This is a genomic window from Peteryoungia ipomoeae, from assembly GCF_004912165.1.
GTDB lineage: Bacteria > Pseudomonadota > Alphaproteobacteria > Rhizobiales > Rhizobiaceae > Allorhizobium > Allorhizobium ipomoeae.
This window is the reverse complement of the sequence record NZ_STGV01000003.1, coordinates 1-106,195: the sequence shown is the minus strand read 5'-3', so window position 1 is coordinate 106,195 and position 106,195 is coordinate 1. Positions and strand designations below refer to the sequence as shown.

The window sequence follows — 106,195 nt, the reverse complement described above, 5'->3', positions numbered from 1 at the left end:
CGCCAGCTTGCGGTGACGGCGAACGGCTTCTGCCTTTTCGCGCACGCGCTTTTCAGAGGGCTTTTCAAAGGCGCTACGGGCCTTCATTTCGCGAAACAGGCCTTCGCGCTGCATCTTTTTCTTCAGGACCCTGAGGGCCTGTTCGACATTGTTGTCGCGGACGAGTACTTGCAAGTCGTCTCCTTCCGGGCGTCTGCCCGTGTGTTGGCGTTGCGATGTGGGTGAAGCCAAAAGTTACGCCGCACCCGGCGAAACTCCCGATGAAATCGGGAAAATAAAAAAGGCCGGGCAAGGCCCGACCTTCCCAAGTCACTCAGCCCAATCCGCCGGTAGAAACCTGGCCGCTGGGCGAGAAACAGATATTAAGCGGCGCGCAGGTTGTCGGCCGAGCTCTTGCCCGAACGCTTGTCCTGGACGATGTCGTAGGCAATCTTCTGGCCTTCGACGAGGTCACGCATGCCGGCGCGCTGAACGGCCGAGATGTGAACGAATACGTCGGCAGAACCTTCATCCGGCTGGATGAAGCCAAAACCCTTGGTGCTGTTGAACCACTTTACGGTGCCTGTGTTCATAACGATTTCCTTTCAATCGTTGGGCTTGCCGGCGAGACATTCGGCCGGCGTAGTATCGTCGTTGAAGGAAATCTGTCGTACGCCAAAGGCGCTTAGGCAAAGTCGCTCACAATCTTCGATAGTGGCAATATAGGTGAGAGGCCCGGGCTTGGCAAGGCGGCTTCATTTGATTTTGCAAAAATGTCCGTCACCATTTGCCGCAAATTGCGTCGTGGACTTGCGATTTCTGCTTGGCGGGCACTCCAGTTGGCCAGAAATGGGTGGCGGGCGGCTCTCGGTCGATACAATTATGAATTGAAATTATGGAACGCGGCTTGTCAACACGTCCCTGCCTCTCATCGCTGCCGCGATCCAAACCGGGACAAAGTCATCCAAAAACAGTCAGGCAGATGCGGCTTGCCCCTGCTAGACTCCGCGTGCGCTTTGCCTTCCGCAAAAGCGCCTGAACCTCAATCCTCGCAGGGACATCACGCGATGAAATCGCTTCTCACCGGCTTTGCCTTTCTGCTTGCTGCCACCACCACATCGCTGGCAGCCACCTTCTCCTTTCCCTCCGATGACCCGGCAGCCACGGTCGACATTCCGGATGCCTGGCAGCCCTCCGAAACCGATTATGGTGTCGAGGCGACCTCTGAAGATGGCAACACCTACATTTCCTTCGACATTGCCGGTGAGAGCGACATGGACCAGGTGATGACGGATGTCTTCGCCTTCCTGGAGCAAAACGGCGTGGTGCCGGATCCGGCAAGCCAGAAGGAAAGCAAGGATACCCTGAACGGCATGCCGTTTGAAACGCTCGACTGGTCCGGCACGGATGCCGATGGTCCTGTGTCTATTGGTGTCGGTATCCTCGGCCTTTCGCCGGAGAAGATTGCCATCGTCACCTATTGGGCGTCGAAGGAGGGCGAAGCGGCCAATATGGAAGGCGTCGGCAAGATCCTGGCCACGATCAAGCCTGCACCCTGAAGGCCCGACCACAGAAACGCGGCATGGCGGGCAATGCGCCGCCTGCCATGCCGTTTTTCCTGTGCAGAAGACGGGGGCAAGGGGAGCTGGCAGCGGCACCTTGCCTCATACATTGTTCCATAGCGACATCGCCCTTTCGATCTGTTAGGAGAGCGCACCCGCAATGGAACAGACGCGGAATCGATCTCTCCCTCCACGAAAGCCAGCCGACCATGACCACTGCTGAGGGCCGCTCCCCGGGACGCCCTGCGCCGAGTGCTGCAAGAACCGAAGCCTCCGGCCAATCCATCATTTTCCAACACGAGACCAAAGGGAGGGCGAACCGATGAGCGCTGCTTTTGATATGCGCGAAGACGCCCCGCTCGGCGAGCCCAGCATCGACGCCAAATCCTGGCTGAAGATCGTCAACGCTTACCGCAAGCCCAACCTGAAGCGCTCAAGCTTCGAGCTCGGCGTCACGCTCGTGCCCTTCATTCTGCTCTGGGCTGGCGCCTGGGCAAGTTTCCATTTCGCCTTCTGGCCGGGCCTTGTGCTCGTTGTGCCGGCGGCAGCCTTCCTGCTTCGCCTGTTCATCATCCAGCATGATTGCGGACACGGTGCCTTCTTCGCCCGCCGCGCGGTGGATGATTGGACCGGCCGTCTGCTCGGCGTCCTGACATTTACCCCTTATGACTACTGGCGCCGGGCGCATGCCGAACATCATGCCACCGCCGGCAATCTGGAAGAGCGCGGCGTCGGTGACATCACCACGCTCACCGTCTCCGAATACCGCGCCCTGCCGCGCTGGAAGAAGCTCGGCTACCGGCTTTATCGCAACCCGGTCGTACTGTTCGGCATCGGGCCGATCTGGGTCTTTCTCCTGAAGCAGCGTCTGCCCTTCGGCATGATGAAGGATGGCGCGCTGCCTTGGGTTTCGACCATGGCCACCAATGCCGGCATGCTCGTCATGGCCGCGCTGATGATTTGGCTTGCCGGCCTTGATGCCTTCCTCGTCGTGCATCTGCCGATCGTGCTGCTCGCCGGCGCGCTCGGCATCTGGCTCTTCTATGTCCAGCACCAGTTCGAGGACACGCACTGGTCGGCCCCGCCGGAATGGCAGTTCCAGCACGCCGCGCTGCATGGCGCCTCGCATTACGATCTGCCCTGGGGCCTGCGCTGGCTTACCGGCCATATCGGTGTGCACCATGTGCACCACCTGTCGAGCAAGATTCCCTTCTACCGCCTGCCGGAAGTTCTGCGCGACCACCCGGAATTGAAGACCATCAGCCGCATCACGTTGAAGGAAAGCTTCGCCTGCGTGAAGCTCGTGCTGTGGGATGAAGCCCGCGGCCGAATGGTGTCCTTCCGCGAAGCACGCCGCCTGGCGGTGGTTGCCTGAGGCGAAGCCCTCTCTAATTGGACCGAAACGCCCGTCGCCCCTCCGGCGGCGGGCGTTTCCATTTGGTCGACCCTGGCTGCGCGCCGGTCAGGCACTGCCTGTGTTCTGGCCAGAGCTATCCCACCCCGCCACCCAGAGCTTGCGCAGCCGGTCACCCTCGCGGCGAAAATGCGCGCCCGTTGCCCGGCAGGCGCTCACCCGGTCGACGCGGAAATTGCGGATGGCGTCGCGCAGCTCGCACCAGCCGACAATGACGGCCGCCTCGGCATAGTGGATGACAGCGATCGGGCGGATCCGCCGTGTCGTCGGCTGCTGCTGTTCGTTCACGTAATCGATGTCGAGTTTTTCTTCGTCGCGGATGGCGCGGCGGATCATCGCAAAATCGATGGCTTCAGGCGCTTGCGCCACGCGGCCCCAGGCATAGAGCGAGCGCGAGACGATGGCATCTTTCAATGGCCCCGGCACTGCAGCCGCGATCTTGTCGAGCACGCGGACGGAGGCCTCGCGCAGCTCTCGGTCGGCCGTGCGCCTGGTGAGCGCCATGCCGAGCACGATGGCTTCCGTCTCCTCCGGCGTGAACATCAAGGGCGGCAGGTGGAAGCCCGGACGCAGAATATAGCCGATGCCGCGTTCGCCCTCGATCGGCACGCGCATGGCCTGAAGGGCGGCAATATCGCGGTAGATCGACCGCTCGCTCACCTCGAGCTTTTCCGAGATCTCAAGCGCCGTTATCGGGTGGGCGGCAAGACGCAAAATCTGGATGATCTCGAACAGCCGGGATGCCTTGCGCATGGATGAGCCTCATCACTCCTGACACACCTCTGTCAGGAGCCCTTCTTTAAAGCATCCGCAACCCATTGAAAACAGGCGATTGCCCGCCGATAACGTCAGCATCCGAGGAGAACTTCCTGACATGAGTTATGCCGAAAACCTCTGGCTGTTCACCCTTCTGCTCGCCGGCATCATTGTCGTGCCGGGCATGGACATGATCTTCGTTGTTGCCAATGGCCTCACCGGCGGACGCCGCGCCGGCATGGCCGCGACCTCCGGCATCATGCTCGGTGGCGCTTTCCACACCCTCTTCGGCACGGTCGCCGTAACCGCCTTGTCGACGCTGGTTCCGCAACTGGCCGGTCCCATGCTGGTGATCGGTGCCGCCTATATGATCTGGATCGGCTATACGCTGGCCAAAAGCGCCATCGTCATCGACGGCATCGAGGCCTCGCACCTCAACCGGACAACCCGCATCTTTGCCCAAGGCCTCATCACCTGCCTCCTCAACCCGAAAGCCTGGCTCTTCATCCTCGCCGTCTATCCGCAATTCATGCGCCCCGAATACGGCCCCTTCTGGCGCCAGGCGCTGCTGATGGGCGCGCTCACGCTGCTTTTGCAGGCGCTGATCTATGGAGGGCTGGCTCTTGCCGCCGCTAAGGGCAGGGATGCCCTGATCTCCAAGCCGCAGATCACCATCTGGATCGGCCGCGCCGCCGGCTGGCTGCTGATGGCGGTGGCAGCCATGATGCTGGTGGAGGGCTGGAGCGGCTGGTGAGGGCTATGCGACACCTAAAGCGCGTCGCGATCTTTCAGATTAGCTTGCCGCGCTTTACCTTGTTGTTTTTGCGCATGTCGTTGCGCCGAAACCGGTGGCCGCTTTCGGCAGATACCCGCTAGCCCAGAAGTCGCTTTTCCATGAAGAGGCTGAGCGGATCAGATCTGTAACTGCCAAAGGGCGGTATCGCGACATAGCCCGCCTTGCTGTAGAGACCGATGGCCTCCGGCTGGCGAATTCCGGTTTCCAGCCGGACGATCAAGATTCCGCGCCGAAGGGCTTCGGCTTCCAGGCTCTGGAGCAGTTGTTTGCCCAGCTTAAGCCCGCGCGCAGCCTCATCGACGAACATTCGCTTGATCTCGCCGCTGCCGTCGTCATGCCCAACAAGGGCGACACAGCCGAGGATGACATCGCCAGAGCGGGCAACAAGGAAGCAAACGTCAGGCTCTTCCAGTTCATCGAGCTGAACCATGTGGTTGCTCTCGCTTGGATAAAGAGAGGCCGCATAAGCGTCTGAAAGCTCAAGCAACCGGACGACGCCCGCCTGGCGGGGTGACTCGCAGGAAATCGAAAGCGCACCCTGCCTGGATCCATCCGTGTCGGCAAAAGTGCGGGGGTGTGGATCGGCGTTGCCCTTCACAGGCCCACAGCCTTGCGCAGTACGTCGTTCATCCGCGATTGCCATCCTTCGCCACTTGCCTTGAAGCGATCGATCACCTCCTGATCAAGCCGGATGCTGATCGCCTTCTTGGGGCTTTCCGCCTTCGGACGCCCCAGCTTCCGGTCGATTGCCTCGGCAAGATCGGGGAACACCTCGCGGAAGGGACGGAACTCCTTCAGTTCCTCTTCAGTGATTTCGGGATTATCGGGGTCCGACGCTATCATCGCCTGGATTTCGGCCTCCTCCTCGTCCGTCAGCGGCCTCTTGGAAGAAAATTTCCCGCTCATATCAGGCTCCTTTCATGCCGGCTGGCCGGCCGCATATAGATGATCGACACGGCTTCGCGACCCAGTGGCATGTAGATCACCGCAACAACAATACGATCGTTCAATTCTCCGATCGCGATCGTTCGGCCCGATTTAGCCGGCCGGATACTGGCGTCAGCAAAGAAGCGCTCGTCCAGCTCGGCGAAGTCCAATCCATGCTTCGCAATGTTCAGCAGCCGCTTCGGCTCATCCCAGACGATCATCATAGTTTATGTGTATACGGAAATTCCGCAAGCCGGCATCCTGCCGATTAAGGGGAAACGCTCAAGGTCGCTCAGGCCAGAGGATCACCGCCGCGCCCATCAGGCAGATCAGGGCGCCTGCAAGGTCAAATCGATCCGGCCTCTGTCCCTCGATCAGCCAAAGCCAGGCAAGCGAGGTGGCGATGTAGATGCCGCCATAGGCGGCATAGGCGCGGCCCGCGGCATCGGCGGGCACAAGCGTCAAAAGCCAGGCGAAAAGGCCAAGCGAGACCAGTCCCGGCGCAATCCAGAATACGGACCGGTCAAGCTTCAGCCAGGCCCAGAAGGCAAAACATCCGGCAATTTCGGCAAGGGCCGCAAGCGCGTAGAGAAGGAGGGTCATCGAGCAGGGCTAAAGCAATGGCAGCAAATGTGTGGAGCGGTTTTGCGTCCGCACGTGCGTGAAAACAAAAAGATAGAGCATTGCCGGCCAACTCCGTTTTCGCCGGAACCGCTCTAGCATGCCGGGCGCAGTGCGGCCAGCCTCAGTCGGTCTCAAGCGCCAGGAGATCTTGGCGGTTTGCCTGGCCCTGCAGATTGAGCACGTGGCAGATCCGCGGCACGAGATCGGCTTCCTTCGGCGTGCAGACGAAGAACCCTTGCACGCTGTCGAAGCCGAGCGCAACGGCCGCTTCCATGTGGGCTTCGCTTTCCACGCCGGCTGCCGTCACCGTCAGGCCAAGATCATGGCCAAGCATGATCACGCTCTTGACGATGGCGCGGTCGATCTTGCTCGCCATGGCGTCGCGAATGAGCCGCCGGTCGATCTTCAGCCGGTTGAAAGGGTGGTGGCCCAGCGCCTTCAGGGCGGCAAAATCGGCGCCGAAATTGTCAAGTGTCAGTGAGAAGCCGGCGTAGTGAAGGCCTTCGAGCGTCAGAGAAACCTCGCGCCGGTCCTTGCCCAGAAGCGCGCTCTCTGACACCTCGATTTCCAGCATCTGCGGCGTAAGGCCGAAATCGGCGACCATATCCGCAAGGTTCAGGGCAAAATCCGCGGAGCAGAGATCAAAGGCCGTGGTGTTGACGCTGATGCCGGGAACCTTGTGGCCCTGGGCGCGCCAGCGGGCAGCCTGGCGAAGTGTCGTAACAAGCACGAAGTCGCGGATCGACAGCGCCATGCGGCGATCGGCAAAAACGGCGGAAAAATCCTGGGCCGCCTTCAGCCGATCCGGCCCCGTGCGCCAGCGCAACAGCGTCTCGAACGACGCGACTTCGCGCTGATCCACCGAATAGATCGGCTGATAGATCAGTTCGAATTGGCCGCGATCCAGCGCGCGCCGCGCATTGCTTACCAGAACGATTTGTTCGAGGTCCCTCACCGAACTCCATCCTCTCGACGCAAGATTGCACCGTCTGCCCGGATCGCCCGATCACTCAGGCGACAATATCACGACTGTCTTGAACAGACATGAACAAAGTTTGCGAGAAACAGCAAGGATTTACCTGTAACTTTCCGAGAGAACATGGTAAATTAGTGAGTTCTACATACTATTATGGGTTGAATTTGCCTATCGCTTCAGGCTGCCCAGAATGCCGCGCACCAGAGCCCTGCCAACAGAGGTTGCCACGGACCGGGCAGCGCTCTTCATGGCTGCTTCGATGACCGTTTCGCGCTGGTAGCCGCTGCTGCGCTTCTGCGTGCGGCCGTTGCTCTCAGGCTTTTCGTCATCGCCGAACCCGGGCAGGGACCACCGGCTGGCCGCGCTGTCCTCCGCCTTCGCCTCTTCCGCCTCTCTGGCGGCCTCCGCGTCTGCGGCTTTTTTCGCCCGGGCGGTCAGGATTTCATAGGCCGATTCCGAATCGAGATCGACGTCATATTGCCCGGCAACCGGCGAGAGGTTCATCACCGCCTGCCGCTCGCCATCGCTGATCGGCCCGACCTTGGCCGATGGCGGCCGGATCAGCGTGCGCTCGACCATGGAGGGAATGCCCTTGGCCTCGAGCATCGAGATCAGCGCCTCGCCGATGCCGAGCTGGGTGATGGCCGTGGCGCAATCGAAGGCGGGGTTGGGGCGGAAGGTATCGGCCGCCGTCTTCACCGCCTTCTGCTCGCGCGGCGTATAGGCGCGCAGTGCATGCTGCACCCGGTTGCCGAGCTGGGCCAGCACCGTTTCCGGCACGTCGAGCGGGTTCTGTGTGACGAAATAGACGCCAACACCCTTGGAGCGGATCAGGCGGACCACCTGTTCCACCCGTTCCACCAGCACCTTCGGCGCATCGTTGAACAGGAGATGCGCCTCGTCGAAGAAGAAGACCAGCTTCGGCTTGTCGAGATCGCCGACTTCCGGCAGTTCCTCGAAGAGTTCGGAAAGCAGCCAGAGCAGGAAGGTCGCGTAAAGCCGCGGGTTCATCATCAGCTTGTCGGCGGCCAGGATCGAGATCGCGCCGCGCCCGTCATGCGTGGTGCGCATGATGTCGGTCACCTTGAGAGCCGGTTCGCCGAAGAAATTCTCGGCCCCCTGCTGCTCAAGCACCAGAAGGCCGCGCTGCAGCGTGGCGATCGAGGCCTTGGAAATCAGGCCGAACTGGCTGGAAAGCTCGGTCGCATGCTCGGCCATGTAGGTCAAAAGCGCCTGCAGGTCTTTCAGGTCCATCAGCGGCAGTCCGCCCTGATCGGCAATCTTGAAGGCGATGTTGAGCGCGCCTTCCTGGGCCTCCGAAGCGTTCATCAGCCGCGACAGGAGAAGCGGTCCCATCTCGGCGACCGTGGTGCGCACCCTGTGGCCCTTTTCGCCATAGAGATCCCAGAAGATCACGGGGAATTCGGCCGGCGCATAATCGGTAAAGCCGATCTGTGTTGCCCGCTCTGTGATCCAGCTCTTGGCCTCGCCCATGGCGGCAATGCCGGAAAGGTCACCCTTGATATCGGCGGCAAACACCGGCACGCCGGCTTCGGAGAAGCTTTCGGCCAACACCTGCAGCGTCACCGTCTTGCCCGTGCCGGTGGCGCCGGTGACGAGGCCGTGACGATTGCCGTATTTCAGCGCCAGATATTCGCCCTTGTTCAGGCTGTCATCGGGGTTGCGGCTGGTGCCGAGATAGAGCGAACCTTCTTGCAACATGCGCATGCGTCTCCCAGGAGCCTCACACAGCAGGTGAAGCGGTGTCATCGATAGTTCAGCTTGCTCTTATAGGGATAGTGTGGAACATCGACAACGCCCGCTCGTGCCGTTTCGTGACGTGCGTCAGGCCTCCAGCGATCGCCGGTGGCATTGAGGGCAGGGGAGAGATTGCGGGGCTGAGCGCCCTTTCGTCTCATAGGGCTTCGCGCCGGCTTGCGGATTTTCAGCGCAGAGGCGAAGCGCCCCGCTTGAGTTCCAGCGGAACTTGTTTTACTTTGACGTTAACGTCAAAAATGACTGTCAGGAGGATTCTTCACTATGAGCGAACTCGTCACCCGCATCGCCGACAAGGTCGGCATTTCCCAGGATCAGGCCGAGACGGCGCTCGGCATGATGCTCGGCTTCCTGCAGCGCGAAGCTGCCGACGGCCCGGTCGCCAAGATGATCGAAGCCATCCCGGGTGCAGCCGCGCTGGTTGCCGCCCATAACGGCGAAGGTTCAGGCGGCGGCGGTCTCCTCGGCGGCCTGATGAGCGCCATCGGCGGCGGCGGCATCATGGGCCTCGGCCAGCAGCTGATGTCGCAGGGCCTCGGCATGGGCGAAATCTCTGCGCTCGCCAAGGAAACCATGGCCGTCGCCCGCGAATATGCCGGCTCCGAGGTGGTGGACGAAGTGGTTGCTTCCGTCCCGGGTTTGAGCCAGTTCGTCTGAAATCCGCCGGATTGCAGCATTTCAGAAGCCGTCGGGGCAACCCGGCGGCTTTTTTGATGCGTCTCGGAGCAATTTGACGATTTCGTCATTTCGGTATAAAACCTATATATCGTATAGGCTAGAGACGCTGCTCGATGGACAAGCGCGAATACGAAAGACAGGTTCGCTCTTTGGTCAACGCGGGTCGACTGAAGTTCTCACAGCATGTCCTGAGGGATCATCCCGAAAGAGACATCACGCCGTTGGAAGTGCGTGAATGCATCCTTCGTGGAACACTGCAGTCAATGCCGGTGTTGACGATCAAGGGCGACTGGAAGGCCGAGTTTTTCAGGCATGCAGCCGGACACGGGCTGACAGTTGTCGTTGCGCTTCAAGTCGAAACGCGCGTTGTTGTTGTCACGGCGTACTGAAGGGGAAGGCAATGGAGCGTTATCACTATCGCGAATGCGGTCTCGACAATGTCTGGCTGGTCGATGGGTTTACTGTCGAGGAAGACCCCGATTACGGCACGCTTGTCAGCTTCGAGGATTTGCCCGGTCTTCATGCGACCATCGCGGAAACCCTGCTTCGCAAGCCGACGACGCTGACCGGCGCGGAATTCAAGTTTCTCAGGAAACATTGTGAATTGTCGCAGGCCGATGTCGCCCGCCATTTGCGCTCCAATGAGCAATCCATCGCCAAGTGGGAAAAGGCGCGGGAGAAGCCGGTCGGCAACAGGCCGGCAGAGGCCCTGTTTCGAGCCGTCGTCGCAGCGATTGTCGGTGGCGACTCGCTTGTCGTCGAGACCATCAGGCAACTTCAGTCGCATGTTGAACCCGGCACAGAGCGCCCGACGATAGACCTGGCACACGAGAACGACTGGTCGCTTGCGGCCTGATCGTCTCCGCCGCCCGCCATCTCCGGCATGATCCGCCGCGACGACTGACACGCCCCTCACACCCCCTCATACGGCGTGGCGACTGCCACCCGTGAGGGTGCGATGCTGAAGTCCTGGGGCAGCATGCGGTGATGCACCATCATCATCTGGCAGGCGCTGCGGGCATCCTGACGCAGGTCGTGGTGGATGACGAAGGTCAGCTTTCCCTCGGAAAGCAGCGTCCGGTTGTCGCTGTCGAGGTCATGCGCAGCGATCACGTCGATGCGACGTTTCTCCTCGGCAAAAGCCTTGAGGATGGCCCGGTTGCCGCCGCCGATCGAATAGACGGCGCGGATGTCGGGGTGGTCGGCCAATGCCGCGCGCACCAGCGCACCCGTCGTGCGGTCGACGCCGAAACCTTCCGAAATCGTTGCGGCCTGCAACTGCGGCGCCTCTCTGGAAAGGGCGGTGCGAAAGCCGCGCTCGCGTTCCTCCTCGCCGGAAAACCGCGCGCTCGACAGCGTCAGAAGCACGGTGCCGGGTGCAGGCCCCGCCATGCGGGCGAGAAGATAGGCGACGGTTGCCCCGGCCATGCGGTTGTCCATGCCCACATAGCCGGTGCGCGCAAAGGCAGGCAGGTCGGTCACCAGCGTCACCACGGGAATGCCATCGGCCAGCAGTTGCGCGGCCATCTCCGCCACGGCCGGTGTCGAGGGCACTTTCAGCACCACGCCATGGCTGCCCCGCCGGCGGATGGTTTTCAGGATCGCCAGCAATTCGCTCTCGCTGATCGTTTCGGCCAGATGATAGCGCGCCGAAATCGTCGCCGGGCGGATGCCGGGAAGCTCTGCCTCGAAAGCGGCGCGCACGGCATTGGAAAACCGCTGCGGTGTCTCCATCACCACGTCCAGCACCAGCCGCCGCCCGCCGATCCGCGCCTCGGCATATTGCCGCTCGAGATCGGCGATGGCAGCGGCGATGCGCAGGTCCGTGGCCTTCGCCACATGCCCGCGTCCATGCAGCGCCCGGTCGACGGTCGCGAGGCTCAGGCCCGATTGCAGGGCAATCTCCTTGAGCGGGAAGGGCGGGCGCATCAGCGGTATCCTTGAGGTGTTTTTGAGGTGTTTGCCCGCTCATTTCTCTGCGCTCTCCTGGCTATGGTCAAGTCGAGGATGAGAAAACGGGAGAAACATCATGGACACCCAAACCCTGAGCAGCCGCCGTCGCCACAAGGTCTGGCTCGACAAGGACAGCGGCAATATCGAGGCCTTCAAGGCGCTGGTCTCGCAAAAGACCAACCCGGCAGACTGGCCGCTGGCCACCGGCGTCGAAAAGAATGTGCTGATCTATGACGGCATCAAGCTGCGCGATATCGCCCGCGACCCGGAGCGTCGCCGCGAACTGATGGCCGAATGGGTGGAAGCCTTCTCCAGCGGCCCGGGCGTCATCGTCATCAAGCGCGCCATGGCCGATCTCACGGTGATCGACCGTGCAACCGAGGTCTTCAATGCCATCGTCAAGGCGGAGAAGGAAGGCGGCAAGGGGGCCGGCGACCACTTTGCCAAGCCGGGCGCCAATGACCGCATCTGGAATTCGCTGCAGAAACACGCCCTTGCCGATCCGGAGAATTTCGCCCGCTACTATGCCTCGGAAGCCATCGCCATGGTTTCGGAAGCCTGGCTCGGCGCGGGATACCAGATGACCGCCCAGATGAACCGGGTCAATCCGGGCGGCACGGCGCAGAAGCCGCATCGCGATTATCACCTCGGCTTCATGTCGCCGGAGCAGATGCAGGCCTATCCCGGCCATATCCACGCCATTTCGCCGGTGCTCACCCTGCAGGGGGCGGTTGCCCATTGCGACATGCCGCTCGAAAGCGGGCCGACACTCTTCCTGCCCTATTCGCAGTCCTTCTTCGAAGGCTATCTCGCCTTCGGTCGGCCGGAATTCCAGGCGCATTTCGCCGAACATCATGTCCAGTTGCCGCTTTCGAAGGGCGATGCCGTCTTCTTCAATCCGGCCCTCATGCATGGCGCCGGCAACAATGTCTCCACGGATATCTGGCGCATGGCAAACCTGTTGCAGGTCTCCTCCGCCTTTGGCCGTGCCATGGAAACCGTCGACCGCGATGCCATGGCCAAGGCGGTCTATCCGGCGCTGCTCGCCGCCCGCAAGGCCGGCTCGATGACCCAGGCCGAGATCGCCAATGCGATTGCCTCGACGGCCGAGGGCTATGCCTTCCCGACCAATCTCGACAGCGATCCGCCGGTCGGCGGACTTGCGCCGAAGACGCAGAACACGATGATGGCGGAGGCACTTGCCGCCGGCATGGAGCCCGGGGCCTTTACCGCCCTGGTGGACACTCAGGCGGCAAAGCGCAAGGCGTAAGCGAGATGGGAAGAGACATGGGAAGACTGGATGGAAAGATTGCCGTCGTCACCGGCGGCACGCAGGGGCTCGGGGCGGAGGTTGCACGCCTCTTTGCCGAGCGCGGCGCGGCAGGCCTCGTCATCTGCGGCCGTAACCGGGACAAGGGCGAGGCGAAGGCGCGCGAGATCACCGAGCGCTACGGCACGCCGGTCGCCTTCGTCGCCGCCGATCTCGGCCGCGTCGAGGATTGCCGCGCGGTGATTGCGGCAGCGGATGAAAAATTCGGCCGCATCGATGCGCTGGTCAATGTCGCCGCCATCACCGATCGCGGCACGATCCTCGATACGGACGAGGCGCTGTTCGATCGCATGTTTGCGGTCAACACACGTGCGCCCTTCTTCCTCATCCAGGATGCGGTCAAGCTGATGCTGCGCGATGGCGTCGAGGGCACGATCGTCAACATCTCCTCCATGTCGGCGATGGCCGGCCAGCCCTTCATCGCCGCCTACTGTGCTTCAAAGGGTGCGCTCGATACGCTCACCCGCAATGTCGCCTTCGGCCTGTTGAAAAACCGCATCCGCTGCAATGCGCTGAATATCGGCTGGATGGCCAGTGATGGCGAGGATCGGATCCAGCGCGAGCATCATGGCGCTGCCGACAATTGGCTTGAAGAGGCCGCCGCCCGCCAGCCCTTCGGCCGCCTCGTCGATCCCGCCGAAGTGGCCCGCGCCTGCGCCTATCTTTCGTCGACGGAGAGCGGCCTGATGACAGGCGCCACGATCAACTTCGACCAGTCCGTCTGGGGCGCCTACGAAGATAGCCCGCATCCGCGGGATGCCCTGCGCCTTTGAGGCGCAGGGACGCTCCGCATTAGATACGCATTACTAACGGATAGGTAGAGCCTGCTGGTGTTGCGGCATTGTAAGGTGCCGCAGCATAGTCAATCTAAACAATGCTATATTGGCTTTCGCCGCAACAGGTTCGCTTCTGTGACTGCTCAGCGTTCAATATAAGAGATCTTTAACGCAAGCCTGAATAGAATGCGTTACATCTCTCAGGAAAGATTGAACGCATGTCGCTATCGAACATTTTTCATGCAAAAAAACTTGCCGCCGATATGGCCGCCCTCAGCAACGCCCAGGCCATGATCTGGTTCAAGCCGGATGGCACGATCCTCGACGCGAACGACAATTTCCTGAAGGCCCTGGGCTATGAGCGGGCGGAAATCACCGGCAAGCATCATCGGATGTTCTGCGAGGAATCGCTTGTCAAATCGCCGGACTATATCGCCTTCTGGGCCGATCTGGCCGCGGGCAAACACAAGACCGGCCAGTTTCGCCGCATCAGCAAGACAGGCAACGATGTCTGGATCGAAGCGAGTTACAATCCGGTTTTCGAGGGCAACAGGGTCGTCCGGGTCCTGAAGATCGCCTCCGACATCACTGCGACGAAGACCACCTCCCTGCACGATGCCAACCGCATCCGCGCCATCGACGAATCGCAGGCCATCATCGAGTTCGAGCCTGACGGCACCATCGTCACGGCCAACAAGAATTTCCTGAACGCCATGGGGTACGGCCTCGACGAGGTCGTCGGCAAGAAGCACATGATGTTCTGCGATCCTGCCTATGTCGCATCATCAGCCTATGCGGAGTTTTGGGAGACTTTGCGCAGCGGGCAGTCGATCGTCAGCAATTTCGTGCGTTACGGCAAGGGCGGACGGGAAGTCTGGATCCAGGCGGCCTATACGCCGATCGTCAGTTCCCGCGGCAAGGTCTACCGCGTCATCAAGGTGGCAACCGATATCACCGGCCGCATGAAGGCGGTGACAACCATCGCCGGCGCCATCAAGCGTCTCGCCGATGGCGATCTCACGGTCCAGATCGTCGATCCTGTCGATCCCGTGCTGGAGACGACCCGGCAGGATTTCAACGTCACGGCCAAGGCGCTGAACAACACCATGCGCGAGATCATGGAGGCTGCCGAATCGCTGGCGGAAAACGCAACCGCCATCAATGACATCTCCACGCAGATCGCCCATGGCGGCGAACGCCAGGCGGCAACCGTGGAAGAGACTGCCGCAGCGCTTGAGCAGATTACCACCACGGTGCGCGAAACTTCCGTGCGGACCGCTGAAACGACAAAGATCGTCAGCGCCACCCGCAATGATGCCGAAGCCTCCGGTGAAGTGGTCACGCAGGCAACCGCCGCCATGGACGAGATTGAGACCTCCTCGCGTGAGATCGAGAACATCATTGGCGTCATCGATGAAATCGCCTTCCAGACCAATCTTTTGGCGCTGAATGCCGGCGTCGAGGCCGCGCGCGCCGGCGAGGCGGGCAAGGGCTTCGCGGTTGTCGCCCAGGAAGTGCGCGAACTTGCCCAGCGCTCGGCAAGTGCGGCCAAGGAGATCAAGTCGCTGATTGCCAAGGCGTCCAACGCCGTGCATCACGGCGTTCAGCTGGTCGACAAGACCGGCGAGGCCCTGCAGCAGATCGTCGAGAAGGTCAAACTGATCGACGGCAATGTCGAGGCCATGTCAACGGCGGCGCGTGAGCAGTCCGTCGGCATCAACGAGATCAACAGTGCGATCTCCGCCCTCGACAAGGTGACGCAACAGAGTGCCGCGACAGTCGAAGAAGCAAACGCCGCTTCCACCACACTCGCGGAAGCCGCACGGGCGCTCTACAGCTCCATCGGCCGCTTCAAGACCGTGCCCGTCCAGTCGCGGCCATCCAGCCAATCCTCCAGCTGGGCCGCATAAGCCTAAAGCCGATTGATCCTCAGCACACCCTCAGGCGGGCGTTTCGGCGTCCGCTTTTTCTTGAATCGGGAAGCGGATCTCGTAGCGGGTGCCCTGATGGTCGTCCTGTTCCTGGCTGCGCTCCAGCGTGCCGCCAACCTGCCGGACAAAAGCCTCCACCATGCCCGTGCCGGACCGGCGGCTCGGCTCGTTAGGCATGCCGACGCCATCGTCGGAGATCACCAGCAGGCCATGCTCCTCGGCATCGATCTCCAATGTCATTGAGATCGTGCCCTTGTCGCGGCCGATGAAGGCGTGTTTGACCGCATTGGTCACGATTTCCAATGCCGCAAGGGCGAGCGGCGAGGCGGAGTCGGGCGAGAGCAGCAGCCCTCTGACAAGGTTTGCCTCAAAGCCGATGTCGCGGTCGTCGGGGATCAGCGTTCGCGGATTGCAGGCCCGCTTGAGAAGATCGCCGAGATCGATCTTCTCATTGTCCGTCGATTGGTAGAGCAGGTCGTGCACGTCTGCGAGGGCCTGGACGCGCAGCTGCAGGTCGCGCCCGTTGATGGCACCCTTGCGCGCCTGGATGCTGATCAGACTGTTGATCATCGCCAGATTGTTCTTCACCCGATGGTTCATCTCGCGCATCAGCTGGTCGCGCTGGGCGGCCAGGCGCTCCAGCTCGGCAAGGTGAAGCTTCTGTCGCTGACTTTCGAGCTGAAACAATGCGCCGCGCCGCGCCAGGCTGGCAAAGATGACGGTGAAGGTGCCAATCGCGACCATCAGCAGCCAGACGGGCAAAGCCCGCTGCCGCATCTGCTCCCAGACGAGCGAGGTCGGCACGCCGAAGTTTGCGACAAGCGGCAGATCCCCGATCCGGCTATAGGCATAGATCCGCTCGACGCCATCGCTCACGGCAACGGTGGTAAAGGTGCCGGAATCGGCCTTGGCAAGCTCGGTCAGGGCAGGGGAGGTCTGCGGCAGCATGATCGGTGCGTCGGCATCCTTGCGCAACAGCAGCTTGCCATCCTCGCGCATCAGCGAGGCGGATTCATTGGGCATCAGGGCCGTATTCGCAAGAAAACCGCGGATCCGCCCCGGTTCCATCGACGAAACGATGACACCGCGAAACTGCGGCGTGACAAACGGGGTCACCACGACAACCGCATCCTCGCCGCTGGCGACAAGCTTCACCCGGTCGACAAAAATGCTGTTGGTCTCGTTTTTCAGCGCCTGCAGGTAATCGCGCTGGACCACCCGCGTGGTGGCCGGAAAACTCAGGCTTGAGGCCACGACCTTGCCGTCGAGCGCGACAACGGCAATCCCGTATCCGTTGCCCGCTTCGCCGTCCACGGCCACGAGAAACCGGTGAAAGCCTTCGGAGCGAAGATAGCCGACGGGCTCAACGGAGGCGCGGCTCAAGGCGGCGCGATGTTTGAATGTTTCCGTTTCGATGATGCGCTGGAGATATTGCCGCACGAGCGCGACCGTATCGCGCGCATGATCTTCGGCAATGCTGCGCTGGTCTGTCCAGGCAATCAATCCCCAGATCAGGCAGCCAATCACCGGAAGACCGATACCCGCAATCTGTAGCGCCCGGAACCAGCCCAGGACGCCATTTGGTGTCGAACCTGTCAACGAATGCCACTCCCCTTCGCCGAAGTGCGAACTCGCTTCGATGCAGGCATAGAGCATGTTCGTTCTGGCTTGGCAATCGGTCAAGATTGAACAGCTTTGCGGTTTTCGCTGCCCGGCCTGTCCGTCGCCGCCGATGCAACCAAGGCGCAGGCCATCCGCTAGCGGTGCAGGAAAACGATCATGGAATGCCGCAGTCTGAGCCTGCCGCCAAGGGCGCGGAGGCTTGCGCATGCCGTCTTCTCCTCACCTGATGTCCTCTGGTTTTCACAGGGATACCGGTCGATTGCCTAGGAGAAGGCCCAGCTGTCCGCCTCGCCTTGTCGTCCGCGCCACCGGCACTTCACGCCAGCCGGAACACTTCCACCCTGGCGGTCAGGCGGGCGCAAGGCGCGGGCTGACCTGGCCAAAGGATTGCTGTCTCAAGAAGCGTGGCACGCCGGTTCGGTTCATGCCCTCCTGTTGCAAAGATAATACGGTTTGACGGTGCGAGCCCCGCTCGGGCATGGCGGATGCCTCGCCAGGGATATGCGTGAGATCCGGCCGCCTCTCTCTCAAACACTTGCCTGCAGGCGTTGGCACCTTTTTCCCCCTCGCGCGTTGAGAGAAAGAGACTTCGCAAGGGAGAACGAGCAGATGGAAAACCGCAACATTGAAGGCATGAGCGATACCGAACTGAACCGCGTCATCCCCGCGGCCGAGCGCGCGCTCGGCACGCATGATCCGGATTATGAATCCGACGATGCCCGGAACCCGGGTCGACCCGAGCAGGACGTTCACGATCCCGATCACGGCGTCATAACCACGCCGTCGCCCAAGCATCCCGGAACCGATGACAGTGCCGATCTGCCCGAGGGCACCCGCATCGAAGGCACCGAGATCAGACAGTAAGGCAAGCGCCTTGATCCATGCATGGCCAGCCGAAGCGGCATCGCTGCGGCGATGGAGAATGCAGCGAAATCGAACCGAGGGGCAAGGTCTGGGGAGTCGGTGATCACCGGACAAAACCCAGCCCTCCCCAATTGCCCGGCGAGACCGCTTCTGCCGGGCAATTGCCTTGAAGGGCCTCACGCGCTAGAGCGGCTTTCGTGTTTACCGATCTCGCCGCCTATCTCGGTCTGTTTTCAGCGGCCTTTCTCGCGGCAACCCTTTTGCCTGCGCAGTCGGAAGCCGTGCTGGTCGGGCTGATCCTTGCTGACCGTCACCCCCTCATTGCGCTTCTGACCGTTGCCACCCTCGGCAATGTGCTGGGTTCGGTCGCCAACTGGCTGATCGGCCGCTTCATCGAGCATTTCCGCCATCGTCGCTGGTTTCCCGTGTCGGACAAGGGGCTCGCCCGCGCCGAAGCCTGGTATCGCCGCTACGGTCTCTGGTCGCTGCTGCTCGCCTGGATGCCGGTCATCGGCGATCCCATCACGGTCATCGCCGGCGTCTTCCGCACACCATTCCCGATCTTCCTGCTGCTGGTCGCAATCGCAAAGCTCGGCCGTTACCTCGTGCTCGCTGCCGTCACGCAGGGCGTGATGGGATGACGCGCTGACGCGGAGCGTTACGCCGTATATCTGACGCCGGCCTCGATTGCGGCCTCGATCAGCGCTTTCCTCGCATCCTCGTCCTTTGCCTTGCCGTTCGAGACAGCGGCGCAGACGGCAAGCGCCTTGTCGAGCACAGGCCCTTCCTCAAGTGGCCAATCCTCGATCAATGCCCAGGAGGCGCCAAGCGTCGTATCCACCACCACATCCTCACCCTCTTCGCCAATGGCATGAAGGGTCACCGGGTTTTTCCAGACTGTACGCATCCTCTCGTCTTTCCATTCTCGCCACGCCCGAAGGCGCCGCATCGGCTGCTTTGCGCCTCTATAGAGCCAAATACCCCTGGCGCGCCAGCCTTCCGGGCAGGGTGGCCAGAAGACATCGGATGGATCCGCAGAGGCTGCAGCGCAAATCTTTTCCCTCGCCCTCGATCGTGCCCGCAAGCCTGGTTCGTCGCCCTGCCTCACGTCGTCTGGCCGGCTTGCCTTCCTGACAGCCCAATGCGCCCACCACAGGCTTGGGACAAAGCACCAATCTTGGCCTTTCCCATCCTCCCGGGGCCTCGCTAGGCTCGGAATCGAGGCTGTTGCCGTTCAAGCGCTTTTTCCATCGCAAAGGTGCGGGCCCCGAGCGTGCAGCGTGACCGCATTCACACCCGGATCATCTCATACAGGCATCCTTCAAGATGAAAACGAAACACAGCGTCGTGGTCATTTCTTTTTCCAATTTGCTTTTGCTCGCCAGTCTCGGCGCGACCCATGCCGACAATCTGCCAAGCAGATCTCTGCTTGATATGAACGCAAGTGGTTCGGTCTATCTCGAGGCCGTGACGACCTTTGATGCCGATACAGGCGACGCGACGAGGTCTTTTCGCCTGGTCTCCAATCTCGGCGCCAAGACGGTCACGCTGGCACCGCCTGCGGGTACAAGCAATCTGGAAGCCTACGGTCTGAGCCGCGACGGAACCTATGTCGTCGGCAGTTACTTCGATGAGCGCGCCGGAAAATACGTCGATTTCATCTGGAAGAACGGTCGGTACCAGATTGTCGATTCCGAGACGGATGGCCTCTCCGGCATCAATGGGGTCGGGAATGACGGCAGCGCCTTCGGCTTCAGGGAGCGCGGCGGTATAGCGCAGTCCTTCATCTGGAAAAACGGTGTCTTCACGTTCACGCCGACGGACCCCGGTGTTTACCAGAGCACGCAATTGAATGCCCGCACCCCGGATGGACGCTTCGCTGTCGGTTCGCTGGAGCGCGTGGATGATAACCAGTCGCATGCGATGATCTGGGATACGAAGCTCAATGCGGTCACCGATATCGATACCGTCTATCGATACTCCTATTCCTCGCTCGTCAGCACGGATGGTTCGGTGGTCGCCGGCGTGGGCGGCCAACTGAATGGGCCATCTCAGGTGTTCCGCTGGACAAAAGACGGTGGGATGACGGATATCGGCGCCCTCGAAGTCGGCCAGAGCATGGTCCTGCGGGATATGTCCGCTGACGGCAACGTCTTGGTTGGACGCGGTTATATGTTCGATCCGAATGTCGGCGAGGACACATTCTATGCCTATCGGTACTCGGTGGATTCGACCGGGCAGGGAACTCTGACAAACCTCGGTGTGCTGTACCAGCCGGAGCCTGGCTGGGTTTCTGAGTCCGAGGCGATTGCGGTCAGCGCAGACGGGGCCTATGTGGTCGGCTCCGCCTATACGGATTACTACGGAGAGCAAGGATTCCGCTGGTCCGAGGAAACCGGCATGCAGTCCATCGAAGAATGGCTCGCAGGGGCCGGCGTTGACCCTGGTTTTGACAGTAAGGATGCCGAGTTCATTTCCGACAACGGCAATGTCGTCATGGGCTCCACCCTGGACGGTGACATCTATGTCGCCCGCGTCGGAGACATCAGCGGAGTCATCATCGAATCCGAGTTCTATCCGACGGTCGTGCAGGCTGCATCAAGCGCCGTGCAAAACAGCGTCTCCAGTGCCAATACCGTGATGTTCGGGGCGCAGGGCAATCCCCTGCGCAACCGGCTGGGCGCCGGCGAACGGTCGGTCTGGGGCACGGTGGATGGCGGCTACGACAATAGCGATATCTCCGAGGGCGGCTTGGCGCTCGGCGAATTCGGCCTGGGTTACGGCATAACGGATGGCATAACGGCCCGCATCTCCGTCGGCGGCACCTATTCCGATCAGGATCTGGATGCCGGTGGCTGGGTGAAGCAGAGAGGCTTCTTCCTCTCCCCGGAAGTGACAGCCGATCTGGGCTCGAACCTCTTCCTGACGCTGGGCGGCTATGTCGGTCGTGCGGATATCGACACTGCGCGCGGCTACCTGAACGGAACCATACAGGACAGTTCCGAGGGCAGCACCAATGCCGACACATGGGCGGCAAAGATCCGCCTCGACTGGCTGAACGCGGCCAATCTGGCCAATACCGATATCACCCCATACATCGGCCTCTCCTATGCCCGCACCACGGTGGATGCCTTTACCGAGCACAGCGGCGCCTTCCCGGTGAGCTATGACGAGACCAGCGACCATTCGACGATCGCCCGTCTGGGTGCCGATTTCGTCCACCCGGTGAGCGATACCGTGCGCCTGCTGGCCAAGACGGAACTGAGCTACCAGTTCGAGGATCACGCCGCCGCCACCTCGGGCACGCTGACCGGCATCAGCGATTTCAGCATCGATGGTGCGGAGTTGAAGCAGCTCTGGCTGCGCGGCGGCGTGGGTGCCGAAGTCGATCTCGGCGGTGGCACGGCCTCCGTCATGGTCAACGCGACCACGGAAGGCCAGGACCCGTCGCTCTGGCTGCGCTCGAACTACACCGTCAAGTTCTGATCGGTTCGCCGGTCAAGGTCGGCAGCCGCTCGGACGTTCGAGCGGGTCTCCCTCAATCCACAGAGCGCCGCGCCGCAAGCCTTTTGCGGTCGCGGTCGACGTGGTCGAAGCCAAGCTGCGTCAGGCGGAACTGTCGCTTCTGGAACTCGCCGCGGATCAGGATGAAGCCCATGGCTTCGGCTTCACCCAGCGTCTTCAGGCTCGTGCCCTTCGGCGGTGCCTGCCATTCCATTCCCTTGGCTGCATGCAGCAATACCATAATCTTGATAATCGCGGTCTCTCCATCGCTTTCCACGCGGCCCGCAACCACCCGGTCATGCTGCGCTGAGGGGGGCGAGGGGTGGGCCGGCCGGTTTCGGTCTGTCAAACAGTCCTATGCCCCAGCGCGGTTGAGCCGTCGATGAAAAAAGCGCGGGCTCACGTTTTTCGACCCGTAGAGGCAAAGGCTTCGCGTGAGCGCATGATCGCGTCATGGTGTTTCTCCGCCCATTTCCACACGCCGCAAAAGGCCTCGCCCAGGCTGTGCCCAAGCGGCGTCAGCGTGTAATCGACATGCGGCGGGATCACCGGATGCACGGTGCGTTTCACCAGCCCGTCTTCTTCCATGCGGCGCACCGTCTGGGTCAGCATCTTCTGGCTGATACCCGAAACAATCCGTCCGAGCTGGGTAAAGCGCAGCGTGCCATGTTCCTCCAGCGCCTCCAGGATCAGCATGGTCCATTTGTCCGCCACCTTGCCGATAATGTCGTCCACCAGCGCTTCGATGGCGGGGTCGACCACCTCGGGAATGGTGTCCCCGCCGTGTAAGGCGAGATCCGGATCGATGAAATTTCGCTCGGAAGCCTTGCTCACCAGTCACTCTCCTTTTGGTGTGTATAAATCTTTTCGGTGCCTACTTTGGAAAAGAGAGTATGAACTCTAACTTGGGCAAGCACAACACAAATGAGGTTTTCCCATGCAGATGACAGGCAACACCATCCTTATCACCGGTGGCGGCTCGGGTATCGGTGAGGCGCTCGCCCACCGCTTTCATGATCTCGGCAACACCGTGATCATTGCCGGCCGCCGGCTTGACGCGCTGGAAGCGGCCATCGGCGAACGCGACAACATGCACGCCATGGTGTTCGACGTTGAAAACAAGGACGGCATCACGGAATTCGCCCATCGCGTGATTGGCCAATTTCCGGCGCTCAACGTCGTCGTCAACAATGCCGGCATCATGCGCTTTGAGCCGCTGGATCAGCCCCGCGATCTTGCCGATGCAGAAGCGACGGTTACCACCAACCTTCTCGGACCGATCCGCCTGATCAACGCATTGACCGAGCACCTGATCGCGCAGCAAAACGCCGCCCTGATCAACGTTACCTCGGGCCTTGCCTTCGTGCCGCTGGTCTCGACCCCAACCTATTCCGCCACCAAGGCGGCGCTGCACAGCTATACCCAGAGCCTGCGTGCAGCCCTTGCCGGCAAGGTCGAGGTCATCGAACTCGCGCCCCCGGCCGTCCAGACCGACCTCACCCCCGGCCAGTCGACGCGTGAAGGCTATCTGCCGCTCAAGGATTACATCAACGAGGTCATGGCGCTCTTTGCCGTCAAACCGACCCCAGCGGAAATCCTGGTTGAACGCGTCGGCTTCCTGCGCAATGCCGAAGCCGAAAATCGCTTCGAAAAGACCTTCACGATGCTGAATTCGGCGCATTGACACGGACGTGTGGGGAGAAGGGATCGCGGAGCACGCGGTCTTTTCTCCCTCGGCACGCAAGGGGAAATGTCTGCCGAGCGTCAGCGCAGTCCGGGTGAGGGGCCGCAGCTGGGGGCGCGATGGTTTGCGCCTCCATTGTCACTCAGCCCTTCGAGCCGAGCCATTCCTTCAGTGCCGCGTTGATCCGCGACTGCCAGCCGGGGCCATCGCGCCGGAAGGCCTCGATCACGTCCTGATCGAGGCGGATGGTGGTCGACACTTTCGGCTTTTCGCTAGCCGGTCGCCCGACCCGGACGGGAGTAGCCTTGAGCATCTCGCGCCAAGGTGAGAGCGTAAGGTCGGGGGCATCGTCGTCAGTGTCCAGTGAGCCTTTGGGAGTAGTGTGATTGTTCACGCTCGTTTGCCTTTCTCATGCTGATGATCCGGATCGTATCGGCGCGATGGGTCCAGACGAGCACCACCATTCTCCCGTCAATGTATCCGATTGTGATGAATCGGACCTCACCATAGTCCCTGCGGTTGTCCTCAATGGTCAGATGCGGTGTGTCGAAGACCTCGCCTGCGCGGAGGAAATCAAGTCCCCGCTCTCGAGGGGTCGTAAGCCGCTTGGCCGGATCGCAGGTAATCTTCATTTTTGTTACTACAAAAAATCGGAAATGTCAGCTATGTCTGCAAGTGCCACCATGGATTGCATTGGTGAGGTGCCAGGTCAATCGCCGCCGCGTATGAGCTGACCGGCCCTGAGCAATTGGCGATCGTTGGTGCGCTGTCACGGCGCGGACTTGCGCCCGCTTTTTGCAGGCATGAGGTCATCCCCTCACACCCCAAGCCCCTGTTCGATCTCGGTCAGCGCCCGGTCGACATGGCCCTCGAAGACGAGCGTTTCCTCTTCGGTGATGATGAGGATCTCCGGTGAGCCGCGCACCTTCACATGCAGGGATTGCGCCAGGCCCTCGTCGATCCCGCGGCTGAGCAGGTCCATGAAGCGCGTGCCGGGGCCGGTGATGGCGATCGGCATGGTCTCTTCGGCAAGGCTCAAGAGCCGCGACAGTCCCTGGCCGAGCGCCAGCCCCGCCTGGCGGAAGGCATATTGCGAAGCGCGGTGGCCCTGGCGGGCGCGGGTCGCAATCTTTTCCATCTCGGTGAGCGGCACGAATTGCGCCGGGATCGTGTCTGGCGGCACCTCAAAGGCGGTGCGTAAGATACCGTAGAAGCCGGCGGAGGCCTCGATGCAGCCGCGCGCGCCGCAGCGGCAGAGCTTGCCGTCATCGGCATGCAGCATGTGACCGAAATTCGGCGCCCGCACATCGAGCGCGCCATAGCGGTCGCGCATCGCCACGCCAAGCCCGATGGAATGACCGAGCGACAGCGTGGCGAGGGAGGCGAGCGGTACGCCGCGCGTCTTCTCCAGCCGGGTGGCGAGCGCATGCGTCACCAGCAGGCTCTCATTGAACAGATGCACGCGTGCCGCGCCGAAACCCTGCAGCGCCGCCTCGAAATCCAGCGGCTCATAGCCGAAGACCGGCGACCAGGAGAGCCTCGCCCCCTCGCGGTCGGCAAGCCCCTTGCTGCTGATCGAGACGGTGGAAATCGCATCGGGCTGAAGCCGCGAGCGGGAAGTCAGCCGGTCGAGAGCGGTCCGGAAACCGGTCAGAAACTGCTGCGGCGACACGGCCCCCTGGTCGCGGGCTTCCTCGATCCGGTCGACCATCGTGCCGCGAAAATCAGCGAGCGAATATTGCACGGCATGCGAGGAAATCCGGACCGCGATCACATGGGCGGCGGAGGCCCGGCGGCCAAAGAGCACCCGCGGCCGGCCGCGGCCGCCGACACTTGCGACTTCGCGTCGCTCGATGAGGCCAGACTTTTCCAGTGCCGCCGTGATGGAGGAAACCGTGGAGGAAGAAAGCCCTGTAACCCCGGAAAGATCGGTATGCGCCAGCGGTCCGTCGCGCCGAAGCGCGGTCAGCACCAACCCGTTGTTCTGGTGACGGACGGCTTCCGTGCTCGCTTTTGCACCCGTCGTCATCTGGGGCTTTTCGCCCGTCTTGCTGTGGTCCACCGCATGCTCCTCCCAAAGCATTTGGTCACTGTCTTGGCAAGCGCTCCTCCGCCCGTGTTGACAGCGCTCAAAACATCTGACAGTTATTTTCTCGACTGTCGAGAAAAACCATTGGACGGGGTTCCATGGGGCAGGGCAGTTTTCAGGCGGGGCGTCGGTGGGGAGGTACTTCCGACGATCCGCTTTCACCTTGGGAGGTTTAAAATGAAATCCGTTTATAAGCTGATGGCAGCCACTGCCGTCATCGTGAGCCTGCATTCCGTCGCCAGCGCCGAAGGCCTGACGGTCGGCGTTTCCTGGTCCAACTTCCAGGAAGAGCGTTGGAAGACCGACGAGGCTGCAATCAAGGCAGCGCTCGAAGCTGCCGGCAACAAGTATATTTCCGCTGATGCCCAGACCTCGGCTGCCAAGCAGCTGACCGACGTCGAAAGCCTGATCGCGCAGGGCGCAAACGCCCTCATCGTCCTCGCCCAGGACTCTGAAGCCATCGGCCCGGCCATCGAAAAGGCCACTGCCGAAGGTATTCCGGTCGTAGGCTACGACCGCCTGATCGAAAATCCCGATGCCTATTACATCACCTTCGACAACAAGGAAGTTGGCCGCATGCAGGCCCGCGAAGTGATGAAGGCAAAGCCGGAAGGCAATTACGTCTTCATCAAGGGCGCATCGACCGACCCGAACTCCGACTTCCTCTATTCCGGCCAGATCGAAGTGCTGAAGGAAGCCATGGACGCTGGCAAGATCAAGAATGTCGGCGAAGCCTATACCGACGGCTGGAAGCCGGAAGCTGCCCAGAAGAACATGGAGCAGTTCCTGACCGCCAACAACAACAAGGTCGACGCCGTCGTTTCGTCCAACGACGGCATGGCCGGCGGTGTTGTGGCAGCGCTCGAAGCCCAGGGTCTCGCCGGTTCCGTTCCGGTCTCCGGCCAGGACGGCGACAAGGCTGCTCTGAACCGTGTTGCCCTCGGCACGCAGACCGTGTCTGTCTGGAAGGACAGCCGCGAACTCGGCAAGAAGGCCGCTGAAATCGCCAACGAACTCGCAGCCGGCAAGGCCATGGGCGAGATCGAAGGCACCGTGAAGTTCTCCGGCGGCCCGAAGGCCGTTGAAATGAACTCCTACTTCATCGCTCCGCTGCCGATCACCAAGGAAAACCTCTCCACCGTCATCGAGGCGGGCTGGATTTCCAAGGAAGAAGCCTGCCAGGGCGTTGCCGCGGGTTCGGTTGCAGCCTGCAACTGATCTGACCGGATAACGCACACAAGAGCTTGAGCCGGAACGCCGCAGCCTTTGCGCTGCGGCGTTTCGACTGGTCGAAGGCAGGAATGCGAAAACCGGCAGGCCTTTCCAGGCGCCGGTGGCTTTGCGGCAAGGCGGCAAAGCCTGGCAAAACCTTAAAAAATGCCTCGACCCGCAGGCCGGATTGATCCGGCAGCCCGGCGCTTGGATGAAGCGCGGGCCTCGATCGCAAGCCGCACTACGACTGGGGAGACAATTCGTAATGGCCGATAACAGCATTGCCGCCGCCACGCATGGCGCGAGGGCATCCAACATTTCAGCGGTAAAACGCTTCTTTCAAGCCACCGAAATCGACACGCGCCTCCTGGGCATGGTGATCGCGCTCGGCGTCATCTGGGTCGGCTTCGACCTTCTCTCCGGAGGCCTTTTCCTCACCTCGCGCAACCTGTGGAACCTCTCGGTTCAGGCGGCCTCGGTCTCGGTCATGGCAACCGGCATGGTGCTGGTCATCGTCACCCGCAACATCGATCTTTCGGTCGGCTCCATTCTCGGCTTCGTCGGCATGATCATGGCCGTCCTGCAGGCCCGCATCCTGCCGCCGATCATCGGTTTCGAGCATCCGCTGATGTGGGTGATTGCACTCACTGCCGGCATCGTGCTGGGCGCTGCCATCGGCGCCTTCCAGGGCGCCATCATCGCCTTTCTCGGCGTTCCCGCCTTCATCGTCACGCTGGGCGGCCTGCTCGTCTGGCGCGGGGCGGCCTGGCTCGTCACCTCGGGCGCAACGGTCGCGCCCATGGACACCACCTACCGCCTGATGGGCGGCGGCGCGGATGGCTCGATTGGCGTTACGGCCAGCTGGATCGTCGGCCTCGTCGCCTGCCTGCTCATCGTCCTCACCATCTTGAACACCCGCAAGCAGCGCCGCCGCTTCGGCTTCCCGCTGCGTCCGGTCTGGGCGGAATATTTCCTCGTTGCCGCCGGTTGCCTGGCCATTCTTGGCGCCGTCTATGTCGCGAACACTTACTATATGCCGGTCAATCTGGCCCGCCGTTACGCGGAGGCCAACGGCATCGCCTGGCCGGAGGGCGGGCTGCAGATCGGTCTTGGCATCGCCATCCCGGTCCTGATCGCCATCGGCATCGCCATGGTCATGGCCTTCATCACCAACCGCACGCGCTTCGGTCGCTACGTCTTTGCCATCGGCGGCAATCCGGAAGCAGCCGAACTCGCCGGCATCAAGGTGAAGTGGGTCACGGTGCGCATCTTCGCGCTGATGGGGGCGCTCTGCGCCGTCGCCGCGGCTATTTCCACCGCCCGCCTCAATGCCGCGACCAATGCGCAGGGCACGCTCGATGAGCTTTACACCATCGCCGCGGCCGTCATCGGCGGCACCTCGCTTGCCGGCGGTGTCGGCACCATCGCTGGCGCCATGCTCGGCGCCATCGTCATGCAATCACTGAATTCGGGCATGGTCCTGCTCGGTCTCGACACACCGCTGCAAAGCATCGTCATCGGCATCGTGCTCGTGATCGCGGTCTGGCTCGATACCGTCTACCGCGCTCGTGCGAAGTAAGGGGAGTTGAACTCATGTCGGACACACGCACCCCCCTCGTGGAAATGCGCAATGTTTCCATCTCCTTCGGCGGCATCCACGCCGTCGATGATGCCTCGGTCGATCTCTTTCCGGGAGAAGTCGTGGCGCTGCTCGGCCATAACGGTGCCGGCAAGTCGACCCTGATCAAGATCCTGTCGGGCGCCTACAAGCGCGATGGCGGCGATATCCTGATCAATGGCGAGCAGGCGGATATCAACAACCCGCGCGACGCCAAGAAATACGGCATCGAAACGATCTACCAGACGCTCGCCGTCGCCGACAATGTCGATGCCGCCGCCAATCTCTATCTCGGTCGCGAATTGCGCACCCCCTGGGGCACGCTTGATGATGTCGCGATGGAGGCAAAGGCCCGCGAAGTCATGGGGCGGCTCAACCCCAACTTCCAGCGCTTCAAGGAACCGGTGAAGGCACTCTCCGGCGGCCAGCGCCAGTCGGTGGCGATCGCCCGCGCCATCCTCTTTGACGCGCGCATCCTGATCATGGACGAACCGACGGCAGCCTTGGGACCGCAGGAGACCGCCCAGGTTGGCGAACTGATCCAGCAGCTCAAAAGCGATGGAATCGGCATCTTCCTGATCAGCCACGACATCCACGATGTCTTCGACCTCGCCGACCGCGTCTTCGTCATGAAGAACGGCCGCGTGGTGGGCCATGCCCGCACCGAAGATGTCACCAAGGACGAAGTGCTCGGCATGATCATCCTCGGCAAATGCCCTCCGGGTGCCATCCCCGGACCGGGTGCCATGCAGACGGCGTGAACGATGCCACCATGAGATGAAGAGGCGAGGGGGCGAGAGCTCCCTCGTTTTGCGTTTTGCGAGGAGGTCGAGGGAGATCAGACGGGAGCAGATGTCGCGGCATCGCCCTTATCCCGGCTTGCCACCTGCCATCCTCGGCTTGGCACATGACAAAAAGAAACCGGGGCAAAGCCCCGGTCGCATTGCTCAATCCGCAGGAGGACCTCAGAATTCCTCCCAGCTATCCTTGGCTGCTGCGGCACTGCCGCCCATGCCGACGGCGCTTGCGACCTTGGCAAGCATGCGCCGGGCCGGCGAGGCGACGGGGCGTTGGTCTGATGTTGCGATCTGCGGGCGGCCGGTCTTCATCGTCTCGCCAAGCTGGAAGACGGAGATGATATCGCGCAGCTTGTTGACTTCGTCGGCAAGCGATGCGCTGGCAGCCGTCGACTGTTCCACCATCGCGGCGTTCTGCTGGGTCACCTGATCCATCTGGTTGACGGCGGTGTTGACCTCAGCAAGCCCGACCGACTGTTCCCTGGCGGATGTTGCAATGGCATCGAGCTGGGTGTTGATGGTGACGACCTGGCTTTCGATCACCTTCAGCACGGCACCGGTCTCCTGCACCAGCTTGACGCCGGTAGACACCTCGTCGGAGGAGTTGCGGATCAGCTCCTTGATCTCCTTGGCGGCTTGCGCCGAGCGCTGGGCAAGCTCGCGGACTTCCTGCGCGACAACGGCAAATCCCTTGCCGGCCTCACCGGCACGGGCCGCTTCGACGCCGGCATTGAGCGCCAGCAGGTTGGTCTGGAATGCGATCTCGTCGATGACGCCGATGATATTGGAGATCTGGTTGGAGGAATCCTCGATCCGCTGCATCGCGGTCACGGCATTCGACACCACTTCACCGGAGCGGCGGGCCGAGCTGTTGGCCTCGATCGCGACATTGCGCGCTTCTTCGGTCCGCTTGGAGGAGTTTGCCACATTGGTCGTGATCTGGTCGAGGGCTGCGGCAGTCTCCTCAAGCGAGGCAGCCTGCTGCTCGGTGCGCTTGGAAAGATCGTTGGCGCCCTGGCTGATTTCGCGGGCACCGTTGTCGATCGAGGCTGTGCCCTGGGCAACCGAGCGCAGGCTGTCGGCAAGCTGCGATACGGCCCTGTTGAAATCGGCGCGCAGGCCTTCGAAGTCGCTGGCGAAGGGCTTCGAGAGCTGGAAGGTCAGATTGCCGCTCGACAGATGCTTGAGGCCCTCTGCGAGGCCGGAGGTGGCCTCGGCCATCTCCTGTGCACGGATGCGTTCGGCTTCCGCCACGCGCGCACGCTCGGCCTCGCCGGCACTGCGGTTGCTTTCGGCTTCGCGTTCCAGCTCCCTGGCCCGCAGGCCGTTGTCCTTGAACACCTGAACGGCCTTGGCCATGCCACCGATTTCGTCGCGGCGCTCTATGCCATCGACCTCGGCTGAGAGATCTCCATTGGCAAGAACAACCATGGTGTTGGATAGCGCCCGGATCGGACGAACCAGCCAGCCGCGGATGGCAAAGAAGCCGAGGATTAGAACGACGACGAGGCCGCCGATCACGCCGACGATGGTCGTTGTAATGGTATAGTCGGCATTGGCGGAAAGGACATCGCTTTCCTTCTTGGCCTCATCGACCACCACATTTGTGACAGCGGAGAAGCGCGCACCGATTTCGACGAATTTCGGCTGACATTGCTCCAGGAAGGTTTGCTGAGACGCTGCGACGTCGGTTTCGCTGGTTGCAGCATGTGCTGCTGCGATCGTTGCCGCGCAGCTGTTCTCGATCACAGCCAGGCCGTCGATCTTCAGCTTGGGAATATCGGCGTTTCCAGGCATGGCTGCCTGTGCCGTGTCGATGTAGCTGACAAAGCTTGCCTTGTTCTCCTCCAGTTCCTTTTCGGAGGCCGCGTTCATGGCATCCGTGCGCGACATCAGCAAATCGCCGATCGAGGCGCGTGCCGCCTGCAGCGAACGGTTGCTGCGCGCGAGGTAAAGTGCCGCAGTCTCTTCCTGCTCCAGCAAGGCCGAGTAGCTGTCGTCAATCTTGGAGATCTGGTTGCCGGAGAAGAAGGCGACGCCGAGGGAAAAGATGCCGAAGCTGGCCATGATGACCAGAAACTTGCCGATGATAGAGATGTTTTTCACGGTGTGCCCCACCTGCTGTGTTCATGCCAAAAATTGCTCATGGATCCGGGTGGGCAAAGAAATGGAATCGGTCAGATTCCCTCTAAGCCGGAGAGAGGCACAGAAGGCCTTGCCTTCTTTGACAGTCTTGAGATCGCCCTGGTTCCAGTGCTGGACAAATTAGCGGCAAAAGCTGTATGGGTAGTTAAGGCTTCCGTTGTTTAGGTTATCTTTTAATTCGGATTGTCAGCTCGGATTTATCGTGCCTGGCGGATCGGCAAGGGCAATCGCTTGCCAGTCGTCCTGCAGTTGGCGCCACCCGCGTCGTTACGGCGTGAGAACCGCCCCCAGCGTACCGCCCACCAAAAGCACGATGCCGATCAGAAACGTCAGCGCAGCACCAGGTCCGCGTTTCTTGGCGTCGGCATAATATTCCGCCGCATAGAGCACGCGCGCCGCCGTCCAGCCGAAGCCGAGAAGCCCGGCCAGCATGTCGGACACATAGGTGCCGAACAGCCAGAGCGAGGGCAGGAAAAGCACCAGTTGCTCCACCGTGTTCTGCTGCACCCGGAACACCCGCTCGAAGTCTGCATTGCCCGTGGTGCGCGGCGCCTCGATGCCGAATTTCTTGCGCGCCTGACCCACCTTTAGCAGGAACCAGCAATAGGCAAGAAGCGCGGTAAAAGTGGCAAGCACGGTAAAACGCATGAAATTTCTCGTCCGCTGTCGAGGGGAGTAACGAAAGATTGGTAGGCGTTGTGTTAGCGTGACGCAAGCAGAGGAGGGGAGTCGTCACGACAGTTTCGTGAAGCGCTGCGATCTTGTCGCGCGCGGGCTTTTCCGCCATTGTTCTGAAATACGCTTTGCCGGCGAAGACAGTTACGGGTTTTCATGACGATCGAACATTTCAAATTTGGGCGTAAATACGACCTCACCGAACTGGTCGCCGACGGCATCATTCATGGCATCGGCGTGGTCTTCGCGCTGGTCGGCGCCACCGCGCTGATTTTTTACGCCACCGTCTATTCCGACTATGCCAATATCGCCGCCAGCTGGATCTACGGGCTTGGCCTGATCATCGCGCTTGGCGTGTCCTTCACCTACAATATGTGGCCGCATTCCCGAGTGAAGTGGATCCTGCGCCGCTTCGACCATTCGGCAATCTTCATCCTGATCGCCTCCACCTACACGCCCTTTCTCGTCCAGGGGGCCGAACGCCCGGCAATCCTCGCGCTTTTGATCGGCATCTGGGCAACGGCCATCATCGGCATCTGGCTGAAATTCCGCTTTCCCGGCCGTTACGATCGCCTCGCCATCCTGCTTTATCTCGGCATGGGCTGGAGCGGCGCGCTCGCCATGGGGCCTTTGTCGGAAATCATCCCCGAGATCACCCTGACGCTGATCATCGTCGGCGGTTGCATCTATTCCGCCGGCGTCATCTTCCATGTCTGGGAAAAGCTGCGCTTCCAGAATGCCATCTGGCACGCCTTCGTCGTCGCCGCATCGATCGTGCATTATTCGGCAGTCTTTACGGCGATCAGCCTCGGCTGAGACAGCCGAGACAAGGTCAACCGAGACACGGCAAGCCGATACATGGCAAACCTTCACCCTCCGTCATCCTTAGGGCTTGTCCCGAGGATCTGCCAAGGCCTGGCCCCGCGCCGAAGTCGCCGGATCTGTTCCGCCCCTTCAAGGAGCGGACCACCGGCGGTTCATCTCCGCCGATGGCTTTGCCCATTCAGGCCGTGGCGTTCGCGGCCTTCTCGGCATCTTCCTTCTGCGCCAGCTTCGCAGCAGCGCCGGCACCGATCCGCAGGCCAACCAGCGTGACGGGGTAGGACAAGAGGAGGCCAAATCCGAGGAACACCAAAGCCGCGCCAACCGACCCCAGCCCCATCTCGTCGACAAGCCCGGAAACTTCGGCAGCTTCAACCCCGCCGGAAATCATCATCAGGGCGAACAGCAGCGTGCCGAGCGCCAGGCTGACCAGCGACATGAAGAAGGCAAGGCCAAAGGACAGCGACCAGCTTGGCTTGGCGCGCAACTGCTGGCCGACATAATTGCCAGCCGTGGTGGCGCTGCCGATCAGGATGGCAACATTGGCCGCGCGGAACAGATCCTCGTCCCATCCAAGGGCTTCCGCCACCACGAACAGAATAAGCATCAGGACCTGCAAGCCGATCAGGGTTGCGGTGTAACGGGTCAGGAGACCGGGAAGAAGAGCGCGCATGGCCGCGTTTCCTTTGTGGTTGGAATTCATCGGCGAAGCTCATGCCGCATTTTTGTGCGAAGCGAAGTGGCAGATATCACACCTCCGCATCCACCCGCTAATTTACCAAGCCGTTCCAAAGGCTGGCGCCAATGACCAGAACGCCGACGGCAACGATGGCGCCGATGATCGAGCCTGCCGTGCCGCGCGGTCCGAGCTTCAGGCAAAATCCGGCCAGCACGGCGGCGACAAGCTGCAGGAGCATGGCCTCAAGCGGACCTGGAGCGCGCACCAGAAAAAGAAACGGGATGGGCAAGAGGACGGACAGAAGCGGCACCGCCGCGCCCTTCCAGGCAGGCTGGCCGGTAAGCCTTGCCCCGGCTGCGCCGCCCGCGGCACCGACGATCAGGCCGATCGACAGTGCAATCAGAATGAGGATCGTCATGGTGCCCGTATCGATCGGCTGCATCCTTGTCTCCTTTCGGGCCGAGGTCCGGCAAGAGGCGAACCTCAAGGTCACGCCATCGAAACCGGAGCGGTCAGCCGGGGCCGTCAGGCATTTTCCGCGCCGCTGCGGCTTGCAATATCGTCAGAGATGGCGAATGTCAGCCGCCTTGGCAGTGCGTTGCGTCACACATCCCTTTATGGGGGCCGCACCTGCTGCCGCACGGTTGTCCGATTGTCCTGTCCATTCGTCCCCCGGCCTTGCGCCGCCTGCCTGAGAGTGTCATGCCCGCATCCCTGATCATCCGCGACGCCATCGAAGCCGATCTGCCGCCCGTGCTTGAAATCTACAATCACGCGGTCGCCGAAACCACCGCCATCTGGAACGAGACGCTGGTCGATCTCGACAACCGCCGCGCCTGGTTCGAGCTCAGAAAGGCCCGCGGCTTCCCGATCCTGATCGCGGAGCTGGAAGGCCGTGTGGCGGGCTACGCCTCCTATGGCGACTGGCGCCCCTTCGACGGCTTCCGCCAGTCGGTCGAACACTCGGTCTATGTCGAGAAGGATCACCACGGTCGCGGGCTCGGACGGGCGCTGATGACGGCGCTGATCGAGCGGGCGCGGGCAGGCGACATCCATGTCATGGTCGCCGCCATCGAGGCCGGCAACCAGGGCTCGATCGCGCTGCACGAAAAACTCGGCTTCCGCCTGGTCGGCACCCACCACGAAGTCGGCCGCAAATTCGGCCGCTGGCTGGACCTGACGATGATGGAACTGAAGCTGGGCTGATCTGGCCAGAGCTGGCTTGACGCAACCTCCCGTCTCCAGAGCGGGAAGATGGTGGCGCTCAGGTGCACCGTGTTGTCCCGCAGATGAGGGGCTCACTGCGGCAAACGCCCTGCCACACCGCCCCCTCACCCTGCCTCCGCTATCGCTCGGCCTCCCTCTCCCCGTGGGGGAGAGGCGGTGACGCTGCCGTCGTGCTGCAACCTCTCTTCTCCCCAGCGGGGAGAGGGTGGCGCGCAAGCGCCGGATGAGGGGGGGAAGCAGGGCGGCGACATGCGGTCGTCGCGGCAACGCATCCCCCACACGCATTCAACGTTGCATGAGCCTCAACAAAGCCTTCGCCGCCTCTTCGGAGGAAGCCGGGTTCTGGCCCGTCACCAGTTTGCCATCGGTCACGACATGCACGCCCCAGTCGGCACCCTTTTCGTAGCGGCCGCCGCGGTCCTGCAGCATGTCCTCGACGAGAAACGGCACGACCTGCGTCAGGCCGACAGCCTCTTCCTCCGAATTGGTGAAGCCGGTCACCTTGCGGCCGTTGACCAGCGGCTGGCCGTCCTTGCCCTTGACGTGGCGCAGCACGCCCGGCGCATGGCAGACGGCCGCAACGGGCTTGCCGTTCAAGGCAAAATTCTCGATCAGCGCAATGCTGTCCTTGTCTTGGGCGAGATCCCAGAGCGGTCCGTGACCACCCGGATAGAAGACCGCATCGAAATCGGCGGGGTCGATGTGGCTGAGCGGCGTGGTGGCTCCGAGCAGCCGCTGCGCCTCTTCATCCGCCTTGAAACGGTCGGTCGCCGCCGTCTGTGCATCCGGCTCGTCGCTCTTCGGATCGAGCGGCGGCTGGCCGCCCTTGGGCGAGGCGAGCGTGATCGTAGCACCCGCATCCTTCAGCACGTAATAGGGTGCTGCAAACTCTTCCAGCCAGAAGCCGGTCTTCTTGCCGGTATCGCCAAGCTTGTCGTGCGATGTCAAAACCATAAGCACTTTCATGGGGTTGCGTCCTTCTGTTGAGAGTTGAGAGATTGCTTTAAGCCAGGCTGTCGGGGCCAACGCGGATCACCCGCTTGCCAAAGGCCTCGCCGCGCAACAGGCCGATGAAGGCACGCGGCGCTTCCTCGAACCCGTCGATCATCTCCTCGCGATACGTGATCTTGCCGGCCTCCACCCAGCCGCCCATCTCGCGCGCGAAGTCGGGATAGAGATGACCGAAATCATCAAAGACGATGAAACCGCGCACGGTCACCCGCTTCTTGAGGAAGAGGCCCATCAGCCAGCCCAGACGATCCGGACCGTCGGGAAGGGAGGTCGCATTGTATTGCGCAATCAGGCCGCAAAGCGGGATGCGGGCCGCCGTGTTGAGAAGCGGTGCCACCGCGTCGAACACCGCGCCGCCGACATTCTCGAAATAGATGTCGATGCCATCGGGCACCGCCTGCTTCAGCGCCTTAGCAAAGCCATCGGCCTTGTAGTCGATGCATTGGTCGAAGCCGAGCGTCTCGACGGCATGGGTGCATTTCTCGCGCCCGCCGGCAATGCCGACCACGTTCAGCCCAAGGATCTTGCCGATCTGGCCCACGGTCGACCCCACCGGCCCGGTCGCACCGGCAACGACAAGCGTCTCGCCGGCCTTTGGCTTGCCGATCTCCTTCAGGCCGGACCAGGCAGTAAAGCCCGGCATGCCGGTCACGCCGAGCGCCCATGAGGGGTGGCTGGGATTGCTGCCAAGCGAAGTGACGCCGCGGCCGTCCGAGAGCGCATAGTCCTGCCAGCCGGTAAACCCGACCACCCAGTCACCCTCCTGGAAGCCCTCAAGCTTCGAGGACACCACGCGCGAAACCGTGCCGCCCACCATGGTCTGGCCGATCTCCACGGGTGCGGCATAGGACGGCGCATCGCTCATCCGCCCGCGCATGTATGGGTCGAGCGAGAGAAACACGGTGCGCAGCAGCATCTGCCCCTCCGAAGGCTCGGGGATGTCGGCGGTTTCGAGCCGAAGCGTCTGATCCGTCGGTTCGCCCTTCGGCCGTTCTGCCAGAACGAAACGACGATTGCGCGTGCGCGATTGCGGCATGGTTTGTCTCCTGTGCTAGAGGCCGTCTCTCAAGACGAAAGAGGGTCAGGCTGCCGGAACGGCAAGCCACCGGCGCCGCATCTCCGCGACGCCGGTTCCTGGCCAATCAACGGCAGCCCTCTTCAATTGTTCCATGCCACACTGTCGCACTCATGATGGGGCGGGCGAGGCGAGCGGCGCAAGGTCACACGCCCGGTCTGAACACCCTTAGCACGTCGAGCCTGCATCGATCACCGGATGCTGACCCGCACCATATCGCCGCGAATGCGGATATCGGGCTTGGCGCCCGGCGTATTTGGAAGGGCGCTGTCGACGAAGGAGGCGACGGCCTCGACCCCATAGGCGATTTTGGTCGGCACGAGAAACCGCAGGCTCGCATCGAGCATCTTGCCGGAGATCGAGTTCGCCTCGCTCTGTGTGATCCGCTCGAAGGTCAGCCGGGCCCGGAGCGCGGCGCCCTCGATCGCCAGTTTCGACGCATGGCCCACCAGCGAAAAATCGCCCGCATCGCTGACGAGATCGATGCTGGCAAAATCGCCTGTCATAACCATGCGCGCCGCATTCTGCCGGATGGAGACGGCAGCCTCCGGTTCGAGACTGGCCTTCAGCGACAGCGTGCAGTCGTCCGCGTCGTTCCAGAAGAAGTCCCTCCAGGCAAGGGCGTCACTTTTGCCTCCCATATGCACCGTCACCGTGTCGCCATGGCGTTCCATGCTGCCGATCGACGCGCAGTCACGGCCAAACCAGCTCGAGCGCCAGATCGCGCCCCAGCCATGGCGGGTTCCTGTAAGCACGGCCTCGGCCTTCCCCTCGCCATCGGCGGAAATCTCGATCTCGCTGGCGCGACCGGTGATCGCAAGCAGCTTGACGCCGGCAAGATCGATCGGACCGGACAGCGTATCGTTGGCGCGAATCCGCTGGATGCTGCCATCGATGATGCCAAGGCAGAGAAGGCCACCGAGGACCGAGAGGATGATGGTGCGTTTGCGCATCGGACGTTCTCCTTCAGAACCTGCCGCGAAGATCAGGGCAGGGCGTTTCGATGCCCGATCGGACTTCGTCCTCGCGCCGCACGCGACCTTGATCGCGTTTCAGGTCGACCTCGTTTGCGCTTTGGGTCATGGTGCAGCCATTCCCAGCCACATCCTTGCCGATCGTGACCGATGATCTTTGTTCCCCTGTCCTTTCTCGTTGCCATGCTTCTGGCCGTCTTCTTGATCCGCCTGCTGCGCGAAAATCCGCGGGCCTGGCAGTCGCATGGCCTGTTTGTCCGCCTGATTGCCCTGCACATCGTCCAGAGCCTCCTGATCGGTCTGCGCTGGGGCTATGGTGTTGAGGCCGTGCTTTGGCTCCTGCCGATCCTCGCAAGCCTCGTGCCGGTCCTGACCTTTCTCGCCTTCCGCGATCTGGCGCGCGAGGCCTCGGGCGTCACCATGCGCGACTGGCCGCATCTTCTGCCGGTCCTCGCTTGCATCGGCTTTTTCTTCACATGGCGGCTGCCGCTCGATCTGGTCCTGATTGCAAGCTTCCTGGGATATGGCCTGGCATTGCTCTGGATCGCCCGTTTCGGTCCTGATGGACTGGTCGCGTCCCGTCTCGACGGCAGTCTGCGCTCCTACCGGGCGCTGCTTCTAACCGCGGCTGCCTTGATCCTCTCGGCCTTTACAGATATCGCCATCAGCCTCGATATGACCTATGCCGCCGGACGCAATTCACCGATGGTGGTCTCGGCCGCCACCACGCTGATCCTGCTCTTGCTTGGCATCGGCGCTGCAACCGCGGGGCAGTCCGAGGCGTTGCAGGAGGGGCCGTCAGGCTCGACGACCACGGCTGCCGGAGGCGTGGATCATCCAGCGCAAACCGGCGCAAACCCCATCCGATCACCCCGCGAAGATGAGTATCATCTGGCAGCGCGCCTCGATGCGCTGATGGCCGACAGGCGGCTCTTTGCCGATACGGATCTGAACCTCACCCGTCTTGCGCGCCGTCTTGCCGTTCCCGCCCGGGCGGTGTCGGAAGCCGTCAATCGCGTGCATGGCATCAGCGTTTCGCATTACGTCAACAACCAGCGTGTGAAGGAAGCCTGCCGGCTGCTGTCTGAAACCGAGATGCCGATCACCTGTATCCTGTTCGAAGCCGGCTTCATGACCAAATCCAACTTCAACCGCGAATTCCTGCGCGTGACGGGAGAGAGCCCGACGGACTGGCGGCGACGGATGTCTCTTCTCCCCAGCGGGGAGACGGTGGCGCAAAGCGCCGGATGAGGGGGGAGCGCGAGCGCTGTGCCACACGGCAATCGCGGTGAAGTCCGTCCCCGTGCCGCCTCCGCTTCGCTCGGCATTCCTGTCCCCGAGGGGCGAGGAAGGCACGCGGGCGCCGCACTTTCCCCCTCCCTAAGGAGAGGGTAGGCACCTCACCTTGAATACGCCGTGATCACCTCGAGAAACGCATCGCCATAGCGTTCCAGCTTTGATTGGCCGATGCCGGAAATGCCGAGCATTTCGTCCTCGTCCATCGGCCGTTCGGTGGCAAGCGCAATCAGCGTCGTGTCGGGGAAGATCACGTAAGGCGGCACCGCCTGTTCGCGGGCAAGCTCCATGCGGCGGGCGCGCAGCGCCTCGAACAGTTCCTGATCCGCCTGGTCGAGACCCGCCTTGGCCTGCGCGGTGCGCGAGGAGGAAGCCCCGCGCGCCGCCTTGCCCGTCGTCGGGCGGTCCTTGCGGAAGCGCACGTCGACCTCGCGCTTGAACACGGACCGCGCCGTCTCTTCCAGCTTCAGCGCGCCAAACGCGGTGTGGTCAACGCGGATGTAACCGGCGGCGAGCAGCTGGCGAAACACCGATTGCCAGGTTTTGGTGGTGAGGTCCTTGCCCGCCCCGAAAACCGGCATGTCGGTATGGCCGAAGCGGATGGTCTTGTCGTTTTCCGTGCCCATCAGCACGTCGATCAGATGTCCGGTGCCAAAGCGCTCGCCGGTGCGGTAGATCGCAGCCAGCGCCTTGATCGCGGCCTCCGTGCCCTCCCAGGTCTCGACGGGTTTGAGGCAGGTATCGCAATTGCCGCAGGAGCCGGCATGCGCTTCGCCGAAATGCTTGAGGATCGCCTGTCTTCGGCAGCCGGGCGTCTCGCAGATGGCCAAGAGCGCATTGAGCTTGGCGCGCTCCACCCGCTTGATCTCGTCGGCGGCACCGCCTTCGTCGATCATCCGCCCGCGCTGGATGACGTCGGCCATGCCATAGGCCATCCAGACATCGGAGGGCAGGCCGTCGCGGCCGGCGCGTCCCGTTTCCTGGTAATAGGCCTCGACGGACCCCGGCAGGTCGAGATGCGCGACATAACGCACATTGGGCTTGTCGATGCCCATGCCGAAGGCGACGGTGGCAACAAGGCAGAGCTCCTCCTCTTTCAGGAATGCATCCTGGTTGGCATCGCGCACGGCCCGGTCCATGCCGGCATGATAGGGCAGGGCCCGGATCCCTTGGGTCTCAAGCCAGGTCGCGATCTCCTCCACCTTGGCGCGCGACAGGCAATAGACGATGCCGCTCGATCCCTTGTGGCGCGAGAGAAAACGCAGGAGCTGCTGGCGCGGCTGGTCGCGCTCGACGATCTCATAGGCAATGTTCGGCCGGTCGAAGGAGGTGGTGAACACCGCCGCATCCTGAAGCCCCAGCCGTTCGATGATGTCGTCGCGGGTGTGGGGATCGGCCGTTGCCGTCAGCGCCATGCGTGGCACGCCGGGAAAGAGCGCCGTCAGCTTGCCGAGTTCCCGATATTCCGGCCGGAAATCATGCCCCCATTGCGACACGCAATGCGCCTCGTCGATGGCAAACAGCGCGATCTCGACGCCTTGCATCATCTCGACGAAACCCGGCGTCGCGCAGCGCTCCGGCGTCACATAGAGAAAGTCGAGTTCGCCCCGGGAGAGTGAGCGCCGGATCTCGACATAGTCCTCGCGGCTCAGCGTCGAATTGAGCGCGGCTGCCCGCACGCCCAAGCCTTTGAGCGCCTGCACCTGGTCGCGCATCAGCGCAATCAGCGGGGAAACGACAATGCCGACGCCCGGCCGGCAGAGCGCCGGCACCTGGAAACACAGGGATTTTCCCGCCCCGGTCGGAAACAGCACCACGGCGTCGCCGCCCGCCACCACATGGGAAACCACCGCCTCCTGCTTGCCGCGAAAGGCGGAATAGCCATAGACGCGCTTCAGGACGGAGAGCGGCGTTTCAACGCCGGGCTGGGAAAACAGCGGATCGGTGAGGGAATGAATCGGCATGATCAAGGGGTTTAGCCGATGGCGCTGCGGATGGCCACAGCGCTTGGGCAGGCCGGGCCTGCCGAAGCCGGCGAAGGCGGCGTGCCTTGGGCCGGCATCGGCAACCAGGTTGCGGCGCCGAAACCCTGTCCCCCGACCGGGCGCCGATGGGGCAGGGCCAGCCCGACGGTCAGGAATCGACTTCGCTATCCATCGGATCGCCGTAACCGAAGACGATCTCGACCTGATTGCCGTTCGCCACGGTATTGCTGCCGTTGAAGGTCATGACGTAGCGATAGACATAATTTGTCAGCGTGCCGCGGTTCGTCGGCTGCAGCGCGAAGGTGCCGGTCGTGGCAACGCAATTGTAGAACACGGCGGTTGCCGGCGGTGAACTGGTCGCCGTGCTGATGCCATTGCCCAAAAGTGTGCCCGGGCTCGGCAGGGGCAGCGTCTTTGCCTGATTGATCAGGCTGTTGATGGCACCCTGATTGGTCGTGTTGCAGGCGCCGGCGCACAGGCCGGCATACTGGCTGGCGGGCGGTTTCGGATTGACGTTGGGGTTGAGGTTGAACGAGCAGACGACGGCCAGCGTGTCGCCATTCTGCCATCCGCCGGTCTCGTTCGGATTGAAGGGCGACCAGACCGCCTCTGTGTGGCTGCCCTGATAGATGCCGTTGCGCAGGGTGATGAGCCCCTTGGGAAGTGTCAGATGATAGTCCATGCGTCATTCTCCCCTTGCTCTTGGGTTTGCAGGTCTCGCGCAAGATGGAAGACAAGAGGGGCTTTCACGCCCCGGATCTTGTCTTTCACCCATGTCAGCTCTGGTTGATCGCGGCACTCAGCTGATAGCCGTAGCCGACGCCGATCATCACCTGACGCTGGTTGCCGATCACGGTGTTGGCGGCGTTGTAGGTCAGGGTCCAGGCATAGTTCAGCCCGCTCAATGCGCCGCGCGTCGAGGGTTGCAGGGTGATCGGCAAGGTGAGGGTGCTCGGCGTGGCATTGTAGAAGATCGCCGCATTGGCAGCAGCCCCTAAGCTCACGCCTGTCCCCACCGGCACGCCGGTCGATCCGGTCAGCGCCTGGATGCTCGACATCAGGCTGCTGACGCCAGCCGTATTGCCGCGGCTGACCGCGCCGAGGCTGAGCCCGTTATAGCTGGAGGCCGGCGGCAGCGGCGTGACGTTCGGATTGAGGTTGAACGCGGCCGTGATCTTCAGACTGTCCCCCTGAAGCCAGCCGACATAGGTGTTGGGGTCATGCGGCGACCAGGTGGCGTCACCGCTGCTGTCGAGCGAGAGCGTATAGGTCTGTCCGCCCGGCGGGAAGGGGTAGATCGTCTGGAAGGCATTGACGCCCCACATCGAGGCATCGATCCCGCACTGGCCGTAGCCGATGTAGAAATAGCCCTGCATCCCCCAGCCGGTGCCCCAGCTGTTCTTGCAGAGCCAGGCGGATTTCGTGTCGTCGTATCCGACAATGCAGATGGCATGGCCGCCAACGCGCTTTGCCTTGCCGTTCCATCGGTAGACGCCGCTCTTGTAGGCGTGGAAGTCCTCATAGACGGTGAAGGCCGCCGTCAGCGGGCCGCTGGCCACCAGATACTGCTTCATCGCCTGTGCGGCGTTGAGATAGTCGTAACCGGCGATCTTGGTGATCAGGCTTTGCCAGTTCGTTGGCAGGTTGCAGGCCTGCTGGCCCGCCGTATACGGGTAGTTCGACGCCGGAACCACGCCGGTGCCGCTCAGATAGTTGAGCGCGGCACTGATGTACCAGCCGGTCGAGCAAAGCCCGCCGCCGCAGTAGAACAGCTGCGCCTCCGAAAGGTCCTGCAGGGTCGAGGCATTGGGTGCATTCATCGGCAGGTTGGCCGCAATGCGCATCGCCGCATCGACCATGGCATTGGTGCCGAAGGCGACACAAGACCCGCAATTGCCCTGATCTCTGATCGGGCTGATGAAATTGTTGCCGCCGATGCTGCGCCAGTCGATCGTCTGCGGCAGGGTCCCGTCGCCAAGACCCTGCTTGGCGAGATTGGCTTCAGCCACCTCGATGCGCTTGTCGAGCGTCATGTCCGCCGGGTCGTCAAGGCAGCCGAGCCGCAATTGCCGCTCTTCCTCGCTGAGCGCGAGCATCGACGTTTCCCCGGCCTCCCAGGTCACCTCGGCTGCCGCATTGTCCCGTAGCACCTGTTCCAGCAAGTCTCGATCCATGTCAGCTCCTCCCGAGCTAGTTGTCACGAACGCGAACGATCACCTTGAACGATTTGATGAACTGATCCGGCCTTTCCCATGCGCGCTGGAGCCGGAAGATCAGCCGATGCTCCACTGCCGTGTCGGCATCGAAGGAAAATCGGCGAAGGCCGCCCGCCCCCGGGGCCGTGTCGGCCGGCGGGGTGAAACCGGATGTGACAAGTGGCAGATCCCCCTTTTCTGTCAGCTCCCAGCGATAGCCGGTGGTGGGGTTCTCTTCGAGTTCCACCAAAAGCACGTCGCCGAGGTCCGCGGTGATCAGCGTCTCGTCGTCTGCGTCGGTTACAAGAACGGTTTTCAGGAAATTTCCCTCAGGCTCCAAGGGTATCTATGCAACTCAAGATGAGCTTAAAGTTTGTCTGCCATCTTAGGTAGCACCATTTAAGGATGTGCGCAATATGCTCCGACCGGGCTGGTAAACAGTGCGGCAGGGGCGGCGATGCAAATTTAGTCGAACTCTCCGCAGGGCTGGCTCACGCAATGGCCGCCGGCGCCGGCGTGCCCCGGATGCTGGTGCGACCGGAGGCCGGCGCTCAGCGCCCCGCAGGCCGGCCGCCGCCCTCGCCAAGCGCCGCAACGGCATCGGCGGTCGCGTCTGTTGCCGTGTGCCTGGCCGCCCACACCACGATCGCCGAGAGCACGGGTGCAAGATCCGCCCCCTTGTCGGTCAGGCTGTAGACATGCCGACGGCCATCCGCGGGATCGCGTGCCTTGGTCACGAAGCCGGTGGCCTCCAGTCTGGCCAGACGGTCGGAAAGCACATTGGTGGCGATGCCTTCACCGGCGCAAAGGTAGCCGTTGTAGTGGGAGACGCCGCTGATGGCCCTCGCGCACCGGCAAACGGCCTAGACTCTATCCGGTGACCGCCGGCTCACCGGATCTAGTCTATTGCTATGATTGTTGCCGCCGTGTTCGATCCCGCGTTTAGATCGGACACGGCCCGCAATCCCAGCCTCACTCGATCGGCGTAAACACCATCGAGTGGCCGTTGATGCAATAGCGCAAGCCGGTCGGCGGCGGGCCGTCGGGGAAGACGTGGCCCAGGTGGCCGCCACAATTGGCGCAGCGGATTTCGGTGCGCACCATGCCGAAGCTGCGGTCGGTGTGTTCGGTCACCGCATCCGGCTTCACCGGCTCGAAATAGCTCGGCCAGCCGCAGCCGGCATCGAATTTGGTGTCGGAAACGAAGAGCGGTTCGTCACAGGCCGCACAGCGATAGAGGCCCTTGTCGAAATTGTCCCAGTAAGGCCCGGTAAAGGCGCGTTCGGTGCCGTGCTCGCGCAGGATGCGATACTGCTCCGGCGTCAGCTGTTCGCGCCATTCCTCATCGCTCTTGGCGATGCGCGGCGAATTTGCCGTGTCGGTCGGGGTAAAAGCCATGAAAATGCTCCTCGAATGCAAAGGGCGCACAAGAATTGAGCGCCGCGTTGCACTATAGATAGGGCGCCGACAGGCGCGCCGCAATCGCGCTGCATTGGTCGAAAGGCCACTTGACCACCGCTGCTGATCACGAAACTCTGAACTACATCGGGCGGGCCTCACAGAATCGTGGGTTGACGCGTCCGTGATCGCATTTTGGTTCGTTTTTGCTTGAGACCAAGGTTGGCTTGTCCTAACACCCTCATGCTTGTCACCACGGTTCCCATGACCCGACGGGGAGTTTGAATGCCTGAACTTTCGAGCGATCTGACCTGGATCGCGATGCTCTTGCCCTTCGTCGCAGCGCTTGCGGCGCCTGCCGTGGTCGGTCGGATGGGTGCCAATGGCGCCTGGTTTCTTGCTCTCTTCCCAGCGCTTGCCTTCGCCCATTTCGCCGGTTTCCTGCCGGAGATCGCAGATGGCGGTCGCGTCACCGGTGGTTATGCCTGGGTGCCCAGCCTCAACCTGTCCTTTTCCTGGTTGATCGATGGCCTGTCGCTCACCTTCGCGCTTTTGATCACCGGCATCGGCGCGCTGATCGTGCTCTATGCCGGCGGTTACATGAAGGGTCATCCGCAGCAGGGGCGGTTCATCGCCTATATCCTGCTCTTCATGGGCGCCATGCTTGGCGTCGTCGTGTCCGACAGCCTATTGATGCTCTTCGTCTTCTGGGAGCTGACCTCGATCACTTCCTTCCTGCTCATCGGGTTCGATCATGCCCGCGAAGCCTCGCGCCGGGCTGCCCTGCAGGCGCTGGTGGTCACCGGCGGCGGCGGCCTCATTCTCTTGGCCGGCATCTTCTTCCTGTGGAACATCACGGGCGTCAGCCAGCTGTCGCTGCTGCTCGCGACCGGCGATACGCTGCGCCAAAGCCCTTTCTATCTTGCAGCCTTGCTGCTCGTGCTCGGCGGCGCCTTCACCAAGTCGGCGCAGTTTCCCTTCCACTTCTGGCTGCCCAATGCCATGGAAGCGCCGACCCCGGTCTCGGCCTATCTGCACTCGGCCACCATGGTGAAGGCCGGCGTCTATCTGTTGATGCGCCTCAACCCGGTAATGGGCGAGACACCCGCCTGGGAAATCCTGCTTCCCTTCTTCGGCGGCATCACGCTTCTGGTCGGCGCCGTGCTCGCCGTGCGCCAGACGGACTTGAAGCTGATGCTGGCCTATACGACCGTTGCCTCGCTCGGCCTTTTGGTCATGCTGACCGGCTTCGATACGCCCTATGCGGTCGAGGCAGCCGTGCTCTATCTCGTCGCCCACTCGCTGTTCAAGGGCGCGCTCTTCATGGTCGCCGGCGCCATCGATCATGAGGCCGGCACGCGCGATATCACCAGGCTCGGCGGTCTCAGAAAGCTGATGCCGATCACCTTTGCCGCAGCCCTTCTGGCCGGCATTTCGATGGCCGGTCTGCCGCCGCTCTTCGGCTTCCTCGCCAAGGAGGAGATCTATGCGGCCCTGGCCGGCACAAGCCCGCGCGCCATCCTCTTCACCTCGGTTGCCGTCATCGGCAATGCGCTGATGTTCGTCATTGCCTTTGCCGTCGGCCTCAAACCCTTCCTCGGCGAAGAAAAAGCCGCGCCGAAGCACGCGCATGAGGGGCCCATTCTGCTCTGGCTCGGCCCGCTGACGCTCGCCGTCCTGTCGCTCGCGGGCGCGCTCCTGTCCTCTGTCGCGCATCGCTACATTTCTTCCCCCATGGCCAGTGCCGTGGATGGCGAGGCGCAGACGATCACCATCAGCCTTATCCCGCATATCGGTGCGGCACTCGCGCTTTCCGTGCTGACCGTGGTTCTGGGCATCGTGCTCTATCTCGGCCTGGATCGCCTGCGCGCCGCCGTCGATCACTTCGTCACGGCGCTGGGCTTGAGCCCGGACCGTGGTTTTGATCACGCGATCTCCGGCCTGGTGCGTTTTGCCACAAAGGTCACCCGGTTCGTGCAGAATGGCCGGCTTGAAACCTACATCGCGATGAGCTTCATCTTTGTTGCGATCGTGCTTCTGGTCACGCCCGTTGTTTATGGCGAGCTGCCGCCTGTGCCGGCCTGGCCGAACGATGCGTCGCTGCATGAGCTTGCCATGCTGGCGATTGCCGTTGTCGGCGTCGTGGCGGTGCTGACCGCCAAGGATCGCCTGACAGCCATCGTCTGCCTCGGCATCCAGGGGTTTGCCATTGCGGTGCTGTTCCTGATCTATGGCGCGCCGGATCTGTCCTTCACCCAGTTCATGGTCGAAACCCTGTCGGTCGTCATCCTGGCGCTGGTCATGACGCGGCTGCGCCTCTCGCTCTCCGATCACCGTCCGGCCGGCGCCGTGCTGATGGATGGGGCACTCGCCATTGCCTGCGGCATCGGCTTCATGCTGCTCCTCATCGGCACCACCGCCGGCAGTTTCGATACGAGCCTGACGCAGTTCTTCTCGGAATATTCCAAGATCATTGCGCATGGCGCCAATGTCGTGAACGTCATCATCGTCGATTTCCGCGGTGTGGATACGATGGGCGAGATCGCGGTCGTGATGGTCACGGGCCTGTCGATCCTCGCACTCATCCGCATCCGGGTCGCTCCGCCCCCCATCCAGACACCTCAGCCGTCCGCAATCGCCCCGTCGCCGGCGCCGGCGAAGAAGAAAAAGGCGGCAGGCAAATGACCATGGTCTCTCCGATGATCCTCACTGCGGCTTACCCCCCTCTGTCGGCTGCGCCGACATCTCCCCCACAGGGGGGGAGAGTATCCACTGCCGCTGTGGCCGCCTCCCATGATGCCCTTATCTTGTCGTTTGCGCCGGGCCTTGCGGCTTTCCGCTCTCCCCCCTTGTGGGGGAGATGCCCGGCAGGGCAGAGGGGGGTAACCACGACCCGCAGCGCCGCAAGTCTTGAGGTCGCCCGATGAACACGCTGATCTTCCGCACCTTTGCGCCATTGCTCACGGCCCTGATGCTGCTCTTTTCGGTTTTCGTGCTCCTGCGCGGTCACAACGAACCGGGCGGCGGCTTTATCGGCGGTCTGATCGGCGCTTCGGCCTTTGCCATCTACGCCATCGCCTTCGGTGTGCAGGCGGTGCGCCGCGCCTTGCATTTCCACCCGATGTCGATTGCCGGCTGCGGCCTGTTGATTTCCGTGCTTTCGGGCTTTGTCTCGGCGCCTCTGGGCTACCCCTTCATGACCGGGGTCTGGGTCTACCCCACACTGTTTGGCGTCGAAGTGCCGCTTGCCACCGTCATCTCCTTCGATATCGGGGTCTATCTGGTGGTGCTCGGCACCTTTGCCTCGATTGCGCTGACGCTTGAAGAAAGGGATGACGGCTGATGGAACCGATTTTCGCGCTCGTCGTCGGCATCTTCTTTGCTGCCGCCATCTATCTGATGCTGTCGAAGAAGGTCATCCGCATCCTGCTCGGCATCGTGCTTCTCGGCAATGCCGTCAACATGCTGATCTTCACCAATGGCCGGCTGACGCCCGCCATCCCGCCGATCATTCCCGGTGGTGAAGACACGCTCTCGGCCGCTGCCGCCAATCCCTTGCCGCAGGCGCTGATCCTGACGGCCATCGTCATTTCCTTCTCCTTCTTCTGCTTCCTGCTGGTGCTCACCTGGCGCGCCTATCAGGATCTCGGCACCGATGACAGCGACGAGATGCGCCTGGCCGAGCCGAAGGACGAACCCCTGCCACCGATGGGGTATTGAGAATGATCGCAGCCATCGCGTGCACCGGTTCTTCGGCTGGCCAGATTGTGCCGGGGCTTACCCCCCTTGAGGCAGGGCAATTGCCTATGGATTTTGAGCAGCGCATGAAGAGGGAGGCAGAAGACGACAGCGATACCCCAAATGCCATTAACCTGCCCCGCATGAGAGAGATGCCTGCCTTTCGCAAGGTTCAGGGCACCAAGGGGGGTGACCACACCTCCCGACCATTGACATTTCATGAAGACCACGGAGGTCGCGCCTGATGGCTGCACCCAGCACCCAAGTTGTTGATTACGCTGCCGCCATGGTCACCGAGCCGGCAAGTTTCGCGCAGTGGCTGACCGTCACGCCGATTGCGCTTTGCATGGCCTTTGCCGCCTTCCTGATGATGATCCGCCACCGCGTGCACTGGCATCCGCCGGTCGCCATCCTCGGGCTGCTGCTGCTCGTTCTCAACACGATCCTTCTGCTTCGCCAGGTGCTTGCAGATGGCCCGATCACCATGATGATGGGCCGCTGGCTGCCGCCCTTCGGCATTGCCATCACGGTGGATCTCACCGGCGCGCTGCTTGCGCTGTCCGCTGCCATCGTCGCCTTGGCCTGCGTGCTCTACGCGCAGGTGGAGATTGATCGCAGCGGTCGCCGCTATGGCTTCTATCCGCTGTTGATGATGCTGATGGCCGGCGTTTGCGGCGCCTTCCTCACCGGCGATATCTTCAACCTCTATGTCTGGTTCGAGGTGCTGCTGATATCGTCCTTCGGTCTCCTGATCCTCGGCTCGGAACACAGGCAGATCGATGGCGCGCTGAAATATGCGGTGCTGAACCTCATTGCCACCACGCTCTTCCTGATTGCGGTCGCCTATCTTTACGGCATCTTCGGCACGCTCAACATGGCCGATATCGCCCGCAAGGTGCCGCTCTACCAGGAAACGGCGCCGCTGGTGACGCTGTCGGCACTCTTCATCCTGGCCTTCTCGATGAAGGCTGCGGCCTTCCCGGTCAATTTCTGGCTGCCCGCCTCCTATCACACGCCGCGCGTCGTCGTCTCGGCCCTGTTTGCCGGGCTTCTGACCAAGGTCGGCGTCTATGCGCTGATGCGCGTCATGGTCATGCTGTTTCCGGTGGAGCGCGAAACCCTGAGCCTGCCGATTGCCGTTGTCGCCGTGCTGACCCTGATCTTCGGGGCGCTGGGCGCGCTGGCGCAAAGCGATGTTCGCCGCTTTCTCGGCTTCGTCGTGATCGCCGGCATCGGCAACATGTTCGTCGGCGTCGCCATCGGCGGCGAGGCGGCGGTTGGCGCGGCGCTGCTTTATGCGCTGCATTCGATCATCCTGATGACGGCGCTCTATCTGGTCGCCGGCGAAATCGCCCGCATCGGCGGCAGCTTCAATCTCGCCTCCGTGTCCGGCCTGTGGACCGCAGCGCCGGTCTTCGGCGCGGTCTCGCTGGCCCTGTTCTTCGCCGCAAGCGGTCTGCCGCCGTTTTCCGGCTTCTGGCCCAAGGCGCTGCTCGTCAAGGCATCGATCGATATCGGCGCCTGGTGGCTTGCCGCAGCCGTGCTCATCTCCGGCTTTTTCACCACCATCGCCTTCGGTCGCGTCTTTCTCTTCGCCTTCTGGAAGCCGGCGCCGGCAGACCGCCCCGTGTCCGCCGGTCCGATCAGGCCAGGCGAAACCGGCTGGCGCTTGACGCCGATCGTGCTGCTTGGCGGGCTCGTCGTCTGGTTCGGCCTGTTTCCGGAACAGCTGATTTCGGCAACGCATGACGCCGCCATCGGCCTGTCGAGCCCCGTTGCCTATATCGGGTCCGTCTTCACCCAGGGAGGTGCGCAATGAGCCTTTATCTCTTGAGCCTCGTCATGGCGGTGATCTGGGCTGTGGTGAGCGGCAGCTTCACCTTTCACAATCTGCTGTTCGGTCTCGCCATCTCGGTGGTCACCCTGATCCTGGTGAAGGATCAGATCGCCGGACCCGATTATGTCAGCCGCACGCGTCGCATCCTCTCGCTCATCCTCCTTTTTGTCGTCGAACTCGCCAAGTCTGCCTGGAAGGTCGCGATCCTCGTGGTCTCGCCGAAGCTGGATGTGAAGCCCGGTATCTTCGCCTATCCGCTGACGGTCAAAAGCGATTGGGAGATCGCGCTCCTGGCCAATCTCATCACGCTGACCCCCGGCACGCTCTCGGTTGATGTCTCCGAAGATCGCTCGACGCTTTATGTCCACGGCATTGATTGCTCCGATGTGGAGGCCGCTCGCCGCGATATCGCCGAAGGCTTCGAGAAGAAGATCATGGAGGCCTTTGCCTGATGACACCCGAACAGATCATCTCAGCCGCCAGCTATCTCGCCGTCGTCATCCTGATCGTGGCGCTGGTGCTCACCGTCTACCGAGCCATCATCGGCCCCACACTGCCTGATCGGGTCGTCGCCCTCGACATGCTGGTCGGCATCGTCATCGGCTTCATCGCCGTCGTGGCACTCGGCACCGGCTACACGCTCTATATCGATATCGCCATCGCGCTCGGCCTTGTCGGCTTCCTCGCAACCGTCGCCTTTGCCCGCTTCATCCTGGCGCGCGGGCGGGTGGGCGAGGGGGAGACGACGGGCAGCGGCCCTGCCGGCCGAAATGGCCCGTCGCGGAAGGCCCGCGCAGCAGGCGCTAAAAATCCAGCCGCAGCTCCGGACGGGAAGGTCTGATCATGGCCACAGTCTTTGCCCTCATCATCGCCCTGCTTATCGTCGGTGGCGCCGTGTTTTCGCTGATCGCGGCCATCGGCGTCAATCGCCTGCCGGATGTCTATAGCCGCATGCATGCAGCGTCGAAGGCCGGTACGGTCGGCTCCGGCCTGCTGCTGCTCGCCATGGGCCTGCACTCGGGCGATATCGCCATCTTCGGCCGGGCTTTTGCCGGAATCATCTTCTTCGTCCTCACCGCCCCGATCGCCGCGCATTTGCTCGCCCGTGCGGCCCATAAAGTGGGTTATCCACTGGATTCTGTCTCAGTTAGGGATGATCTGCCTAAGTAAATCGGTTTGAGGTGGAGAATTTCGTGCGTTGAGTGACATTCGTTACGCAATCCGCTGTCGCAACAAAGACAGTGTTTGCGTGGTCGCTTATCTTTATACCCGTGAAATCCTGCAGAAATACCGGGTGGACTTTTGCGGTGGCAATGATATTCCACTCGTGAGAATGCTTTCTGCTGCTTCGCAAGGTTGAAGGTTGAGGGGACAGGTATTCACCACAAGAGATTCATTGTGGTTATGCAGGTTTTATCAATCTTGTTGAAAGTAAGGCCCTAAAAAATGGGGGTGGCCGGAGGCGAGTGCTTTCTCAAGGTAAGCTATGTTCTGCGTTTCAGGCATCTAGGCTTGAATGCAGGGCTTCTGATCGTGAACAGGCTGCGGCGGCGCCTGGGATGGATGAACAGGAGACTGAAATGAGTGAAGTACAACAGGGTCTCGACCCGCAACTGCTGGTCGAACTCACGGCGGATATCGTGGCGGCCTATGTCGGCAACCACGTCGTCCAGGCGGGCGATCTCGCCCAGCTGATCGGTGATATCCACCAGGCCCTTAGCAATACGTCTTCGCCGACCCCGGTTATCGTGCCGGTGGAAAAGCCGAAGCCGCCAGTGCCGATCCGCAAGTCGATCGAGGACGACTATCTGATCTGCCTGGAAGACGGTCAAAAGTTCAAGTCGCTCAAGCGGCACCTGATGACCCATTACAACATGACCCCGGACGAATATCGCGAAAAGTGGGGCCTCCCCGCCGATTACCCGATGGTGGCACCGGCCTATGCCGAAGCGCGTTCGCGTCTCGCCAAGGAAATGGGTCTCGGCCAGCGCCGCAAGCGCTCCAAGTAATCCATCAGGCCTCATTGAAGGTTGCGTTTGAAGGCTGGGAGAGATCCCGGCCTTTTCAACTTTAGGAATAAGATCCGGATCTCTTTGTCTGAGGCAAAGCTTTCAGCCGCGGGAATTGCGCTATCCCTATCAATTCAGGGTTTTTAATCGGCATTCCTCTGCTATCTTCATAGGAAGAAAATCCTAGAGGAGCGAAACATGCAAGCCAGCCCATCCCCGCATTATGCCCTTCGCGTCATCGAGCTGCCAGATCTTCCGCCGCAGCAAGGTGCATCCCCTTTTCCCGAAGCCGCCCCGTCGCCGCAGAACGTCCCGAACCGGCTCCTCTGCATGATCATCCGCGAGTTTGCCCAGCATCTGCTGGAAGGCTTCGGCATGGTGCCATCGGGCGTCAATTCTCGCCGGGCGCATGCCCATATCCGCCAGGTCTCCATGTATGTTTGCCATGTCACGCTGCCGCTCAGCATGGAGGAGGTGGCACGCGCCTTCGGCCGGGATCGCAGCACCGTCAGCCATGCCTGCCGGATGGTGGAAAGCCGCCGCGACGATCCGGCCTATGACGCCTTTGTCGGCACGGTGGAGCGCATGGCGGGTGCCGTCGCGCTGCTTTCGCGCCATGCAGCCTGAGGGGGAGGGCACCATGACCAGAACCGCAACCGCAAGTCCGCGCGCAGCCGGCCTGTCCGCTCCAGCAAAAGCCGCAGGCGCCTCCGCTCTGCGCCAGGAGGCCAAGGCCATCCGCCGCCTGCTGCGCCAGCTTCTCGACGGCCCGATCAGCTTGCCGAACAGCCACGAGGCGGACGGGCCGGATCATGCCCCCGGCATCGAACGCGCGCTCGTGCGAAGGCTGGTGGCGCAAGGACTGATAAGGCTGGAGGGCAACAGGCTTGCCGCCACGGGCGAAACACGCGCTTATCTCCGCCGCGCCTTGAGCGATCAGCCCGAATCGCGCTTTGCCGATCAGCACCGCGCCATCGAGCCGGTCTTGGAGACGGAGGGCAAGGTCCGCCGCGTGCTCCGGCGCAATGCCAAGGCCTCAGCCCTCCAGCCGCTGATCAGGCTGCGCGAGCGCAATGGAGCGCCCTTTTTGTCTGCGGAGGCCATAGAGGCCGGCGAACGTCTCGCTGCCGATTTCGACTTTGGCGGCCTGCAGCCGCGCATCACTGCTTCCTGGGAGCCGCGCCTTTCGACGAAGCTGCGCGGCCAGCCATCGGCGTCCACGGAACTCTCCGACAGCCGTTATGCGGCCCGCGCCCGCGTGTCGCACGCCGTCAACGCCATGGGACCGGAACTTGCAGGCGTCGCGCTCGATATCTGCTGCTTCGGCAAAGGGCTGGAGCTTGTGGAGCGCGAGCGTCAATGGCCGGCCCGTTCGGCAAAACTCATGCTGCGCGCAGCCCTTCTGGCGCTTGCCCGCCACTACGCCCCGCCAGCGCCCGCAAAAAGGTCAAGGCATTGGGGCGCTGACGGCTTTCGCTCAGAGATCGACTGACAGGCAAGAGAGGCCGTCAGGCCATGCGCCTGGCGGCCTCTTCGCGGATCCGCTGGATCATCGAGCGCAGCCCATTGGCGCGCTGCGCCGTCAGGTGTTCGAGAAGCCCGAGCTGACGGAAAAGATCGAGCGCATCGAAGGCAACGACCTCGGAGGCTTTTCTGCCGGAATAGGCTTGCAGCACGATGGCCACCAGCCCCCGCACGATAAAGGCATCGCTGTCACCGGCAAAGGTCATCACCGGATCGGGCCCTTCGCCCGCCGACACCGAAAGCCAGACCTGGCTTGCGCAGCCCTGCACCTTGTTCTCGGAGGTCTTCTCGGCATCGTCCAGATCCGGCAGCGCCTTGCCAAGCTCGATGACATAGCGCATCCGGTCCTCCCAATCCTCGAGAAACCCGAAATCATCGATCATCTGATCCAAAGTCGTCATTCAGCACCCGCCTGTTGTCTGGGTCTCATATAGGGGAAGCGGATTGGCTTGTGTACTGGGGCAGGGGTGGAATTGGGAGGGCTCTTTGAGCGTTCGCCACGCTATGGGTCCGTCATGGGTTACTGGATTTCTCCCACTGTTATTGACTATCTCGAAACCACACAGCTGACCAAATTTGTGTGAAATTTTCTTCCAGCCAAAGTCCCCAGTCCGCTGGGGCCGGGTCAATACGTCGATGTTGCGGCTCGATGTCCGCTGCCTTACGCAATGTCCGAGATACCAGACGGTTGGCATCTGCATTGAAGTCGTCTTCTAGGTACTCGGCAGCATCCCACCATCGCCAGCCGCCGGCATGCGCAACAAATTGGTTGCGAAGAAAATATATGCGTTCGGCAAGGTCTCCTGCGTTTTGACCGAGCCCGAGTGCCTGAACAAGGTCCCGTCGATTACGCTTAGGATTGCCCGGAGCCCAATTCCAATCAAGATATTGAAGCGCATGCAGAACACAATCATAGGCAACCAATGCTTCCAGTTCAAACTCGGCGGACATTAAGCTCTGAGCTCGGAGAAAATGAAAGACGCCCTGATGTATTGCGGGGTCTAGAGTGTTTCTCGACACCCACTTGGAACGAGAGTCTCGTGGTGTTGCGGAATAGGTGCACCACATGTCTGCGCAGCTTCTTTCAGCCCGCGCAAAGATCTCTCGGTTCGAAGGTCTTGGCCAAGCATCACTGTACCGTTGATATGCTCCACCAATGCCAAAAGGCTGCAGGACGAGACCGTTCCGTTCCCAAACGGCCATAATCACCTTTGCGATGTTGGAACGGTGTATGTATTGGCGTGCGTAATGCCCAAACCATCCAAGAGCATCCGAGGCGACGTCGTCTTTGAGGGTTCCCTGCCAGCCAAAAGCCCAGCCAGGCACGATCGAGCTTACGACAAGACCCTTTCCACTCGGGCGAGCGCGCCACTCGTTTCCCTTCATTGAGAACTCCACCGCACCCTTGTCATCTAGGAGTGTTGAAATGCACTCACACCAGTTGGTCCGTTTCGCAAGCGCATCAAAGAAACGATCAACATCTGCGGCAAATCGACCGCGTTGTAACGCTGTCGGCTCGCGTTTATCGAACCAAGTCAAGATTAGCGATTTAGCTTGCACTCGTGCGGAACTCATTCAATAGCCTATTAAGTGTTGCGGTTCGACTTGTCGCAGAATAGCTCGCATTTTTTCGAATGTCGGCTTTACACTTCTCCATTAGTGTCGGTATTGAAGTAAAGATGATATGCGTCGAAGAAATACAAGCTGAGTGCGCGGTCCTCCAATGTCACCTGCTGCACTTTTTAACTTAGGCCAGGCCCGTCGGCTAACGTCCCAAACACCTCCGCACCCCAACATCCCAAAAAAGTGCCGCAAGGATTGCTCCTTGCGGCCCGGTAAATACCGATAACAGTTTGGGACAGGCAGACAGGCAGCCGCCGATAGCGCGGCTGCAAGAGGGGTGGGCGCTCGGCCCGAATGGGTGTCGGCTTCAGGAGAGAGGCCGGGTGATCCGGGTCAGTAGACCGGTTTGCGATAGGGTTGCGGCAGGTTGCCTTCGCGGGCGGTCGGGGTCACCGTGCCGGTGGTGAACGGCGCGTCGGTTTCCGCGTGGGCATGAGCCGGCTGCACGATTTCCACCGCATGGCCGCGCTTCAGCTGAGGGGCGGCCTCGATCGCGTCGGCAACCGTTTCCGGCTCGCCATCGCCGGCAAGCTGGCGGTCGATGAGCTGGTAGGCGACCAGCGCGCCTTCGCGAGCTCTGGCGCCGATGGCCTCAAGCGTTTCCCGGCCGCTTTCGCAAACCTCCGGTTTCTCCACGCAGAGCGAGGAGACATAGTCATAGGCGCCGCTGACGGCGGTAAAGGCATCGGTGACGTTGAACTGCGGTCCGCCCTCGACTTCCTCGCGCGGTGGCGCTGCCAGGAAGGAGAGCGCCACCAGCGCCACCGTCGAATAGAATGTTCCCTTGATCAGAAACCACATGTCGTCACCAGTATCCCTGTATCCGGTCGTGCCGGAAGGCGTCGGGTTTGTCCCGAACTTCTGCTGCAAACTCTTAAGGCCGATTCGCGAAGATCACTTTTCGAAAGCCGGTCGGGTTTGAGGCGAATTTGATTAAAATTGTCGACATCGCTCAACCCTTGCGCGACGTCTGCGCAATTTGGCCGAAGCGGTTAAGCATATTTGTGGCAGGAGGCCCCGAAATCCACCGCTTCTTGCGATGCCCGTTTGCGGCAAACGTTAACACCACTGCTAAAATTCTAGTAAAATCAACAGATACGCTCCGTTAACCATAAATCCGAAAGGGCAAAATCCCTGTCCCGAAACGGATCAGAACGGCCCCATCCAAGGCTTAGCGAGGCCCCGCCTTATCTATTCCTTAAGCGCGTGGCGGCTATCGTCCGGGCATCGAATTTCTCTTCAAACCGGTCGCAGGTTCCTCGCGTGGTTGTATTGCGTAAAATGTCGGAGGATGTCGCCTCCCTGCTGGACGAGGTGGCAAGCCGCTGCCTGCCGTTGCAGTCGGAAGGTCGGGCCACCGATCAAGGCGAGGTCGTGCTCTTGCGGCGTCTGACGCTTGCCGCTCTGCCAGGCTTTTTCCTCCTGCCGGCTCTTCTGTCTGCAATTTTCGGTTATGCCGTCGGCCTGCCGCTCGGCGTCGGTCTTGCCGCTGCCTGCTACATGCTGTTTGCCGTGGCGCTGGTTGCCGGGCGCCGTTACGGCCGCGCCACGGTGTCTGCGGAAACGCCGCTGCCCGGCCTCGTCGACCAGTCGTTCCAGACATGCCCCGGCCTTTTCCTGACGCTTGATCCGACAGGCATGGTGCGTTCAACCGGTGGCCGCGATCGCGAGATCTATCTGGGCTTCCTGCGCGAGCCGGTCCTGCGCCCCTTTGCCGAACATGTGCATGTCTCGGATCGCATTGCCTTTGCGCAAGGGCTCGATGCGCTACGCCAGGGAGCTGATGCCGTGGTGGCCGATCTGCGTCTCGACCGCCCGGTCATTGCTGCCGGCCAGCCGCAATTCCTCAATGCCCGCATGGACATGACGGCACTGCGCAACGAAGACGGCCAGCTGCTTGCCGTGCAGGCGCAGATCCTCGATATCGAAGGCGAGATGCGCATGCGCGATGCCGTGCGCCGCAAGGAGCATGAGGCGATCGATGCGCATGAAACCAAGAGCCGGTTTCTTGCGGCCGTCAGCCATGAGCTGCGCACGCCGCTCAACGCCATTCTCGGCTTTTCCGATATCCTGATCGGCGAATATTTCGGCAAGCTGGAAACCGATCGCCAGCGCGAATATGTGCAGCTGATCCGCCAGTCCGGCGCGCATCTTCTCTCCGTCGTCAACACCATGCTCGACATGTCGAAGATCGAGGCTGGCCGCTACGAGCTCAATCTGGAGCGCTTCGAGGTCGATAGCGCGGTCACCGCCTGCGAGCGCATGCTCTCGCTGCAGGCGTCGGACAAGGGCGTCAAGCTGACGAGCCGCATCGCACGCGGCGTGGGTGATGTGGTGGCCGATGAGCGGGCGCTGCGTCAGATCCTTATCAATCTCGTCGGCAATGCGATCAAGTTCACCGAGGAAGGCGGCGTTGTCACCATCGATGCCGCGAGCGACGGCGCCAATCTGACGCTTTCCGTCAGCGATACCGGTGTTGGCATCCCCGCCGACAAGATCGCAATGCTGGGCCGCCCCTTCACACAAGTGCAGAACGATCTCAATCGCCATTACGAGGGTTCCGGTCTCGGCCTGTCGCTGGTAAAGGGTCTGGCAGCGCTGCATGGCGGCAGCTTCTCCATCACCAGCCGCCCGGGCGAGGGCACGGTTGTTTCCGTCACCCTGCCGCTCGATGGCTCAGGTGCTGCCGCCGCCGAAAGCGACGGCAATATCATGGTCGAGTTTCCGCCACGCCTTGCGCAAAACGAAAAGACAGGAGCCTTGCTCGGGAACGCAAACGGCCATGACGAAGCGCAAGCGAAAATCGCCTGACAAGAAAGTATCCGTCACCGGTCGCGTCCTGACGCTTGCCGTCACGGGCGGTGCAGCACTTTGGCAGCTTGCCGGTCGCCATCCGCGTCTGGTGGGCGGCGTCTCCACCTTTGCCGTGCTCTTTGCCACCGTCGCTGCCAATGCCATCTGGTATCAGCCGGGTCAGCACCCGTCGCCGTTTTTGCGCACCCGCAGCGCAAGCGATTTCACCAGCCTGCTCGGCGCCCCGCGCTCGACCCTTCTGGCGGATCGGGATCAGACCGATGTCACCACCTTCCGCGTCGAGCGGGAAGGCGAGGGCGAGGCTGCCCCGCCGCCCTTCACAGCCGATAGCGCAGCCGTCATGTCCGTGCAGCGCGCTTTGACCGCCCGCGGCCTTTATGACGGCGCCGCCGACGGCGTCATCGGCCCGCGCACCGAAGCCGCGATCAGCCAGTTCCAGACCTCGGTCGGCATGCAAGCCGATGGTCAGGTCACAGAGGCGCTCGTGGCCATGCTGGCAGCTCAGGACCCGGGTTTCACCGCAGCCGTTCCGGCCCAGCGCCCGTCGGATCTTTCCGGCCTCGAGACCGCTGTCGATCCGGTCGCTGCCGCCATTCGCAGCGCGTCTAGCACCATCAGCACCGAAAGACCCGCAGATCAGGCGCGCAAACCCGTGAGCCCGGCCCGCTATCAGCCGGCAAAACCACAAGCCGCAAAACCGCAAGCGCCCGCACAGCAGGCCGCCGCCCAAAAACCTCAGCGCCAGGTGCAGCCCGCTGGCCCCGTGCCACCGCGCGCCGTTGCCCCATCTCCGCCACAGGCTGCAACTGTGCAGCCAGCCACGCCCGCGAGCTACGATCCCGGCCTTGTCATGGATATCCAGCGCGGCCTCACCAACATGGCCTATCGCGACGTCGTCATCGACGGCATGCCGGGCGAAAGCACGCGCGAGGCGATCCGCCGGTTCGAGCGTCACTACCAGATGCCGGTCACCGGCGAACCCAGCACCGCCGTGTTGAAGAAACTGCGCGCCATCGGTGCGCTCTGATCCCAAAGCGGGGACTGCAAACGGGCCTCTTGCCCAGCGGCCGGCAGCCTCAATCTTCCCAGGGCAGAAGCGTCTCGCCGCGCGCCGCGCGCCCCTCGACCACGCCATCATGCAGCCGCGCACCATTGGCAATCCGCTCGTAAAGGGCAAGATAGCGCTCCGTCATCCGCTCGGCAGTGAAATTCTCCTGGAAATGCCGGTGGATGGCGCGACGGTCGTAGTCGCCGATCGCTTTGATCGCCGCCACCAGTTCATTGCCATTGGCTGAAAGCGCACCGGCAAAGCCCGGTACCAGCTCGGGCAGCGCGCCATAGGGCGTGGCAAAAACCGGCAGGCCGAAATACATCGCCTCGATCACGGCAATGCCAAAGGGTTCGTGCCAGCGCACGGGGAAAAGAAGCCCGCATGCCGGTTTCAGATGGCGCGCCTTTTCAGCGTCGTCGACCATGCCGTAGAACCGCGCATTGGGATCGAGCGTCAGGCGAAATCCCATCTTGAAGTTCACCCGGTGGCCGCCCAGCACCGAAAGTGGCCGCTGCGCCTTGCGCGCCACCCGCACGGCCCCTTTGATGTTCTTCACCTTCCACGCGGCCTTGGCGAGAAACACCAGCGGTCCTCCGGTCGCATCGAGATCCGGTGGCGGATAGGCGCGTGGATCGACACCGTTATGCACATAGGCGTTCGCCCCATGGCTTGCCGCATGGTGGGCGGAGACGAAGATTGTGTTGGGGTGGTAGCGCGCCGGTGTCTTGGCATTGCCATGCACGGTCTGACACACAGGACCGTCCCAGTCCGGGTCAAGCCCGCAATGGCTGTGCACCACATCGACGCCGGCGGGGACCTGTTCGCGCAGCGGACGGTCCGGATTAAGCGGCAGGACGTCGCCGTGCTCGAAACGCGATCCCGCTGGCGCAAGCAATGTCACCCTGTGGCCGCGTTCGGCCAGGCCGCGCGCGAGCCAAAGGATCATGCGCTCTGTCCCGCCATACTGCAGCGCCGGAAGCTTGGCTGAAGAAATCAGAAGAATATGCATGTCTGTCCGCTCGTTCGTTCTGTCATCGTCGCGCTAGCACAGGGGCAGCCGCTTGAGAATGCGGCACCGGATCGCCAAGAGCCAATGGTCGCGCAGGCTTCAGTGACTTTCCAACTCTTGGTTTATCCCAAAGCCGATTTCGCTCAACCTTAAAGCTTTCGTTAAGCATAGACGCCTACCCTCTGATGTTTGAGTAGGGAGGATGCTCATGACCTTGGCACGAAAGATCAATGAGGCGCACGGGTTGGCAAGCCGGCCCGAAGGGGCGGGCGCGGTCGAGGATGAACCGCCGGCAGCGCGAGAGCCCCATGGCCCCGATGCGCCTGACCTTCGTGCCATCATCGAGCGCCTGGCCAAGGAGGCCTCGAGCCTCGGTCTCGATATCGTCGATATCGGCGGTGCCATTCAGGATGTCGCGCAGATCTCGCGCAGCCATGCGGGCACATTTGACAGCATCACCCGCACGGCCCTGTCTTTGGCCGAGACCAGCCGCGAGGTGGCAACCACCCTTGGCGAGACCGACAGATCGGCAGGCGAGGCCCGCCATATGCTTGGCGAAAGTGCCGACAGGCTCACCGGCGCCGTCGGCAAGATCGATCACATGGTCGAGGCATCGGAGGAAATCGGCACCGAAATCGGCACCTTTGCCAAGACCCTCAGCGAGGTCGACAAGGTGGCGGAGGAAATCGGCACGATTGCCCGCCAGACCAATCTCCTGGCCCTCAATGCCGCCATCGAAGCCGCAAGGGCTGGCGACGCCGGCAAGGGCTTTGCCGTGGTGGCGGCAGAAGTGCGGGCGCTTGCGCTCCAGACCTCACAGGCGACCGGCACCATCCAGCAGACGCTGAACGAGCTGCGCCAGAAGATCAACCGCCTGACGGAAGCCGGGCGCGGCGCAACAGAAAGTGCACGCGATGTCCGACAGACCTCGCAGGCGATGAACCAGTCCTTTTCCGCCATGGAAGAGGTAATCACCCGCATCCTCGATTCCTCCTCGGTGATGGCGAGAACCACGGAAAACGTCGATCGCCAGTGTTCCGATCTCGTCGTCACGCTGAACACGATGTCTGGCGAAGTGCGCCAGTCCGACCAGTATCTGCAGGCAACCGCCGGACGGATCGACAAGGTGGTGGCGCTCTCGGAAACCCTGGTGCAGCTCACCGCCAGCGCCGGCATCCGTACGGTCGACAGCGAATGGATCGATACGGCAGTCGACGTGGCCTCAAGGATTTCGGCCGTCTTCGAACAGGCGGTGGCCACAGGCCAGATCAGCCAGCGCGATCTTTTCGACCGCACCTATCGCCCGATATCCGGCACCGATCCGGTGCAGATGATGACGGCCTTCGTCGCCTTCACCGATCAGGTCCTGCCCGAGATCATCGAGCCGGTCGCGGCAAGCTCCGAGTGTATCGGCTTTTGCGCCGCCGTCGATGAGAATGGTTTTCTGCCAACCCACAACAGGAAGTTTTCCGCGCCGCAGCGCCCCGGCGATACGGTGTGGAACACCGCCAACTGCCGCAACCGCCGCATCTTCAACGATCGCGTCGGCCTTGCCGCCGGCCGGTCCACTGCGCCCTTCCTGGTCCAGACCTACCGCCGCGACATGGGCGGCGGCAATTTCGTGCTGATGAAGGATATCTCCGCCCCCATCACCGTCAACGGCCGCCATTGGGGCGGCCTGCGGCTGGCGGTGAAGGCGTAGGTGTAGTGTGTGGCTTGTCGCTTCCAGACTGGTGTTCGACAGTAAAGAGCCACTCGGTCTGACACGTTGGAAGTCGCCCCATGGAAAGAGATCCCGGATATCGTCTGAAAAGCCCTGTTCATCCAGGTGACTTCATTCGCCATGAGATCGTCGAGCCTCTCGGTCTCACCGTGACCGTGGCGGCCGCCGCGTTGGGTGTAACGCGTGCGGCCCTCTCGGCGCTGCTCAATCAGCGCGCCAGCCTCTCGCCTGAAATGGCGCTGCGCCTCGAAAAGGCCTTCGGTGTCAAGATGGATACGTTGATCCGCATGCAGAGCAGCTTCGACATCGCCGCCGCAAGACGCCGTGCCGATGAAATTGCCGTTTTGCCCTACAAGAGCGCGGCGTCTCGCTGAGCCTCGGTGTTCAGCACGCCGCTCTATTGCCATGACGTCCGCCCTTGCTTCCGACCCATTGCTGACAGATGCCTGAGGGCAAGCAAGCCTTCGTCTCATGGATCGGTCGATGTCATATCGTCCGACAGTGCCGCTGCCTCTCGACTAGCCCTTACCAGCGCGGCCCAATCGTCAGGCGGATTGCCGTCGACGAGCATTTTTGCAAAGACCCGGTAGGCATCGGTCTTGCTGCCATAGGCCCGCTTGGTTTCATCGTCATTCACCCAGGCCAGCACGATGACCCTTTGCCTTTCGTGGTAGCGAAAGAAGAGGCGATACTGCTGAAGGTATTTACCGCGGAACCAGTGCTTGTAGGTCTCGCCCAGCGTGCCGCCCTGGCGGAACTTGGGATCGGTCGGATCGGCCGGAATATCGACAAAGGCCATCTTTCGGGTTGCCGCCAGCAGTTTGAACGCACGCTTTTGCCGGTAGGTGTCGGGATCGGTTTCCCGTTGCCGGCGCACCTCCTCCATCAAACCTTGAAGCGCGGAAAGGAAGAGGGGGTGGAGATAGATCGTCCACCCGTTGATCTTGACCTCAGTCATCCGGCAGTGCGTCGTTCATGTCGACCTTCTCGCCCTCCAGAAGGTCATCGAGTTCGTCGAGCAAAGTCTGCTGAAGTGGCACGACATTGCCGCGTGCGATGTCCTGTTCGAGAAACTGCAGGAAAGCGCCGATGGCCGGGTCCTCCTGTTCGTCTTCGATCTTGGCTTCGATGACCACGGTGCCATTGGAAAGTGCCCTGAAGGTGATCTGTCCCGTTTCCACGCCGAGCATCTTGCGAATGGCGGAGGGAACCGTAGTTTGGCCGCGTGCGGTGATCGTCGCATCGACGGACAAAGTAGTTCTCGCACCCATGGCTAATCTCCCTGATACCGCAAAGGTAATGCATTTGCATTGTATAGACAAGGAGCGCCATGTCGGTGCGGTCTGTGCGCCGTATCCACCACTTCCCCCCGCCGCTGCAATCGCCTAGAACCACCCCATGCGCATCCGGTCCGATATCTTCGTCTCCGCTCTCACCCGCCGCGTCTTTGCCGATGGCGGGTATGCGGCTGTCGTATGCAAGGGATCGGATGCGGCGGGCGCGATCTTTGTGCGCCAGCGCTTTCGCGATGGGCTGGAAACGCTCTATGGACCGGCGCCGCAGATGATGATCGGCGAAGACGCGCGCGACGACCGGCTGTTTGAAGAACGCGTGAGCAAGGCAGATCCAGAAGCCACCGAGGCCCTGATTGCCCGGGAAATGAAGTTCGACAGCGATCTCTGGCTGGTCGAAATCGAGGTCGATGCGATCGGCGACTATCTGGCTTTGGTGACAGTCCCCGGCCCCTGACGGGTGGGGGGAGGGTGCCGCACTCAGCGCTTGCGGGCGCGCAGCACCTGGCGGGCGTGATCGTCGCCCACAGGTCGACGGGTGGCTGGGGACGTCCCGGCCTGTCCGGTGAGCTTTGCAAACCCTGTTTGCAGGCTGGCGCCTGTGGTGGCAGGGGCTGTGACATCGCTGCCCGGCACACTGACCGCTGTTTCCCCATAGGTGTAGCGATCGGCCCTCAGCCAGCTTTCGATGCGGCTTTCCGCCGCCAGCGGCTGGATCTCGGCAAGCAGTCGCTCGGCACGCATCTTGCCCTCTTCGCTGCGGCCAAGATGCGGGTAAAGCTTCGCGAGGACAAAGACCGCATCGGCCAGCTCCATGCCGCAGCCGACAAGCGTCGTCGCAAGCTGGCGTCCGGAAATGTCGATCAGGATGCGCTCGGCCAACCAGCGGCTGGAGGAAAGCACGTCGGCAAGCGTGGTGCAGAAGGCGCCGCCGTCATGGGCGCGGGCAAACCGCACGAGAAGCGCTGCCTGCACTGGGCCAATTGTCAGCCGCCCCAGCCGATCCGTCTCAGCCGGACTGTCCTTGAGGGCAAGCGTCTTGATCGTCCGGCGCAGTGACTCTTCCCGCTCGATCCGATCCTGTTCGGCCGCTTCCAGTGGCGCAACCTCGGTCTCTGGGCCAGCGATTGCCATGCGGCGGACAGCCGGTGTTTCCGGCGCCGGAGCAGTCGTCTGCGGTTCGGAGATCTCTGCGACCTCTTCCGCTTCTGCGCGGCGCGGTGCCTGATAGTGGCGCAGCGATACCAGCGCGTCGATCACCATCGGCGAAAGCTTCTCGCGCTTGACGATGGCGCGCGCATGGTCTGCCCCCTGGCAGCGGGCAATGATGATGAGCATGTCATCGGAAAGGGCAGGGGAAACGGCGAGGAAGGGCGCGGCGATCGAGATCGGCTGCGAAGCGATGAAGGCGGCCACGGACAAGGGCAAGTTCGGGCTTTGCGAAAGGGCTGCCACCGCATCGCGCCGCGCCTCGATCGAGGAGGCGGCAAACAGCGGCTGGAACAGCTCGGCAAATTGCCTCAGTTCCGATTTGCCGGGATGCGAAAGGGCCTGAAAACTCGTGACCGTGGCCATGAGAACGACATCCTTGTTCCGCGTGCCGGCCGGACGCTCCAGCTCCCTGAATTGTTCGCTCACCAACCCGACACTCCAACGCAATACACTGGTCATTCACATTAGAGCGAAAGTGTTAGCAGGCTGTTAACTAACCTATGGCTTCCTCACGGTAGACGACTGGCGCAAGGTGCCGATTCGTCACATAATTCGGGACATTCGGATATTCGAATGTTAATGTCGATTGCGTGCATGTGCAGGAAAGCGACAGTGTCCGAGAAAGGCGCAAGTGAGCCGGTGCGTGGCCAGAATCCGCGACACAAACCGGAATGTGCCGGGGCCTGAGGCGAAAGCCGGCCAGGATGAAATGAGACAGTCATCCCTCTCGATCTTTCCTTTTGAAAGGAGAACGAGCATGGCGGATATCATCAGCATCAAGGACCGGTTGAAAACGGGGCGCCAGAGCCTTGCCACGCAGGTTGCGCAGGAGCGCGCCAAGGGCGAGGTGCTGCTCTTCACCGGCATCTTCTACGAGCGCTTCGAGCCGCTCTCGACCTGGAGCCGGGTCGAATTGTCGACCGGAATGCCCTCGCTGCCGTCCCCTGCCAATCCGGCCTGAGAGTGCCCTCGGACCGTGACGTTACCGCCCGGTAAAGGGCAGGCATTCGGCGTCTTCAAGAAAGGCCAGCGCATCGGCCTCCTGGCTTGGCTGCGGCACCATGGCGCGCAGCACCGCATAGCCGGTGGTGCCACGATGCTCGACCAGAATGGTCTGGGCGAGCGCTGCAATCGGCGTCTTGCGCAATTGCGCCACCTGCACCGGCGTTGCCAGAAGCACGTCGAGATCGCCCGCCACCGAGGTGCGGTCATTCATCGAAAACACTTCATTGGCATCGCGGTCGTAAATGGCGATCGACCAGAATTTCACCCGCCCGGCGGCCGTCAGCGACAAGGGCTGCGTGCCGATGTCGAAATGGCAGACGGCTGTGCGCAGATAGGGATCGCGGCTCGATAGCCCGACTTCATCTTCCGCTGCCGAAAGCTGATGGAAAGCGAAAGGCGCCCCCTCCGCCGTCACCCGCGTATGGGCATCGCGCCCGGTAAACAGCGGCACCCCGAGAATGATGATGATATGCAGGAGAACCGCGCCGATGAGGCCGGTCAGAAGGGCATAAAGGATCTTATTCATTGCCGCATCCGATCTGTTCGATCACCGGCATCACAAGGCCGGAAAGACCGGTGGAGGCGGCGGCCGGCGTGTCGAGCAGCGTCAGCACCAGCCGGAAGGAGCCGGTATCGGGGATCGCCAGCCAATTGCCCGCTTTTGCCGTGCGAGACACGACAATCTCGAAACTGCCATCGCGATTCCTGAGGATCGTCTGCGAATTCTGCGCCGTCGGCAGGTCCGGCGAGGCATTAAGCGGCTGCCCGGCGTCATCGGCGGCATAGAGCGTCCAGGCGCGGGTGGCCGGTGTGCGGCCGCTCATCCGGTAGGAGCAGGTGCCGGTCAGCGCCAGGCCCTTGTCGTCGCGCTCGGCGGTAAACTGCAAACCTTCGGCTGCCCCATAGAGCAGCAGGCCAGCCTTGGCCCGATGCGCCTTCGCATAAGGATCCGCCTCGATCGTCTGCGCCGCCGGAAAGGCCCGCCAGCCGGCCACGTCGATCGATCCGAAGCCGACGGAGGCATTCAGCATGGAAAGCGCCGACAGAATGCCGCCGCCAAAGGCGATGATCAGCGTCAGGGCGACAAGGAGGGGCACACGAAACACGGGGGGCGGACAACCTCAAGGCATGGCGCGGGTCAAACCCGCAAGGATCTATCGGGCAAGAGCGGTAGCATTGATTCGGGAAGGAGGGAAGTTTTGCAGGGGCGACGGATGTCACTCGCCGTGCACGGCGCAAGCGCCGCTCAAGCCTTGCTCTCCCATTCCCTCAAGCCTCGTTTGCATTCAGCGCCGCCCGCCCGTGATCCTAAAGCAGGCGGCGGCATGGTCGCGAGGTCCTTCTTTTTGAAGGAAGCTTACAGCCGAGAGAAATAACTGCCGATGATAGCCTTCCTTGCTTAAGGATAGCGTCTGAATACGGCCGCAGAAATGCAGTCCAGTTTTAATCGAGGTGGGCACCGAACGACACAATTGTTCAAGCGGGATCCCTATACCGACCGGAGCGATCCTCGATCGATGTCTGCCAGTTTACTCGTTGATGATAGATCGCATAGATCACATTGACCCCGGACACATTGGCAAAGAAAAACCGATAGCCGTTGCGCGCTCGCTTGAAGGTCAGGCGTCGTGCCTCGCCGTCGGATCGGCATCGCACGCCTCGGCATCCTGATAAAGCTGCTCTTCAATCTCGTAGGCTCGTCCCTCATCACTGAGGTTTTCGTGATGCTGGAAAATGCGATGAAAGTCATCCGTGGTCGACGGATCGAGTTTCATTAGAGCCCCATGGGCTTCTTCACTGCAGATTGTTTCCGCTCGACCCTCTGATGCCGGACGATCTCCCGGTGCTCATCTGCACTTAAGGCCGTGTCGGCTGACACCTGCCGGGATTTCTTCAGCAGGTCCTGGTAGATCTCTTCGGGCATCCCGGCAAACTCCGGGGCGTCTCGTCCGGCTTCGTCCATGATTTGCTCCTCAGTAAACTCAGCAGCCAGTTTATCAGTTGCGGGAACCTGATGCCAGCGCTTCAGGTTTGGGCCCATGCCCCCCCGCCATGCACTTTACCGCAACACCCCCGTTGCCAGCGCCCGCTGGATGCCGCGCACGTCGGTGCCTTTCTTCAAGGTTTTGGTCAGCGGTGCCGCATTGCCGGAAATCCAGATTTTCAGTTCGCTGTCGAGATCGAAGGTGCCGGCGGTCTCAACCGAAAAGCTTGTGATCGCCCGGTAGGGCACGGAGGTATAATCGACCTTCGACCCGGTGATGCCCTGCACGTCGATGAGGATCATCCGCTTGTCGGTGAAGACGAAGATGTCGCGGATCACCTTGAAGGCCAGCCCCACGGTCTCACCGTCGATCAGCACGCCATCGAGCCGTTTGGCCAGATCCGCCGGATCGACCGCCGATCCATGGCCCAGAAGTCCGTCAAAAAGTCCCATCGCTGATCTCCGTCATTGTCGTTTGAGGGAGATGGGTTGATGCCTCTCGCAAGACAAGGCCAAGTTTGGTCGCTTTGCTGCGATTGCAATTTTTGGTGGTAAATTCTACCAATGCACACGGGGCGTGGATGCGCATAGAAATCCGTTGGGCTTGGCCCTTCGTTTCACCGGCACCTCCCTGACTTGAAACGGAAAGCGTAGGGGAATGATCATGTCGACACTTTTGACGATCAACATCCGCAATGACGAGCGGCAGGCCCATGACTTTTTTGTCTTCCAGCAGCCGGCGACCTATCCGAGTGAGGCCATGGCCTATTCAAACAGCCTGTTTTCAGCTCGGCTGGGCAATTACAACGATACCGGCGCGACACTGACCTTCCGCGCCGAGTTGCGATTTTATGCTGGCCTCCAGCAGAGCAATACGCTCCCCCATGTCGGCAACGTATCCGGAGATATTCTCGCTACGAGGCCAATCGATCTCGCATCCGGAAGCGGTACGGAAAATGACTCCACCACCGCAATTATCTCTGAACCGATCGGTCTCACGCAACCGGTTAACGGCGATGACGTGAAACCCGGCGCCTTTCGCATTACCACGCCGGTCTTTAGCTCGCAGAACTACTACAATGCCGGCCTGGCCGTTAACGCCAACGGCCAGATGGTGCTGTCAAATTTTATCGTGGTTGATCCGGCCACCGAGACTGACTGCCAACCAGTCCTGAAATACTTCGTCGGCAAAGGCGAATATGTGCCGGGCACTGTCATCAACTTCACGCATTCAAGCCTGAATGCCGCCCTCTGTGACTTCACCGGCGGCATTACCACCGCAGAGGTCGCCAATAACGCGGACGGAAGCTGGACGGTCAGCATGGGTTGAGGCTCGCCGATGTCGGCAGCAATGCGCAGACAAAGAGAAGGCGGGGAGGAACGTCTCTCCGCCTCCAGCGCGGTCACAGACCCCAAACGATCACTGCAAACCGGCAGTGCTCAAACATCCACATACTTTCGCCAGTCATGCTCTTCCTTGAAGCCCAGCACCTCGCGCGCCTTGCGGTTGGAAAGCGGCGCGTCGAAACCGTCGATCTCGCCGGTGATCGGCGTCCCCGGCGCATATGTCGCCAGAAATTCGCGGGTCGGGATCGTCGCGGTGATCGTGTCGTTGACGGCGTTGAACACCTGAAAGCCCAGCCCGTCCTTCTCGGCGCACAGATGTACGATCTGGCCGAGATCGCGCGCATCGATATAGGACCAGGCATTGCGCTTGCGGCACGGCGGATCGGCGAGATAGCCGGGGAAGGCGGCATAGTCTTCCGGTGCAATCACATTGCCGATCCGAAGCGCATAGACATCGATGCCGTAGCGCATGGCAAAGGCGCGCGCCGTCTTCTCGTTGACCACCTTGGAAAGGCCGTAGCTGTCCATCGGATCGACGTCATAGTCCTCGGTCAGCGGAAATTCCTTGTAGTCCTTGTCGCCCTCGGCAAAGCAAACGCCATAGGTCGTTTCCGAAGAGGCGATGATGACCTTGCGGATACCGAGCTTCGCCGCAGCCTCGATCACATTGTAGGTCGAGACGGTATTCTCCGAAAATGTCTGGTTGTCGGGATGCATCAGGATGCGGGGCACGGCGGCAAAATGCACCACCGCATCCACCGGCTTCGGGCCGCCCGCCTGTTCATAGCCCTCATAGCCGAAATGGCAGGAGAGCGCGTTGAACACCTGGGCGCCATCGGTCACATCGGTGAGCAGCGTGTGCACGCCTGGCACTTCGAGCACGGCCCGGTCGACATTCAGCACCTTGTGCCCCTGACCCAGCAGATAAGGCACCACATGCCGCCCCGCCTTGCCGCTGCCGCCGGTAAATACGATCCGCTTGCCCATGATAAACCTCCCGCATGGATGGATGATGTCCGGCAACCAGATAGCGCGGTTCCCCCGCCAGCGGTAGAGGCATCTCGGTTGACGACACTGGGAAGCGCGAGCCCCCTTGGCGAAACGGGTGCAGTGCCTACATCCTGGCCATGGAAATTCTCGATCCGCCGGGCCTTGGCCTCATTCCCCAATGGACATGGCTTGCTGCCACCTGGTTTGGCAGTGGCCTCGTCGTGCCGTTGCGGGCGGGGCTCGCCGTCTTTGCCTTGCTCCCGCTCCTGCTGATCGCCAGCCATGCGCCGCGTGCGGTCCTGCCGCTTGTGGCGCTGCTGGTCTTTGCCATCGGGGTGCATGTGGGCAATGTCATCGAGCTTGCAACGGGCGTGAAGGACGATCGGCGCATCGTGATCGACGAGGTCGGCGCCTTTCTCGTTGGCGCCACCTTCATCCGCTTTACCGGCTGGCGTGCCGGCCTTGCGGTGCTTTTGCCCTATGCCACGGTCTTCCTGTTTCTCGACAAGCTGAAGCCATGGCCGGTCTCCGTGGTGGAGGGATTGCCCGGCGGTTGGGGCGTGATGGCCGACGATCTGCCGCCGGCACTCGCTTTCGCGCTCATTGTCGTGCTGTTCAGCTGGTGGCGCCGCCGCGCAGCACGACAGTGACAGCTCCCGCCTGTCTCAGCCGGGGGCCAGTCTAAGTCGAGCGTCAGGAAGGTAGCTTGCGCACGATCAGCTTGTCCACCCGCCGGCCGTCCATGTCGACCACTTCAAAGTGGAAGCCGCCGACGGCGAAGTTCTCGCCAAGGCTTGGCAGGTGGCGCAGCGTGTCGATGACGAGGCCGGCCACGGTTTCGTAGTCGGGCTCCTTGTCGAGGCCAAGCCCCACCGCATGGGCGAATTCGTCGATCGGCATCCAGCCGGAAACGAGGTAGGAGCCGTCCTCGCGCTCGATGATCGCCGGCTCGCCGGTCTCTTCGTCCTCGAACACGCCGGTGATCGCCTCCAGCACGTCGCCGGAGGAGACGATGCCTTCGAAATGGCCGTATTCGTCATAGACGAGTACCATGCGGGCGGGCGCCCGGCGCAGTTTTTCGATGACGGTCAGCGCGCTGGTGCGGTCGGAAACGACGGGCGCCTCGCGCGCCAGCGCCTCGATGTCGACAGGGCGGCCTTCCAGCAGTCCGTCCAGCGCATCCTTGACGACGACGACGCCGACAATCTCGTCCGACGAACCCTTGCGCAGCGGCAGGCGCGAGCGCTGGGTATGGCGCAGCTGTTCGCGGATCTCGGCCGGATCGTCCTCGAGATCGATCACCTCGACGTCGCGGCGCGGCGTCATCAGGCCGCGCGCCGTGCGGTCTGCAAGCCGCATGACGCCGGAAATCATTTCCTGTTCCTCCGCCTCGATGACGCCGGCGCTGTGCGCCTCGGCAATCACGGTGCGGACTTCCTCGTCGGTGATCTTTTCGTCGGAACTGCCGGACTGTCCCAGCAGCGCCAGAACGAGTTTGCCCGATCCGTTCAGCAGGATGACGAGCGGCAGCGCCACACGCGACAAGAGCTTCATGCCCGGCGCCACCTTAGCGGCCACTGCCTCGGGCGCGCGGAGCGCAATCTGCTTCGGCACAAGCTCGCCGACGATCAGCGACAGATAGGTGATGGCAACGACGACGGAGCCGACCCCCAGGCCGTTGGCCATGGAGGCCGAAAGCCCTTGCTCGACAAGCCAGCCGGAGAGCCGCGCGCCGAGTGTGGCGCCGGAAAAGGCGCCGGAGAGAACGCCGACCAGCGTGATGCCGATCTGCACGGTGGACAGGAACCGACCGGGATCCTGGGCAAGCGCGATGGCGGTGGCAGCACCCCGGCTGCCCTGATCCGCGAGGATCTTCAGTCGAACCGGGCGCGACGAGACGACCGCCAGCTCCGACATGGCCAGAAGGCCGTTGAGGAGAGTGAGGAAAACAACAATGGCAATTTCGGTAAACACAAGGGGTCCATTCGGTGGGTCGAGGCCCAGGGCGGATGAAAATTCCCCGCCCAAGGCCGGGAATGCCGATCATCCGGCCGCTCCCGCGAGGTGGCGCCGGAGAGATTATGCTGCGCCGGATCCTCGTCGATCTCGCGCGATTATATGGGGCGGCAGCCGGACGGTGCAAGGGGGGGCAGAGCCACGATTGTGGAGTGCATCCTGGGATTGCGTATTCGTAAAATGCGCGCGAATGTTTGATATGGGTCATCGCGCCGGCTCGATGTTGCCGGAGGGTAGCACTTGGTGCTATATTTATGATGTCGTTCAGAGTGTTTCAAACCGCGTGGTTCGCCAAGGCCTCCCGGAGGATCGGGTTGACCGACGCCACCTTGTGGCGGGCGGTCGAGGAGGCGGCGCGGGGGCAGGCGGATGATCTCGGCGGCGGCGTCTACAAGAAGCGTCTGAGCCGCAACCAGCATCGGGCGATCCTGCTGGCGAAGGCGGGAGAATTCTGGGTTTATGTCTATCTGTTTGCCAAGCAGGACCGAGCCAACATCGATGATGCCGAATTGACTGCCTTCCGCCATCTCGGAGCGCTCTACCGCAAGAAGACGGACGCTGACCTTGAGGCAGAACTGCGTCTTGGCGTTTTAAAGGAGATCAAGGGCGATGAATGAACGCAGTTATCGTTCGGATGCATTCGAGGCGATCCACAGTGCGGTGGAGGGCATGGCGCGGGCTGGCACCGTCGACAAGCAGACCCTGAGACACTTCGACGAGGCATGCCTGAGCGACGTTCAGCCGATGTCCGCTGAGGAGATCCGGTCTCTCAGACAGGAAAACAATGTTAGCCAGCCCGTTTTCGCCCGCTATCTCAACACCAGCCGCTCGACCATCGAAAAATGGGAAACGGGCGCCAAGCAGCCCAGTGGTCCGGCGCTGAAGCTGTTGTCCCTTGTCAGGAAGCACGGCCTGACCTTTCTGGCCTGACCCATCGCGACCACCCCATCCCGAGCACCCCATGCGCTGACCCTTCGTTCGGATATCGCGCCGATCCGATGGAACTATGGCACGTCGGCCCGTGTTTCCAACCGGACCCGGCATCGGGCCGGTGCCACGAACCCCGAGGAGACAGCCGTGAAGCTTGAGGATTTTGAAGCCCGCCAACCCGCCTTCATTCTGGAGGAGTTCTTTTCCGGCACCTTGCGGGGTTATGGCGTGACGATCGGGCGTCTTGGGGGATTTCAGAACCGCTTCACCATCGATGCCCGCGGCAGCTTCGATGCAATGGCGAATGTGCTGACCTTGAAGGAAGACTATTTCTTCGATGACGGCCATTCCGACACGCTGAGCTGGACCATCCTCAAACGCGCCGAAAACCGCTATGAAGGCCGCGAACCGAAGATCGACGGCACCGCAGACGGCAACCAGTCCGGCTCCGCCTTCCTCTGGCAATACACCCGCGACGTCCCCTCAGCCGACGGCTCCACCACCCGCTTCGGCTTCGAAGACTGGTTCATCCTGCATGACGAACGCCACATGAGCGTGCACGCCTCGCTGACCAAACTCGGTGTGGAAGTGGCAACAATCGAGGCGTTCTACGAGAAGAGCTGAGGGCAAGGAGAGGGCGGGGGCATAGGGTTGTTGCCCGTTGCGCCATGCGCCTGGCCGGTTATGATCTCCGCCAACGAAAAGTCGTGGGGGTGTAATTGATGCAGGCTCAGGTTGAGGCAGGTATCAGGCAGGGTAGGGCGCGGGAAGCGTCCAATGCTGTTGCCATCGACGTTGGCCGCCATATTGGCGTGGCTGTCATGGCCCTCGAAAGGGGCGCGTAGTGGCCGCGAAGCACCCAGTTAAGATCAAGGCGGCGCCCAAGGTCGGGTCACTTTACTGGTGTAGCCTGCATGCGGAGGCGCAGATTCACATACCCGAATTCTGGAAAAAGCGGCCCGTCGTCGTCATCAGCAGAAAGAATACGCTCCATGGTAAAGTGACCGTCCTCCCCATCACGACCGACGAGGACAATGTGACCTACGAGCATTCCATAGAGCTTTCGCAAGCGACGAGGGACAAGATCAATGGCAAGAGGTCATGGGTTGTCTGCGATCACATCATGACCGTCGCAACGTCTCGGCTCGACTTCGTAGACAAGAGCCCACCCCGGATCGACCCGATAGAGCTTGGCCCCATCCTGGAAAAGGCCCACTCTCTTCTGGCTGGCTGGCCCCCGTCTCAACCGTTGAGAGTCGTTGTAGCGGAGTCGACGACAGTCATGGAGACGCCAGAGGAGATTATCACCACGGTTATCGATACCGTCACGGTGACAGTAGCGGGCTCGGCAGTAGGAACCACTGACAACGAATGAGGCAGCATGGCACCCCCGACGCCGGGTCACCATTGACCAACATGATAACCAGGGCTATATACAAATCATCTGCGAGGCGTGCGATGCGCGTCATCGTCTCCCGAAAGGGACATATAAGCCAAGCCACCCCACAAGGGTGGCTTTGGTCGTTTTAGGCCGCCGCTACAGGACTTGTAGATGCGTGGACGGGTTGCCGGACCAGCTAGCCCCGATAGCGCTCCCTCAAGAGAAAGCATCTGACTCTGCCTCGATCATGTCCACACGTGTTCCATGCCTGCCGCCTTCAAAGCCGGCGCTCAGAAACGCGTCCACGATCTCAAGTGCCAGCCCTTCACCCACGACACGCACACCAAGTGAAAGCATGTTTGCATCGTTGTGTTGCCGTACCATTCTGGCCGAGAATGTGTCGCTGCAAACGCCACAGCGAATGCCTCTGACCTTGTTCGCGGCCATCATGATCCCTTGACCGGTGCCACAGAGAAGTATCCCAAAGCGGCAATCGCCAGAGGCGACGAATTCCGCCGCCGCCTTGCCATGCGCCGGATAGTGCGTGCTCTCAGCGGTGGTTGGTCCGATGTCAACCACCACCCACCCCCTTTCCGAGATATGAGTGGCTATGGTCTGGCGCAGTTGGAGGGCAGTGTGGTCGCTGGAGAGAACGATCCGGTTGTTGGCTTTCATGATCACGTCTTTCTGTGCCCAAAGTCGATGTGAAGGTTTAGTCAACCTGTTGTCGTGGCCGCAAGCCATCAGCTTGGGTCTCGCGGTTACAAAAGGTGCTGTGTGCCGATCACTGGCCCAAGTCCTTCACCCACACCACTCTTGAGAATCGCGTCCCACCCTGCCAGTGTCGCGCCACTGAACATCGCATGCGAAAGCCGAAGGGAGATGCGGTCATGCTTGCGCTTTTGCGCGCGACGCCGATCCTCGGTGCGCTTCTGGCCCAGGTGGTGGCCCTGCCGGTTGTCGCCACGGTCACCGGAGCCCTGTCCGGCAGCGTGGATCGGCTGCCGCTGATCGGGCTTGCGCTTCTCCTGCAGGGCGTCCTTGCCGCGGTGCTCTGTCGCGTGATGGGCCTGCCGCGCTGGTGGCTGCTGATCGCCTTCGTCTTTCCGCTTGCCATGGGCCTGGCGCTCGGTGCCGGGCAGATGCCGGCATGGCCGTTCGGGCTTGCCTTTCTTCTCCTGGCGCTTGTCTTTTCCAACACCACGCGCGGACGCGTGCCGCTCTACCTCACCAATGACGAGACGGTCTCCGTGTTGAAGCGGTTGATGGCCGAGCGCGGGTTTACGACAATCACCGATCTCGGCTGCGGGCTGGGCGGCGTCGTGCGCGGGCTGGATGGCAAGGGCAGGCGGGCGAGGGGGGTGGAAAACGCGCCCGGCCTCGTCCTTGCCGCGCAGCTTCTGGCAAAGATCAGCGGGCGCGGCGTCATTGAGCGCGGCGATCTCTTTCGCGCCGATATCGCGGGCGAGGATCTGGTCTATGCCTTCCTCTCGCCAACGCCGATGGCCGCACTTTATGCCAAGCTTTCCCGCGAGATGAAGCCCGGCAGCCTCTTCGTGTCGAACAGCTTTGCCGTGCCGGACCGCGATCCCGACGAAATCTGGGAATTGTCCGACCGCCGCAAGACGCGGCTTTATCTCTACGAGATGAGCGCCAAGGAAGAGACGCCAGGCGGCGGATCTTGAGGGTTAAGCCTTGCAGAATTACCCGGAGCCTGCGGCAAGGGCCTCAGGCCACGTCGCGCTGCGGCTCGGCTTCGGTGGTCTCGATCGAACCGCCGGAATGGGGTTCGCCAGCGCGTTCGCCGGGGCTCTCGGACTGGCCGGTCTCGCTCTTGTCCTCGTTCACCCGCCAAGTGTTGCGGCCGTCCGCCTTGGCGGCATAGAGCGCCCGGTCGGCGCGTTCCATCAGATCGTCGAAATCGCGGGTCGTCGCCATCGAGCCTGAGGCCGCGCCGATGGAAATCGTCACATGCCGGTTGCGATCCTGGGTCAGCTCATGCGGAATGTCGAGCTGGCGCACGGCGCGGCGCAGGTCCTCTGCTATCCGGTGGGTTTCCTCCGGCGGGTGTCCGGCGAGGACGGCAATGAATTCCTCGCCGCCATGGCGCGCCAGATGCGCGTCGATCGGCAAGGCGCGCCGCATGGCGCGGGCCAGCCGCTTCAGCGCCATGTCGCCGGCGCCATGGCCATAACCGTCGTTGAAGGCCTTGAAGTGATCGACGTCGATGATGAACAAAAGCGCGCTCTCGGCAAGCTCCGGCGTCTCGTTGCGCAATCTCAGAAGCTCGAGATCGGTGCCGCGCCGGTTGGACAGCCGTGTCAGCGGGTCGGTCACGGAGAGCCGTGCCAGATCCTTGTTCTGACGTGACAATTCGCGCTTCAAGGCCTCGTTTTCGGCGGCGCGCAGATAGCCCATGCGGGCCTCGACATCCAGATGATGGCTGACAAGCAGCGTCATCACAACGGTTGGCATGTAGACCACCAGGTGCTGCATGACATAGCCGATCGTCACGCCTTCGAGAAAGAAGATGGCCGAATAATTCAGGCAGAAGGTGAAGATGCTGGCCCGCAAGGCCGGGCGAAATGGCGATGCAGCCGCAAGCGTGATCGCCATCTGGAAGGTCGGCGCCGCATAGAAGTAGCTCAGCACACTCGGGCTGTTGCTCGAAAGCAGGATGACGCACCAGACGATATTCGCCGCAAGCGCCACCCCGATTGCCGCGACCTCCTTGTGCTGGATCGGATTGTCGCGGCCGAGATAGATCAGAAGGCCAAGCGTCAGCGGCAGAATGACGCCAAAGCGCAGAACACCGCCGATGAAGGTGACATCGCCGAGCAGGAAGACATCGAACAGATAGCAGGACAGATAGAAGAGAGAGACGGAAATGACCGCCGTCTTCAACATATGGGTGCGCACGGTGGCACGGTGTTCAAAAAACTCTGCACTCTGCTCCGGCGTCATGCGGGGCATAGCGGGAATGCCAAGCCATCTCTTCATGGATGTCCAATCACAGATTGAAAAATGCGATACGAAAAACACAGGCGAAGTCTAGGCCTGCCCCCCTTAATCTGGGGTGAAGGAAGTGTACCATTGCGGGAAAGCTGGAAAATTCGCAAGCCGTATGGTTGCTCAAACGGAAACATTTCCGCCCAAATTCGGCCATAATTCACCAAGGCTGTCGGAATCCGGCACAGCAATACGTGAAAATGCGGCAGTCTGGCCGATCGTGACCGTCAAGCGCTCGCCGCACAAGCGAATCGCCGCCACCATGGCGCGATGTGCGTCTTAAGCCTAGAGTTGCAGCCTGCCGATCGGGGGTGATCGGCAGGCTTCGCAACCGATATCAATTCAAGGTTGTGGTTGTGGCGCCGGTCTGATCCATCGCTGTCTTGCCTGCGGTGGTCGTCGGCAGGGCGAGTGGCGGGGCGGATTTGAGCCTTTGGCCGAGATCGCGGATCATCCGGGTGGATTGCGAGGAGAGCGAGCGCGGCCGCACGAGCGCGGTGAGGTTCAGGTCATCCTCGGCAGTGTCGGAAGCAACAGGGGCTTCCTTTTCCGGCATCGGCGCATCCACGCCGAAGATCGGCTTCAGGTCGATGCCCTGATGCGCATAGTCCATCAGCTTCTTGAAGGTCATGGCGGGCAGCGAGCCGCCGGTCATGTTGTTGGTGGAAGTGTAGTCGTCATTGCCGAACCAGACGGCGGCCGTGTAGTTGCCGGTATAGCCGACAAACCAGGCGTCGCGGTAGGCCTGGGTGGTGCCGGTCTTGCCGGCGGTCAGCACCCCATCGACCGCCGCGCGCCGCGCCGTGCCGATATAGGGGATCTTGGTCATCATCTGGTTCATCGCAATCGCTGCCTGTTCGGTCAGGATCTGCGGCGCCTGCGGCTCGTCGCGCTCGAAATCGTAAAGCACTTCGCCGGCATAATTGGTGATCTGCGCCACCCCGTGGCGCCGCGTCGCCCGCCCGCCGGCCGGCAGCACGGCATAGGCGGTTGCCTGGTCCATCACCGTCACTTCCGCCGTGCCGAGCGGAATGGTCACATCCTTCTTGATCGGCGTTTCCACGCCCATGGCCTTGGCGGTCTGGATGATCGCATCGATGCCGAGCTTGTCTTTCGCTAGCCGCACGGGAATGGTGTTGATCGATTTGGCCAGCGCCGTTTCCATCGTCATGCGGCCGGCATAGCTGCGGCCATAATTCTGCGGGCTCCAGTTGCCCCAGGAAACCGGGCCGTCGGTCACGATGGTCTGCGGCGTGTAACCGTTTTCCATGGCCAGCGCATAGGTATACATCTTGAAGGAGGAGCCCGGCTGGCGCAGCGCCCGCGTCGCGCGGTTGAACTGGCTCTCGCCATAGTCACGCCCGCCGACCATGGCGCGCACAGCCCCGCCATTCTCGATCATCGCCAGCGCGCCCTGCTTGACCCGGTAGCTCTCGCCATATTCGCGCAGGCTTGCAGCCACCGCCTCTTCGGCGGCCTGCTGCAGGCCAAGATCGATGGTGGTGCGCACCACCAGCGTGTGATCCTTGAACTTGCCGGCAATCCGCTGCACCTCGTCGAAGGCCCAGTCGAGGAAATAATCCGGCGCTTCCTTTTCGTCACGGTCGATGACGGTGGCCGGATTGCGCCGTGCGGCCACCACCTGGCCCTCGGTCATCAACCCGCTCTGCACGAGATTGGTCAAGACGTCGTTGGCGCGCGCACGTGCGGCCGGCAGGTTGACGTGCGGCGCATATTTCGCCGGCGCCTTGAAAAGACCGGCCATCATCGCGGCTTCCGCAAGCGTCACCTCGGTGATGTTCTTGCCGAAATAGAATTGCGAGGCGGCTGCCGCGCCAAAGGTGCCGCCGCCCATATAGGCGCGGTCGAGATAGAGCGAGAGGATCTCCTTCTTGGAGAGGTTGGCCTCAAGCCAGAGCGCGAGGAAAGCTTCCTTGATCTTGCGCTCCAGCGAGCGCTCATTGGTGAGGAAGAGGTTCTTCGCCAGCTGCTGCGTCAGCGTCGAGCCGCCTTGCACGACGGAGCCGGCGCGGGCGTTTTCGGTCATGGCGCGGGCAAGGCCGAGAAAGTCGATGCCGTAATGCTCGAAGAAGCGACGGTCTTCCGTTGCCAGAACCGCTTTCACCAGATGATCCGGCAGCTCGTCGACGGGCACGGAGTTTTCGTGAATGATGCCGCGATGGCCGATGAAATTGCCGTAGCGGTCAAGAAAGGTCACGGCGAAATTGTCGTGGTTGCGCCAGTCCTTCTTGGTTTCCTCGAAGGCGGACTGGGCAAGGGTGAGAAGCACGACCGTTCCGGCGGTGCCAAGCGTCATGGCTTCGCCGGCGACTTCAAAGACAAGCTTCTTCCAGCCGCGCACGCGAAAGCGGCGGAAGAAGATGGTGATCTCCTCCCAGGCCTCGCCGAGCTTGTAGCCGGCATTCCACAGGCCAGAATCGATGAAGCTGTCGATGCGCAGCAGAATATGGCGCTTGAACTTCTGTCTGGGGCCTTGCACGGGCTTTTTGGCCTCGGCCGGTGTCAACCGTTCGTCGCCTGTGTTCGGCATTTCATCCCGCGGCAGGTCATCCTCGGACACAGTCGATCTTCCTGAAATTGTTGAACCCGTCCCTTGACGCCGCCTGCGTTAAGGCTGAAGGAGCAGGAAAACGGCAGTCGGCGTTCATGAGTGATGGTCGATTTGCCATGAAAGAACAAGCGTTATCGCGCACAATGGTGAATGGGCACGGCCCTGTTTTCACCAACCCGTGGCGCCACCGCCACCACCTGGCCACACAAGGACCGCGTGACAAAGGAAGCCATGACCGACCAACCCTTCTGGAAGACAAAGACGCTTGCCGAGATGAGCAATGCGGAGTGGGAAAGCCTCTGCGACGGCTGTGGCCTCTGTTGTCTGAACAAGCTCGAGGACTGGGACACCGGCGAAGTGGTCTTCACGTCGGTCGCCTGCAAGCTGCTCGATGGCGACAGCTGTCGCTGCTCCGACTACGAGAACCGCCAGGAAACCGTGCCGGATTGCATCCAGCTGACCCTGCAGGGACTACGCGAAATCAAATGGCTGCCGCCCACCTGCGGCTACCGGCTGATCGACGAGGGCCACGATCTCTACTGGTGGCACCACCTCGTCTCGGGCAGCCTGGAGACCGTCCACGAAGCCGGCGTCTCCGCCCGCGGCCGCACGATTTCCGAAGAGGGCCTCGATGTCGAGGATCTCGAGGACTACGTCGTCGACTGGCCGCTGAAGGTGGGCGCGGAGCGGGGGTAGGGGTAGCTCGCAAGCCGAGCGTCATGATGGTATATTGGCGCTGATAGGAGACAACCCATGCTCGCTTTGACCCTGCCCAAGGATCTGGACGCCCGCCTCGAAGAGCTGGCCCGCACGACCGGCCAGACCAAGGCTGCCCTGGTGGAGGAGGCGATCCTCGCCCATATCGAGGATCTGGAGGATGCAAAACTCGCCAGCGAGCGTCGCGCTGCGTTAGAGCGTGGCGAGAGCGATACAGTCTCGCTGGAAAGTGTGATGAAGCGCCATGGCTTGGCGAATTGAGTTTGAACGTTCGGCGGAACGTGAACTGGACAAGCTTGGCCCCGAGGCGATCAGGCGCATTTTGAATTTCCTTCACAAGCGTATTGCACCGCTTGAGGATCCACGAAGTATTGGCGAAGCTCTGAAGGGCGCGGAACTCGGGGTATTCTGGAAATACCGCGTTGGTGATTATCGCATTATCGCAGACATTCGCGACAGAGAGGTGGTTATCATGGTCATACGCATCGGTAACCGCCGTGATGTTTATCGGCGATAGTGGCGAGATTGTCAGCAGGCTTTGGGAGCTGATCCGTAGCATCAACGCCGCTCAAAATCCTCCACTATCAATCGACCTTCCCGCAGCAGGTGCTGACTGGCATAGGCAAGCGACAGTGCGTCATCGAGCGCATCATGGGCGCTGAGTGGTGCATGGCTCAGGCCGAAATAGGCGGAGAGCGCATGGCTCGGCGTCTTCAGCACATTCACCTCACCGCCATAGCGCCTCATTCAACCACGGCTGCGGCAGCAGCAGCTGGCCGGTCAGATCCTGCGTCGCACCGTCCAGTCTTTGCCATTGCCAGGCCTCTCGCCACTGTGCCGGAAGCGGAAAGGGCGGGGTGACACGGGCGGCCGGGTGAAAGCCGCTTTTCGAATAATAGGCGGGATCGCCGAGCACCAGCACCTGGGCGATGCCGCGGGCGGTAAGCTGCGACAGTCCGTCGGCGATCAGGTTCAGCCCAATGCCCTGCCTCTGATCGTCGGGATGAACGGCAAGCGGCCCGAGCAGGGCCAGTGTTTCGGTTTTTCCTTGAAGCTTCGCCTGCGTGAAGAGGCAGTGCCCGGCCAGCCGTCCGTCGCGGGTTACCGAAAGCGACAGCACGTCGTGCCGTCCGACGAGTGCCGCAACGAGTGGCATCAGGTCTTCATCGGGAAAGCTTGCGGCATAGAGCGCAGTCAGGGCGACGATATCCTCGGTCATGGTGCATCCCTTGCGGATTTTCGGCTGTGTTCGCAACCCTCAGGCACAGGTCTGGCCAAAGGTCAGGCGGTTTTCGCCTCTACCACCTGGGGCTGTTGGAGGCGTTCGGTTTCTTGCCCTTGGCGAGGTGGCGGCTAAACGTTCAAGGGAAATCTGGCAACCGTCAAGATCAAGGCCATTTAGATCTTACGAATTGCTAAACCATGTCGCGAGACGGAGTTTCACTTGACGCTGAATTAAGCAGTTCACCCGATAATAATCCCATAAGAATTTAGGGGTGTGTTTTTGAGGCGGGAGCTGCCTCGCATCCCTGATATTGGAGACATTTATGTTGGGTTTTGTTTCGGGCGCAAACGCGGTTCTGGAGGCCATGAGCCGCTCGCAGGCTATTATCGAATTCAAGCTCGATGGCACCATCCTCACGGCCAACGAGAATTTCTGTCAGGCGCTCGGCTATAGCCTCAACGAGATTGTCGGCCAGCATCATCGCATGTTCGTCGATCCGATCGAAGTCAGCGGTCCTGACTACGCAGCCTTCTGGGCCAAGCTTGCGCGCGGCGAGTTCGATCGCCGCCAGTACAAGCGCATCGGCAAGGGTGGGCGCGAGATCTGGATCGAGGCCTCCTACAACCCGGTCTTCAAGGGCGGCAAGCCCTACAAGGTGGTGAAGTTCGCAACCGACATTACCGCTTCCAAGCTTCACGCTGCCGATGCGACCGGAAAGCTCGACGCCCTTTCGAGGGCGCAGGCCGTCATCGAATTTACCCCCAAGGGCGAGATCCTCACCGCCAACGAAAACTTCTGCACCGTGCTCGGTTACCAGCTCGCGGAAATCCAGGGCAAGCACCACGCCATGTTCTGTGATCCCGAGTATACGCGCAGCCCGGACTACCAGGATTTCTGGGCGCGGCTGGAGCGGGGGGAGTTCTTCTCCGACGAATATCTGCGCCTCGGCAAGAACGGCAAGCGCGTCCACATTCAGGCGACCTACAACCCGATCCGCGACATGAACGGCCGCGTCTTCAAGGTCGTCAAGTTCGCAACGGACGTCTCCCGGCGGGTCGGCAATGTGCATGTTCTGGGCCAGGCCCTGAAAGATCTGGCCGATGGCGATCTCACCTGCCGGATCAACGAGGGCTTCCTGCCATCGCTCGACATGCTGCGCACCGATTACAACCTCGCCGCCACCAAGCTCAGCGAGGCCATGCGCACCATTACCTCCAATGCCGGAACAATTGCGGCAGCTTCCCAGCAGATCCAGCAGGCGTCCGGCGAGCTTTCCAAGCGCACGGAGCAACAGGCCTCTTCGGTGGAAGAAACGGCGGCAGCGCTGGAAGAGATCACCACCACCGTGTCCGACAGTTCGCAGCGCGCCCAGACCGCCGGCCAGCTGGTGCGCCGCACCAAGGAGAATGCCGAGCATTCCGGCGCGGTGGTGGGCGAAGCGGTTTCCGCCATGGGCAAGATCGAACGCTCCTCGGGTGAAATCGCCAACATCATCAGCGTGATCGACGAAATTGCCTTTCAGACCAATCTTCTGGCGCTGAATGCCGGCGTCGAAGCAGCCCGCGCCGGCGAGGCCGGCAAAGGCTTTGCGGTGGTTGCCCAAGAGGTGCGCGAACTTGCCCAGCGCTCGGCCAAGGCTGCCAAGGAGATCAACGAGCTGATCAACGCCTCGAACGCCCATGTGCGCAGCGGCGTCGATCTCGTCGGCGAAACCGGCCGCGCGCTCGAGGAGATCGTCAGGCAGGTGGTCGATGTCGATGCCAATGTCGCGGCCATCGTCGAAGCCGCCCGCGAACAGGCCGTCGGGCTCAAGGAGATCAATGTCGCTGTCAACAGCGTCGATCAGGGCACGCAGCAGAATGCCGCCATGGTCGAGGAAACCACAGCGGCCGCCCATAGCCTGGCGCGCGAAGCGCAGGCGCTGTTTCAGCTTCTGGCAGGCTTCAAGCTGGACAATTCGGCGGAGTTCGGCCGTCAGCGCCCAGCCTCTGCGGCTTACGCGCGCGCGGCCTGAGGCCGGCACCGACCTGACAGGGCAAGCCGGGGCTGCCGCAAGTCAGCCCCATGCGCCGGCCTTCGGCGCGAGACGATCGAGTAATGCAAGGCCACCGTATTCTTCAGGAGGACGGTGGCCTTCTTGCGTGGAGGCTATTGCGCCGGCGACGCGGCCTTGCCTGAAGGGACAGGGCTCCGGCATCGTTTCAGGTGCAAAAATTAGGCAAGTTGGTCGCCTGACTGGATTCTGCTCTCGGATATCGGCACACCCCTGCAATTTGCCGTTTTTGCCGCCGGTTTTTCGCAGAAAACCCGCGATTTTAAGGGTGCTGTTTGACCTCGGTTTAACGCGGCCGGGCTAATCTCACCTCATAGGAACCAGCCGTTGCCGGCATGGCCTGACCGACATCGCGCTGGAACCCGACGGCACCGAAACGTGCCGCCAGCCGACCGAAGGGCCAGGCATTGTGGCGAGGATGGGACGGATGGCGCGGGCCTGCCCGGGTCCTCCGGTTTTGAGCACGCAGATATTAAGACCAGAGCTTTTCATCACGCCCTTTTTCAAAGGCCCGCCGCCGGTTTCTCTTGGGGAACCGGCGGTTTTTCATTGGGCATGCGCGTGCAGCCTAGCCGCAGAACACGCGTCCGCCGGAGATGTTCTACCCCTTAGAATATGCGACAGTGTCCAAGGCCGAAGCGATCCCGCCGCGGCTGGACTATTCCGCTTGTTCAGACCAGCTTTCTGGCGCCGAACCCGAGCCAGAGTGCGCTTGAACCCGCGCCCGAACCCGAACCCGAATGCGCCTGAGCCCGCACGCACAGGCTGTTCCCCCAAAAGGCCGCCCCTTACGCCAGCGCCGCGCTGCGCGCATGGGCACGATGCAGGATGTGAACCGGATCTGTCTCAAGCTTCGGACTGAGGCCATCGTCCACCAATTCGACCCCCGGGCCGAGGTGGCGGCTTGCATGATGCAGCACATACCGGTCGAACCAGTAGAGGCGCGTTTCGCAGAAAAGGTCGCGCGCATTCATGTGGCCGTATTCGGCGTGGGTATGGCCCGGCGATCCGCCCTCGCACAGATCATGCCAGCGACAGCTGCGACAGCTTTCGATGTGGCGCGTGCGGTCTCGCATCATCTCGAGCTGGGCATGGAATTTCGGCGTCTGAAACGCCGTTTCCAGCGTCATCCCGTCTTTCAGGTTGCCAAGGAACCAGTCCGGCGAGACCCAGAGCTGGTCGGCGAGGATATCGCCCTCCGGCGTGATGCGCGGAAAGGCGTTGTAGAAATACAGATGCTTGGGAAAGAGCGGAGACTCCAGATCGAGGCGGCCATTGGCGGCGTTGCGCAGATCCCCGTGGAAATTGCCGTTCACCGTCATCGCCGGATTGCGGTAGGCGAGAACCCGCTCCCCGGCTGCAATCCACTGCTCCGTCTCCGGCGCGATGGTGGACCATGGCGTCTCGGAGGCGTGACCCTGCCGCTGCCACTGCGAAAAGACCACATGGCCGATGCCATGGCTTTCGGCCAATTCGATCAGTTCGTCGATTTCGTCGATATTGCTCCGCGTGATGCAACAGAAGAGCACGACGTCACGGGCAAGCCCGAGCTCCTTGAACATTTCGAGACTTTTCATCGCTTCGGCATAGGCGCCGGCGCCCCGCACCATGTCGCTGGTCTGCCCTTTGGCGCCTTCAAGGCTCATCTGGATGCGCACATGGCCGATGGCGCTCTCGTTGATATCGCGGATCGTCTCGGCGAACTTCCGCGGAAATTTCCAGGCATTGGTATAGAGATCGACCCTGTGGCCGCACTCCATGGCGGCGTAGCGCACGAAGTCCATGCAGTTCTTGCGGGTGATCGGCTCGCCGCCTGAAATGGCGAGCTGCATGCCGGAATAGGGCGGCAAAAGATCGATCGCCCGGTAGATCTCCTCATCCGTCATTTCATTCGGCAGCGTCTTGCCCGAGGAGACGTAACAGTGCTTGCAGGTCAGGTTGCAGGCATTGGTGATCTCCAGATGCAGGCCCACGGGATCGGCATAATTGTAAACCGGCAGGGCTGCCTGGCGATGCGACCGCATGCTGTCAAACACCAGTCCGGCGTCGATCAGGCTCTGCCAGAGACTAAGCGCATCGACTTCGCAGAGATCAGGCGATACCGCCTCGATGATGTCGACGAGCCGGCGCCGGCCATCGGCAAGAGTGGTGAAGGCCCGTGCGCGCTGGTCAAGAATTGCCCAGGCCTGGGTGCCGGGGTCGATGGTGAAATCGAGCGTCTCGTCGCCCTGCCGGATCACCCGGCGAATGAGATTGGGCGCAACATAAGGCCGGGTGAAATAGGCTTCGAGCGGGATGGCCATGGCATCATCTCTGGGTGATGCCGACCAGCATGCCTTGGATCGGCACCGCGCGGACCGCCTGGCTTGGGGCGGCCCGCACCATGGCACCGGGTGCTGCCCGCACCATCGCACCCGGCACGGCCCGCACCATGGCGCCGGGAACCGCGCGCACGGCCTGCGACGGCGCAGCCCTCACCATGGCGCCTGGCACCGCGCGGACCATGGCGCCGGGGACTGCCCGCACCATCGCTCCCGGCACGGCGCGCACCATCGCACCCGGCACCGCGCGCACCATGGCGCCTGGCACCGCGCGCACGGCCTGCGACGGAGCAGCCCGGACCATGGAGCCCGGCACCGCACGCACCATCGCGCCGGGTGCTGCCCGCACGGCCGCACTGGGGTGTACCGCCATCGCCTGGGCTGCCGGCAGAGCCTGACGCGCGATCAGGCTTTCCACCTCCTCGGAACTCATCTTGAAGCTTTCCAGCTGCTCTTGCGGCAGTTTGTAGAACTTGCCGTCAGCACCTTGAAAAACGGAGAATTGGGGATTGTCGGTCTCGGGCATGATTATCTCCAAAACAAGGGCTCAACGGGCCGCCGGAAAAGGGATTCTGGATAACATGCAAACAAAACAATCCCAGGCGACAACGGGGGACGAGGGCACCTGGGATTGCTTTGGTATCAGTCTGCTAGGACGTTTGAAGCCTAACACAAATTAACGAATATGCCAGAGGCCTACATCAGGAAAGTGTTTATTTCGTTGAAAATTACCACCATGAGATGCAAATCCAGTTAGTTTTAATGGGCTGTTTTGATTGTCTGCATGGGCAATGCTGCGGCCGGATTTCCGGTGGGGGAGCAAGATGCATCGAAGGCCGATGATGACGAGGGGGGAAAAGGATCGACCCTCGCTTGAGGAGCTGCTGGCGCTCGATGCCGTCTGCCTGCGGGAAGCGGACGGCGCGCCATTGGATCTTTGCGCGCATCGGCAAAAACTGATGCAGACCCTGCCGCGCTCACAAGGGGTGTGGCTGCGCCAACGGGGCGCACTCATCGCCTATGCCTATCTCTGGCCGCTTGAGGAGGAGGGCGACTGGTTCGTTGGCGGCCTCGCCCTGCATCCGGGGCATCGCAGGGCAACCGTGGTCGCAGACCTTGCCCGGACGGTGTTCAGCCTGCTGGAGAGCCTCGGCGCTGTCACCCTCAAAAGCCATGTGCTGCGCACCAACGCCGCCTCGCTTGCCCTGCATCGGCGGCTGGGTTTTGAAATTCAACAGGAAAACGAGGTCGCGGTGGCCTTCATGGCCTCAGTCGCGAAGATAGGCGGGCGCTTGCCGGTCGGGATCATCAGATGATCCTGCGATGAAACGACAAGGCCATGCCTGAAAAACCGGCACCACCCCTTGACCTTCCCATGATGGGAAGGTCCATCTAGGAGGGCGGAGGTGAGCGCCATGAACATGCAGTCCCGGCCCGGTGTGGCCACAAAAACAATCGAACCGATCCTGTTGCCCGTCGAGGGCATGACCTGCGCGTCGTGTGTGCGCCGCGTTGAAAAGGCCGTCGCCGCTCTGCCCGGTGTGGCCGAGAGTGCGGTGAACTTTGCCACCGAAACGCTGTCCGTGACGCCGGGCGAGGGCTTTTCAGCCGAGGCGCTGCTTCAGGCGATCGACAAGGCCGGTTACGAGGCGAAGGCCGAAACGCTGGCGCTCGAGATCGAGGACATGACCTGCGCCTCCTGCGTTTTACGGGTGGAAAAGGCGTTGAAATCCATCCCCGCGGTCGAGTCGGCAAGCGTCAATCTGGCGACCGGCGAAGCCGTGGTGAAGGTGCTGGGCGGTGGCTCCGCCCTGCCGGCGCTGAGCGCTGCGGTGGCAAGAGCCGGTTATGCAGTGCGCCTTGCGGGCGGGATGGCGAAGGCCGAAGGGCGCAGCGATGACGGTGCTGGCGCATCCACTGCAGAGGCTGGGCATGCCGCTGCCGCGGGCGCGCCCGCGGTAGCGGAGGCCGATGACGGCCGCGAGGTGCGCCGCGCGCGGGAGATTTCAGGCCTGAAACGCAATTTTCTGGTGGCGCTCCTGCTCACGCTTCCGCTGTTCATCGTCGAGATGGGCGGTCATCTTTACCCACCTCTGCATCATCAGCTGATGCAGATCTTCCCCGGCAACACATTGTATCTCCTGCAGTTTGCGCTGGCGACAGCGGTGCTTGCAGGCCCCGGACGGCGCTTTTATGAAAAAGGCATTCCGGCGCTGTTGAGGTTCGCACCCGACATGAATGCGCTGGTCGCAATCGGCACGGGGGCGGCCTATCTCTATTCGCTGGTGACAACCTTTGCGCCCTCTCTGCTGCCGGCGGACGCGCAGCATGTCTATTATGAAGCGGCAACCGTGATCGTGACGCTGATCCTGCTCGGGCGGCTGCTGGAAGCCCGCGCCAAGGGTCGCACGGGCGCGGCGATCCGCAAGCTGGCCGGGCTGCAGGCCAAGACGGCGCGGGTGGAGCGCGATGACAAAACGCAGGATGTGGCGCTGGCCGAGGTGCGCCGCGGCGATACCGTGGTGGTGCGGCCGGGCGAGCGCATTCCGGTCGATGGCCGGGTGATCGACGGCGCAAGCTCTGTCGACGAGGCGATGATTTCGGGCGAGCCGATCCCGGTCGAGAAGGCGGCGGGCGCAACCGTCATCGGCGGCACGGTGAACGGGTCCGGCTCCTTCCGCTTCGAGGCCACGGGCGTGGGCGCCGACATGATGCTCTCGCGCATCATCCGCATGGTGTCGGAAGCGCAAGGGGCAAAGCTGCCGATCCAGAAGCTGGTCGACGAGGTCACCGCCTGGTTCGTGCCTGGTGTCATCGGCATTGCGCTTGTGACTTTTTTCCTATGGCTGATCTTCGGGCCGGAGCCGGCCTATACGCATGGGCTGGTCGCGGCGGTTGCCGTGCTGATCATTGCCTGCCCCTGCGCCATGGGGCTTGCGACACCCACCTCGATCATGGTCGGCACCGGCCGTGCCGCCGAGCTTGGCGTGCTGTTCCGCAAGGGCGAGGCGCTGCAGAGCCTGAGTGCCATCGACTGGGTGGTGATGGACAAGACCGGCACGATTACCGCCGGCAAGCCGGAGGTGAGCGCGATCCTGACGGCAGAGGGTTTTGCCGAAGCCGAGGTGCTGAGGCTCGTTGCAAGCCTTGAAGCGCGCTCGGAACATCCCCTGGCGGACGCGATCGTGCGTGCGGCTGAGGCAAAGGGCCTGGCGCTTGCGAGCGTGGAGGCGGTCGAGGCGGTCACCGGATTTGGCGTGACCGGTGTTGTCGAAGGCCAGCGGGTCGCCGCGGGTGCACATCGCTATATGCTGCGGCTTGGCGCGATGCAGGCGGACGAGAAAAACGACCTTGCCGCTGCCGTGACGCGCCTGGCGGATGAGGGCGCAAGCCCGCTGTATGTTGCGATCGACGGCAGGCTCGCCGCCGCGATTGCGGTTGCCGATCCGATCAAGGAGACGAGCGTTGAGGCGATTGCCGCCCTCAAAGCCCGTGGGCTGAAGCTGATGATGGTGACCGGCGACGCCAGCCGCACAGCAGAGGCGGTGGCCAAAAAGGTCGGGCTCGATGCTGTCGCGGCAGAGGTGCTGCCGGAAGGAAAGGTGCGTGCGATCAAGGATTTGCAGGAAAAAGGCGAAAAGGTTTCGTTTGTCGGCGACGGCATCAACGATGCGCCAGCGCTTGCCACCGCAGAGGCCGGGATCGCGATCGGCACGGGCACGGATGTGGCAATCGAAAGTGCCGATGTGGTGCTGGTGGGCGGCGATCTGATGGGCGCGCTCAATGCCATCGAGCTCTCCGACACGGTGATGGCCAATATCCGCCAGAACCTGTTCTGGGCCTTCGGCTACAATATCGCGCTGATCCCGGTTGCGGCGGGTCTTCTCTATCCGCTGTTCGGGCTCACTTTCTCACCCATGCTGGGGGCCGCCGCCATGGGGCTTTCGAGCGTGTTTGTGCTCACGAATGCCTTGCGGCTGCGCACGGCGAAGGTGACGGGGTGAGGGTGGGAGATGGACGTGTGGTGCAGGCCGAGGATGGCCCGCGTCTGGATCCTCGGGTCAAGCCCGAGGATGACCAACGTCCGGTCCGGCATTCGGAAATCCTCCGTAGGATGTCCCCCCTGGTCCGTCAAAGGAGGATGCCGACCTGGCCCAATGCACCGTCATCCTCGGGCTTGACCCGAGGATCCACGCCCGAGCCCGCTTAAAGATCGGACAAGGCGGGTGCCTACAGCGAGGTCTGCTACCGGCAAAGTAACAAGGAAACAGGACCATGACGATGAACATCGGCGAGGCCGCAAGCGCATCCGGCGTCTCGGCCAAGATGATCCGCTACTATGAGGAGATCGGGCTGATTGCGCCGGCGGGGCGGACGGCATCGAATTATCGGTTTTACGACGCAGACAGCGTCAACCGGTTGCGCTTCGTGCGCCGCTCCCGCAGCCTTGGCTTTTCGCTGGAGGAGACCGAGCGGCTGTTGAAGCTCTGGGACGACAAGGCGCGGGCAAGCGCCGAGGTGAAGGCGCTGGCCCAGACGCATGTGCGCGAACTCGACCAGAAGATTGCCGAGATGAAAGCCATGCGTGACACGCTCGCCGATCTGGCCGCGCGCTGCCATGGCGATGACAGGCCGAATTGCCCGATCCTCGCGGATCTCGAGGGCCGGCCGCTGCGGCAAAAGACCGCTCACCAAGGGGCAGCGGGCAACTGCTGCGGGGATTGACCTTACCACCATGGGAAGGTGTTAGATGATCTGGATGACAACAGGCTGACATGCCCGGAAGGACGACAAGAATGACCCTGATGACAACGTTTCGCATTGACGACATGACCTGCGGCCATTGCGAAAAGACTGTGGCGAAGGCGCTGGCGGAGGCCCTGCCGGGCAGCACGGTGACGGTCGATCTCGCCGCCCGCAAGGCTGTGGTGGAAGGCAATGCGGCCCTGGCGGAAGAGGCGATCCGCGAGGCGGGCTATACGCCGGTGCGCGAGGGGTAAGGGAGGAGCGACGAGGGAGTAGGTCGGGGACTGAGTACAGGGATACGCAGGGCCGGGCAGGGGGCAGCCTGCCCGGGCTTTTGCGGCTTTGGATGCTGGCGATCACCAGAGGCGGCTGACGTGTCTGCAGGAAATGGAAGTTCAGGCGAGCCTTGCCATGAATGCCTCTGAAGCTGATCGCGTTGCGACAACCTTCAGAGGGGCTGTGACTGCGCTTCGCTTAAAAACACGCCTTGCGGTCGTTGCGCGGTGACCACCTTAGACGTTCTGCCTCAGTTGAAGGAAGCACCGCCCTCTTGCAGCCGTGTGACCATGTGCTCGACCGGAATGAGGCTCGAGGGCATATGGATGCCTGCAGGCACCGGCCGGCCCGTCACTTTTCCGGCCAGGACTTCAATCGCCACGGCAACACCGAGCGCCGTCAAGGCCGTCTGGCCTTTCTGATGCGAAAGCTGCGCCTTGATCTTCTGCCGCTGTCCACCGGGCAGGATGCCGTCGATCTCATAGACAATCTCGACCGATGGCGAGCCATGATCGCGGCTTCCGGGGGAAACCCCGTAGGTGAAATCCAGCCGCGCTGAAACCGGGTTGATCGCAGCCGCGATGTCGGGGATGTCAACAGACGGGAAGCTTGTCCCGGTATACTCCGTCCCGTCGGTGAGCGAAAACTTCCGTGTTGCCTGATGGGCCTCGGGCTTCTGCCAGTTGGAGTTGGACAGAACCAAGCCGGGAGGCGTCTCGTCGAAATCGCCAGCATCCGCAAGGCTTGCAGGGCCGCCCAAATCCTTCTCGTCCATGAGGGCGCCAATCTCGACAGTCAGCACCTTTTCGAACCGCGTCGCGATGTGAAGACCTGCCAGAATGAGAACGCCGGCAAAGCTGGTATCGAGGATCAGGGATGCCGCCTGCGATGACCATTTGGCGTGAAGGGCAAGCTTCGGCCCCAAATGGTTCAGCTGCGTGGCGATGCTGGTGTAAGGAATGCCATGGCGCGCCGCAAAGAGGGCGGGATGGGTGGAGAGATCATTGGTGAGGACGGCCACCCCACTGAAACCCTGTCCGGCCGGCAAGCCCAAATCTTCGCGCGTGGTATCGACGGCAAAGCCGAGGACATTGGAATGACGGCTGGCGGCTGCCATTGCCTTGTCTGCGTTGCGCCCAGCGATGGCGAGCGGCAGTTCAGGTTGAAACTTGCGCAGGGCATCGACCGCCTGGCTTCCAACGGTGCCGTAGCCGCCAATGATCAGAAACGCTGGCATCATCAGGGGGTCCTTTCGAGTGTCATTGCAAGAAGTCTGGTCCGCAGGGCTTCGCGGTCGCGCGGTGCAACGCCCATCGCCGCGCCAAGCCACAGGCCCTCCGCAGCAAACCGGACGACCTCAAGGGAGAGCCCTTTTTCACTTGGAGGCTGCGCCTCGATCTCATCGATCAGCCAATGTCGCCATCGCTCGGTGAGCGCGGGGTCGAGCAATGCGGATTTCCAGAGTGCGCCTCCGGTTACGTCATCATAGGCCCTTATGGCGAGTTCGAGATATGCCCGCGTAAATCGGCCGTAAGGTTCTGGATCTTTTGCCATTTCTGCCGCCAGATCTGCCGCGAAACCCGTCAGGATTTCCGCAAATACGGCATCGATCAGCGCCCGCTTGTTCGGGAAATGATGGAAGATCGCGCCGCGCGTCACGCCGGCAGCACTTGCAATCATTTCGACGCTGATCGCCGGAAGCCCATGCAAATGGGCATGCGAAATGGCCGCCTCAATAAGCTGCGTGCGGACACGTTCCGGGTTTTTCTGGCGGCGATGAGCATCAGACATTAAACATACATACCGGTATGTTTCTTTGTGTCAAGTGTGGGAGCGGCCGGGACAATCCTGTTCTTTCGCCTCGCCCTTGAAAGGCATGAAACCTCAATATATATGAAGAAACGTATATAATGATGGAGAGCGCCCCGATGGCCAAGGACTATATCGAGATCACCCGGCAAATTTCGAGCGGGATCAAGACCTTGCGGAAGGATATTCCAGACGTGATGCAGGGCTTTTCAGCTCTGGCCGGTGCGGCGACCAGGGATGGGGCGCTGTCGAAGAAGACCAAGGAACTGGTGGCGCTCGGCATTGCCATTTCCACCCGCTGCGACGGCTGCATCGGTTTTCACACCGAAGCCCTGATCAAACTCGGCACGACCAAGGCCGAATTCGAGGAAACGCTGGGCCTTGCGGTCTATATGGGCGGCGGCCCTTCGCTGATGTATGCGGGTGATGCGATGACGGCCTGGGAGCAGTTCGGCGGACCGGAGGCCTGACGACAGACGGCGCCAGGCCTGCTGAGACATCTGAACGAATAGCGCTCATAAATTACCCCTATATTTGTAGGGGTTTTGTGCTTGTGGCACACAGCGGTCATAAAAAATGCGCATAACCCAAAAAAGATCAGGCTAAATTAGAACTGGATTCATTCTGGCTTCGTCATAAGGGAGCGGGCCTTGCGCACGCGCGCAACCGAGTGACGGGATTTTGATGTGCTGATGAGTGGAACGAAGGGGCGCCTGGACTGGATGATGCGGATGCCCGCAGAGGTCGAGGATGCCTATGAGCGCGCCCACGGGGCAGACCGGGTGACGCATCTGCGCCGGTCGATCCTGATCGGGTTGATCGTCTACAACATCTACAATCTCACCAGCCTGTTTCTGATGGCCGACATCCAGCCGACGACGGTTGCCTTGCGTCTGGGCCTGCTGACGCCGGGCTCGCTTCTCTTGTTCTGGGCGATCCGGCGTGTCAACGCGCAGTGGCGCGAGCGGCTGCTTTTTGTCGGCATGCTGGTGGCTGCCCTCCTGCCGCCCTATCTGCTCTGGCTCTCCAACTCCGTTTATGCCTCCTATACGCTGGGCGAGTTTCCGCTCGTGCTTCTCTTTGGCAACATGCTGCTTGTGCTGCGTTTTCGCTATGCGCTGATGCTGACGACAACCACCTGTATCGCAGCACTGCTGGTGGTCTATACCAAGCAGACCATCGAGCCGGCGCTGCTCTTTCCGCTCACCGTGCAACTGGTAAGCGGGCTGTTCTTCACCCTTTACGGCAACTGGCATGCCGAGCGGCAGCGCGCCCGCGGTTTTCTCGCCCAGTATGACGCCGAAAACCGGGCGGAAGAGGCCGAACGCGAGGGGGTTGCGCTGCGCGACATCAGCCGCACCGACATGCTGACCGGCATCCCCAATCGCCGCCATCTCGACGAGCATCTGCCCGGCCTTTTCAAGGACGGCGAGGATCATGTGCTGCTGATGGTCGATGTCGATTACTTCAAGGCCTATAACGACGCCTGCGGCCACCAGGAGGGCGATGCCTGCCTGAAGCGCATTGCCGCAGCCCTTGCCGATTTCGCCGACCGCCACCAGGGTTTTGCCGCCCGTTACGGCGGCGAGGAATTCACCCTGATCCTGCCCGGCGACGTCAAGACCGGCGGCGCCTTTCTGGCCGACAGGCTGGTGCGCCGCATCCGCGCACTCTCCATCGCCCATCCCGCCCGCCCCGACGGACTTTCACGCATCACCGTCTCCATCGGCTATGCCGGCACGGACGAAACGCGCGAGATGACGGCGCTGATCGAAAAGGCGGATCGGGCGCTGTATGAGGCGAAACGGGCGGGGCGTGGGTTGGCGAAGGCTGGGTGATGTGTGGGGCATAGGAAAGTAATCTGAATGCCCGCGAAAACAGTCGCGCAGCCCTCAAGATTAGCGATGAAGAACGCGCCGAAGATGTTCTTTGTCAGGCTCGCGACAAGCGTTTGACCCATCGGCGGATTGGTGAATCTGGTCACGCCTAAGCAAAAGGCGAGCAGAATTCTTAACAATCGGAAGAAACGCAACCTGTGAATTACGGGTATTGCGGCCGCAACCTATTGCGACATTGCGAACAATCCCGGAACATTTGAGATGGCGACCACTGATTCTCGGGCAGAGGCGTGGTCGCCATCCCTGTAACCAAGCCATTGGACGGCTCGATATGTACACAGCGACTTTTAATCTGCGGATGAGTCCCGTCAAGCCGTCCTTGGCAACACGAGGACTAAAACGCGCATGGCTAATTACATACTCTCCTACGACCTCAACGGCAGCCAGCCGTCTCATGAAAAGATGGATGACCATCTTCAGAAGCTGGACGCTTCGGTAGGACGTATCCTCGAAACTGTGTGGTATGTGGGCTACTCAGGTTCACTCGCTGATCTTAGGGACTACGCGAAGCGCATTCTTTCGACGAATGACCTGTTGTTCGTTGCTGGTTGCAATGAAGCGACATGGACAAAGCTCCTAGTGGAAACAGAAAGCCTCAGGAGCGCTTGGAAGACGAACCGCTAGTTCCGTCCTCTTCCCTCCCAGGTTTCGGCTTGGGAGGGTTTTCGGCTCAGGCGGGGTCTTCAGAATACGCTGGAAGGCGCCGTCGCCCTTCTTGTGGTCAATCTTCTGTTTGGGGGCTGTTATGGCAAAATCCAAAGGCAGTGAGTTCATACCCGTTCCCGGCGAAAAGATGCTGGAGGCCATCGGGCTAGTCGCTGTCAAATGGTCTGCGCTCGAATTTCAGATAGATAATCTACTTTATTGGGCTTCAAGCCCCGATGATCAGGATACGACCCACGTCCTCAATCACTTTGGTACACAGCAGCGATGGGAGCGGCTAAAGAACATACTTCGTCAGGAGCACTCTAAGCATCCCGGAACAGCTGGCTTGGTCGCCCTTGTCGACAAAGCACTCGGCATCAAGGGCGAACGAGACCAGATTATTCACGGCCTTTATTCAGAGCCAGCCTCGAAAGCCACAAAAGCAGAAGTTGTTATCATCACACTCAAGAGCCACAAGGTCAAAACAGAATGGCCTGTGAACAGACCGCGCGTCCTTCAGGCCGCGAAGAAGATCGACGCTTTGCTAGCTCAGATCCTCAATCACCTTCTCGATCACGGCGAGAGGCTTGGTAACTCAATTCTGACGAACGCATGGCGGCACAAAGACCGCATATGAATTCTACATCCGCTTCATGCCCTGCTTTTTTTGTAAGTGAAGCAGGGATGCCGTCACTCAAGCGCTGCCGATATCGCAGCGTAATGAATTTCTCTCAAATGGTCTCTGGTTTTGTGCCGGCCTATGGCGACCCAGCATCGATCTTGCTCTTTGGTACATCAAGCACCCATATAGGAAAATAATCCTTGACAGCGTGACGGTGCTTCGGTAGGGTTATGGCATGATCGGAAAACTGCGGCGGTGGGCATCCTTGAAGGTGCTTCGTCGGGCTCGGTCGAAAGGGTTTGGGTAAAGGTCCGCTTGGCGGGCCTTTTTGCGTTTTGGGAGATCGGTCATGGATGCTGAGGATGGCGATGCGCTTGGCCTCTTCGAGGTGAAGGGGCTTTCAGGGTCTGAGGATTTCGAGGGGCTGTTGGCGGGCTTCATGACCGAGATGCGGGCGCAGTTCGACCTGTTCAGGCGTCTGCGCGAGAGTGCCGAAAGGCTGCTTGCGCCGCTTTCGGATGGCGCGGACGAGGCGGCGGCGAAGCTGGCGCGGGCCGATATCAAGACGGCGACCGATGCGATTGCGCTCATCGTGCGCACGCTGGAGAAGATCGATGCCTTGATGCGCCAGCTGGCGCGCGACCGGGCAGAGGCCGAGGAGCGGCAGCTGGGGGATCGCGACCCGGAGGTCTTGCGGGCCGAGGTGGAAGCGCTGATTGCCGCCCGTGTGGCGGCAGTGGTGGCGGAGCGGTTGGCGGTGGCGGAGGGGGTTGGTGATGGGGCGCTGGCGGAGATTGCCGAGGGGCGGGGGCCGCCTTGAAGGGCTTGGGGAGCTGCCTTGGCAACTAAACGGATCCCCTCACCAACAAGATCTGAAGTTTAGCCCTTGATCGCCTCAAGCCTTCGATTTTGTAACCTCTCCCACAAGGGGAGAGGAGCTGGTGGCGCTGGCCCCGTGCGTCTTCTCCCTCGCTGTGGGTGAGACTTCCGGGTGTTGGCCGAAGGCCTGACATCGATCCAGTCAATCGATTTCAGCGGACGGAGGCCGGAGCGCTTCGCCGCGCGAAGGGGATGAAGCGGCTTGAGGTCAGCGCAAGCGGCCTGAGTTTCAGAGGTTGCAAGGGAGGGACAGGGGCAGGGGGCAGGCTTGCTCGTGACCCTTGACCGCATGTCCTTCCCGCCCTAGCTTCCATCTGTCTGAAACAGGTTAGGCGTGGGACGGTTGGCCCCGCCCTCATTCCTTGCTCTCAAGGATGGGTCCTTCCGTTGCGTCGCAACGGCCCGAGACTATGAAGGCGCTGGCATCGGGTTGGCGCCCATAGAAGGGATATGACCATGAAACCCATAATTTCAGTGATCACGCTGGCTGTTGCCGATCTCGACCGGGCCTTTCGCTTTTACTGCGAGGGGCTGGGCCTGCCGAGTGACGGCATTGTCGGGCGCGAGTTCGAGCATGGGGCGGTGGCGTTTTTCGATCTGGCGGGCGGCTTGAAGCTTGCCCTCTGGGCCGAGGACGACATTGCCCATGATACCGGGCTTACGAAAGGCGAGCCGAACCCGACGGGCATGACCATCGGGCATAATGTGTCGAGCCGGGAGGAGGTGGACGCGGTGATGGCGCTGGCCGAGCGGGCCGGGGCACACCTGTTCAAACCGGGGGCGGAAACCTTCTGGGGCGGTTATGCCGGCTATTTCCAGGATCTCGACGGCCATGTCTGGGAAGTGGTGTTCAATCCGCAGATGATGCCATGATGTTTGATGGTGCAGGGATCGGTGATACTGGTGCCAACTGAACTGATCCCCTCACTTGCAAAATCTGAAGTTTAGGCGGCGTACGCTCAAGCCCTCTCATCGCCTTCGCGCGGCGACGCGCTCAGGCCTCCGTTCGCTGATATCGATTCACTGGATCGATTTCTGGCCTTTGGCCAACGCTCCGAAGTCTCCCCCACATGGGGGGAGAGGGAGCGTGGGGTTGGTGGTGACATCTCCTCTCCCCTTTGTGGGAGAGGTTACAAAATCGAGGGCTTGGCCCGATTGAGGGCTAAACCTAAGATTTTGTTGCTGAGGGGTTCGGTTCAGTTGGCACAGTTGTAACCACATGCACCAGGGGGCTTGCCGATGACGCGGAAATCTCTGGCGCGGTTGGGGCGGGAGCGTCGGCACAAGGCGATCGACATAGCCCGCGATGCGGCGGATGGCTTGGGTGCGCTCTCGCAGACGATGGTCATGGCGGCCGCGCGGGGGGCGGCGCTGGCAGAGGGCATGTCTGTTGCGACACGGGCGATGACCGGGCTTCCAGCGGCAGATGTCTCGCCGCCGGGAACGCTCGATCTTTCCGCACTCAGCCCCGAAGATCTGGCCTTTCTGGCCCGCGACTGGCCGCTTCTGGCGCGGCCCGAGCAATTGCCGCCTCAGGGCAGGTGGCAGACCTGGATGATCATGGGCGGGCGCGGATCAGGCAAGACGCGGGCGGGCGCCGAATGGGTGCAGGCTTGCGTGATGGCCGCCGGCAGGCGGACCGACCTGCGCATTGCACTGGTGGCGGAAACGCTGGGTGATGCACGCGAGGTGATGATCGACGGTATATCGGGGCTGTCGCGGATTGCCAGGCGCATGCGGCCGGAGGTGGAGATTTCACGAAGGCGGCTTGTCTGGCCGAATGGCGCGATCGCGCAGATCTTTTCCTCCGAGGATCCCGAAAGCCTGCGCGGGCCGCAGTTTCACCTCGCCTGGTGCGACGAGCTGGCGAAATGGAAACATGCGGACGAGACATTCGACATGCTGCAGTTTGCGCTGAGGCTTGGCGATCAGCCGCGCCAGGTGGTGACGACGACGCCGCGGCCGGTGCCGCTGGTGCGGCGGCTGATGGGCGATCCGGGCACGCGGCTGACGCGTATGGCGACATCCGCCAATGCCGCGCATCTGGCGCCGGGGTTCCTGGCGGCGCTCAGCGCGCGCTATGGCGGCACACGGCTTGGCCGGCAGGAGCTCGACGGCGAGCTGATCGAGGACCGGGCCGATGCGCTCTGGAAACGGGCGCGGATCGACGAGATCGTGGTGAAACTGGCTGAGCCTTTGCGCCGCATCGTGGTGGCGGTCGATCCGCCGGCGGGTGGCGTTTCAGCCTGCTGCGGCATCGTGGTGGCGGGGCTGAAGGAGAATGGCCAGGCGGTGGTTCTTGCAGATTGTTCGGTCGAGGGTGAGGGCCCGGCGGGCTGGGCGCGCGCTGTGGTTTCGGCCTATCGGCGCTTCGAGGCGGACCGCGTGGTGGCCGAGATCAACCAGGGCGGCGATATGGTGAAAAGCGTTCTGCAGGGCATCGAGGCCGGCCTGCCGGTGTCGACGGTGAGGGCCAGGCGCGGCAAGTTTCTCCGCGCCGAACCGGTGGCGGCCCTCTATGAGCAGGGGCGGGTTCTGCATGCCGGGCGGTTTGCAGCGCTTGAGGACCAGATGTGCGACTTCGGGCCGGAGGGATTGTCAAACGGACGCTCGCCGGACCGGCTGGATGCGCTTGTCTGGGCGCTGACGGCGCTGATGCTGGAGGGCGGCGGGGAGCCACGGATCAGGGAGGTGTGAGGAGGGGCTGGAAGTCTGGAGCCATGACGGCAAAAGCCGGTGCAATTCTCGTCATTATCGATATAGGGGGCATCTTTAGAATTCAGTTCCACTCATGAATAATTGGCACATTATCACGCATGTCTTGCGGCATGTTGAAGTACTGCCCTCTAGTCATTAGTAGAGTAACATTAGCCATCGTTCCTCCTATAACAGTAGGAGACTCGAGTGCAGTGACGCCCCATAGCGTGACACCTTCTCTCACGATGACTATTTGGCAGTGCCTAAATTCTACACCATTGAGCGTGCCGCCATTCATGTGGAGCATCACCGGACCATACATATCGCAATCAATAAAGTTCTTTCTGATGTGGGCGAAATAGTATGGGCTAAAAAAATTAGCTAGCGGGATTTTTCGTCTTTCGAAGCGACTCTCTCTAGGGTTCACTCCATCATTAGCAACTGAAATTTCCACCTGTCTGTTTATGAAGTGCCGGCTATTAATAGCCAGCCAAGTGTATCTTATTCCGAGTGCCAAGAATGCTCCGAAGAAGAAAGCCACACCCCAAGCAATCGGCCCCCAAGCATTCAGCCAATCTGTGGCAGCTGCCAAATAACTAAGTCCCCCGCCTCCGAGAAAAAAAATGGAAGCTTGAGCCCAGTTGTCGCGGACCATGTTCCAAAGCGACCAGATAGACTCAATTTTAATGATTTTTTGCAGTGTCCCCATATCTAGCAGCATGCCTAGATTCCTCTAGGTTGTGGAGTCTCTTTTACTTTCATCCATCGAATTCGCAGTGAGGCTGGAGGTGGGAAGGCTTTTTGAGTCCGATGCCTAAGCCTTCGATTTCGCTTTCTCCCCCACAAAGGGGGGAGAGGACTTGTGACCCAAACGAAAAACCGGCGCCTGGAGGGCACCGGTTTTTGTGAACGTCTCAGCGGTGGATCGATTACTTGGAAGCGGGGCCCTGAGGAGCCGGACGGCGGACCTGGCGCCATTCGTTTTCCAGGCGCTCAAGCACATGGGCCGGAATGGTGGCGGGGGCAGCAGTCTTGGGGCTCATCGAAGAATTGGTCTGCATGTCATCCTCCTGGGGCTCGCCGCTTCATGGACGGTCGGCGGGGTAACGTCTTTCGGGGCGGAAGGTTCCACACTGTAAATACTTTGTAAATGTGAACGGAACGAGGTCTAAACGATTGAATTTTGTTCAATCGGTTTAAAACTCAAGGTTTTTTCATGGCGGGCTCTCAGCTTTCGCCGGACCCGTTGCCATACCCATGCGAAAGGTCGATCAAACCATGCGGATCAATCGAAAAATCTTCTTTGATGCGGTGCGTCCGGGCCTGTTCGGCGGCGCCCTTTCGCGCGCGCAAGTGGCCGGATGCGAGGTGATTCTGGACCGTGCTAGGGGGCGTAATGGCGGCTTCTTCGATCCGCGCATGCTGGCCTATATGCTGGCGACCGTGCATCACGAAACGGCGGCGACGTTCGAGCCGGTGCGCGAAACGCGCGCCCGAACCGACGAGGAGGCCGTGGCGCGGCTGGAGCGGGCCTACCGCGCCGGGCGGCTGCCGACGGTCTCGAAACCCTATTGGCGGCGGGATGGCAATGGCCGGAGCTATTATGGCCGCGGCTTCGTGCAGCTGACGCATCGCGACAATTACGAGCGCATGGGCCAGGTGGTGGGGCTGGATCTGGTGGCGGAACCGGACCTTGCGATGAAGCCGGATGTGGCGGCGACCATCCTGGTCTGCGGTATGCAGGAGGGGCTGTTTACCGGTGCCAGACTTCTCGATTTCTTCTCCGGCCAGAAGGCCGACTGGACGGGGGCGCGCAAGATCATCAATGGTCGCGACCGGGCAAAGACGATTGCGGGGCTTGCCATTCGCTATGACGCAGCCATCCGCATGGCGCTGACGCATTGAGTGCATGGCGCGAGGATGCTACCTCGCAGCCGTGTCTGCCAAGGAGTGTCATGCCATGATCCGCCATATCGTTTTCTTCACCGTCAGCCCGGAAAACCTGGAGGCGGTGCGTGCAGGCCTGTCCATACTGACAGAGATCCCCCATGCCAAGAGGCTGGAGATCGGCAGCAATGTGAAAACCGACGGCTTCCATCGCGATATCGACCTCGTCGTCTATGGCGAATTCGAGGATGCGGCAGCGCTTGCCGCCTACAAGGCGCATCCGCTGTACGAAGAAAGCATCCGCCGGGTGAAGCCGCTGCGCGAGGAGCGCTATGCGGCGGATTACCACGTGGCGGACGCCGTGCACGAACCGATCTGACGGATCAGGCGCGAGGTTAGCGCCGGTGCAAGACGTCTCTGCCGGGGCATGGTTTTGACAGGGCGCCGGGGGCGGCGTCCGTCCGGTGACATCAAGGGAAAAATCTCATGAAACTTCCGTTTCGACTGCCCTGGGGCGCTGCCCCGGGAGGATTTCCCATGGCCGAGGAAAAGGCGGCTGCGGCGATCACGGCTCACCGGTTCGCGCTGATTGCCGGCGAGGGCGAGGCGCGCTGGACCGGGCGCAGCTATGGCGCGCTTGCCAGAGAAGGGTTCATGAAGAACCCGGTGGCGCATCGGTGCGTGCGCATGGTGTCGGAAGCGGCTGCGAGCATCGGCCTGCTGGCCTATCACGGCGAACGGGAGCGGCCGGAGCATCCGGCCCTGGCGCTGATTGCGCGGCCGAACAGCGCGATGACAGGACCTGATTTTCTCGAGGCGCTCTATGGCCAGCTGCTGCTTTCGGGCAATGCCTATGTCGAGAGCGTCGGATCGCGCTTGCAGATCGCGCAGACGGGCAATGCCCTTCATCTCCTGAGGCCCGACCGGGTGAGCATCGTGACCGGCGCCGATGGCTGGCCGATCGGCTACGACTACCGCGCGGGAGCAAAGACGCGGCGGATCGCGCTTGGCGATCTCCTGCATGTGAAGCTCTTTCATCCGCTTGACGATCACGAGGGCTTTGCGCCGCTTGCCGCCGCGCAAGTGGCACTTGACCTGCACAATGCCGCAGGCCGCTGGAACAAGGCCTTGCTCGACAATTCGGCACGCCCTTCCGGCGCTTTGGTCTACCAGCCGAAGGAGGGCGGCAATCTGTCCGCCGACCAGTATCAGCGGCTGAAGACCGAACTCGACGAAGGCTATTCCGGCCCGATGCGGGCGGGGCGTCCGCTTTTGCTCGAAGGCGGTCTCGACTGGAAGTCGATGGGGCTTTCGCCGAAGGACATGGATTTCGTCGAGGCAAAGAATGGCGCGGCCCGCGACATTGCGCTCGCCTTCGGCGTGCCGCCCATGCTGCTCGGCATTCCCGGCGACAACACCTATGCCAATTACCAGGAGGCGAACCGTGCCTTCTATCGTCTGACGGTCCTGCCGCTGGTAACGCGGACGGCAGCCTCGCTCTCCGTATTTTTAGGCGATCTGACCGGCGAGGCGCTGAAATTGGTGGCCGACCTCGACACCGTGGCCGGCCTTGCCGCCGAACGGGATGCGCTCTGGGCAAGGCTTGGCGCTGCGACCTTCCTCACCGACGAGGAAAAGCGCGCGGCTGTGGGGTACTGACGGGGTGAAGACCTTGCGCCTGGATCCTCGGGTTAAACCCGAGGATGACGGAGGGAGGCGCCATCGCGATCCTTCGCCCACGTTCAATCCGCCAGTGCCGGGGGAAGATACTGCACCATTGTCGACCGTCGTCATCCTCGGCCGTGCGGCGCAAGGAACGATGCGCAACAGCACCCTGACGCTCGCGGTAAGGATCGTCGCATTTGCCAAATCTGAAGGAGGGGGCGCGCCGGCCGCGGCCCTTGCGGGCGGGATCGTGTCGGCCGGCGCCAACAATCACCTTATCCTGGAAAGATGAACAAATGACTGATTTCAGCCATGACGGCGGCGTGACGACCGCACGCCTTATGGGCGCGGTTGCAGGCTCGGCGCTGTCGCTTGTCTATCTGCTGCCAAGGAGCCAGCGGGAAGCCGCGGTCCGGTTTCTGACCGGTGTCGCCTGCGGCCTGATCTTCGGCGGGCCGACGGGGGTGTGGTGCGCGACGCGGCTGTCGCTGACGGCGCATCTCTCGGCCTCCGAAATCATGCTGGCAGGCGCCACGCTCGCCTCCTTTGCCGCCTGGTGGGCCATGGGGCTTTTGGTGCGGCTGATCGGCCGGGCGGGGAAGGTTGGGTGAGGTGCGGGATAGCAGGGAATGGCCCGAGCCTTGGCAAAAAGCTGGGCGTGCCGCGGAGGTGGGGGAACCCCCCTCTGTCACTTCGTGACATCTCCCCCACAAGGGGGGAGAGTGGAGCGCTGCGGCTTCTGGCATCGCCTGCCTTGTTCGGTGACGCGTTGAATGTCTGCCCTTCTGTTTCGCTCCCCCTCATCCCCCTGCCGGGACCTTCTCCCCCTGGGGAGAAGAGGCGTGTGGCGGATGCCGGGGCATTGATTGACGTCGTATTTGCGGCTGGCTTCTGAATTTGGACAGTGACGCGCTAATTGCGTGAGGGGCTTGCGTGACCGCCTCTCCCCACGGGGAGAGGATCGCCGAGCGCAGCGGAGGCGAGGTGAGGGGGCGGTTCGGCGAGGCGTTGAATGTGTGCCCTTCTGCTTCGCTCCCCCTTATCCCCCTGCCGGGACCTTCTCCCCCTTTGGGGAGAAGAGCGACCCCGCTTTGTGCGCCGCTCAAAGTTTCTATGCAATTGCCCTGTCCCCATGTGGGGGAGATGCCCGCCAAGGCAGAGGGGGGCTGAGGCGGTCCTGGGAACTTAGACGGTTTTTCACAGGCTGCCCCTCGTCCCCGGCGCATCGCGTTGCGCCTGAATTCGGGCAGCTCCCCCCGCAGGCGGGGCGTAGCGCAGAGGGCGCATTGCGCCTTCACCATCATCATCAGGAGACAGTCATGAGCAGTTTCAACGGCGCGGCAGCGCCGCGGTTTACCTATGCGGGTCTGACGCTGAAGGGCGTTGATCGGCAGGGGGTGTTTTCCGGTTATGCGAGCCTGTTTGGCGAGGTGGATCTGGGGCGCGATGCCATCGAGCCCGGGGCTTTTGCCGCCTCGATCGAAAAGCGCGGGGCAGCGGGTGTGCGCATGCTCTACCAGCACGATCCGGCCGAGGTGATCGGCCGCTGGACGGTTTTGAAGGAGGATCGCCGCGGGCTTTATGTCGAGGGGCAGCTTTCGACCGATGTCGCCCGCGCCCGCGAGGTGCATGCGCTGATGCGCGAAGGCGCACTCGACGGACTGTCGATCGGCTTTCGCGCGGTGAAGACGAGAAACGAGCGCGGCTCCGGCGTGCGCCGCATCGTCGAGGCCGATCTCTGGGAAATCTCGGTGGTGACCTTTCCCATGCTGCCGGGGGCCAGGGTCTCCGACGTCAAACATCGGCGCTTCTGGCGCGACAGGGAAACCGAACTCGTCCGGCTGATGCGCCGGGCGGCACGGTCGATGGCCAAGACCCATTTCACGAAAGGATGAGGGGTATGCGAGAGATGACAACGACACAGGCGAAGGTGACGGGGAAGGCCGCGGACCGACAGGCGCGCAAGGCCTTGATGGCCACGGATGCGGGCTTAAGGGGGGGCGATGGTCTGGCAGACGGGCTCGCGGCGAAAGGCGGTGCCGGTGGCCGCAGCGAGGGCGCGCGCGGTTTGCGACGGGCACCGGAGGTCAAGGCGGGACCGGATACGGTGACGTCTGCATTTGCGGAATTCATGAGCGCGTTCGAGGCCTTCAAGGAGGCGAATGACGAACGGCTTTCGGAGCTTGAGGGCAAGCTTGCAAGCGATGTCGTGACCCGCGACAAGGTGGAGCGGATCAACAAGGCGATCGACGATCAGAGCCGGGTGCTGGACGATCTGGTGCTGAAGACGCTGAGGCCCGAACTTGGCCAGGCCGGTCGAGATGGGCGCGTGGACGCGGAGCACAAGGCGGCGTTTGAGGCCTATGTACGGCGGGGCGACGAGCAGGGCTTGCGGGAGCTCGACCAGAAGGCGCTGTCTGCGGCCGTTGCCGGCGATGGCGGCTATCTGGTGCCGCCGGAGCTGGACGGTGCGATTGGCCGCAGGCTTACCGCAATCTCGCCGATCCGGGCGCTCTCGACCGTGCGGCAGGTCTCCGGCTCGGTGCTGAAGAAGCCCTTTGCCGCGACCGGCTTTGCCACCGGCTGGGTGGCCGAAACCGGACCGCGGGCGCAGACCGGCACGCCGGAGCTTTCCGAGCTTTCCTTCCCGACCATGGAGCTTTACGCCATGCCGGCGGCAAGCCAGGCGCTGCTCGACGATGCGGCCGTCGACATCGAGGCGTGGATCTCGGCGGAGGTGGATCTTGCCTTTGCAGAACAGGAGGGCGAGGCCTTCGTCAAGGGCGACGGCGTGCTGAAGCCGAAGGGCTTTCTCGCCTATGATCAGGTGGCGGACGCCAACTGGACATGGGGCAAGATCGGCACGATCGCAACCGGGGTGGCGGGCGGCTTTGCCGCGTCAGGGGCGTCCGATGTGCTGGTCGATGCGGTCTATGCGCTGAAAGCCGGGCATCGCCAGAACGGCAGCTTCGTGATGAACCGGCACAGCCAGGGGGCGGTGCGCAAGCTGAAGGATGCCGACGGGCATTATCTCTGGGCGCCGCCGGCAAAGGCAGGCGATGCGGCCTCGCTGATCGGCTTCCCGGTGGTCGAGGCCGAAGACATGCCCGATATCGCAGCCAATGCGACGGCGATTGCCTTTGGCGATTTCCGCGCCGGCTATCTGGTGGTCGATCGTGTGGGCGTGCGCCTGCTGCGCGACCCCTATTCGGCCAAGCCCTATGTGCTGTTTTACACGACGAAGCGCGTGGGCGGCGGGGTGCAGGACTTCGAGGCGATCAAGCTCATCAGGTTTGCAGCCTGACGAAGGTGGCCGCCTCTCTCCCTTCGGGAAGAGA

119 protein-coding genes and 1 pseudogene (1 of these 120 cut by a window edge) are annotated in these 106,195 nt (G+C 61.9%); 65 read left to right on the top strand and 55 right to left on the bottom strand.

The features are described 5' to 3' along the window. Window positions 1-174, bottom strand: the 5' portion of a protein-coding gene (rpsU, locus tag FAA97_RS10195; protein WP_136598437.1) for a 30S ribosomal protein S21. 66 nt of this gene lie to the left of the window's left edge; the window shows 174 of its 240 coding nt (coding positions 1-174); the start codon lies at window positions 172-174; its stop codon lies off the left edge, out of view. A gap of 188 nt (window positions 175-362) precedes the next feature. After that, window positions 363-572 (bottom strand): cold-shock protein, encoded by a 210-nt coding sequence (locus FAA97_RS10190; protein WP_054156754.1) that lies wholly within the window; start codon window positions 570-572, stop codon window positions 363-365. A gap of 474 nt (window positions 573-1,046) precedes the next feature. On the opposite strand from FAA97_RS10190, the gene FAA97_RS10185 reads away from it, so the two are divergent. Then, window positions 1,047-1,538 (top strand): histidine kinase, encoded by a 492-nt coding sequence (locus FAA97_RS10185; RefSeq protein WP_136598436.1) that lies wholly within the window; start codon window positions 1,047-1,049, stop codon window positions 1,536-1,538. A 325-nt stretch (window positions 1,539-1,863) separates the two neighbouring features. Continuing rightward, complete coding sequence (locus FAA97_RS10180) at window positions 1,864-2,916, top strand: fatty acid desaturase (protein ID WP_206110001.1); 1,053 nt, start codon at window positions 1,864-1,866, stop codon at window positions 2,914-2,916. An 87-nt stretch (window positions 2,917-3,003) separates the two neighbouring features. On the opposite strand, the gene FAA97_RS10175 is transcribed toward FAA97_RS10180, so the two are convergent. After that, window positions 3,004-3,708: a helix-turn-helix transcriptional regulator gene (locus FAA97_RS10175; protein WP_136598435.1), complete on the bottom strand. Its 705-nt coding sequence runs from the start codon at window positions 3,706-3,708 to the stop codon at window positions 3,004-3,006. A 121-nt stretch (window positions 3,709-3,829) separates the two neighbouring features. Between FAA97_RS10175 and FAA97_RS10170 the strand changes: the two genes are divergently transcribed. Then, entirely contained in the window at window positions 3,830-4,465 is a 636-nt protein-coding gene (locus FAA97_RS10170) for a LysE family translocator (RefSeq protein ID WP_136598434.1), read from the top strand. Window positions 4,466-4,583: 118 nt separating this feature from the next. On the opposite strand, the gene FAA97_RS10165 is transcribed toward FAA97_RS10170, so the two are convergent. The 6 genes from FAA97_RS10165 to FAA97_RS10140 all read right to left on the bottom strand — a co-directional run bounded on the left by FAA97_RS10165 (window position 4,584) and on the right by FAA97_RS10140 (window position 8,756). After that, window positions 4,584-5,033: a GNAT family N-acetyltransferase gene (locus tag FAA97_RS10165; RefSeq protein WP_246041427.1), complete on the bottom strand. Its 450-nt coding sequence runs from the start codon at window positions 5,031-5,033 to the stop codon at window positions 4,584-4,586. Between the two features lie 68 nt (window positions 5,034-5,101). Then, window positions 5,102-5,413 (bottom strand): BrnA antitoxin family protein, encoded by a 312-nt coding sequence (locus tag FAA97_RS10160; protein WP_136598432.1) that lies wholly within the window; start codon window positions 5,411-5,413, stop codon window positions 5,102-5,104. Next, window positions 5,410-5,658: a BrnT family toxin gene (locus FAA97_RS10155; RefSeq protein WP_136598431.1), complete on the bottom strand. Its 249-nt coding sequence runs from the start codon at window positions 5,656-5,658 to the stop codon at window positions 5,410-5,412. The genes FAA97_RS10160 and FAA97_RS10155 overlap by 4 nt, the downstream gene beginning before the upstream one ends. 58 nt (window positions 5,659-5,716) lie before the next feature. After that, entirely contained in the window at window positions 5,717-6,037 is a 321-nt protein-coding gene (locus FAA97_RS10150) for a YnfA family protein (RefSeq protein WP_136598430.1), read from the bottom strand. Window positions 6,038-6,179: 142 nt separating this feature from the next. Next, complete coding sequence (locus FAA97_RS10145) at window positions 6,180-7,013, bottom strand: EAL domain-containing protein (protein ID WP_136598429.1); 834 nt, start codon at window positions 7,011-7,013, stop codon at window positions 6,180-6,182. Between the two features lie 189 nt (window positions 7,014-7,202). Beyond that, window positions 7,203-8,756: a helicase HerA-like C-terminal domain-containing protein gene (locus FAA97_RS10140; protein WP_136598428.1), complete on the bottom strand. Its 1,554-nt coding sequence runs from the start codon at window positions 8,754-8,756 to the stop codon at window positions 7,203-7,205. Window positions 8,757-9,074: 318 nt separating this feature from the next. Here FAA97_RS10140 and FAA97_RS10135 point away from each other — a divergent pair, with 318 nt between their 5' ends. From FAA97_RS10135 to FAA97_RS10125, 3 genes are all read left to right on the top strand, one after another. Beyond that, a complete protein-coding gene (locus FAA97_RS10135) occupies window positions 9,075-9,467 on the top strand; it encodes a DUF2780 domain-containing protein (protein WP_136598427.1) in 393 nt (130 codons plus the stop codon). Window positions 9,468-9,601: 134 nt separating this feature from the next. Further along, a complete protein-coding gene (locus FAA97_RS10130) occupies window positions 9,602-9,877 on the top strand; it encodes a DUF4258 domain-containing protein (RefSeq protein WP_136598426.1) in 276 nt (91 codons plus the stop codon). A gap of 11 nt (window positions 9,878-9,888) precedes the next feature. Next, a complete protein-coding gene (locus tag FAA97_RS10125) occupies window positions 9,889-10,344 on the top strand; it encodes a helix-turn-helix domain-containing protein (protein WP_136598425.1) in 456 nt (151 codons plus the stop codon). Window positions 10,345-10,400: 56 nt separating this feature from the next. Here the strand turns inward: FAA97_RS10125 and FAA97_RS10120 are convergent, their stop codons facing one another. Further along, window positions 10,401-11,417, bottom strand: a complete 1,017-nt coding sequence (locus tag FAA97_RS10120; protein WP_136598424.1) for a LacI family DNA-binding transcriptional regulator — start codon at window positions 11,415-11,417, stop codon at window positions 10,401-10,403. A 100-nt stretch (window positions 11,418-11,517) separates the two neighbouring features. On the opposite strand from FAA97_RS10120, the gene FAA97_RS10115 reads away from it, so the two are divergent. The 3 genes from FAA97_RS10115 (at window position 11,518) to FAA97_RS10105 (ending at window position 15,457) form a co-directional block, all read left to right on the top strand. Then, complete coding sequence (locus FAA97_RS10115; protein ID WP_136598423.1) at window positions 11,518-12,711, top strand: phytanoyl-CoA dioxygenase family protein; 1,194 nt, start codon at window positions 11,518-11,520, stop codon at window positions 12,709-12,711. Window positions 12,712-12,716: 5 nt separating this feature from the next. Beyond that, on the top strand, window positions 12,717-13,544 hold the full coding sequence (locus tag FAA97_RS10110) for an SDR family oxidoreductase (RefSeq protein WP_136598422.1): 828 nt from the start codon (window positions 12,717-12,719) through the stop codon (window positions 13,542-13,544). A gap of 221 nt (window positions 13,545-13,765) precedes the next feature. Continuing rightward, window positions 13,766-15,457: a methyl-accepting chemotaxis protein gene (locus FAA97_RS10105; RefSeq protein WP_136598421.1), complete on the top strand. Its 1,692-nt coding sequence runs from the start codon at window positions 13,766-13,768 to the stop codon at window positions 15,455-15,457. 30 nt (window positions 15,458-15,487) lie between these two features. Here the strand turns inward: FAA97_RS10105 and FAA97_RS10100 are convergent, their stop codons facing one another. Beyond that, a complete protein-coding gene (locus FAA97_RS10100; protein ID WP_168800974.1) occupies window positions 15,488-17,134 on the bottom strand; it encodes a sensor histidine kinase in 1,647 nt (548 codons plus the stop codon). 576 nt (window positions 17,135-17,710) lie between these two features. Here FAA97_RS10100 and FAA97_RS10095 point away from each other — a divergent pair. Beyond that, on the top strand, window positions 17,711-17,965 hold the full coding sequence (locus FAA97_RS10095) for a hypothetical protein (protein WP_136598419.1): 255 nt from the start codon (window positions 17,711-17,713) through the stop codon (window positions 17,963-17,965). A gap of 197 nt (window positions 17,966-18,162) precedes the next feature. Further along, complete coding sequence (locus FAA97_RS10090; RefSeq protein ID WP_136598418.1) at window positions 18,163-18,606, top strand: YqaA family protein; 444 nt, start codon at window positions 18,163-18,165, stop codon at window positions 18,604-18,606. Between the two features lie 17 nt (window positions 18,607-18,623). Here the strand turns inward: FAA97_RS10090 and FAA97_RS10085 are convergent, their stop codons facing one another. Continuing rightward, a complete protein-coding gene (locus tag FAA97_RS10085; protein ID WP_136598417.1) occupies window positions 18,624-18,872 on the bottom strand; it encodes a DUF982 domain-containing protein in 249 nt (82 codons plus the stop codon). 419 nt (window positions 18,873-19,291) lie between these two features. Here FAA97_RS10085 and FAA97_RS10080 point away from each other — a divergent pair, with 419 nt between their 5' ends. Next, window positions 19,292-21,451: an autotransporter domain-containing protein gene (locus FAA97_RS10080; RefSeq protein WP_136598416.1), complete on the top strand. Its 2,160-nt coding sequence runs from the start codon at window positions 19,292-19,294 to the stop codon at window positions 21,449-21,451. Between the two features lie 52 nt (window positions 21,452-21,503). On the opposite strand, the gene FAA97_RS10075 is transcribed toward FAA97_RS10080, so the two are convergent. Then, window positions 21,504-21,710, bottom strand: a complete 207-nt coding sequence (locus tag FAA97_RS10075; RefSeq protein WP_136598848.1) for a hypothetical protein — start codon at window positions 21,708-21,710, stop codon at window positions 21,504-21,506. A 158-nt stretch (window positions 21,711-21,868) separates the two neighbouring features. Next, window positions 21,869-22,276 carry a winged helix-turn-helix transcriptional regulator gene (locus FAA97_RS10070; protein WP_136598847.1) on the bottom strand — a complete coding sequence of 136 codons (408 nt, stop codon included), beginning with the start codon at window positions 22,274-22,276 and terminating at the stop codon, window positions 21,869-21,871. A gap of 130 nt (window positions 22,277-22,406) precedes the next feature. Between FAA97_RS10070 and FAA97_RS10065 the strand changes: the two genes are divergently transcribed. Further along, entirely contained in the window at window positions 22,407-23,153 is a 747-nt protein-coding gene (locus FAA97_RS10065; RefSeq protein WP_136598415.1) for an SDR family oxidoreductase, read from the top strand. 142 nt (window positions 23,154-23,295) lie between these two features. Here the strand turns inward: FAA97_RS10065 and FAA97_RS10060 are convergent, their stop codons facing one another. From FAA97_RS10060 to FAA97_RS10050, 3 genes are all read right to left on the bottom strand, one after another. Beyond that, complete coding sequence (locus tag FAA97_RS10060; RefSeq protein WP_281281328.1) at window positions 23,296-23,547, bottom strand: BrnA antitoxin family protein; 252 nt, start codon at window positions 23,545-23,547, stop codon at window positions 23,296-23,298. Beyond that, window positions 23,507-23,785 (bottom strand): BrnT family toxin, encoded by a 279-nt coding sequence (locus FAA97_RS10055; protein ID WP_136598413.1) that lies wholly within the window; start codon window positions 23,783-23,785, stop codon window positions 23,507-23,509. The genes FAA97_RS10060 and FAA97_RS10055 overlap by 41 nt, the downstream gene beginning before the upstream one ends. Window positions 23,786-23,970: 185 nt before the next feature. Beyond that, window positions 23,971-25,182 carry an ROK family transcriptional regulator gene (locus FAA97_RS10050; RefSeq protein WP_168800985.1) on the bottom strand — a complete coding sequence of 404 codons (1,212 nt, stop codon included), beginning with the start codon at window positions 25,180-25,182 and terminating at the stop codon, window positions 23,971-23,973. 237 nt (window positions 25,183-25,419) lie between these two features. Between FAA97_RS10050 and xylF the strand changes: the two genes are divergently transcribed. The 3 genes from xylF (at window position 25,420) to FAA97_RS10035 (ending at window position 28,833) form a co-directional block, all read left to right on the top strand. Continuing rightward, window positions 25,420-26,460, top strand: coding sequence for a D-xylose ABC transporter substrate-binding protein (xylF, locus tag FAA97_RS10045; protein WP_136598411.1), 1,041 nt, complete (start codon window positions 25,420-25,422; stop codon window positions 26,458-26,460). A 259-nt stretch (window positions 26,461-26,719) separates the two neighbouring features. Then, window positions 26,720-28,033, top strand: a complete 1,314-nt coding sequence (locus tag FAA97_RS10040) for a sugar ABC transporter permease (protein WP_136598410.1) — start codon at window positions 26,720-26,722, stop codon at window positions 28,031-28,033. A gap of 14 nt (window positions 28,034-28,047) precedes the next feature. Next, complete coding sequence (locus FAA97_RS10035; protein ID WP_136598409.1) at window positions 28,048-28,833, top strand: ATP-binding cassette domain-containing protein; 786 nt, start codon at window positions 28,048-28,050, stop codon at window positions 28,831-28,833. A 204-nt stretch (window positions 28,834-29,037) separates the two neighbouring features. Here the strand turns inward: FAA97_RS10035 and FAA97_RS10030 are convergent, their stop codons facing one another. Then, window positions 29,038-30,975 carry a methyl-accepting chemotaxis protein gene (locus tag FAA97_RS10030; protein WP_136598408.1) on the bottom strand — a complete coding sequence of 646 codons (1,938 nt, stop codon included), beginning with the start codon at window positions 30,973-30,975 and terminating at the stop codon, window positions 29,038-29,040. Window positions 30,976-31,281: 306 nt separating this feature from the next. Further along, a complete protein-coding gene (locus FAA97_RS10025; protein ID WP_136598407.1) occupies window positions 31,282-31,662 on the bottom strand; it encodes an MAPEG family protein in 381 nt (126 codons plus the stop codon). Between the two features lie 183 nt (window positions 31,663-31,845). Between FAA97_RS10025 and trhA the strand changes: the two genes are divergently transcribed. Further along, window positions 31,846-32,505, top strand: coding sequence for a PAQR family membrane homeostasis protein TrhA (trhA, locus tag FAA97_RS10020; RefSeq protein ID WP_136598406.1), 660 nt, complete (start codon window positions 31,846-31,848; stop codon window positions 32,503-32,505). Window positions 32,506-32,692: 187 nt separating this feature from the next. Here the strand turns inward: trhA and FAA97_RS10015 are convergent, their stop codons facing one another. Together FAA97_RS10015 and FAA97_RS10010 are read right to left on the bottom strand one after the other, a co-directional pair. Further along, window positions 32,693-33,184 (bottom strand): ABZJ_00895 family protein, encoded by a 492-nt coding sequence (locus FAA97_RS10015; RefSeq protein ID WP_136598405.1) that lies wholly within the window; start codon window positions 33,182-33,184, stop codon window positions 32,693-32,695. A 97-nt stretch (window positions 33,185-33,281) separates the two neighbouring features. Next, on the bottom strand, window positions 33,282-33,632 hold the full coding sequence (locus tag FAA97_RS10010; protein ID WP_136598404.1) for a hypothetical protein: 351 nt from the start codon (window positions 33,630-33,632) through the stop codon (window positions 33,282-33,284). Between the two features lie 260 nt (window positions 33,633-33,892). Here FAA97_RS10010 and FAA97_RS10005 point away from each other — a divergent pair, with 260 nt between their 5' ends. Beyond that, window positions 33,893-34,396, top strand: coding sequence for a GNAT family N-acetyltransferase (locus FAA97_RS10005; protein WP_136598403.1), 504 nt, complete (start codon window positions 33,893-33,895; stop codon window positions 34,394-34,396). A gap of 306 nt (window positions 34,397-34,702) precedes the next feature. Here FAA97_RS10005 and FAA97_RS10000 read toward each other — a convergent pair whose 3' ends face one another. From FAA97_RS10000 to FAA97_RS09990, 3 genes are all read right to left on the bottom strand, one after another. Next, window positions 34,703-35,383, bottom strand: coding sequence for a type 1 glutamine amidotransferase domain-containing protein (locus FAA97_RS10000; RefSeq protein WP_136598402.1), 681 nt, complete (start codon window positions 35,381-35,383; stop codon window positions 34,703-34,705). Between the two features lie 37 nt (window positions 35,384-35,420). Beyond that, a complete protein-coding gene (locus FAA97_RS09995) occupies window positions 35,421-36,464 on the bottom strand; it encodes an NADP-dependent oxidoreductase (protein WP_136598401.1) in 1,044 nt (347 codons plus the stop codon). A gap of 230 nt (window positions 36,465-36,694) precedes the next feature. Continuing rightward, window positions 36,695-37,456 (bottom strand): hypothetical protein, encoded by a 762-nt coding sequence (locus FAA97_RS09990; protein WP_136598400.1) that lies wholly within the window; start codon window positions 37,454-37,456, stop codon window positions 36,695-36,697. Between the two features lie 171 nt (window positions 37,457-37,627). Here FAA97_RS09990 and FAA97_RS09985 point away from each other — a divergent pair, with 171 nt between their 5' ends. Continuing rightward, complete coding sequence (locus FAA97_RS09985; RefSeq protein WP_136598399.1) at window positions 37,628-38,728, top strand: helix-turn-helix domain-containing protein; 1,101 nt, start codon at window positions 37,628-37,630, stop codon at window positions 38,726-38,728. 149 nt (window positions 38,729-38,877) lie between these two features. Here FAA97_RS09985 and recQ read toward each other — a convergent pair whose 3' ends face one another. The 6 genes from recQ to msrB form a co-directional block, all read right to left on the bottom strand. Next, a complete protein-coding gene (recQ, locus tag FAA97_RS09980) occupies window positions 38,878-40,737 on the bottom strand; it encodes a DNA helicase RecQ (protein WP_136598846.1) in 1,860 nt (619 codons plus the stop codon). Window positions 40,738-40,906: 169 nt separating this feature from the next. Then, entirely contained in the window at window positions 40,907-41,440 is a 534-nt protein-coding gene (locus FAA97_RS09975) for a hypothetical protein (RefSeq protein ID WP_136598398.1), read from the bottom strand. A 94-nt stretch (window positions 41,441-41,534) separates the two neighbouring features. Beyond that, the gene (locus FAA97_RS09970) at window positions 41,535-42,932 is read right to left on the bottom strand and encodes a C1 family peptidase (RefSeq protein WP_136598397.1); all 1,398 of its coding nucleotides are present in this window, start codon (window positions 42,930-42,932) and stop codon (window positions 41,535-41,537) included. Between the two features lie 16 nt (window positions 42,933-42,948). Then, window positions 42,949-43,293, bottom strand: coding sequence for a protease inhibitor I42 family protein (locus FAA97_RS09965; RefSeq protein ID WP_168800973.1), 345 nt, complete (start codon window positions 43,291-43,293; stop codon window positions 42,949-42,951). Between the two features lie 211 nt (window positions 43,294-43,504). Further along, window positions 43,505-43,744 (bottom strand): winged helix-turn-helix transcriptional regulator, encoded by a 240-nt coding sequence (locus tag FAA97_RS09960; protein WP_281281331.1) that lies wholly within the window; start codon window positions 43,742-43,744, stop codon window positions 43,505-43,507. A gap of 181 nt (window positions 43,745-43,925) precedes the next feature. Next, on the bottom strand, window positions 43,926-44,351 hold the full coding sequence (gene msrB, locus FAA97_RS09955; protein WP_136598394.1) for a peptide-methionine (R)-S-oxide reductase MsrB: 426 nt from the start codon (window positions 44,349-44,351) through the stop codon (window positions 43,926-43,928). Window positions 44,352-44,636: 285 nt separating this feature from the next. Here msrB and FAA97_RS09950 point away from each other — a divergent pair, with 285 nt between their 5' ends. The 11 genes from FAA97_RS09950 (at window position 44,637) to FAA97_RS09900 (ending at window position 53,427) form a co-directional block, all read left to right on the top strand. After that, complete coding sequence (locus tag FAA97_RS09950; RefSeq protein ID WP_136598393.1) at window positions 44,637-47,036, top strand: putative monovalent cation/H+ antiporter subunit A; 2,400 nt, start codon at window positions 44,637-44,639, stop codon at window positions 47,034-47,036. A gap of 238 nt (window positions 47,037-47,274) precedes the next feature. After that, window positions 47,275-47,694: a Na+/H+ antiporter subunit B gene (locus FAA97_RS09945; RefSeq protein WP_136598392.1), complete on the top strand. Its 420-nt coding sequence runs from the start codon at window positions 47,275-47,277 to the stop codon at window positions 47,692-47,694. After that, window positions 47,694-48,071, top strand: a complete 378-nt coding sequence (locus tag FAA97_RS09940) for a Na+/H+ antiporter subunit C (RefSeq protein WP_136598391.1) — start codon at window positions 47,694-47,696, stop codon at window positions 48,069-48,071. The genes FAA97_RS09945 and FAA97_RS09940 overlap by 1 nt, the downstream gene beginning before the upstream one ends. A 2-nt stretch (window positions 48,072-48,073) precedes the next feature. Continuing rightward, complete coding sequence (locus FAA97_RS09935; protein WP_136598390.1) at window positions 48,074-48,334, top strand: hypothetical protein; 261 nt, start codon at window positions 48,074-48,076, stop codon at window positions 48,332-48,334. Next, window positions 48,334-49,908, top strand: a complete 1,575-nt coding sequence (locus FAA97_RS09930) for a Na+/H+ antiporter subunit D (RefSeq protein WP_136598389.1) — start codon at window positions 48,334-48,336, stop codon at window positions 49,906-49,908. Before FAA97_RS09935 ends, FAA97_RS09930 begins: the two co-directional genes overlap by 1 nt. Next, a complete protein-coding gene (locus tag FAA97_RS09925) occupies window positions 49,905-50,378 on the top strand; it encodes a Na+/H+ antiporter subunit E (RefSeq protein WP_136598388.1) in 474 nt (157 codons plus the stop codon). The genes FAA97_RS09930 and FAA97_RS09925 overlap by 4 nt, the downstream gene beginning before the upstream one ends. After that, window positions 50,378-50,767, top strand: a complete 390-nt coding sequence (locus FAA97_RS09920) for a cation:proton antiporter (RefSeq protein WP_136598387.1) — start codon at window positions 50,378-50,380, stop codon at window positions 50,765-50,767. The genes FAA97_RS09925 and FAA97_RS09920 overlap by 1 nt, the downstream gene beginning before the upstream one ends. Before the next feature lie 2 nt (window positions 50,768-50,769). Next, entirely contained in the window at window positions 50,770-51,096 is a 327-nt protein-coding gene (gene mnhG / locus FAA97_RS09915; protein ID WP_168800971.1) for a monovalent cation/H(+) antiporter subunit G, read from the top strand. Between the two features lie 410 nt (window positions 51,097-51,506). Continuing rightward, a complete protein-coding gene (locus tag FAA97_RS09910; RefSeq protein WP_136598385.1) occupies window positions 51,507-51,935 on the top strand; it encodes a Ros/MucR family transcriptional regulator in 429 nt (142 codons plus the stop codon). A 198-nt stretch (window positions 51,936-52,133) separates the two neighbouring features. Beyond that, window positions 52,134-52,562: a helix-turn-helix domain-containing protein gene (locus FAA97_RS21275; RefSeq protein WP_246041407.1), complete on the top strand. Its 429-nt coding sequence runs from the start codon at window positions 52,134-52,136 to the stop codon at window positions 52,560-52,562. Window positions 52,563-52,575: 13 nt separating this feature from the next. Continuing rightward, window positions 52,576-53,427, top strand: coding sequence for a DUF6456 domain-containing protein (locus FAA97_RS09900; protein ID WP_246041406.1), 852 nt, complete (start codon window positions 52,576-52,578; stop codon window positions 53,425-53,427). Between the two features lie 16 nt (window positions 53,428-53,443). Here the strand turns inward: FAA97_RS09900 and FAA97_RS09895 are convergent, their stop codons facing one another. The 3 genes from FAA97_RS09895 to FAA97_RS09885 all read right to left on the bottom strand — a co-directional run bounded on the left by FAA97_RS09895 (window position 53,444) and on the right by FAA97_RS09885 (window position 55,883). After that, window positions 53,444-53,860, bottom strand: a complete 417-nt coding sequence (locus tag FAA97_RS09895; RefSeq protein WP_136598384.1) for a SufE family protein — start codon at window positions 53,858-53,860, stop codon at window positions 53,444-53,446. Window positions 53,861-53,999: 139 nt separating this feature from the next. Then, entirely contained in the window at window positions 54,000-55,034 is a 1,035-nt protein-coding gene (locus tag FAA97_RS09890; protein WP_136598383.1) for a hypothetical protein, read from the bottom strand. A gap of 381 nt (window positions 55,035-55,415) precedes the next feature. Next, the gene (locus FAA97_RS09885; protein WP_136598382.1) at window positions 55,416-55,883 is read right to left on the bottom strand and encodes a DUF5330 domain-containing protein; all 468 of its coding nucleotides are present in this window, start codon (window positions 55,881-55,883) and stop codon (window positions 55,416-55,418) included. Between the two features lie 480 nt (window positions 55,884-56,363). On the opposite strand from FAA97_RS09885, the gene FAA97_RS09880 reads away from it, so the two are divergent. Continuing rightward, window positions 56,364-57,893 carry a sensor histidine kinase gene (locus tag FAA97_RS09880; RefSeq protein ID WP_136598843.1) on the top strand — a complete coding sequence of 510 codons (1,530 nt, stop codon included), beginning with the start codon at window positions 56,364-56,366 and terminating at the stop codon, window positions 57,891-57,893. Next, window positions 57,865-58,923, top strand: a complete 1,059-nt coding sequence (locus FAA97_RS09875) for a peptidoglycan-binding domain-containing protein (protein ID WP_136598381.1) — start codon at window positions 57,865-57,867, stop codon at window positions 58,921-58,923. Before FAA97_RS09880 ends, FAA97_RS09875 begins: the two co-directional genes overlap by 29 nt. Window positions 58,924-58,972: 49 nt before the next feature. On the opposite strand, the gene FAA97_RS09870 is transcribed toward FAA97_RS09875, so the two are convergent. Continuing rightward, window positions 58,973-59,956, bottom strand: a complete 984-nt coding sequence (locus FAA97_RS09870) for a glycosyltransferase (protein ID WP_136598380.1) — start codon at window positions 59,954-59,956, stop codon at window positions 58,973-58,975. A gap of 208 nt (window positions 59,957-60,164) precedes the next feature. Here FAA97_RS09870 and FAA97_RS09865 point away from each other — a divergent pair, with 208 nt between their 5' ends. Both FAA97_RS09865 and FAA97_RS09860 read left to right on the top strand, forming a co-directional pair. Continuing rightward, window positions 60,165-61,658 (top strand): methyl-accepting chemotaxis protein, encoded by a 1,494-nt coding sequence (locus tag FAA97_RS09865; RefSeq protein WP_136598379.1) that lies wholly within the window; start codon window positions 60,165-60,167, stop codon window positions 61,656-61,658. Window positions 61,659-61,738: 80 nt separating this feature from the next. Then, window positions 61,739-62,053 (top strand): HigA family addiction module antitoxin, encoded by a 315-nt coding sequence (locus tag FAA97_RS09860; protein ID WP_136598378.1) that lies wholly within the window; start codon window positions 61,739-61,741, stop codon window positions 62,051-62,053. A 95-nt stretch (window positions 62,054-62,148) separates the two neighbouring features. Here the strand turns inward: FAA97_RS09860 and FAA97_RS09855 are convergent, their stop codons facing one another. Next, complete coding sequence (locus FAA97_RS09855; protein ID WP_136598377.1) at window positions 62,149-62,637, bottom strand: type II toxin-antitoxin system YhaV family toxin; 489 nt, start codon at window positions 62,635-62,637, stop codon at window positions 62,149-62,151. Further along, complete coding sequence (locus FAA97_RS09850) at window positions 62,630-62,950, bottom strand: type II toxin-antitoxin system PrlF family antitoxin (protein ID WP_136598376.1); 321 nt, start codon at window positions 62,948-62,950, stop codon at window positions 62,630-62,632. The genes FAA97_RS09855 and FAA97_RS09850 overlap by 8 nt, the downstream gene beginning before the upstream one ends. Before the next feature lie 127 nt (window positions 62,951-63,077). Between FAA97_RS09850 and FAA97_RS09845 the strand changes: the two genes are divergently transcribed. Beyond that, on the top strand, window positions 63,078-63,428 hold the full coding sequence (locus FAA97_RS09845; protein WP_136598375.1) for a DUF1491 family protein: 351 nt from the start codon (window positions 63,078-63,080) through the stop codon (window positions 63,426-63,428). Window positions 63,429-63,451: 23 nt separating this feature from the next. Here the strand turns inward: FAA97_RS09845 and FAA97_RS09840 are convergent, their stop codons facing one another. Then, on the bottom strand, window positions 63,452-64,609 hold the full coding sequence (locus tag FAA97_RS09840) for a DUF2336 domain-containing protein (RefSeq protein WP_168800970.1): 1,158 nt from the start codon (window positions 64,607-64,609) through the stop codon (window positions 63,452-63,454). 331 nt (window positions 64,610-64,940) lie between these two features. Here FAA97_RS09840 and FAA97_RS09835 point away from each other — a divergent pair, with 331 nt between their 5' ends. Then, complete coding sequence (locus FAA97_RS09835) at window positions 64,941-65,144, top strand: hypothetical protein (RefSeq protein ID WP_136598374.1); 204 nt, start codon at window positions 64,941-64,943, stop codon at window positions 65,142-65,144. Window positions 65,145-65,165: 21 nt separating this feature from the next. Here FAA97_RS09835 and FAA97_RS09830 read toward each other — a convergent pair whose 3' ends face one another. The 5 genes from FAA97_RS09830 to FAA97_RS09815 form a co-directional block, all read right to left on the bottom strand. Continuing rightward, the gene (locus FAA97_RS09830) at window positions 65,166-65,714 is read right to left on the bottom strand and encodes a DUF1254 domain-containing protein (protein ID WP_136598373.1); all 549 of its coding nucleotides are present in this window, start codon (window positions 65,712-65,714) and stop codon (window positions 65,166-65,168) included. Further along, window positions 65,707-66,294: a DUF1214 domain-containing protein gene (locus FAA97_RS09825; RefSeq protein WP_136598372.1), complete on the bottom strand. Its 588-nt coding sequence runs from the start codon at window positions 66,292-66,294 to the stop codon at window positions 65,707-65,709. The genes FAA97_RS09830 and FAA97_RS09825 overlap by 8 nt, the downstream gene beginning before the upstream one ends. Window positions 66,295-66,807: 513 nt before the next feature. Further along, window positions 66,808-66,963 carry a hypothetical protein gene (locus FAA97_RS21070; protein ID WP_168800969.1) on the bottom strand — a complete coding sequence of 52 codons (156 nt, stop codon included), beginning with the start codon at window positions 66,961-66,963 and terminating at the stop codon, window positions 66,808-66,810. After that, the gene (locus tag FAA97_RS09820) at window positions 66,963-67,151 is read right to left on the bottom strand and encodes a hypothetical protein (protein ID WP_136598371.1); all 189 of its coding nucleotides are present in this window, start codon (window positions 67,149-67,151) and stop codon (window positions 66,963-66,965) included. Before FAA97_RS09820 ends, FAA97_RS21070 begins: the two co-directional genes overlap by 1 nt. A 96-nt stretch (window positions 67,152-67,247) precedes the next feature. Beyond that, the gene (locus tag FAA97_RS09815; RefSeq protein ID WP_136598370.1) at window positions 67,248-67,625 is read right to left on the bottom strand and encodes a PH domain-containing protein; all 378 of its coding nucleotides are present in this window, start codon (window positions 67,623-67,625) and stop codon (window positions 67,248-67,250) included. A 211-nt stretch (window positions 67,626-67,836) separates the two neighbouring features. Here FAA97_RS09815 and FAA97_RS09810 point away from each other — a divergent pair, with 211 nt between their 5' ends. Further along, on the top strand, window positions 67,837-68,502 hold the full coding sequence (locus tag FAA97_RS09810; protein WP_136598369.1) for a hypothetical protein: 666 nt from the start codon (window positions 67,837-67,839) through the stop codon (window positions 68,500-68,502). A gap of 110 nt (window positions 68,503-68,612) precedes the next feature. On the opposite strand, the gene FAA97_RS09805 is transcribed toward FAA97_RS09810, so the two are convergent. Continuing rightward, window positions 68,613-69,506 carry an NAD-dependent epimerase/dehydratase family protein gene (locus tag FAA97_RS09805; RefSeq protein ID WP_136598368.1) on the bottom strand — a complete coding sequence of 298 codons (894 nt, stop codon included), beginning with the start codon at window positions 69,504-69,506 and terminating at the stop codon, window positions 68,613-68,615. A 140-nt stretch (window positions 69,507-69,646) separates the two neighbouring features. Here FAA97_RS09805 and FAA97_RS09800 point away from each other — a divergent pair, with 140 nt between their 5' ends. Continuing rightward, window positions 69,647-70,159: a phosphatidylglycerophosphatase A family protein gene (locus FAA97_RS09800; RefSeq protein WP_136598367.1), complete on the top strand. Its 513-nt coding sequence runs from the start codon at window positions 69,647-69,649 to the stop codon at window positions 70,157-70,159. Window positions 70,160-70,202: 43 nt separating this feature from the next. Here the strand turns inward: FAA97_RS09800 and FAA97_RS09795 are convergent, their stop codons facing one another. Further along, on the bottom strand, window positions 70,203-71,483 hold the full coding sequence (locus FAA97_RS09795; RefSeq protein WP_136598366.1) for a hemolysin family protein: 1,281 nt from the start codon (window positions 71,481-71,483) through the stop codon (window positions 70,203-70,205). A gap of 299 nt (window positions 71,484-71,782) precedes the next feature. Here FAA97_RS09795 and FAA97_RS09790 point away from each other — a divergent pair, with 299 nt between their 5' ends. The 4 genes from FAA97_RS09790 (at window position 71,783) to FAA97_RS09775 (ending at window position 73,830) form a co-directional block, all read left to right on the top strand. Next, entirely contained in the window at window positions 71,783-72,142 is a 360-nt protein-coding gene (locus FAA97_RS09790) for a type II toxin-antitoxin system RelE/ParE family toxin (protein ID WP_136598841.1), read from the top strand. Continuing rightward, complete coding sequence (locus tag FAA97_RS09785) at window positions 72,135-72,455, top strand: helix-turn-helix domain-containing protein (RefSeq protein ID WP_136598365.1); 321 nt, start codon at window positions 72,135-72,137, stop codon at window positions 72,453-72,455. Before FAA97_RS09790 ends, FAA97_RS09785 begins: the two co-directional genes overlap by 8 nt. Before the next feature lie 147 nt (window positions 72,456-72,602). Further along, a complete protein-coding gene (locus tag FAA97_RS09780; protein WP_168800968.1) occupies window positions 72,603-73,079 on the top strand; it encodes a DUF3833 family protein in 477 nt (158 codons plus the stop codon). A 220-nt stretch (window positions 73,080-73,299) separates the two neighbouring features. Next, window positions 73,300-73,830: a type II toxin-antitoxin system PemK/MazF family toxin gene (locus FAA97_RS09775; protein WP_136598363.1), complete on the top strand. Its 531-nt coding sequence runs from the start codon at window positions 73,300-73,302 to the stop codon at window positions 73,828-73,830. Window positions 73,831-74,052: 222 nt separating this feature from the next. Here the strand turns inward: FAA97_RS09775 and rpiB are convergent, their stop codons facing one another. Further along, window positions 74,053-74,511, bottom strand: coding sequence for a ribose 5-phosphate isomerase B (gene rpiB, locus FAA97_RS09770; RefSeq protein ID WP_136598362.1), 459 nt, complete (start codon window positions 74,509-74,511; stop codon window positions 74,053-74,055). Between the two features lie 215 nt (window positions 74,512-74,726). On the opposite strand from rpiB, the gene FAA97_RS09765 reads away from it, so the two are divergent. Then, window positions 74,727-75,521, top strand: a complete 795-nt coding sequence (locus FAA97_RS09765; RefSeq protein WP_136598361.1) for a class I SAM-dependent methyltransferase — start codon at window positions 74,727-74,729, stop codon at window positions 75,519-75,521. Window positions 75,522-75,564: 43 nt separating this feature from the next. Here the strand turns inward: FAA97_RS09765 and FAA97_RS09760 are convergent, their stop codons facing one another. Both FAA97_RS09760 and FAA97_RS09755 read right to left on the bottom strand, forming a co-directional pair. After that, window positions 75,565-76,836, bottom strand: coding sequence for a GGDEF domain-containing protein (locus tag FAA97_RS09760; RefSeq protein WP_246041404.1), 1,272 nt, complete (start codon window positions 76,834-76,836; stop codon window positions 75,565-75,567). Window positions 76,837-77,182: 346 nt separating this feature from the next. After that, window positions 77,183-79,396 (bottom strand): transglycosylase domain-containing protein, encoded by a 2,214-nt coding sequence (locus FAA97_RS09755; RefSeq protein WP_136598839.1) that lies wholly within the window; start codon window positions 79,394-79,396, stop codon window positions 77,183-77,185. Window positions 79,397-79,648: 252 nt separating this feature from the next. Here FAA97_RS09755 and FAA97_RS09750 point away from each other — a divergent pair, with 252 nt between their 5' ends. The 3 genes from FAA97_RS09750 to FAA97_RS09740 are packed head-to-tail and all read left to right on the top strand — an operon-like array spanning window position 79,649 to window position 80,651. After that, a complete protein-coding gene (locus FAA97_RS09750; protein WP_136598360.1) occupies window positions 79,649-80,113 on the top strand; it encodes a YcgN family cysteine cluster protein in 465 nt (154 codons plus the stop codon). A gap of 57 nt (window positions 80,114-80,170) precedes the next feature. Continuing rightward, window positions 80,171-80,395 carry a type II toxin-antitoxin system RelB family antitoxin gene (relB, locus tag FAA97_RS09745; RefSeq protein WP_136598359.1) on the top strand — a complete coding sequence of 75 codons (225 nt, stop codon included), beginning with the start codon at window positions 80,171-80,173 and terminating at the stop codon, window positions 80,393-80,395. Then, window positions 80,379-80,651 carry a type II toxin-antitoxin system RelE family toxin gene (locus FAA97_RS09740; RefSeq protein WP_136598358.1) on the top strand — a complete coding sequence of 91 codons (273 nt, stop codon included), beginning with the start codon at window positions 80,379-80,381 and terminating at the stop codon, window positions 80,649-80,651. The genes relB and FAA97_RS09740 overlap by 17 nt, the downstream gene beginning before the upstream one ends. A 41-nt stretch (window positions 80,652-80,692) precedes the next feature. Here the strand turns inward: FAA97_RS09740 and FAA97_RS09735 are convergent, their stop codons facing one another. Together FAA97_RS09735 and FAA97_RS09730 are read right to left on the bottom strand one after the other, a co-directional pair. Continuing rightward, window positions 80,693-80,881 carry a hypothetical protein gene (locus FAA97_RS09735; protein WP_136598357.1) on the bottom strand — a complete coding sequence of 63 codons (189 nt, stop codon included), beginning with the start codon at window positions 80,879-80,881 and terminating at the stop codon, window positions 80,693-80,695. Then, window positions 80,862-81,353 (bottom strand): GNAT family N-acetyltransferase, encoded by a 492-nt coding sequence (locus FAA97_RS09730; RefSeq protein WP_136598356.1) that lies wholly within the window; start codon window positions 81,351-81,353, stop codon window positions 80,862-80,864. Before FAA97_RS09730 ends, FAA97_RS09735 begins: the two co-directional genes overlap by 20 nt. Before the next feature lie 328 nt (window positions 81,354-81,681). On the opposite strand from FAA97_RS09730, the gene FAA97_RS09725 reads away from it, so the two are divergent. After that, the gene (locus FAA97_RS09725; RefSeq protein WP_136598355.1) at window positions 81,682-83,373 is read left to right on the top strand and encodes a methyl-accepting chemotaxis protein; all 1,692 of its coding nucleotides are present in this window, start codon (window positions 81,682-81,684) and stop codon (window positions 83,371-83,373) included. An 827-nt stretch (window positions 83,374-84,200) separates the two neighbouring features. Here the strand turns inward: FAA97_RS09725 and FAA97_RS09720 are convergent. After that, complete coding sequence (locus FAA97_RS09720) at window positions 84,201-85,715, bottom strand: radical SAM/SPASM domain-containing protein (protein WP_136598354.1); 1,515 nt, start codon at window positions 85,713-85,715, stop codon at window positions 84,201-84,203. Between the two features lie 4 nt (window positions 85,716-85,719). Next, on the bottom strand, window positions 85,720-86,259 hold the full coding sequence (locus FAA97_RS09715; protein ID WP_136598353.1) for a hypothetical protein: 540 nt from the start codon (window positions 86,257-86,259) through the stop codon (window positions 85,720-85,722). 265 nt (window positions 86,260-86,524) lie between these two features. On the opposite strand from FAA97_RS09715, the gene FAA97_RS09710 reads away from it, so the two are divergent. From FAA97_RS09710 to FAA97_RS09695, 4 genes are all read left to right on the top strand, one after another. After that, entirely contained in the window at window positions 86,525-87,049 is a 525-nt protein-coding gene (locus tag FAA97_RS09710) for a GNAT family N-acetyltransferase (protein WP_136598352.1), read from the top strand. Between the two features lie 99 nt (window positions 87,050-87,148). Beyond that, window positions 87,149-89,737, top strand: a complete 2,589-nt coding sequence (locus tag FAA97_RS09705) for a heavy metal translocating P-type ATPase (RefSeq protein WP_168800967.1) — start codon at window positions 87,149-87,151, stop codon at window positions 89,735-89,737. A gap of 277 nt (window positions 89,738-90,014) precedes the next feature. Further along, window positions 90,015-90,458, top strand: a complete 444-nt coding sequence (cueR, locus tag FAA97_RS09700; RefSeq protein WP_136598837.1) for a Cu(I)-responsive transcriptional regulator — start codon at window positions 90,015-90,017, stop codon at window positions 90,456-90,458. A 71-nt stretch (window positions 90,459-90,529) separates the two neighbouring features. After that, entirely contained in the window at window positions 90,530-90,733 is a 204-nt protein-coding gene (locus tag FAA97_RS09695; protein WP_136598351.1) for a heavy-metal-associated domain-containing protein, read from the top strand. 272 nt (window positions 90,734-91,005) lie between these two features. Here FAA97_RS09695 and FAA97_RS09690 read toward each other — a convergent pair whose 3' ends face one another. Continuing rightward, entirely contained in the window at window positions 91,006-91,995 is a 990-nt protein-coding gene (locus tag FAA97_RS09690) for a hypothetical protein (protein ID WP_136598350.1), read from the bottom strand. Then, window positions 91,995-92,546 (bottom strand): TetR/AcrR family transcriptional regulator, encoded by a 552-nt coding sequence (locus FAA97_RS09685; RefSeq protein WP_136598349.1) that lies wholly within the window; start codon window positions 92,544-92,546, stop codon window positions 91,995-91,997. Before FAA97_RS09685 ends, FAA97_RS09690 begins: the two co-directional genes overlap by 1 nt. Before the next feature lie 137 nt (window positions 92,547-92,683). Here FAA97_RS09685 and FAA97_RS09680 point away from each other — a divergent pair, with 137 nt between their 5' ends. From FAA97_RS09680 to FAA97_RS09650, 7 genes and pseudogenes are all read left to right on the top strand, one after another. Next, window positions 92,684-93,034, top strand: coding sequence for a carboxymuconolactone decarboxylase family protein (locus FAA97_RS09680; protein ID WP_136598836.1), 351 nt, complete (start codon window positions 92,684-92,686; stop codon window positions 93,032-93,034). A gap of 222 nt (window positions 93,035-93,256) precedes the next feature. Next, complete coding sequence (locus FAA97_RS09675) at window positions 93,257-94,402, top strand: GGDEF domain-containing protein (protein WP_136598348.1); 1,146 nt, start codon at window positions 93,257-93,259, stop codon at window positions 94,400-94,402. A 32-nt stretch (window positions 94,403-94,434) separates the two neighbouring features. Then, window positions 94,435-94,554: pseudogene (locus FAA97_RS21440) on the top strand (IS1595 family transposase); the annotation flags it as partial. Between the two features lie 653 nt (window positions 94,555-95,207). Beyond that, entirely contained in the window at window positions 95,208-95,744 is a 537-nt protein-coding gene (locus FAA97_RS09665) for a hypothetical protein (RefSeq protein WP_136598347.1), read from the top strand. Window positions 95,745-96,078: 334 nt separating this feature from the next. Beyond that, a complete protein-coding gene (locus FAA97_RS21180) occupies window positions 96,079-96,549 on the top strand; it encodes a hypothetical protein (RefSeq protein ID WP_206109999.1) in 471 nt (156 codons plus the stop codon). Between the two features lie 515 nt (window positions 96,550-97,064). Then, window positions 97,065-97,481 (top strand): VOC family protein, encoded by a 417-nt coding sequence (locus tag FAA97_RS09655; RefSeq protein ID WP_136598346.1) that lies wholly within the window; start codon window positions 97,065-97,067, stop codon window positions 97,479-97,481. Window positions 97,482-97,847: 366 nt separating this feature from the next. Continuing rightward, window positions 97,848-99,305 (top strand): DNA-packaging protein, encoded by a 1,458-nt coding sequence (locus FAA97_RS09650; RefSeq protein WP_246041403.1) that lies wholly within the window; start codon window positions 97,848-97,850, stop codon window positions 99,303-99,305. Between the two features lie 82 nt (window positions 99,306-99,387). Here the strand turns inward: FAA97_RS09650 and FAA97_RS09645 are convergent, their stop codons facing one another. Together FAA97_RS09645 and FAA97_RS21380 are read right to left on the bottom strand one after the other, a co-directional pair. Further along, window positions 99,388-100,026, bottom strand: a complete 639-nt coding sequence (locus FAA97_RS09645; RefSeq protein ID WP_136598345.1) for a hypothetical protein — start codon at window positions 100,024-100,026, stop codon at window positions 99,388-99,390. 208 nt (window positions 100,027-100,234) lie between these two features. Further along, window positions 100,235-100,366, bottom strand: coding sequence for a hypothetical protein (locus FAA97_RS21380; protein WP_281281325.1), 132 nt, complete (start codon window positions 100,364-100,366; stop codon window positions 100,235-100,237). A gap of 217 nt (window positions 100,367-100,583) precedes the next feature. On the opposite strand from FAA97_RS21380, the gene FAA97_RS09640 reads away from it, so the two are divergent. The 7 genes from FAA97_RS09640 to FAA97_RS09610 all read left to right on the top strand — a co-directional run bounded on the left by FAA97_RS09640 (window position 100,584) and on the right by FAA97_RS09610 (window position 106,161). Next, window positions 100,584-101,210 (top strand): glycoside hydrolase family 19 protein, encoded by a 627-nt coding sequence (locus FAA97_RS09640; protein ID WP_136598344.1) that lies wholly within the window; start codon window positions 100,584-100,586, stop codon window positions 101,208-101,210. A 55-nt stretch (window positions 101,211-101,265) separates the two neighbouring features. Then, on the top strand, window positions 101,266-101,571 hold the full coding sequence (locus tag FAA97_RS09635) for a Dabb family protein (protein ID WP_136598343.1): 306 nt from the start codon (window positions 101,266-101,268) through the stop codon (window positions 101,569-101,571). 107 nt (window positions 101,572-101,678) lie between these two features. Continuing rightward, on the top strand, window positions 101,679-102,851 hold the full coding sequence (locus FAA97_RS09630; RefSeq protein WP_136598342.1) for a phage portal protein: 1,173 nt from the start codon (window positions 101,679-101,681) through the stop codon (window positions 102,849-102,851). 118 nt (window positions 102,852-102,969) lie between these two features. Further along, complete coding sequence (locus FAA97_RS09625; protein ID WP_136598341.1) at window positions 102,970-103,149, top strand: hypothetical protein; 180 nt, start codon at window positions 102,970-102,972, stop codon at window positions 103,147-103,149. A gap of 4 nt (window positions 103,150-103,153) precedes the next feature. Continuing rightward, complete coding sequence (locus tag FAA97_RS09620; RefSeq protein WP_136598340.1) at window positions 103,154-103,468, top strand: DUF6107 family protein; 315 nt, start codon at window positions 103,154-103,156, stop codon at window positions 103,466-103,468. A gap of 708 nt (window positions 103,469-104,176) precedes the next feature. Then, on the top strand, window positions 104,177-104,752 hold the full coding sequence (locus FAA97_RS09615) for an HK97 family phage prohead protease (RefSeq protein WP_136598339.1): 576 nt from the start codon (window positions 104,177-104,179) through the stop codon (window positions 104,750-104,752). Between the two features lie 5 nt (window positions 104,753-104,757). Then, window positions 104,758-106,161, top strand: a complete 1,404-nt coding sequence (locus FAA97_RS09610; RefSeq protein WP_246041402.1) for a phage major capsid protein — start codon at window positions 104,758-104,760, stop codon at window positions 106,159-106,161. Window positions 106,162-106,195 lie beyond the last annotated feature (34 nt).

What these genes read in the sequence shown, in the direction of transcription:
- FAA97_RS10015 (WP_136598405.1), bottom strand. Translation starts at nt 33,184, where the DNA reads ATGCGCGCTCTTCTTCCCGGTCTCCTGACCCGTTACACCGCAACCCTG.
- FAA97_RS09940 (WP_136598391.1), top strand. Translation starts at nt 47,694, where the DNA reads ATGGAACCGATTTTCGCGCTCGTCGTCGGCATCTTCTTTGCTGCCGCC.
- FAA97_RS09730 (WP_136598356.1), bottom strand. Translation starts at nt 81,353, where the DNA reads ATGACCGAGGATATCGTCGCCCTGACTGCGCTCTATGCCGCAAGCTTT.
- FAA97_RS09640 (WP_136598344.1), top strand. Translation starts at nt 100,584, where the DNA reads ATGCGGATCAATCGAAAAATCTTCTTTGATGCGGTGCGTCCGGGCCTG.
- FAA97_RS09735 (WP_136598357.1), bottom strand. Translation starts at nt 80,881, where the DNA reads ATGAGGCGCTATGGCGGTGAGGTGAATGTGCTGAAGACGCCGAGCCAT.
- FAA97_RS09990 (WP_136598400.1), bottom strand. Translation starts at nt 37,456, where the DNA reads ATGCGCAAACGCACCATCATCCTCTCGGTCCTCGGTGGCCTTCTCTGC.
- FAA97_RS09650 (WP_246041403.1), top strand. Translation starts at nt 97,848, where the DNA reads ATGACGCGGAAATCTCTGGCGCGGTTGGGGCGGGAGCGTCGGCACAAG.
- FAA97_RS21070 (WP_168800969.1), bottom strand. Translation starts at nt 66,963, where the DNA reads ATGAAACTCGATCCGTCGACCACGGATGACTTTCATCGCATTTTCCAG.
- FAA97_RS09970 (WP_136598397.1), bottom strand. Translation starts at nt 42,932, where the DNA reads ATGGATCGAGACTTGCTGGAACAGGTGCTACGGGACAATGCGGCAGCC.
- FAA97_RS09725 (WP_136598355.1), top strand. Translation starts at nt 81,682, where the DNA reads ATGTTGGGTTTTGTTTCGGGCGCAAACGCGGTTCTGGAGGCCATGAGC.
- FAA97_RS09880 (WP_136598843.1), top strand. Translation starts at nt 56,364, where the DNA reads ATGTCGGAGGATGTCGCCTCCCTGCTGGACGAGGTGGCAAGCCGCTGC.
- FAA97_RS10140 (WP_136598428.1), bottom strand. Translation starts at nt 8,756, where the DNA reads ATGTTGCAAGAAGGTTCGCTCTATCTCGGCACCAGCCGCAACCCCGAT.
- FAA97_RS09790 (WP_136598841.1), top strand. Translation starts at nt 71,783, where the DNA reads ATGTCGTTCAGAGTGTTTCAAACCGCGTGGTTCGCCAAGGCCTCCCGG.
- FAA97_RS09645 (WP_136598345.1), bottom strand. Translation starts at nt 100,026, where the DNA reads ATGCTGCTAGATATGGGGACACTGCAAAAAATCATTAAAATTGAGTCT.
- FAA97_RS09620 (WP_136598340.1), top strand. Translation starts at nt 103,154, where the DNA reads ATGACTGATTTCAGCCATGACGGCGGCGTGACGACCGCACGCCTTATG.
- FAA97_RS09815 (WP_136598370.1), bottom strand. Translation starts at nt 67,625, where the DNA reads ATGGGACTTTTTGACGGACTTCTGGGCCATGGATCGGCGGTCGATCCG.
- FAA97_RS10050 (WP_168800985.1), bottom strand. Translation starts at nt 25,182, where the DNA reads ATGACGACGGGTGCAAAAGCGAGCACGGAAGCCGTCCGTCACCAGAAC.
- relB (WP_136598359.1), top strand. Translation starts at nt 80,171, where the DNA reads ATGCTCGCTTTGACCCTGCCCAAGGATCTGGACGCCCGCCTCGAAGAG.
- FAA97_RS09655 (WP_136598346.1), top strand. Translation starts at nt 97,065, where the DNA reads ATGAAACCCATAATTTCAGTGATCACGCTGGCTGTTGCCGATCTCGAC.
- FAA97_RS09765 (WP_136598361.1), top strand. Translation starts at nt 74,727, where the DNA reads ATGCTTGCGCTTTTGCGCGCGACGCCGATCCTCGGTGCGCTTCTGGCC.
- FAA97_RS09805 (WP_136598368.1), bottom strand. Translation starts at nt 69,506, where the DNA reads ATGGGCAAGCGGATCGTATTTACCGGCGGCAGCGGCAAGGCGGGGCGG.
- FAA97_RS10135 (WP_136598427.1), top strand. Translation starts at nt 9,075, where the DNA reads ATGAGCGAACTCGTCACCCGCATCGCCGACAAGGTCGGCATTTCCCAG.
- FAA97_RS09985 (WP_136598399.1), top strand. Translation starts at nt 37,628, where the DNA reads ATGATCTTTGTTCCCCTGTCCTTTCTCGTTGCCATGCTTCTGGCCGTC.
- FAA97_RS10190 (WP_054156754.1), bottom strand. Translation starts at nt 572, where the DNA reads ATGAACACAGGCACCGTAAAGTGGTTCAACAGCACCAAGGGTTTTGGC.
- FAA97_RS09710 (WP_136598352.1), top strand. Translation starts at nt 86,525, where the DNA reads ATGCTGCGGCCGGATTTCCGGTGGGGGAGCAAGATGCATCGAAGGCCG.
- FAA97_RS09610 (WP_246041402.1), top strand. Translation starts at nt 104,758, where the DNA reads ATGCGAGAGATGACAACGACACAGGCGAAGGTGACGGGGAAGGCCGCG.
- FAA97_RS09925 (WP_136598388.1), top strand. Translation starts at nt 49,905, where the DNA reads ATGAGCCTTTATCTCTTGAGCCTCGTCATGGCGGTGATCTGGGCTGTG.
- FAA97_RS09810 (WP_136598369.1), top strand. Translation starts at nt 67,837, where the DNA reads ATGTCGACACTTTTGACGATCAACATCCGCAATGACGAGCGGCAGGCC.
- trhA (WP_136598406.1), top strand. Translation starts at nt 31,846, where the DNA reads ATGACGATCGAACATTTCAAATTTGGGCGTAAATACGACCTCACCGAA.
- FAA97_RS10170 (WP_136598434.1), top strand. Translation starts at nt 3,830, where the DNA reads ATGAGTTATGCCGAAAACCTCTGGCTGTTCACCCTTCTGCTCGCCGGC.
- FAA97_RS09705 (WP_168800967.1), top strand. Translation starts at nt 87,149, where the DNA reads ATGAACATGCAGTCCCGGCCCGGTGTGGCCACAAAAACAATCGAACCG.
- FAA97_RS09740 (WP_136598358.1), top strand. Translation starts at nt 80,379, where the DNA reads ATGGCTTGGCGAATTGAGTTTGAACGTTCGGCGGAACGTGAACTGGAC.
- FAA97_RS10160 (WP_136598432.1), bottom strand. Translation starts at nt 5,413, where the DNA reads ATGAGCGGGAAATTTTCTTCCAAGAGGCCGCTGACGGACGAGGAGGAG.
- FAA97_RS09685 (WP_136598349.1), bottom strand. Translation starts at nt 92,546, where the DNA reads ATGTCTGATGCTCATCGCCGCCAGAAAAACCCGGAACGTGTCCGCACG.
- FAA97_RS10100 (WP_168800974.1), bottom strand. Translation starts at nt 17,134, where the DNA reads ATGCTCTATGCCTGCATCGAAGCGAGTTCGCACTTCGGCGAAGGGGAG.
- FAA97_RS09885 (WP_136598382.1), bottom strand. Translation starts at nt 55,883, where the DNA reads ATGTGGTTTCTGATCAAGGGAACATTCTATTCGACGGTGGCGCTGGTG.
- FAA97_RS09615 (WP_136598339.1), top strand. Translation starts at nt 104,177, where the DNA reads ATGAGCAGTTTCAACGGCGCGGCAGCGCCGCGGTTTACCTATGCGGGT.
- FAA97_RS10180 (WP_206110001.1), top strand. Translation starts at nt 1,864, where the DNA reads ATGAGCGCTGCTTTTGATATGCGCGAAGACGCCCCGCTCGGCGAGCCC.
- FAA97_RS09865 (WP_136598379.1), top strand. Translation starts at nt 60,165, where the DNA reads ATGACCTTGGCACGAAAGATCAATGAGGCGCACGGGTTGGCAAGCCGG.
- FAA97_RS10125 (WP_136598425.1), top strand. Translation starts at nt 9,889, where the DNA reads ATGGAGCGTTATCACTATCGCGAATGCGGTCTCGACAATGTCTGGCTG.
- FAA97_RS10000 (WP_136598402.1), bottom strand. Translation starts at nt 35,383, where the DNA reads ATGAAAGTGCTTATGGTTTTGACATCGCACGACAAGCTTGGCGATACC.
- rpiB (WP_136598362.1), bottom strand. Translation starts at nt 74,511, where the DNA reads ATGAAAGCCAACAACCGGATCGTTCTCTCCAGCGACCACACTGCCCTC.
- cueR (WP_136598837.1), top strand. Translation starts at nt 90,015, where the DNA reads ATGAACATCGGCGAGGCCGCAAGCGCATCCGGCGTCTCGGCCAAGATG.
- FAA97_RS09665 (WP_136598347.1), top strand. Translation starts at nt 95,208, where the DNA reads ATGGCAAAATCCAAAGGCAGTGAGTTCATACCCGTTCCCGGCGAAAAG.
- FAA97_RS09835 (WP_136598374.1), top strand. Translation starts at nt 64,941, where the DNA reads ATGGCGGATATCATCAGCATCAAGGACCGGTTGAAAACGGGGCGCCAG.
- FAA97_RS09800 (WP_136598367.1), top strand. Translation starts at nt 69,647, where the DNA reads ATGGAAATTCTCGATCCGCCGGGCCTTGGCCTCATTCCCCAATGGACA.
- FAA97_RS09675 (WP_136598348.1), top strand. Translation starts at nt 93,257, where the DNA reads ATGAGTGGAACGAAGGGGCGCCTGGACTGGATGATGCGGATGCCCGCA.
- FAA97_RS09895 (WP_136598384.1), bottom strand. Translation starts at nt 53,860, where the DNA reads ATGACGACTTTGGATCAGATGATCGATGATTTCGGGTTTCTCGAGGAT.
- FAA97_RS09830 (WP_136598373.1), bottom strand. Translation starts at nt 65,714, where the DNA reads ATGAATAAGATCCTTTATGCCCTTCTGACCGGCCTCATCGGCGCGGTT.
- FAA97_RS09760 (WP_246041404.1), bottom strand. Translation starts at nt 76,836, where the DNA reads ATGAAGAGATGGCTTGGCATTCCCGCTATGCCCCGCATGACGCCGGAG.
- FAA97_RS10040 (WP_136598410.1), top strand. Translation starts at nt 26,720, where the DNA reads ATGGCCGATAACAGCATTGCCGCCGCCACGCATGGCGCGAGGGCATCC.
- FAA97_RS10080 (WP_136598416.1), top strand. Translation starts at nt 19,292, where the DNA reads ATGAAAACGAAACACAGCGTCGTGGTCATTTCTTTTTCCAATTTGCTT.
- FAA97_RS10075 (WP_136598848.1), bottom strand. Translation starts at nt 21,710, where the DNA reads ATGGTATTGCTGCATGCAGCCAAGGGAATGGAATGGCAGGCACCGCCG.
- FAA97_RS10175 (WP_136598435.1), bottom strand. Translation starts at nt 3,708, where the DNA reads ATGCGCAAGGCATCCCGGCTGTTCGAGATCATCCAGATTTTGCGTCTT.
- FAA97_RS09755 (WP_136598839.1), bottom strand. Translation starts at nt 79,396, where the DNA reads ATGCCGAACACAGGCGACGAACGGTTGACACCGGCCGAGGCCAAAAAG.
- FAA97_RS09995 (WP_136598401.1), bottom strand. Translation starts at nt 36,464, where the DNA reads ATGCCGCAATCGCGCACGCGCAATCGTCGTTTCGTTCTGGCAGAACGG.
- FAA97_RS09900 (WP_246041406.1), top strand. Translation starts at nt 52,576, where the DNA reads ATGACCAGAACCGCAACCGCAAGTCCGCGCGCAGCCGGCCTGTCCGCT.
- FAA97_RS09890 (WP_136598383.1), bottom strand. Translation starts at nt 55,034, where the DNA reads ATGAGTTCCGCACGAGTGCAAGCTAAATCGCTAATCTTGACTTGGTTC.
- FAA97_RS09820 (WP_136598371.1), bottom strand. Translation starts at nt 67,151, where the DNA reads ATGGACGAAGCCGGACGAGACGCCCCGGAGTTTGCCGGGATGCCCGAA.
- FAA97_RS10150 (WP_136598430.1), bottom strand. Translation starts at nt 6,037, where the DNA reads ATGACCCTCCTTCTCTACGCGCTTGCGGCCCTTGCCGAAATTGCCGGA.
- FAA97_RS09870 (WP_136598380.1), bottom strand. Translation starts at nt 59,956, where the DNA reads ATGCATATTCTTCTGATTTCTTCAGCCAAGCTTCCGGCGCTGCAGTAT.
- FAA97_RS10115 (WP_136598423.1), top strand. Translation starts at nt 11,518, where the DNA reads ATGGACACCCAAACCCTGAGCAGCCGCCGTCGCCACAAGGTCTGGCTC.
- FAA97_RS09845 (WP_136598375.1), top strand. Translation starts at nt 63,078, where the DNA reads ATGCGCATCCGGTCCGATATCTTCGTCTCCGCTCTCACCCGCCGCGTC.
- FAA97_RS09875 (WP_136598381.1), top strand. Translation starts at nt 57,865, where the DNA reads ATGACGAAGCGCAAGCGAAAATCGCCTGACAAGAAAGTATCCGTCACC.
- FAA97_RS10085 (WP_136598417.1), bottom strand. Translation starts at nt 18,872, where the DNA reads ATGCGTACAGTCTGGAAAAACCCGGTGACCCTTCATGCCATTGGCGAA.
- xylF (WP_136598411.1), top strand. Translation starts at nt 25,420, where the DNA reads ATGAAATCCGTTTATAAGCTGATGGCAGCCACTGCCGTCATCGTGAGC.
- FAA97_RS09975 (WP_136598398.1), bottom strand. Translation starts at nt 41,440, where the DNA reads ATGGACTATCATCTGACACTTCCCAAGGGGCTCATCACCCTGCGCAAC.
- FAA97_RS09935 (WP_136598390.1), top strand. Translation starts at nt 48,074, where the DNA reads ATGATCGCAGCCATCGCGTGCACCGGTTCTTCGGCTGGCCAGATTGTG.
- FAA97_RS09635 (WP_136598343.1), top strand. Translation starts at nt 101,266, where the DNA reads ATGATCCGCCATATCGTTTTCTTCACCGTCAGCCCGGAAAACCTGGAG.
- FAA97_RS09720 (WP_136598354.1), bottom strand. Translation starts at nt 85,715, where the DNA reads ATGGCCATCCCGCTCGAAGCCTATTTCACCCGGCCTTATGTTGCGCCC.
- FAA97_RS09715 (WP_136598353.1), bottom strand. Translation starts at nt 86,259, where the DNA reads ATGCCCGAGACCGACAATCCCCAATTCTCCGTTTTTCAAGGTGCTGAC.
- FAA97_RS09680 (WP_136598836.1), top strand. Translation starts at nt 92,684, where the DNA reads ATGGCCAAGGACTATATCGAGATCACCCGGCAAATTTCGAGCGGGATC.
- FAA97_RS10010 (WP_136598404.1), bottom strand. Translation starts at nt 33,632, where the DNA reads ATGCAGCCGATCGATACGGGCACCATGACGATCCTCATTCTGATTGCA.
- FAA97_RS10185 (WP_136598436.1), top strand. Translation starts at nt 1,047, where the DNA reads ATGAAATCGCTTCTCACCGGCTTTGCCTTTCTGCTTGCTGCCACCACC.
- FAA97_RS10130 (WP_136598426.1), top strand. Translation starts at nt 9,602, where the DNA reads ATGGACAAGCGCGAATACGAAAGACAGGTTCGCTCTTTGGTCAACGCG.
- FAA97_RS10035 (WP_136598409.1), top strand. Translation starts at nt 28,048, where the DNA reads ATGTCGGACACACGCACCCCCCTCGTGGAAATGCGCAATGTTTCCATC.
- FAA97_RS09930 (WP_136598389.1), top strand. Translation starts at nt 48,334, where the DNA reads ATGGCTGCACCCAGCACCCAAGTTGTTGATTACGCTGCCGCCATGGTC.
- FAA97_RS09920 (WP_136598387.1), top strand. Translation starts at nt 50,378, where the DNA reads ATGACACCCGAACAGATCATCTCAGCCGCCAGCTATCTCGCCGTCGTC.
- FAA97_RS09945 (WP_136598392.1), top strand. Translation starts at nt 47,275, where the DNA reads ATGAACACGCTGATCTTCCGCACCTTTGCGCCATTGCTCACGGCCCTG.
- FAA97_RS10105 (WP_136598421.1), top strand. Translation starts at nt 13,766, where the DNA reads ATGTCGCTATCGAACATTTTTCATGCAAAAAAACTTGCCGCCGATATG.
- FAA97_RS10025 (WP_136598407.1), bottom strand. Translation starts at nt 31,662, where the DNA reads ATGCGTTTTACCGTGCTTGCCACTTTTACCGCGCTTCTTGCCTATTGC.
- FAA97_RS10055 (WP_136598413.1), bottom strand. Translation starts at nt 23,785, where the DNA reads ATGAAGATTACCTGCGATCCGGCCAAGCGGCTTACGACCCCTCGAGAG.
- FAA97_RS10065 (WP_136598415.1), top strand. Translation starts at nt 22,407, where the DNA reads ATGCAGATGACAGGCAACACCATCCTTATCACCGGTGGCGGCTCGGGT.
- FAA97_RS10120 (WP_136598424.1), bottom strand. Translation starts at nt 11,417, where the DNA reads ATGCGCCCGCCCTTCCCGCTCAAGGAGATTGCCCTGCAATCGGGCCTG.
- FAA97_RS09690 (WP_136598350.1), bottom strand. Translation starts at nt 91,995, where the DNA reads ATGATGCCAGCGTTTCTGATCATTGGCGGCTACGGCACCGTTGGAAGC.
- FAA97_RS10095 (WP_136598419.1), top strand. Translation starts at nt 17,711, where the DNA reads ATGGAAAACCGCAACATTGAAGGCATGAGCGATACCGAACTGAACCGC.
- FAA97_RS21180 (WP_206109999.1), top strand. Translation starts at nt 96,079, where the DNA reads ATGGATGCTGAGGATGGCGATGCGCTTGGCCTCTTCGAGGTGAAGGGG.
- FAA97_RS10110 (WP_136598422.1), top strand. Translation starts at nt 12,717, where the DNA reads ATGGGAAGAGACATGGGAAGACTGGATGGAAAGATTGCCGTCGTCACC.
- FAA97_RS09785 (WP_136598365.1), top strand. Translation starts at nt 72,135, where the DNA reads ATGAATGAACGCAGTTATCGTTCGGATGCATTCGAGGCGATCCACAGT.
- FAA97_RS10005 (WP_136598403.1), top strand. Translation starts at nt 33,893, where the DNA reads ATGCCCGCATCCCTGATCATCCGCGACGCCATCGAAGCCGATCTGCCG.
- FAA97_RS21275 (WP_246041407.1), top strand. Translation starts at nt 52,134, where the DNA reads ATGCAAGCCAGCCCATCCCCGCATTATGCCCTTCGCGTCATCGAGCTG.
- mnhG (WP_168800971.1), top strand. Translation starts at nt 50,770, where the DNA reads ATGGCCACAGTCTTTGCCCTCATCATCGCCCTGCTTATCGTCGGTGGC.
- recQ (WP_136598846.1), bottom strand. Translation starts at nt 40,737, where the DNA reads ATGCCGATTCATTCCCTCACCGATCCGCTGTTTTCCCAGCCCGGCGTT.
- FAA97_RS09860 (WP_136598378.1), top strand. Translation starts at nt 61,739, where the DNA reads ATGGAAAGAGATCCCGGATATCGTCTGAAAAGCCCTGTTCATCCAGGT.
- FAA97_RS09850 (WP_136598376.1), bottom strand. Translation starts at nt 62,950, where the DNA reads ATGGGTGCGAGAACTACTTTGTCCGTCGATGCGACGATCACCGCACGC.
- FAA97_RS09630 (WP_136598342.1), top strand. Translation starts at nt 101,679, where the DNA reads ATGAAACTTCCGTTTCGACTGCCCTGGGGCGCTGCCCCGGGAGGATTT.
- FAA97_RS21380 (WP_281281325.1), bottom strand. Translation starts at nt 100,366, where the DNA reads ATGCAGACCAATTCTTCGATGAGCCCCAAGACTGCTGCCCCCGCCACC.
- FAA97_RS09950 (WP_136598393.1), top strand. Translation starts at nt 44,637, where the DNA reads ATGCCTGAACTTTCGAGCGATCTGACCTGGATCGCGATGCTCTTGCCC.
- FAA97_RS09750 (WP_136598360.1), top strand. Translation starts at nt 79,649, where the DNA reads ATGACCGACCAACCCTTCTGGAAGACAAAGACGCTTGCCGAGATGAGC.
- FAA97_RS09910 (WP_136598385.1), top strand. Translation starts at nt 51,507, where the DNA reads ATGAGTGAAGTACAACAGGGTCTCGACCCGCAACTGCTGGTCGAACTC.
- msrB (WP_136598394.1), bottom strand. Translation starts at nt 44,351, where the DNA reads ATGGCTTTTACCCCGACCGACACGGCAAATTCGCCGCGCATCGCCAAG.
- FAA97_RS09855 (WP_136598377.1), bottom strand. Translation starts at nt 62,637, where the DNA reads ATGACTGAGGTCAAGATCAACGGGTGGACGATCTATCTCCACCCCCTC.
- FAA97_RS10155 (WP_136598431.1), bottom strand. Translation starts at nt 5,658, where the DNA reads ATGATGATCGTCTGGGATGAGCCGAAGCGGCTGCTGAACATTGCGAAG.
- FAA97_RS09695 (WP_136598351.1), top strand. Translation starts at nt 90,530, where the DNA reads ATGACCCTGATGACAACGTTTCGCATTGACGACATGACCTGCGGCCAT.